Here is a 112688-nt window from a genome sequence, read left to right as displayed (position 1 = left end):
AGCGTGCGCAGCTCGTTGGCGCACCAGGCCAGCGCTATCCGCGGATCGCCGAGCACGTTCTTGCCGTGGCCGATGTAGCGCTCGCCGCGCAGCGTGATGGTCGGGCGGTCCTCGACCAGATCGATCGCGCGCCAGTCCGCTGTCGTTGCGGGTCCGAGCACGAACAGATGCGCGCAGGCATTGTCGGCGATCAGCTGGGCTTCGCCGGCGGCGACGAAATCGGCGAAACGCGAATCCGGAATTTCGATCGCCGGATGCAGCGTGCCGACGGCATCCAGCACCTCCTGCACGCTGTAAGGTGTCGTGCGAGGCGCGAGATCGCGCGCCATGCGGAAGGCGTATTCCGGCTCGCCGACGCGCATCTCGTTGCCCTGCATCGACGCGGTGCCGCCATCCGGTATCACCGTCTCGGCGAGGATACGCCCGGCCAGCGGTCCCGCGACGTTGATGTGCTTCTGGCCGGCCGCGCTGGTCGCCGCGATCTTCCAGCCGAATAGTTTTTCGCGCGACGCTTTCTCCAGCGCAGCCTGCACCGCATAGCCCGCGGCGCGATCGCGCGGCCGAATTGCGCCATCGAGCGCGTCGAGTTTTGTCCCGGCGTGCCAGTGATCGTGCAGGACCTTCGAGGCGGCGGCGATCTGGTTGTTGTCGAGCATGCTTTTTCACTCCCGCGGGAATTATTTTCTGTTGTGTTCGATCTCAGCACAAACGCGTCGCGCCTGTCGCGTGGGAAAACCGATGCTGAGCTATTCCACCACCCTACCCAATAACGATCCGGGTCTGCGGCGACATCCGCCGCAACAGCCGCAGCATCGAAGTCTTCGTCATCGAAACACAGCCGGCGGTCGGCGAGAAATTCGGCCGCGCCAGATGCAGGAAGACGGCGCTGCCGCGACCGGCGACGCGCGGCGCGGCGTTGTGGTCGATCTCGATGATGAAATCGTAGAGATGGTCCTCGCGAGTCAGGCGGTCGCCGCCCTGCTCGCGGTCGAGGCGGATCGGCTGGTTGTAGTGACGGTCGGCGGGGTCCTCGCACCAGGCATCCTCGCGGCGGATCGGCCGGGTCGGCAGGAAAGTCGTCGGACGCTGGTGCCGGTCGGCACGCCACCAGAGCTTGCGCGGATGGAAGACGCCGCGCGGCGTGCCGCCGTCGCCCTCGCGCTTGTTGGCGAGGATTCCGCCGCGCCCGAGCGCCACCGGCACGGTCCAGCCGTCGGCCGACAGCCAGCCCCGGCGCGGGTCGCCGGCGGCTGCTCGGACCTCGATGATGGAGAGCGGGCGATCACGTTTGACTGTCATATAAGTGATTGAAATAGCTGACCTTCCCTTAAGAATCGTTCCAAACTGAGCTTGCCTTGGAGGTTCAGAACATCCTATCTCCCGGCATTACAGGACATTCACGTCCTGCCCCGCCGGATTTGAGGTAGACTGCGTTGCCTTGTGAATCGGTAACAATCGCCTACCTGAGCACATATCTAGCCGATGTTACGGCCATAAGCGCCCTCCGCTTCTGACCGCCCCGCCCCGAAGGATTGTACCTATGGCCAATGCCCGCAAGATCTTGATCGTGGATGACGATACCGATCTGCGCGATACGCTGGTCGAGCAGCTGTCGCTGCACGAGGAATTCGAAGCCTCCGCAGTCGACACCGGCGCCAAGGGCGCCACTGCCGCCAAAGCCAATTCCCCCGATCTGGTCCTGATGGACGTCGGCCTGCCCGACACCGACGGCCGCGAAGTGGTCCGCTCGCTCCGCAAGGGCGGCTTCAAGGCTCCGATCATCATGCTGACCGGCCACGACACCGATTCCGATACGATCCTGGGGCTCGAATCCGGCGCCAACGACTATGTGGCGAAGCCATTTCGGTTCGCGGTGCTGCTGGCCCGGATCCGGGCGCAGCTCCGCCAGCACGAGGCCAGCGAGGACGCGGTGTTCTCGGTCGGCCCCTATTCGTTCCGGCCCGGCTCGAAGATGCTGACCGGCGCCAATGCCAGGAAGGTTCGGCTGACCGAGAAGGAAACCGCGATCCTCCGCTTCCTCTACCGCGCCGGCCAGATGCCGGTGTCGCGCGAGACCCTGCTCCAGGAAGTCTGGGGCTACAATTCCGGTGTCACCACCCACACGCTGGAAACCCACATCTACCGCCTCCGCCAGAAGATCGAGAAGGACGCCGCCAACCCGGAAATCCTGGTGACGGAAGCCGGTGGCTACAAGCTGGTGCCGTGATACGCTTTGCGCTCAACGATTCGTGAAATCGAGGCGCGCCGCGGTTACCGGACCTGAATGTCGATCGATGATGATGTAGCCCTGCTCGAGCGGGTCCCGACAATGCGTCTGTTGGGCGAGAGCTCCTTGCGCATGCTGGCGATCGGCTCCGAGCAACGTGATTTCAACGCAGGCGACGTGCTGTTCAAGGCCGGCGACGCCGCAGATGCCGGCTATGTCGTGCAGCGCGGCACCTTCCGCGTCGAGGAAGGCGGCGCCGAGATCATCGCCGGTCCCGGTGCGCTGATCGGCGAGCTCGCATTGATCGTCGCGATGAAGCGGCCGTCGACTGCCACCGCGCTGGAGCGCGGCTCGGTGATCCGCGTCGCGCGCAGCCTGTTCCAGCGCGTGCTGGAAAGCGATCCGGCCGCGGCCCGCCGGCTGCGCGACGAACTGGCGCTGCGCACCAGCCAGCTCGCAAGCGATATCTTGATGGCGGGCGGGAAGTTGAGCACGTAGCCGCTGTCGTTCCGGCGAGATTTAATTGATTCCGTCATCCTGAGGTGCGAGCGAAGCGAGCCTCGAAGGATGCACGGCCCCGCTGGTGGCCGTCGACCCTTCGAGACGCGCTTCGCGCTCCTCAGGGTGACGGATCACGTTGCTGCTCTGGCAGCGAGAACTAAACCTCCATCACCGCCGTCACCGGCACGTGGTCCGACGGGCGTTCCCAGCTGCGGGCGTCGCGGGTGATCTTGAAATCGCTGACCTGATCCTTGAGCGCGCGCGAGACCCAGATGTGATCGAGCCGTCGGCCGCGATCGCCGACAGTCCAGTCCGCCGCGCGGTAGCTCCACCAGGTGTAGACCTTTTCCGACATCGGGATTCGCTCGCGCGCGATGTCGAACCATTCGCCATGCGCCTGCGCGGCCAGCAGCTTCTCGGTCTCGACCGGGGTGTGCGAGACCACCTTGAGCAGCTGCTTGTGCGACCAGACGTCGTTCTCATGCGGGGCGACGTTGAGGTCGCCGACCAGGATGTGGCGGTCGTCGCCGCGCGGATGCAGCGGCTCGCAGGCCTTCATCTCGTCGAGGAATTGCAGCTTGTGCTCGAATTTCGGGTTGAGCGCGGGATCGGGAATGTCGCCGCCGGCCGGCACGTAGAAATTATGCAGCACCAGCGGCTTTGACAGCTGCGCCTTCTCGCCGAAGGACACCGAGATGTGCCGCGAATCGATCTTGTCGCAGAACGTCCTGATGTCGGTCGTCTCGAACGGCAGGCGCGAGACGATGGCGACGCCGTGATAGCCCTTCTGTCCGTTCAGCGCGACGTGCTCATAGCCAAGCCGCTTGAAACGTTTCAGCGGAAACGCATCGTCGATGCATTTGGTCTCCTGCAGGCACAGCACATCCGGCCGCGCGCCCTTGAGGAACTTGGCGACGGTGTCGATGCGCAGGCGCACCGAATTGATGTTCCAGGTGGTGACGGAGAACCGCATGAGAGGTGCGTCTTAGCACGGTTCTCGCAGCGAATTTCAATTGTCCACAGGGGGACTCCTGCCGCTCCCCGCAAGAGCGGGGCGAGGGAGCAGAATGGCTAGCCCGGCGAGGTGCCGGGATAGGTCGTGAAGTCGATCTTGAACAGCGCCGGATCGGGCTTCTGCGTCGCGTCGAGATTGTAGACCGCAACGGTCGTGTCGTAGCCCTGCGGGTCGGTGACGGTCCACTGCTTGAGCTTGCCGTCCTTGGCGCCGATCATCAGCAGGAAGCGGCTGGTGCCGACCAGCGCCTGCTTCTCCTCGATCGTGATGCTGACGAACACGTCGTCGGCGGTGACGCTGATGACGTTGGTGTCCTTCATCAGGTCGATGCGATCCGACAGTAAATAGCGCAGCGGGGTCTGCGACAGCGGATAGACGTCCTGGGTGGCGAGCCTGCGGTCGCGCACCGCGACCGAGGAGCCGTCCGCGATCACCTCGATCGGGCTCGGATCGTCATATTCGAAGCGCAGCTTGCCGGGCTTCTGGATGTAGAAATCGCCCTTGGTCTTGGTGCCGTCGGGGCCGACCTGGACGAAATTTCCGACCAGGGTTTGCAGCGACGAGAGATAGGCCGAGACCTTGGCCGCCTGCGCCTTCTGGTTGGCGTCGAAGGTCTGGAAGATGTTGGCGGGCACGTTGCGGCGCGGATCGGGAATCACCGGGTTCGGCGGTGCCTGGGTGGCTCCCGTCGTCGTCGGGCCCTTGTCCGCATTGGTTTGCGCGCCGGCGTCCTTCTTTGGCGCGGCCTTGGGTGCGGGCTTCGGCGGCGGCGCATTCTGCGCAGTCGCAGCGCCGGCGATCGCGGCGGTGACGAGAAGAGCCAGCGCGGTGCGCGTGCCGCGGTCAATGAGGTGTTTTGCCATCAGATATGTCAGGTCTCTGTTCGACGCTCGTCCCGCTGCGCCGGATTTTATCCCGCCTCTTCCGAGGGAGATATGGTTTTTCCGTGATGATCGCCCCCGATCAGAACTGGCCTTCTTCCTCCCCGACCAGGATTTCGCGCTTTCCGGCGTGATTCGCCGGGCCGACGATGCCCTCAAGTTCCATCCGCTCCATTAGCGAGGCGGCGCGGTTATAGCCGATCTGCAGCCGGCGCTGGATGTAGGAGGTCGACGCCTTGCGGTCGCGCTTGACGATCGCAACCGCCTGCGTGAACAGATCGCCGCCGCCGTCGCCGCCCATGCCGGTGGCATCGAACACGGCGCCGTCCTCGTCGGTCGGCTCTTCCGCGGTGACGGCTTCGAGATATTCCGGGGCGCCTTGCGTCTTGAGGTGACGCACCACCTTCTCGACTTCCTCGTCGGAGGCGAAGGGTCCGTGTACGCGGCTGATGCGGCCGCCGCCCGCCATGTAGAGCATGTCGCCCTGGCCGAGCAGCTGCTCGGCGCCCATCTCGCCAAGAATGGTGCGGCTGTCGATCTTCGACGTCACCTGGAAGGCGATGCGGGTCGGGAAGTTCGCCTTGATCGTGCCGGTGATGACGTCGACCGACGGACGCTGCGTGGCGAGGATGACATGCAGGCCGGCGGCGCGCGCCATCTGCGCGAGGCGCTGCACCGCGCCTTCGATATCCTTGCCGGCGACCATCATCAGGTCGGCCATCTCGTCGACGATGATGACGATGTAGGGCAGCGGCTCAAGGTCGAGCTTCTCTTCCTCGTAGATCGCCTTGCCGGTCTCCTTGTCGAAGCCGGTGTGGACGGTGCGCGTCAGCTCCTCGCCCTTGGCCTTGGCTTCGACGAGGCGCGCATTGTAGCCGTCGATGTTGCGCACGCCGAGCTTGGCCATCCGCTTGTAGCGCTCTTCCATCTCGCGCACGGCCCATTTCAGCGCCACCACCGCCTTCTTCGGATCGGTGACGACGGGCGTCAGCAAGTGCGGGATGCCGTCATAGACGGAGAGTTCGAGCATCTTCGGATCCACCATGATCAGGCGGCACTGATCCGGCCGCAGCCGGTAGACCAGGCTCAGGATCATGGTGTTGATCGCGACCGATTTGCCGGAGCCGGTGGTGCCGGCGATCAGCATGTGCGGCGTGCGCGCCAGATCGATGATGACGGGGTCGCCGCCGATCGTCTTGCCGAGGCACAGCGGCAGCTTCGCAACCGAATCGACGCTTTCCTTGGCGACCAGAAGCTCGCGCAGATAGACCTTCTCGCGATGCGCGTTCGGCAGCTCGATGCCGATCGCGTTGCGGCCGGCGACCACGGCGACGCGGGCCGACAGCGCGCTCATCGAACGCGCGATGTCGTCGGACAACCCGATCACGCGCGACGACTTGATGCCGGGCGCCGGCTCGAGCTCATACAGCGTGACCACCGGGCCGGGATTGGCCTTGACGATCTCGCCGCGCACGCCGAAGTCCTGCAGCACGCCTTCGAGCGAGCGCGAATTGGTTTCGAGCTCGGCCTTGCTCAGCGGCTGGCGATCGCTGGCTTTCGGCGCACTGAGCATGGAGACCGAGGGCAGCTCGAACTTGTCGGAATTCTTCTTCTTCGGCTTCGGCTCGGCCTTCTTGCGCGGGGCGCGGGCGGCAGGAGCTTCTTCCTCCTCGTCCTCCTCTTCCTCGTCGTCGTCGAATGCTTCAGCTTCGTCCTCATCATGGTCTTCATGCGCGGGCGCGATCGAGGGCGCCGAGCGGCCGCCGCCGATATTGGGCTCCTGGCGCTCGAATGCGGCGCTGCGGCCCTGCGCTCCGCTCGAGACCAGCGATTTGTAGGCGGTGGTCAGCAGCCAGCCGAGCCGCGCTTTGGCGCTCATCAGCGCATGGAACAGCCAGCCCAGCGAGACCGAGCTGCGGTCGTTGTCTTCTTCCTCGACGAACGGCTCGTCATCGTCAGAGATCGGCGTCAGCTCGTCGTCCTGCTCCTTGGCGCCCCAGCCGCAGGCGAACAGGAAGCTTGCCGCCATCGCGACGACCAGGATCGAGCCGAGCACGACGCGATAGATGAAGCCGGGCGGGCCGAACACGACCGCCGGCGCACGCAGCAGCGCGTCGCCGACCACGCCGCCGAGCCCGGTCGGCAGCGGCCATGCGGTGTTGTGCGGCCAGCAGCTGGCGAAGCCCGCCGCGATCACCGTGCACAGGATCCAGCAGCCGAGCCGCAGCGCCTCGCGGTCGAACGGACGATGTGTCAGCATCCGCCAGCCCCACACCGCGACCGGCAGCACCAGCATGATGGCGCCGAGGCCGAGGATCTGCATCAGAAGGTCGGCGCCGATCGCGCCGGGATAGCCGAGCACGTTGCGAATCGCGCGCGAGGTGGCGTGGCTCAGCGACGGATCCTGCACCGACCATGTCATCAGCGCCGCCGTGATGGCGCCGGACAGCGCGATCAGGCCGAGCCCGGTGAGTTCGCGCAGCCGTCGCGCCAGCGCCTCGCGGAGCGAGAGCGGCAGATGGCCGACCAGGGGGATGACACGTTCGATCGCTGGCATACTCAATCTTCGCGCTTCGCGATTAACCCAGAGTTTCGACCAGGCGATGCATCGCCTCGGCCGTCGATTCACTGTCGGAGACGAGCGCAAGGCGGATATAGCCCGCACCCGGATTGGAACCGTCGTTCTGCTGGCGTGCCAGGTAGCTGCCGGGAATCACGCGCACGCCGGCGTCGCGATAGAGCCTGACCGCCGCCGCCTCGTCGCCGCCGCGCTCGGAGACGTCGAGCCAGACGCAGAAGCCGCCGGCGGGGCGCTTGTAGCCGTAGCGGTTGCCGAGGATCTGGTCGGCGAAATCGAACTTGATGCGATAGAGCCTGCGATTCTCCTCGACATGGGCCTCGTCGCTATAGGCGGCGACCGCGACATGCTGCAGCGGCACCGGCACCTGCGGCGCGGCGACATTGCGCAGCTCGTGGAACGCGGCCAGAAACTTTCTGTCGCCCGCGGCGAAGCCGACGCGCATGCCCGGCAGGTTCGAGCGCTTCGACAGCGACTGGAACGCCACGACATTGCTGAAGTCGGGACCGGCGCATTCGAGAATGCTGCCCGGCGCCTCGCGGGTGTAGATTTCCGAGTAGCACTCGTCGCTCAGGATGATGAAGCCGAAGCGATCGGCGAGCTCTTTCAGCCGCGTGAAATAGGCGCGCGAGGCGACCGAGCCCTGCGGATTGGCGGGCGAGGCGATGAAGAACGCCACGGTGCGCGCCAGCGTCGCCTCGTCGATCGAATCAAGATCGGGCAGGAAACCGTTGCCGAGCGTTGTCGGCAGGTAGATCTGCTCGCAGCCGGCCGCGCGGGCGCCGGCGCCATAGGCCGGATAGAACGGGTTCGGCATCAGGATCGCCGGCCGGCCCTTGCGGGGCGCGACATAGCGCGAGGCTGATATCGCGGCAAAGAACAGCCCCTCGCGGCTGCCGTTCAGCACCATCACCTCGCTCTCGGGATCGACCGGCCGCGGCAATTGGAACCGGCTTCCCAGCCAGGTCGCGACGGCGCGGCGGAATGGTTCGATGCCCTTGGCGATCGGGTAGCGGCCGAATTCGGCGGTATGTTTTGCCAGCACCGGTCCGACGAAATCGGGCACCGGGTGCTGCGGCTCGCCCAATGACAGCGTAATCAAGGGCTTGGCAGGTTGATACGGCGCCAGTAGCTCGGTCGTGCGCAGGAAAGGGGAACGCTCGGCCTGGCCGGCGGATGCGACATCGCCGGCGCCCTGCGCCAAGCCGGATGAGGCGGTCATTGCCATGATTGAAATGCCAGCACTTTCACTGCGGTCGGAGGGTAGGGGCGCCGACCGTAAACCGATCAAGTCACCATAGATAGGGCGAGGTTAAGACGCGATTAACCATCGGTGGCGCGGCACGATCGGCCGGCGCGTGATATCAGCGCTGACCCTAGAAAACCGTATCGAAATTGCTCCGAGACATGATCCACCGCCGCGCCGTCAGGGCGCTCATCATCACCGGCGAGCGCGAAGTGCTGCTGATGCGGATTCGCCCGCCGCACGGCGGCGACTGCTTCTGGATCGCGCCGGGCGGCGGCGCCGAGGGCGACGAGACGGCAGAAGCGACGCTGCAGCGGGAACTGGCCGAGGAATTGGGGCTGATCGATTTCGCCCACGGCCCCGTCGTCTGGCGGCGTCACCACACCTTCAATTGGGACGGCCGGCGGATCTCTCAAAAGGAAGAGTACCGGATCGTTCACGCGGATCGCTTCGCGCCCGTGATGGCCGACGAGGCCGAGGCAAAGGTGCTCGATTGCTTCCGCTGGTGGCCGATCGCCGATCTATCGCGCGCGCAGGAGCGCCTGACGCCGCTCTCGCTTGCCGATATCCTCGAACGCTATTTGCGCAACGGCGCGCCGGCCGAATTGCCCGCCGAGGAGGTCCTGATCGACTGACAGGGCTCGAGCATCGTAGCCCGGATGAAGCGAAGCGAAATCCGGGGGCCGCTTCGTCCGCGGATAGGCCAGACCCGGATTGCGCTGCGCTCCATCCGGGCTACGCACCGATGCGGGGCGACTACCGCGCCGGCAGCTTCTCGAACGACGGCTTGCCCTCGGGCAGGTGGTGGAAGGTCTGCTTGTCGCAGGTGTAGATCGTCATCTGCGGGGTGAACACCGAGGGGTCGTCGAAGGTGCCGACCTTCAGGATGGTGGCGGGCAGGCCCGGCACCTTGGTCACGAGATGCGTGCCGCATTCCGGGCAGAACTCGCGCGTCACGGCGCGGTCGAGGTCCTTGCGGGTGAACTGCTTGGGTTCGCTGGCGGTGTATTTGAAGCCGGTGGTCGGCATCGCCATGAACATGTTCGGTCCGCCGCCCGTGATGTACTGGCATTCCCGGCACAGGCACTGCGCCGCCATCATCGGCTCGCCCTCGGCCTCATAGCGCACGTTGCCGCAATAGCACCTGCCCTGCACCTTCATGACATCCTCCCGTTTTCGTTGTTGGTAGCCTGTCATTCCACAATGGCAGGCAATTCCGACAATATTTTCTCAAGCCGCGGAAAAAAGAAAGGGGCCCCAGCTTGCGCTGGAGCCCCTCAACGGCCCGGACATTGCCGGGTATGTGTCCGGACCGTAGTTCTGGGAACGACCGCTTGGGGAGGTCGCGCCCCGGGAGAACTCAAATTAACGGCCTCAAGGGCCGTTAATTTTACATGTTGTAGGCGCGCTCCGTGTGCTCGGTGATGTCGAGGCCTTCACGCTCGGTCTCGACGTTGGCGCGCAGGCCGACGATCACGTCGACGATCTTGTAGAGGATCGCCGAACCGATGCCCGACCACACCAGCGTGGTGCCGACACCCCAAACCTGCGAGATCATCTGCGCCGCGAAGTCGTAGTCGGCGACCTTCGGCGGGATCGCGGTGTAGTCGATGATCCCTGCGCCGCCGAGCGCCGGGTTGACCAGGATGCCGGTGCCGAGCGCGCCGACGATGCCGCCGACGCAGTGGACGCCGAACACGTCGAGCGAGTCGTCATAGCCGAGCGCGTTCTTCACGACCGTGCAGAAGAACAGGCAGACCACGCCGACCACGAGGCCGAGCACGATGGCACCCATCGGACCGGCGAAGCCGGCCGCCGGGGTCACCGCGACGAGGCCCGCGACCGCGCCCGACAGCGCGCCGAGCAGCGAGGGATGGCCCTTGATGATCCATTCCGCGAACATCCAGGACAACGCCGCCGCGGCCGTGGCCACGAAGGAGTTGGTCATGGCGAGCGCAGCGCCGCCATTGGCTTCGAGGTTGGAGCCGGCGTTGAAGCCGAACCAGCCGACCCAGAGCAGCGAGGCGCCGATCATGGTCATGGTCAGCGAGTGCGGAGCCATCAGCTCCTTGCCGTAACCGGTCCGCTTGCCGATCAGCAGCGCGCCGACCAGGCCGGCGATACCCGCGTTGATGTGCACGACGGTGCCGCCCGCGAAGTCGATCGCACCCTTCTTGAAGATCCAGCCGGCATCGGCGTTGATCTCGTCGAGCTTGGCCTGCGCCGCGGTCTTGGCCGCGCCGTCAGCCGCGGCGGCGAGCGCCTTGGCGGCATCCTGGATCGCGTCCGGGCCCGGCCAGTACCAGACCATGTGCGCGATCGGGAAGTAGATCAGGGTGACCCAGAGCGGGATGAACAGCGCGATCGCCGCGAACTTCATGCGTTCGGCGAAGGCGCCGACGATGAGGGCCGGCGTGATCGCCGCGAAGGTCATCTGGAAGCACATATAGACGAGCTCCGAGATGTTGGCGTCGACCGAGAAGGTCGCCGCCTTCGAGTCCGGCGTGACGCCCATCAGGAAGGCCTTGGAGAAGCCGCCGATGAAGTCGGAGCCGCCGGTGAAGGCGAGGCTGTAGCCGTAGAGGGCCCAGAGCACGGTGACGAGGCAGACCGTGTAGAACACCTGCGCCAGCACCGAGAGCATGTTCTTGGAGCGGACCAGGCCGCCATAGAACAGCGCGAGGCCGGGGATGGTCATCAGCAGCACCAGCACCGTCGAGGTCAACATCCAGGCGTTGTCGCCCTTGTTGACGGTCGGCTCGGCGTAGGCGGCGGTCGCGGCGAACAGGCCGACTGCAAGGGCCGCAAGTCCCGCGCCGTAGGGACGCTTGAACGTCATGTTATTTCACTCCTGAGGTCTTAAGGTTTGAGCGCGAAATCAGAGGGCCGCGGCATCGGCCTCGCCGGTGCGGATGCGCACGGCGTGATCGAGGCTGATGACGAAGATCTTGCCGTCGCCGATCTGACCGGTCTTGGCGGCGGAGGTGATGGCGTCGATGGTCTTGTCGACCTGATCGGAATTGACCGCGACCTCGATCTTGATCTTGGGCAGGAAGCTCACGGCATATTCGGCGCCGCGATAGATTTCCGTGTGGCCTTTCTGGCGGCCGTAGCCTTTGACTTCCGTCACCGTGAGACCGTGAACGCCAATGGCGGTCAGGGCGTCACGGACCTCTTCGAGCTTGAATGGCTTAATGATCGCCATAACAATTTTCATGAGTCCTATCCCCGCTTGGGCCCGGTGCGAATGAACACCGGGAGTTTCGACTGAGGTTCACCACGCGGAGGACATCCACTACGCGGGCACAGCCTGGACCCTTAGAATCAAATGCCGTGCCAAACGGCCGGAGTTCGCTAATGGATTATGAATCCGGACCTTTTCCCGCTTTGCGGGAGGGAGGTGCCCCTGCGCTATTCCGCCGCGCCTAAAATATGGTCAGGCCTGTCTAGAACGCAGGCACGGCCAACTCCGAACACAATTCTGCTCAGCCACAGTGCAGGGGACGGTATCCAGACACAGCTGCCAGGCCGTTCCGCAGCCTGCGACCACCGTCGATCGGGACGTCGATTCGCGAGCCTGCCGGACGGATTGCGCCGAGGGAATTTGCCGTTGGGCTTCATCGGCTTGCCTGAATTCCCGCCCCCGGGACGTGACCTGCGCCGAGATCCGCGAAGACAAGCGAAGCCAGTAGCGGGCATCATCGCCGCGCCGTTCTGCGCGAGGCGGACCAGGGCCGTATGCGGCAAGCGCACCAAGACGGTACAAGTCCCGCACTTTCGGCAGTGTTCGTTACCGAACGTTAGCCGTCTGCCACGTTGCATTTCCAGCGTTAACGCTGCCGATGCTGTCGGTGCGCTATTGGCCGTCTTTATACGTACTTCAGTGACAGGTGGGCCATCATGATTGATCGTATCCGCGCGCTGCTCGAGCAGCAGCCGATGATTTCGCTGGATTTCAGCACGATCACCGACGACACGAATCTCTATGACGCAGGGCTGACATCCTTCGCCACGGTGCAGGTGATGCTGGCGCTTGAGGAAGAGTTCAACATCGAATTTCCCGAAGCGATGCTCACGCGACGGACCTTCTCGTCGCTCTCCAACGTCGCGGACGCCGTTTCACGGCTTACACAGCAGGCGGCGTAACACCATGAGCGTGGTGAGAATGATAGAGCCGGTGCCGGCCTCTGCCGACACGCCGGCCGAGCGCATGCGTCGGGTCGCCAAGATCGCCGCACAGCAGGTCGACGCGGTTGACCGCGAGGGCCGTTTTCCGGCCGACACCATCGAAGTATTGAAGCGCGAGCGCCTGCTCGGCGTCGCGATCCCCGTCGAGCATGGCGGGGAGGGATTGGGCACGATGGAGATCGCGGATCTCATCGTCCAGCTCGCCCAGGCGTGCGGCTCGAGCGCCATGATCTACGCCATGCATCAGATCAAGACGTCGAGCTTCGTCAGCCACGGCGGCGCCAGCGACTGGCATCTGGCCTATATGCGTCGCATTGCGGCCGAGCAGTTGCTGATGGCCTCCGCGACCACGGAAGCCGGCATCGGCGGCAATTTGCGCAATTCGATCTGTGCGGTTGAAGTGGCGGACGGCCGTTTCTCGCTGACCAAGGAAGCGACCGTCATTTCCTACGGCCGCCATGCCGACGCAATTCTCGCCACGGCGCGGCGCGCTCCGGACGCCGCAAGCTCCGATCAGGTGATGGTTGTCATTCCCGCAGACCTGAACCGCACGCTGGAGCGCACCTCCGTATGGGACACCCTCGGAATGCGCGGCACCTGTTCGGACGGTTTCCATCTTGTCGCGCACGGTGACGCGGCGCAGATCTTCCCCAAGCCGTTCTCGGAGATCGCGGCGCAGTCGATGCTGGCGAGCTCGCATATCTTCTGGGGCGCGACCTGGTTCGGTATCGCCACCGACGCCTTCAATCGTGCGCAAGCGTTCGTCAAGGCTGCGGCGCGCAAGCAGGCGGATGGAAGTCTCCCGCCGGGTGCGCTACGGCTCGCCGAAGCGGCCGCCCTGCTTCAGGAGATGAAGGGTCATCTCGCGGCGGCCATTCACCGCTTCGATGCGGCCAAGGGCAATGACGACGCGCTCTCCTCGATCGGCTTCACCGCTGAGATCAACGCGCTGAAGGTCGCCGCGAGCGAGAAGGCGGGGGCGATCGTGCGGCTCGCCATGCAGATCAACGGCATCGTCGGCTACAAGAACGGCACGCCGTTCAGCGTCGGCAGGCATCTGCGCGATGTGAGCTCAGCGCCGGTGATGATTTCGAACGACCGCATTCTTTCCAACACCGCGACGCTCCTGCTGATGAGCCGCTTTGACACCAGCCTGAGAGGTTGAGATGGACGCCAAGACGTTCGATGCCACGAGCCTGCTCGACACTCTGTTCGACAAGAGCATCCTGTTCAGGACCGGAGTAGACGGGCTTTATGGCCGCTCCGGCGTTTTCGAAGACGTGATCGAGCGCTTTGAGCGGCTCGTGACCAGCATCGGAGCGCCGGACAAGGCAACCCGCATCCACTTCCCGCCGGGCATGAGTCGCGCCACGCTTGAAGGCAGCGGTTACATGAAGAGTTTCCCGCAGCTTGCGGGCTGCGTGCATTCCTTCATGGGCGGCGAGCGCGAGCATGCGCAGCTTCTCGGCATGATGGCCGCGGGAGAGGACTGGACCGAACTGCAGCGGGCGACGAACGTGGTGCTGACGCCGGCCGCCTGCTATCCGCTCTATCCGACCGTTGCCGCGCGCGGTCCGGTGCCCGATGACGGTGTGCTGTTCGAGCTTTCCTCTTACTGCTTCCGTCATGAGCCTTCCAAGGATCCGGCGCGCATGCAGCTCTTCCGCATGCGCGAATTCGTCCGCATCGGGACGGCTGAGCAGGTGTGCGCCTTCCGCGAAAGCTGGCTGGAGCGCGGCAAGGCGATGATCGAATCACTCGACCTGCCGTGCGAAGTTGACCTCGCCAACGATCCGTTCTTCGGCCGCGGCGGCAGGATGATGGCCAACAACCAGCGCGACGAAGGACTCAAGTTCGAGCTGCTGATCCCGGTGACCAGTATCGAGAAACCGACGGCCTGCTTGTCCTTCAACTACCATCGCGACCATTTCGGCCAGACCTGGGGCCTGAAGTTCGCGGATGGCAGCCTGTGCCACTCGGCCTGCGTCGGCTTCGGGCTGGAGCGCGTGGCGCTCGCGCTGTTCCGCCATCACGGCCCTGACGTCGAGGCCTGGCCGGCTTCCGTGCGCGAGACGCTTTGGAGCAACTGATTTGGGGCAACTGAAATGAAGAGCGCCATCGCCGGGCTCGATCCGGCCGCCCACAAGCCGCACTGGTTGCACGATCCGGAGCGGCGATGGCCACAGACCAACTGCTATGTCGATCTGCTGATCGAGGTGATGCATGCGACCGGGAATGACCCGGTCGCGGCGCTCGGCTTCACCGTCGCGCAGGATTTCGAAGGCGACCAGTTCACGTTCTTCAAATTCCCGACGGCCGACCTGCAGCGATTGGCCGGCCTGGATATCCAGGAACTGTCCGTGTTCGATCGCCTGGAGACGCATGTTCTTAATCAGATCGAGCGCGGGCGGCTGCCGCTGGTCGAGGTCGATGCCTTCCATCTGCCCGACACCAAGGGCATCACCTATCGCACCGGCCATTCCAAGACGACGGTCGGCATCAACGTGCTCGTTCCCGGGCGCCGCCACATGGCCTACTTCCACAACGACGGCTACTTTGCGCTGGACGGCGACGACTACGACGGCATTTTCGGACAGCGCGACGGCGCGCCGGCCGGCGGCCTGCCGCTGTTTCCTTATGCCGAGTTCGTCAAATTCGACGCCACGCGCCCTTCGCGCGATTCGGTCGGTGCGGCTACCGAGATCCTCGCGCAGCATCTGCGGCGCAGGCCGAAGCGCAATCCGCTCGACGCTTACGCGGCCGTGTTCGGCCGCCATGCCGAGGTGCTGGCCGGCCGGTCATCGGAGTATTTTCACGTCTACGCCTTCAACACGTTGCGGCAGGTGGGCGCCAATTTCGAACTTCTCTCCAGTCATCTGGAATGGCTGGGCCGGCACGGCGAAACCAGTCTCGCTGAGGCGATCGAAGCCGCCGCGTCGATCGCCGAGGGCGCCAAGGTCATGCAATTCAAGCTCGCCCGCGCCATGGCCCGGCATCGGTTCGATGGGCTAGCGGACGGCATCGGGCCGATGGCCAAGGCCTGGCAAACGGTGATGGACGCGCTGGACGGTCGTATGACGGATCTCGCCAGTAAGGCAGCATAGGACTGGCTTGCCGGTCATGGGAATGCGTGTGTGCACGGACACTTTTGTGTCGACGACCGAGACGGCCGAGCTCCTGGACAGCGGCTGGCGCATGGCCGTCTCGCCGGCCGGCGCGTGGGCGTCTCCGGCGGCGGTCGACGGCGGTGCCGAATGGCTGGAGGCGGCGTGCCCCGGCACGGCCGCAGCTGCGCTGGAAGCGCTTGGCCGCTGGGACCGCAACCATCCCGCTCCGCTGCACGACCAGGACGTCTGGTATCGTCGCCGGCTCGATGCCGCAGGACCCGTCCGTCTTGTATTTGACGGCTTGGCGACGGTCGCGGAGGTCTGGCTCGACGATCGCCTCGTGCTGTCCTCGACCTCGATGTTCGAGCGCCATGATGTGGCCCTGACGCTTGCCGGCGGCGAGCAACTGGTCATCGCATTCCGCAGCCTCAAGCGCCATCTGGAAACCTTGACCGGTCCGCGTGCGCGCTGGAGGCCGCGCATGATCGACGATCAGCGGCTGAGGCTCGTGCGGACCACGCTGATCGGCCATATGCCGGGTTGGTCCCCGGGCTTCGACATCGTCGGACCGTGGCGGCCGATCAAGCTGATCCGCGATACCGATCGTCAAGCCGTGCGCGATGTGCAGATGCGGGCCGACCTCGCCGGCACGACAGGGCATCTTTCGGTCACGGTCACGCTGGTCGAGCCGTTAGACGGCACGCCGGCCATGATCGCCTGTGCGGGCGCTGTCGCCGCGTTGACGGCCGAGACAGACACGCAGCTGACGGCAAGGCTGGATATCGCGAACGTTGCGCCATGGTGGCCGAACAGCCATGGCGAACCGGCGTTGCACGAGGTCGTCCTGACGCTCGGCCCGATGCGAATTGCACTCGGCCGCGTCGGCTTCCGGCATATCGAGATCGATCGTGGCGCCGACGGCCGCGGCTTTCGGCTGGTTGTCAATGGCGTATCCGTCTTTTGCCGTGGCGCGGTGTGGACGCCGTCCGATCCGGTGCGGCTGCCGTCCTCGCGCGCGGAAGTCGCGCGTGACCTCGATCTTGCGCGGCGGGCCGGGGTCAACATGCTCAGGGTCGGCGGCACGTTCGTCTATGAGAGCGACGCATTTCACGAGCTTTGCGACGAGATGGGCATCCTGGTCTGGCAGGACCTGATGCTCGCCAATTTCGACTATCCGGCGAAGGACGAAGCCTGGCAGGCGTCGCTCTCGCGCGAGGTCGGGAATCTGCTCGGGCGGCTCAGGCATTCGCCGTCACTCGCCGTTCTGTGCGGCGGCAGCGAGGTGGCGCAGCAGGCGGCGATGATGGGCTTGCCGATGTCGATGGATCCGACGCCCTGGTTCGACAAGGTGGTGCGCCCCATCGCCGAAGCGCAGCGTCCCGACGTGGTGCTTGTGACGTCATCGCCATCCGGCGGCAACCTGCCGTTCACGACCGATGGCGGGCCGACGCATTATTACGGGGTCGGTGCCTATTGCCGTCCGCTGGATGACGCGCGCCGGGCCGAGGTGCGCTTCGCGAGCGAATGCCTTGCCTTTGCCAATGTGCCTGACAAGGCAACGCTGGATGCGCAACTGCCTGTGCCGCCGGTGCACGATCCGCGCTGGAAGGCGGGTGTGCCGCGCGACGTCGGCGCCTCCTGGGACTTCGAGGATGTGCGCGAGCATTATCTGGAGACGCATTTTTCCGTCGACGCGCGCCGGCTGCGCACCGAGAATACCAGTCGCTATCTCGAGCTTTCCCGTGCGGTGACGACCGAGGTGGTGGAGCGCACCATCGACGAATGGCGCAGACCCTGTTCGCCGACGGCCGGAGCGCTGCTGTTCTTCTGGAAGGACTTGCGGCCAGGCGCGGGCTGGGGCGTGGTCGATTCGACCGGCCGGCCTAAGCCCGTCTGGCACGGGCTGAGGCGCGCATTTGCCCCGCTGCGGCTGATCCTGAGCGATGAGGGCGTCAACGGGCTGACCGTCCATGCCGTCAACGATACCGCGAAGACCGTCCAGGCGACGTTGTCGCTGACCTGTCTGCGGGACGGCGTCACGGCGGTGGTGTCGGCGCGCCGGCCGATCAGCGTGCCGGCGCACGGTGGCCTGTCGCTTTCGGCCTTCTCGGTGCTCGGCGCTTTCTTCGATATCTCCTACGCCTATCGGTTCGGGCCGCCCGGACATGAAGTCACCGTGGCAAGGCTGGAGGACGATGACGGGAAGGTCCTTGCCGAGGCCTTCCATGTGCTGCCGGATGTCATGACCGCGCGGCGCGACGTGGGCCTGACTGTGAGTTTGGTGCGTCGGAAGGACGCGTGGCGGCTGCGGCTCGCCTGCAAACGCGCGGCCTATCACGTCTCCATCCAGGACGATCTGTTCGTTCCAGGAGAGAACAATTTTCACCTGATGCCGGGCACCGAGCGGGAGGTCGGCCTTGACGGTCCGCATGTGGCGACGCCTGGCGGCACAGTGACGGCGCTCAATGCCGATCGCGACATGAGCTACGCGGCGCCCAGAGCGGAAGAATTGGAAGTCGGGCGGACAAATGAGTCCGCCGGGAGCATGACATGAAACCAGTTGTCTTTGCCGATACCATCGGCTGGCTGAACGAAGCGAAAGGAAGGCGGGGTGTCGTCATTGCCGGCGCGCACGGTCATGAGGATCTGTGCAGTCGCCGGTTCCTGAAGCTGTTGTCCGACAAGGCGGCCGCGGCGGGCCTGCCTGTCCTGTTGTTTGACTATCCCGGCTGCGGCAACGCGGCCGGCGACCACGCGGCGCCGGGCCAGGTGATGGCCTGGACTGCAAGCATCGGCGCGGCGATCGACCGGTTGAAGCGAGATTGCGGCGTGGAGGATGTCATCCTCGCCGGCTTCCGGCTCGGTGCGCTGCTGGCCCCGCTCGCCGCGGTGGGACGCGATGACGTGGCGGGCCTTGCTTTGCTGGCGCCACCGGGTTCCGGCAAAACCTATGTGCGCGAAATCACCGCGATGTCGCGCGTGATCGATGGGACGCTCGCCAAGAGCGCTGCGAGCGAGGCGACTCTCGCCGAGGGACGCGAGGCCGTCGGCTTCCGGCTTTCGCATGAGACGCTCGCCGATCTGTCGAGGCTGGATTGGCGGCAGGCCGTCGCGGCCCTTCCGCCCCTGCCGATGCTTTTGCTCGCGAACGGAAAGCCGTTGGCAGGCTCTGAAATCCGCGACGGTCGATCTTCTTTCGAAGGCGCGACAATCGCCGAGTTCAAGGACTATCACCTGCTCATGTGCGACCCGACCGCGAACCGGATCCCGGCCGACGTTGTCGGTTGCTGGGCGGATTGGTTGTCCGACCGGGCCGTCGCCGGCGTAGCTCAGGGCGTCGATTCCCTGACCGGCCGCGAGCTATTGGAGGGATCGCACTACACGGAAGAGCCGGTTGTGATCAGGCAGGCGCCATTGATCTGTGGCGTGCTGACCCGGCCGCGTGACGGCCATGCTGCGGCCGATCCGGTCATCTTCCTCAACTCTGGCGGCGTGCCGCATGTCGGTTGGGCGCGCGGCACGGTCGAGGCGGCGCGCGAGCTTGCCGCCGCCGGCGTGGCGTCGCTACGCATTGACCTGCCGGGCCTCGGCCTGAGCGACGATGCCGGGAGCAATCGTCTGTTCCTCTATGATTCCAGCACCCGCTTCGACGTCAGCGCGGCGATTGACTGGATGCAGCGGGCGGGCTTTGCCAAAGTCGAGCTTGTGGGCACATGCTCGGGCGCCTTCCAGGCCTTTCACACTGCGCGCGCGGACCGCCGCGTCCGCGCCCTGACCATGATCAACCCGCTCTGCTTTGCCTGGAACAGTTCCTACGCGCTGGAGCTTACGGCCTGGAAAGCATACGAAACCTCCAAGGCGAATCGCGGAAGCCAGCAGCAGATCGGTCCGGCGGACGGGCCTGCGATGACGACCAGGTCCGCCTGGAAGCTGTCAGTGTCAGATAGCGCCAGGCGGCTGGTGCGGCGCGGATTGGAAGCCGTCAAGTCGACGCTGTCGGCGATGCATCCGTCCGCCTTGCTTGGTCGTAACCGCGTCGAGCGCTGGATGCGCGAGCTTTGCAGCCGCGGCGTGCGCGTCCTCATGGTCACCTCGGACGGCGATCTCAGCCTGCAGGAGATCGCACGGCATTTCGGTCAGGACGGCAAACGGCTCACAAGCATCCCTGGAGTGACGCGGTTGACGCTGCCGAACGCCGACCATTCGCTGACGCCTCGTCATGCGCGGCGCGCTGTCGTCGCGCGCCTGATCGACCACCGCGGCGGCGGCAGGCGCGGAGGATCGAGCCGTCCCGATGCCGTGCGGGTCACGGTGCAGCATGCCGAGGTGAAGCCTGAATCGATGGCGCTGTCATGAAACGGTTTGGCCGCTCCAGCGACGAAGATCAGCGCGGCACCGGATCATGTTTTTCGGCGGCGTCGCGTTCGGCGAAGACCTTGTCGATCAGTCCCCATTCGAGCGCCTGCTGCGCGGACATGAAGTGATCGCGATCCAGGGTCCGTTCCACGTCGGCCTCGGTCCGCCCGCAGTGCTGCGCATAGAGCCGGATGATGCGCCGCTTGGTCTCCTGCATTTCGGTGGCATGGATCAGGATATCGGACGCCTGGCCCTGGAAGCCGCCGAGCGGCTGATGCACGTGGAGGCTCGCATTCGGAAGCGCGGCGCGGTGACCGGGCTCGCCGGCCATCAGCAGAAACGATCCCATCGAGCGCGCCGTGCCCATGCACAGCGTGTGCACCGGCGCCTTGATGAACTGCATGGTGTCGTACATCGCAAGCCCGCTGGTGATCACGCCGCCATAGGAGTTGATGTAGAGGTTGATCGGCTTGTGTGGATTCTCGGCCTCGAGGAACAGCAGCTGCGCGCAGACCAGTCCGGACATCGCATCATTGACCTCGCCGTTCAGGAAGATGATGCGCTCGCGCAGGAGCCTGGAATAGATGTCGAAGGAACGTTCGCCGCGGCTCGACTGTTCGATGACCATAGGGACGAGTTGCATCATGTCGCGCATCGGCGACCTCCATTGCTGCAGGTGATGAAGTCTCGGTAGGTGAGGTTGGGGATCAGGCCGCGCGCATCATTGCGCGGTTGTTGCTGTTGGCCGGTTGCGGCTGCTTTCCCCTGATGTCGCAGGCTTGCTGGATGATGCGAAAGCGGGTGCCGCCGGCCTCGTTCGGCTCGATCCGGAAGGTGACATGGCTTTCCCGAAACGGCGGCTCGGACTCGCGCAGCCGGAAGCGCACCTCTTCGCCGGCGATCGATGAGAGGGGTTCAGCGTCCGCGAGGTCGCAATCCGGCAGCCAGCGTTCGCGCAGGGCCGGAATGGTCACCGCACGCCAGACTTTTTCAGGCGGTGCATCGAGCTCGTATTCGAGCACCAGGCCGGCGTCGGCATGATCAGGTTCAATTGTGTCGCTCATTGATCCATGTCCTTCAGCAGATCGGAGAGCGCTTCGATGCGCTTCGGCCAATAGGCGCGGTAGCGGGCGAGCCAGGTCCCGATGCTGGCGATGCCGTCCGGGTCGACCTCATAATTCACGAAACGGCCCTGGCGCTGCTCGCGCACCAGCCCTGCCGCGCGCAGCACCGCCAGATGCTGCGACATCGCCGGCTGGCTGATCTCAAGTCCGTCGCGCAAGGCGCTGGCGTTCAGGCTGCCGCCGGCCAGCTTCTCAAAGACCTTGCGGCGGGTCGGATCGGCCAGCGCCTTGAAGATGTCGGTGTCGACCATGGCTACACATAAGCACGCACTTATGTGTTGCGCAAGCCTGAATTATCCACGTGCCGTGCGCCGTGACGTCGCGGCGCTCGGATACTTTGCATGGGGTTGTTTTGCGAATTCGCGCTCGCGGCGCCCATCGTGTCCAGGCGAAACGAGCTCGGCTGCTACTGCAGCGCCTCGCCATGCTGCGAGATGTCGAGACCTTCGAGCTCCTGCTGCATCGAGACGCGCAGCGGGACGAAGGCGCTGACCAGCTTGAGCAGCACGAAGGTGACGCCGCCGCACCAGACAAAGGTGGCCGCGACGCCGTAGAGCTGGATCAGCAGCTGCTTCGGATTGCCCTCGAGCAGGCCGGACGTGCCGCCGATCGCCGATGCCGCGAACACGCCGGCAAGCAGCGTGCCGGTCAGGCCGCCGATGCCGTGCACGCCGAACACGTCGAGCGAGTCGTCATATTTGAAGCGATGCTTCAGCCAGGTGCAGGCCCAGAAGCAGACCAGGCCGGCAATGATGCCGATGATGACGCCGTGCCACGGCGCGACGAAGCCGGATGCCGGGGTGATGGTGCCGAGCCCCGCAACCGCACCCGAGATCATGCCGAGCACCGACGGCTTGCGGCGCGTCGCCCATTCGATCGCGCCCCAGGTCAGCGCGCCGGCGCAGGCCGCAAGATGGGTGGCAGTGATCGCCATCACCGCGCGCGAATTGGCCGCGAGCGCGGAACCGCCGTTGAAGCCGAACCAGCCGACCCAAAGCAGGCCGGTGCCGACCACCGCGAGCGACAGATCGAACGGCGAAAGATTATCATGGCCATAGCCGTGGCGGTTGCCCATCACCTTGGCCGCGACCAGGCCGCTGATGCCGGCGGAGAGATGCACCACGAGACCGCCGGCGAAATCCAGCACGCCCGCCGATGCGAGGAAGCCGCCGCCCCACACCCAATGCGCCAGCGGCACATAGGCGAAGATGAACCAGCCGATCGAGAACAGCACATAGGCGGAGAACCGCATGCGGTCGGCGACCGAGCCTGCGACCAGCGCCACCGTGATGATCGCGAACGTCATCTGGTACAGCATGAACAGCGCTTCGGGGATGGTCTTCGCCGCCGGATTGATGCTGTCCATGGTGATGCCGGCCAGGAACCAGCGATCGAGCGAGCCCAGCCAGGGACCGTCGCCGACGAAGCTTAGCGAATAGCCGAAGGTGACCCAGAGGATCGAGACGAGCGCAACGGCGGTGAGGCTCTGCGCCATCGTCGCCAGCACGTTCTTCTTGCGCACCATGCCGGAGTAGAACAGCGCCAGTCCCGGGATCGTCATCATCAGCACCAGCGCGGTGGCGACGATCATCCAGGCGGTGTCGGCGGCGTTGACGCCGGAACTGGATGCCGAGTCTTGCGCGAAGGCTGGCGTGGCCTGCGCGAGCAGGATTGCAGCAGTGATCGGCGCAGCTGATATCGCTGCACGAAGAGCTCGTGCCCCCATCATCATTCCCCGGCGGTCGTCGTTTCTTGGCGTGTGGTTGTGGCGAGCGCCGGCGTCGTTGCCGGCGATGATCTCGATAAAGCTCAGAGCGCGTCGTTGTCGGTTTCGCCGGTGCGGATGCGCAGCGCGTGGTCGATCGGCGTCACGAAGATCTTGCCGTCGCCGATCTGGCCGGTGCGGGCGTGCTGGGTGATGACGCTGACCGCCTTGTCGGCGAGCTCGGTATCGACGGCGATCTCGATCCGAAGCTTGGGCAGGAAGTTCACGACATATTCGGCGCCGCGATAGATCTCGGTGTGACCCTTCTGGCGGCCATAGCCCTTCACCTCGGTCACCGTCATGCCGTGGACGCCGATCGCGGTCAGCGCCTGGCGCACCTCATCGAGCTTGAACGGTTTGATGATCGCGACGACGAGTTTCATGGTTCAGGCCTTCATTCCCTTGAGGTTTTCCGTGTGCGCCCATCCCCGGAGCGGAACTTGCCGTCCCGCGAGCCGGCACCTGCTGCCTCCCGGAGCGGCAATTTGCCATCCCCGAGCGGCATTTCGCGTCCGCCAAATCTGGCAGCTTTCTGGGCAAATGGCATAAAAAACTTGCAGATTGAAGCGGAAAACATGCGCAGCGCGTGAGGTCCCTCACTGTACGGATTGGAAACGCTCCGCCACAATGTGGCTTTCCCGCCCCGGCCAGCGGTCCTGCTGGTTCGTTTCGCCTATCGCGTGTCCCTGTGCGCGCCCCGAGGAAACAAGAAATGTCGAACCGAAACTGGTTTTATGCATCCGAAGGCCAGCAAAAGGGCCCCCTGCCTGAAACCCAGCTCCGCGACCTGATCACCCGGGGCATGGTGGGGGCCGACACCTTGGTGTGGACCGAGGGCATGGCCGGCTGGCAGAAGGCCGGGGAAATTCCGGGCCTCGTCCCGAGTGCCGGCGCGCCGCCGGCATTTCCGCAGGCCGGCGGACCGCCGCCCGTGGTGGCGTCCGGAAGCTATAGCGGCGGCGCACTGTCGGCCGACTTCCCGATCTGGGGCCTGTTCGGCCGCAGCCTCTTGATGTTTATCGGCCAGATCCTCGTCATCCCGGCGCCGTGGACCGCGACCGGCCTGTACCGCTTTGCGATCCCCTATATCCGCGTGCCGGGCCGCCCGCATTTCGCCTTCACCGGGCAGCCGCTCGACATCTGGTGGGTCTTCATCGTGCTCGGTCTTCTGACCTATGCCGGCGCGGCCAACAGCAACATCGTGACGCTGCTCTCGCTGCTGCTGCAGGGCTTCCTGAGCTGGATGATCGTGCGCTGGATCATCGGCCATCTCAGCTCGAGCGGCCAGGACCTGCCGATCTCGTTCAAGGGCAGCCCGGTCGCCTATGTCGGCTGGTACGTGGCGATGGTGGTCTCGGCCATCACCATCATCGGCTGGGCCTGGGTGCTGACCGCCTGGATGCGCTGGATCTGCCGCAACATCGACGGCACGCGCCGCGAGGTCAGCTTCAACGCGTCCGGCATCGAGGTGCTGTGGCGAACCATCGTGTTCACGATCGCCTGCGGCTTCCTGATCCCGATTCCGTGGGTGCTGCGCTGGTACGGCAACTGGTTCGTTTCGCAATTCGCGCTGACCGAGCGCGGTGCCTACGCCGGCCAGTGAGCGCGATCTCATCGTGCCGACCGGCTCTGTTCGAGCGTGAGCTCTCCGGAAAACCGCTCCGCGCTTTTCCGGATCGCGTTCTGCGCCCTATGCCTTTCGCTCGCGCACCGAACCTTCTTGCGCGACGGACGCCACCAGCGTGCCGTCGGGCTTGAAGATCAGGCCGCGCGTCAGGCCGCGGCCTGACTGCGCGCTCGGCGAGTCCTGCGCGTAGAGCAGCCATTCGTCGGCGCGGAACGGGCGGTGAAACCACATCGCGTGATCGAGGCTCGCCGGCATCATGCGCTTGTCGAACAGCGTGCGGCCGTAGCGCGCCATCACGGCATCGAGCAGTGAGAAATCCGACGCATAGGCGAGCGCGCACAGATGCAGCGCCGGATCGTCGGGCAGCTTGGCGGCGGTGCGGATCCAGACATGGATGCGGCCGTCGTCGATCTTCTGGCCGAAATAGCGGCCGAGCTCGACCGGGCGCAGCTCGATCGGCCGGTCGCTCTCGTAATAGCGGCGGATGAACTCCGGCATCTCCTTGAACATCGGCTGCTTCGACACCTCCTCCGCGGTCAGCTTCTCCGGCGGCGGCACGTCGGGCATCTTCTCCTGATGATTGAAGTTGCTCTCTTCCTCGGCATGGAACGACACCATGATGGAGAAGATCGCGTTGCCGTGCTGGATCGCGGTGACGCGGCGGGTGGTGTAGCTCTTGCCGTCGCGCAGCCGCTCGACCTGGTAGATGATCGGGATCTGCGGATCGCCGGGCAGGATGAAGTAGCAATGGATCGAGTGCGGCAGCCGGCCCTCGACGGTGCGGCAGGCCGCCACCATCGCCTGGCCGATCACCTGGCCGCCGAACACCCGCTGCCAGCTCGTCTTCGGGCTGTTGCCGCGGAACAAATTCACCTCGAGCTGCTCGAGATCGAGGATGGACAGCAGGTCGATCAGGCTCTTGGACATGGATGGCCCCGGAATGACGATTGGGGCTGTTAGCCGCCCTTGTTTCTAAACTCTGTTTCGCCCAGCTAATATCAGGTAGCAAGTCTCCTTTGATGGCGTAATCGAGTAAGGATCGCATGCCGGCACAGCGAAGTATTGTCATCTGCGGGGGCGCATTTGCAGGGTTGGCGCTCGCCGTGGCGCTGCGCCAGGGGCTTGGGCCGGACATCCCGGTCATCGTGGCCGATCCGGCGCTGAGCCAGCGCCCGAGCCGCGATCCGCGCGCGACCGCGATCGTGGCGGCCTGCCGGCGGCTGTTCGAGACCCTCGGCGTCTGGGGCCAGGTGGCGCCGACCGCGCAGCCGATCACCGATATGGTCGTGACCGACTCCAGGCTGGAGGACGCGACGCGCCCGGTGTTCCTGACCTTCGCCGGCAATGTCGAGCCCGGCGAGCCGTTCGCCCATATGGTCGAGAACCGCTATTTGATCGATGCGCTCGCGAGCCGTGCCGAAGCCGAGGGCGTCGAGCTGCGCGCCACCGCGGTGTCGAGCTTCGCGTCGCGCCCCGACGGCGTCAGCATCACGCTGGCCGACGGCACCGTGATCGATGCGAGCCTGCTGGTTGCCGCCGACGGCGCGCGCTCGAAGCTGCGCGAGCGCGCCGGGATTGCGACCCATGGCTGGGACTACGACCAGTCCGGCATCGTGGTCACGGTCGGGCACGAGCGCGAACATCACGGCCGCGCCGAGGAGCATTTCCTGCCCGCAGGGCCGTTCGCGATCCTGCCGCTGACCGGCAATCGCTCGTCGCTGGTGTGGACCGAGACGCGCAAGGATGCCGCGCGCATTGTCGCCTTGAACGAAGAGCAATTCCACGCCGAGCTCGAGCAGCGCTTCGGCCTGCATCTCGGCGAAATCAGGCCGCTCGACAGGCCGCGCGCCTTCCCGCTCGGCTATTTCGTCGCGCGCTCGTTCATCGCCGAACGGCTGGCGCTGATCGGCGATGCCGCGCATGTGATCCATCCGATCGCGGGGCAGGGGCTCAACATGGGCCTGAAGGACGTCGCTGCGCTCGCCGAGGTCGTGGTCGATGCGGCGCGGCTCGGCATGGACCTCGGCCAAGCCGACGTGCTCGAGCGCTACCAGCGCTGGCGGCGCTTCGACACGATGGCGATGGGGGTCGCCACCAACTCGCTGAACTTCCTGTTCTCCAACGAATCGACGCTGCTGCGCACCGTGCGCGACATCGGCCTCGGTCTCGTCGATCGCGCGCCGCCGCTGAAGGAGACGTTCATCCGCCAGGCGGCGGGACTGTCAGGCGAGGTACCGCGGCTGCTGAAGGGCGAGGCGCTGTAGCGCTTGCCTGGTGCCGTAGCCCGGATGAAGCGAAGCGAAATCCGGGGCAGACTATCCGCGGTGAGACTTTCCCGGATTGCGCTGCGCTTCATCCGGGCTACGCCTACATCAATCGATCTTCCTCGCCTCTTCCGGCAGCATGATCGGGATTCCGTCGCGGATCGGATAGGCGAGTTTGGCGGAGCGCGAGATCAGTTCCTGCCGCGCGGCGTCGAATTCCAGCGGTCCCTTGGTGATCGGGCATACCAGGATTTCCAGCAGTTTTGGGTCGGCGGTGCTTTCGAGATGATCGGTCGTGGAATTCATGGGAGTCTCCGACTGGAGCGTTTTCGAGCGAAGTGGGCACCGGTTCGCGTGAAGAAAACGCGTCAGAACAAACTGGCCGGTGATGTAGCACATCCAAATAAGCGCTGTCAGCGCCTGGCCATCCGCAGCAGTTCGTCGATCGCGGCCTGCTGACGCGGCTTCGGCAGCGCCTGCTCGGACAGCGCGTAGCCGATGAACGCCCAGTAGAATATCTGCGCGCGGCCGCGCGCCACGTCGTGTGGGAAACCGGCCTGCCGGAGCAGGGATTCGATATAGCCGATCCGGCGCTGGTCGACCTCGAGCACGGCGGCGCGCGCCGCGGCATCGGCGGTGGCCCAGCTGCGCACGGCGCGTTCCAGCGCCAGCCGCGCCGAGAAGGCGCGGCGCAGCAACAGCGCCAGCGCGTCGCCGCCTTCCGGAATGGTCTCGAGCTCGGCGATCACCTGCTCGGCCGCGACCTCGCGCCAATGGGTGAGGATCGCCGCGCGGTAGGCGCCGATGTCGGCGAAATGCCAGTAAAAGCTGCCGCGCGAGACGCCCATGGCCTTGGCCAGCGGCTCGGCCTTGAGCGCCGTGAAGCCGCGTCGCGCCAGCGTCTTCAGGCCCTGATCGAGCCAGTCCTTGACCGAGAGCTGTTCCGTCATGGTTCCCCGTCCGCGCCGTTCACCATACACAAGTGTATTGACAGGCGCCAGCAGTCGGTATCATATCCATACAGTAGTGTATGGAGGCATCGCGATGCGTGATCTTCTGCTGCAGGGCGCCGGCGTCGTCGCCATTCTGGTCAGCCTGATCCATGGCGTGCTCGGCGAGACCAGGATATTCGCCCGCGCCACCGTCGAGCCGCCGCGGCTGCGGCTCTTGCTTCGCCTGGTCTATCAGGCCGGCACCGTCGCCTGGATCGGCGGCGGCGTGCTGCTGCTCGCTGCACCCGCGATGGCCTCCGATGCCGCGCGGCACTGGATCGTGGCGACGCTCGGTGTCGTGTTCGGCGTCGCGGCGCTCGCCAACGCGGTGGCGACCCGCTTCCGTCACTTCGGCTGGATGGCGATGAGCGCCGTGGTGGCGCTCGCCGCCGCCGGCTACTAGCGAGGCCGATCATGACGACCGATCGCATAAGCCTCAGTATCGCCGATGGCGTCGCGGACGTCAGGCTCAACCGCCCGGACAAGCTCAATGCGCTCGATCCGGCGATGTTCGCCGCGATCGCCGAAATCGGCGCGCAGCTCGCGGACAACCGCACGCTCCGCGCCGTGGTGCTCTCGGGCGAAGGGCAGGCCTTCTGCGCAGGCCTCGACATGGAGCGTCTGGTCGCAACGACGGAGGGCGAATCCATCCTGCCCTTCGCCGATCTAGGTCAGCGGACCCACGGGATTGCCAACTTTGCGCAGCATCTGGTGTGGCTCTGGCGCGAGCTGCCGGTGCCGGTCATCGCCGCCGTCCACGGCATCGCCTTCGGCGGCGGCTTTCAGCTGATGCTCGGTGCCGACATCAGATATCTCGCACCCGGCACGCGCCTTGCGATCACCGAGGCCAAATGGGGGTTGGTGCCCGACATGGCCGGCACGCAGCTGATGCGCCATCTCGCGCGCGAGGATGTGGTCCGTGAACTCACCTACACCGCGCGCGTCTTCTTCGCGGACGACGCGCTCGGGTATGGCTTCGCCACCCGGATCGTCGAACAGCCGCGCGAGGCGGCGCTGGAGACGGCGCGCGCGATCGCGGACCGCAGCCCGGATGCGATCCGCGCCGCCAAGCGGCTGCTCAATCTTGCAGCCGATCGCGATGCGGCGACCGGACTTGCAGCCGAAACAGCCGAACAGGCGCTTCTGCTCGGCTCGCCCAATCACATCGAGGCCGTCAGGGCGAATCTCGAGCGGCGGCCCCCGCAATGGAGTTTTACATGACGACTGGCCCGGGCTTCGATCTCGAACGTCTCGTTGCGACCAATGCGTCGGCGGCCTTCAACCGGCTTGCCGGCTTCGAGGTCGTCGCCGCCGGCACCGGCACAGTGGAACTACGGATGCCTTGGCGCGACGATCTCACCCAATACGCGGGACATCTGCACGCCGGAATGATCGCGGCGCTGCTCGACACCGCCTGCGGCTTTGCTGCGGCGTCGATCGCGGGTTCCGTCACCGCATCGCATTTCTCGATGAATTGCCTGAAGCCCGCGCTGGGCCGCTGCTTCATCGCCAAAGGCACCACATTGCGTGCCGGACGCAGGCAGGTCTTCGCGCGCGCGGAACTTTTTGCGGAGAACGAGCAGGGTGAGACCTCGCTGGTTGCAACCGGTGAAACCGTGCTCGTTCCGCTGGCAGGCTGAGTCGCGCGGATCGCGTATGGCCGTGAAATTTATGGAGCCATCAATTTCGGTGCGGAATCGGCTTACGCGCGGATAACCATGCCACTGAAAGTTGCAGAATATTATCGAGAAGACAATTCAATCAGCCTAGCCTGTGCGTACGGACAACCATGGACCGACGCATGTTTCGTGTTCTTACGTGCCTTTCAGGTGAGCATGACTGGCGGCTCGTTCTGCTCGCCGGACTGGTCTGCTTCGTTGCCAGTATTGTGGCCGTCAATATTTTTCATCGTGCAATTGCGTCGCAGGCGAGGACGCGGCTGATCTGGATTGCGATCGCGGGAGCCGCGATCGGCTACGGCATCTGGGCAACGCATTTCATCGCCATGCTGGCCTATGAGCCGGGAATCCCGACCGGCTACGGCATTGTCCTCACCGCGCTGTCGCTCGCCGCGGCGATGATGCTGACATCCGGCGGCCTCGGCCTTGCCGCCGGCGACTCCAGCCGCTGGCGCGCGCCGGTCGGCGGCGCCGTGATCGGAGCCGGTATCGCCAGCATGCACTATCTCGGGATGTGGGCGCTGGAGGTGCCGGGCCGCGTGGTCTGGTCGCTCGATCTCGTGGCGGCCTCCGTCGTGCTCGGTATGCTGTTCGGCTACGCCGCGCTGGCGATCGCGGTCCGCCGTCAGGACCGCTGGATGTCGCTCGTCGCGGCGCTGCTGCTGACGCTTGCGATCGTGTCGCATCATTTCACCGCGATGGGCGCGGTCGAGATCGTTCCGGATCCGTTGCAGGCTCCGGCGGCCCTGTCGCTCTCGCCTGCCTTCCTCGCCATCGTGATCGCCGGGGTGGCGCTGTCGGTGCTCGGGATGAGTCTGGTCGGCGTGCTCGCGGATCGCCGGCTGGCGCTTCGCACCCGTCGCTTCGAGGAGATCATCAGCCAGCTTTCGTCGGCGCGACAGCAGGTCGAGGCGTCGCAGAAGGCGCTGGAGGAGCAGAGGTTCCGGCTGGATACCGCGATCAACCACATGGGCGAGGGCCTCTGCATGTTCAATGCGGAGAAGCGCCTCGTCGTTTGCAATGATCGCTACGCCAAGATGTACCGGCTGCCGCCGGAATTGCTGCTGCCCGGCACGGCCCATCGCGAGATCATCAGGCATCGCATAGCCAACGGCATTCTCAAGGGCGAGACCAGCGACAGCGCCGCGATGCAGGTGCTCGCGACATTGAACGCGCTCCCGGCCGGCGAGATCAGCAGCCGGGTCGACGAGCTCGCCGACGGCCGCTTGATCTGCGTGACGCGGCAGCCGATGCCCGGCGGCGGCTGGGTGGCGACGCATCGCGACGTCACCGAGCAGCGACGCTCGGAGGCCAAGATCACCTATATGGCGCAGCACGACGCGCTGACCGATCTGCCGAATCGCGTGCTGCTCAAGGAATGGATGGAGCGCGCGCTCTCCGGTGCTCGGTGTGGCGGACCGAGCCTTGCGGTGCTGATGCTCGATCTCGACCGCTTCAAGGACGTCAACGACACGCTCGGGCATCCGGCGGGCGATGCGTTGCTGAAGTCGGTGGCCGCCCGCTTGCGCAGGTGCGTCAGCGATACGACGCTGGTCGCGCGGCTCGGCGGCGACGAGTTCGCGGTGATCGACCATGTCGGCGATCCGGTCACGGAAGCGGGCCTGCTCGCCGAGAAGATCAGGAAGGCGCTCAGCGAGCCGATCGATCTCGGCGATCATCGGGTGACCACCACGACCAGCATCGGCATTGCGATCGCACCGCGCGACGGCACCGATTCGGACGAGGTGCTGCGCAGCGCCGATCTCGCGCTTTACTCGGCCAAGAGCTGTGGCCGGGGCTCGTTCCGCTTCTTCGAGCCGGAGCTCGATCGGCTGTTGCAGGCCCGGCGCGGCCTCGAGCGCGACATGCGCAGTGCGCTCGCCAATGGCGAGTTCGAGCTGCACTATCAGCCGTTCATCCATGTCGCGAGCGGGAAGACCTGCGGCTTCGAGGCGCTGCTCCGCTGGCACCATCCGCAACGCGGCATGGTATCCCCGGCGCAGTTCATTCCGCTGGCGGAAGAGACCGGCCTGATCGTGCCGCTCGGGGAATGGGTGCTGCGCACCGCGTGTGCGGAAGCCGCCAAATGGCCCGACGACCTCAAGATCGCGATCAACCTGTCGCCTGTGCAGTTCAGGAGTCCGGAGCTGGTCCCGGTGATCGTGCACGCGCTGGCGAGTGCCGGAATTTCGCCGGAGCGCCTCGAGCTCGAGGTCACCGAAACGGCCATCATTCAGGACAGCGAAGCGGTGTTTACCGCGCTCAGCCAGCTGCACGATCTCGGGGTGCGGATCGCGCTCGACGATTTCGGCACCGGCTACTCGTCGCTGAGCTTTCTGCAGAAGTTTCCGTTCGACAAGGTCAAGATCGACCGCAGCTTCGTCTCCGAGCTCTCCGGCGCATCCGACGAGTCGCGCCGGATCGCGCGCGCGATCGTTCGCTTTGCCGTCAGCCTCGGCAAGACCACGACGGCCGAAGGCGTCGAAACCAGGGAGCAGCTCGACATCCTCCGCGCCGACGCCTGCGTGGAAGTGCAGGGCTTCCATTTCAGCCCGCCGGTGCAGAGCGAGAAGGTCGCACAGATGATCGGCGGGCGAACCCCGGCTGCGGTCGAACGGCCTGCGGTTCGTCTCGCCATGGCGGGTGCCGCATCCTGATCGACGGGCTGCGCCGGGCGGCCCCGATACGCATGAGGCGTAAGGCCGCAGCACGCCGTCAAAGCCAAACTGCGCGTGGAGCGCAAAGCGGTTTTCGCGACCGTTAGAATTCCTCTAAAGCCAGCCTCTGCGGCGCTTCCTTGACTTGGCAATCGCCTCAGCATTCTTCACGCATGTGCCCTGCGCGAAGGCGTTGTGGGCATGATTGTCGACGGAGGGGAAATGCGCGTGAGAGTGATTTTGAGCGCTGCGCTTGCAGCATGCGTCCTTGGGAGCGTTCTTGGGCTGACCGGATCGGCGGCGTTCGCCGACGGCTACAAGAATTGCACCAAGCTCGACAAGGCGTCGTGGAAGCCGGCAAGCGAAGCCGAAGCCAAGGCCAAGGCCCTCGGCTACGAGGTGCGCCGGTCGAAGGTCGAGGGCTCCTGCTACGAGGTGTACGGCGTCAAGGAAGGCAAGCTCTACGAGCTGTTCTACAGCCCGGAAGACCTCAGCCTGAAGCACACCATCGCGAAGTGAAGCAGGCGCGATGACGAAGGCGGCGCCGGGCGCCCGCGGCGCGACCAGCGTGCAGGTCTGGGACCTGCCGCTGCGGCTGTGGCACTGGGCGCTCGCCATCCTCGTCCTGGTCGCCTGGGTGACGCCCGGCACCTATGACCGGCTGCACCGGCTGGCGGGTTATTCGGTGATCGGGCTGCTGGCGTTCCGGCTGATCTGGGGCTTTGCCGGCACGCGCTACGCGCGTTTCGGCAGGCTCGGCGTTCGCCTGCGCGCCGCGCCGCGCTACATCTGGAATCTCCGCCGCGGCATCACCGGGCGCTATATCGGGCTCAATCCCGCGGGCACCGTGATGCTGGTGGCGTTGCTGTTCCTGCTTGCGATCTCGACAATCACGGGCGCGATGGAGGTCACCGTGACCTTCTTCGGTGTCTGGTGGGTCGAGGACACCCACGCCTATGCCTCGGATGCGGTCATCATCCTGGTCGCCCTGCACGTGCTCGGGGTCATCGTGGTCGGCTTGCTGCAGCGTCAGAACCTGGTGCGCGCGATGTTCACCGGCCGCAAGCAACTGCGCAATCGCTGATGGGGGAGGGTGCCGAGCCTAAAGCGGGATCGTTGTTTGAGCATGATCTTTTCGGAAAACCGCTTCGCACTTTTCCGGATCATGCTTACTGCACCGGCGGGTCGCCCGAGGTGCGCTTCTTGGCGAGGTCCATCTCGGTGACCGCGATCAGGATCTCGGCGCGGGTCTTCAGGTCCGGCGCCTCGAGCATCGCCTGCTTTTCGGCCGGGCCATAGGGCGACATCATCGCCAGCGCATTGACCAGCGCCTCGTTGGGCGCGGACTCGATCCCTTCCCAGTCGACCTTCAGATTGTTGGCTTCCAGGAAATCGGCCAGCACTTCGAGCAGCGCCTTGCGGTCGACGGCCTCCTCACCCTTGCGCGCGGTGAAGTCGCCGGCGAAGGAGAAGAAGTCGACCTTGCACTGCCGGTACGGCGTCTGCACGGTGAGCTCCTCGACCACCTTGAAGCGCGCGACGCCGGTCAGCTCGAGGATGTAGCGGCCGTCGCCGGATTCTGCGAGCTGGGTGATGCGGCCGACGCAGCCGATCCGGAACAGGGCCGGCTTCGCCTCTTTCTGCGAGTGCGCCACGTCGGGCTGGATCATGCCGATCAGGCGATGGCCGTCGCGCAGTGCGTCGTCGATCATCGCGAGATATCGCGGCTCGAAGATGTTGAGCGGCATCTGGCCGCGCGGCAGCAGCAACGCGCCGGGCAGCGGGAACACCGGGATCACCTCCGGGAGCTCGCCGGGTCCGCGATATTCGGCATTGATCGGCATCTGCGGTCCCGCTGCTGTGACGGGCGTGCTTTACGAGAACAGGATGGTCGACAACCGCTTGCGCCCCTCGACGGTTGCCTCATCGGTGCCGCCCCACGCCTCGAAGAACTGCACCAGCTGCTTGCGCGCGCCGTCGTCGTTCCACTTGCGGTCACGCCTGACGATGGCGAGCAATTGCTCGGTCGCCTCCGTGCGCTTGCCCATCGCATTGAGCGCGGTGGCGAGATCGAATCGGGCCTGATGATCGAGCGGGTTTGCGGCGACTTTCTGTTCCAGCTCCGCGACCGGGCCGACCGCTTCCGCCTGTTCGGCGAGATCGATCGCCGCCTGCACCGCCTTCACCGCGGCGTCGTTGCGCTTGGATTCCGGAACCATCGCCAGCGTCTGCTTGGCCTGCTCCATCGCACCCGACGTGACGTAGCATTTGGCGAGGCCGGCGAGCGCCGCGATGTTGGTGGCGTCGTGCGCCAGCACCTCGGCATAGATCTGCGCGGCCTGGGCGGCGTCGCCCTCGGCAAGCACGGCGTCGGCCTCGGCCAAGATCTCGGTGAGATTGGGCTCGCCGGCGGCCGGCACGCCCTTGGTGATCTTCTCGATGAAGGCGTTGACCTGGCTCTCCGGCACCGCGCCCATGAAGCCGTCGGCGGGCTGGCCGCCCACGAAGGCGATCACGGCCGGGATCGACTGGATGCCCATCTGGCCGGGGATCTGCGGATGCTCGTCGATATTCATCTTGACCAGCTTGACCCGGCCCTTGGCGTTGCGAACCGCCTTTTCCAGGATCGGCGTGAGCTGGCGGCAGGGACCGCACCACGGCGCCCAGAAGTCGATCATGACCGGCTGACGGCGCGATTCCTCGATGACGTCCTTGACGAAGGTCTGGGTCGTCGTCTCCTTGATCAGATCGGGCGCTGCCTCGGGCGTGGGGCCGCCCTGCTCCATTATCGTCACGTTGTCCTCGCCTGCTTCTGAGGTCGGAAATCCGGGGGCGTTCTAGCACGCCCGGAACGGCACGTTCAGCCGTTCTGTCAGCTAGAGCATGATCCCGGAAAAGTGGGAACCGGTTTCCGGGATCATGCTCGGTAAATGGCAGTCAGCCAGCAAAATTCAATCGCCTGGCCGCCTGTCCTCCATCGGAGATCGGGTGGGTTGGGGCCGCGGAACGGCCGATGATGGCGATCCTTCATGGCAGCAGGGGAGCGCCCGTGGCAAAGGCCTATTACAGCACGGTGTTCGAGCAGCCGGCCGGCGAGGTCTGGAAAATCATCCGCGATTTCAACGATTACCCGGTCTGGGTCCATGGCGCGGGGACGAGCGAGATCGAGGACGGCAAATCCGGCGATACCGTCGGGGCCGTGCGCAATGTGCTGTACCGGGAGCGGCGGATCCGGCAGCGGCTGCTCGCGCAGTCCGACGTCGAGCGCTTCCAGATCTACGAATTTGTCGACACCCCGACCCTGCCGGTGACGGATTTCAGTGCGACCCTGCGGGTAACCCCGGTGATCGACGGCGACCGGGCCTTTATCGAATGGTGGGCCGTGTTCGATTGCGACCCGACCCGCCGCCTCGAGCTGACGCAGACGCTGACCGGCTGGTTCGAGACCTGGCTCGAATCGCTCCGGGACGAGATGGCCTTGAGGCAGGTTCCGGCGGAAATCTAAAAAGAAATCGGCGGCGCGGCCGGTTTCGGCCGATTCGAGGTCAATTTTTAGGGAAACCGGGTGATTTCGTGAGGTTCGGACCACGCTCTTGTGTTGCATTCACAGACAGCTTTTGGCATAGGTCTGCCGTTGCCGGCGAGCGATCGCCGCCATTTCGGATGCGGGTGTAGCTCAGTGGTAGAGCACGACCTTGCCAAGGTCGGGGTCGAGGGTTCGAGCCCCTTCGCCCGCTCCAAAACTTCTCGCTGACCGAGTTGACAGTCTGATGAAGGCCCGCCCATCGGCGCGGGCTTTTTGCTGTCCGGTCCGAGGCCGCATCTCCAAGCCGCGATTGCGAGGTCAAGATGTCGCGGCCCGCCGCGGCGGTTTCCGGCTTTTGTTAACCGGCAAACGATGCATTCTCAAAACTGATAGAAATCTGTGGTTGTGTAGGCGTTGCAATGGTTGCGGCCGGTTTTGCCGGCGCGGCAAGCGCGTGAACGATGTCGATCAGTTGGAAGCCAGCTCCTGGGTTAGATCGCCGCTCGGTGCGCGCAAACGTCGCCGCGCTGGTCGTGCTCGTCGGCGCCTGGACATGTTCGGGCGCATCGGCGCAGCAATTGCCGAGCGACTCGGCGTATGCCCCGACGCCCAGCTTCTCTCCCATGCCTGGCTTTGGGCCGGCGCCTGACTTCGAGGCGGCCGAACGGCCGCGAGCGCGGGTCTACATCACGACGCGGTCGCACCGGGGCGGCCAGCAAAACTTCTGCGTCAGGACCTGCGACGGCCGCTTCTTTCCGCTGCCGCGCGTGGGCGAGACGGCGGACGTCAAGGCATGCGAGGCGGCCTGTCCCGCCGCCGAGGTGAAGCTGTACTCCGGCTCCGATATCGACAGCGCCAGAACCGAAGCGGGCGAGACCTACAAGACGCTTGCAAATGCATTCCGCTTTCAGCGCGAGATGGTGCCGCAATGCTCGTGCAGCGCCGGCGCGTCCACCGGCCTGTCGCCGATTGCGATCGAGGACGACATGACGCTTCGGACCGGCGACATCATCGCCGCCGATGACGGCTTCAAGATCGCTGCGATCACGAGCGGGCAGCGGCGCAGCGTGTTGTTCAGGCCGCTGTCGAAGGCCAAGGCGCAGGCGCTCGGTCTGGCGCGCCTGTCGTCGCGATAGCGGCGACCACGAGCGTTAGCTTCATTCGAATATCACGCTGCGGTGCAGAATGCCTTGTTATCGGGCAGGCTGCTCAGGAAAATTTCGTCTCAAATATCGTCTCAACTAGTTTTGACGCAGCGCACACCGGCGCTGCGCTTTTCAGCGTCGTTGGATGTGCTACCATTTTGCCGTCTGACCTACCTTACAGACCGCCACCATCATCTCTCAGGGCGTTCAAAATCAATAACAGGCAAGCTGCAACGGCTTGCATAGGGGAGTGACGCGATGAAATCGGCTTTCAATCGATCAATACTTGCGTTCGCGGCGATTGCGCTGCTGGCGGGGACGACCTTCGCCAATGCACAGCAACAAACAGACAAGAATCGTGCGCTGAAGAAGTACGAGTCCGGCACCAAGGAATTCTGGACCCATCCGCCGGATGACTGGTTCCTCGGCGACGAGACCGAAGCGCAGAAGGGCCTTGCCCCGCCGTCCGGTCCGCCGACCGGCGCGTCCGATTCCGAGCTCGCGGCGATGATGAAGAAGATCAAGCTGCCGCCGGGCTTCAAGATTGAGGTCTATGCCTCGAACGTACTCGCGGCGCGGCAGATGGCCTGGGGCGACAAGGGCACGCTGTTCGTCGGCTCGTTCGGCCTCGGCAACGTCTATGCGATCAAGGACAACAACGGCAAGAAAGAGGTCAAGACCATCCTCAAGGGCCTCAACATGCCGACCGGCCTCGCGTTCCGCGACGGCGCGCTCTATGTCATCGCGGTCGACAAGTTGATCCGGTACGACAATGCCGAAGCCAATCTCGACAATCTCGGCAGCGGCAAGGTGGTGTATGACGACATGCCGTCCTACGCGGCGCATGGCTGGAAATACATCGCCGTCGACAAGGACGGCTGGTTCTACATTCCGTTCGGACCTCCCTTCAACATCGGCATCCCGCCGACCTCGGTGTCGCAGATCCGCCGTGTCGATCCCAAGACCGGCAACGCGGAAATCTATGCGCTCGGCGTGCGTAACTCGGTCGGCGGCGACGTCGACCCGCGCACCGGCAAGTACTGGTTCACCGAAAACGCCCGCGACTGGGTCAGCGACGATCTGCCGAGCGACAAGCTCAACGTGATCAACAAGATCGGTGAGCATTTCGGCTATCCCTATTGCCACCAGGGCGATCTGCCCGATGCCAAGTTCGCGATGGGACACAAATGCTCGGAGTTCACCCCGCCGGCGTACAAGCTCGGCGCGCACGTGGCTCCGCTCGGCATGAAGTTCTATACCGGCAGCCAATTCCCGGCCGAGTACAAGAACAGCATCCTGATCGCCGAGCACGGCTCCTGGAACCGGCACAAGTACCAGGGCGGCCGCATCGTGAAGATCACCGCGAGCCCCGACGGCAAGAATGCGAAGCAGGAAATCTTCGCCGACGGCTGGATCCAGGGTGACCAGGGTTATCTCGGCCGTCCCGCCGACATCCTGCTCGACAAGGATGGCTCGATCCTCGTCGCCGACGACTGGGCCGGTGCGATCTATCGCATCAGCTACAGCAAGAAGTAACGGTTGAAACAATGTGAGGCTGCGGTGGCCGTGAGGTGACCGCAGCCTCATTCGCGTGGTTCGGGCACGCCCGCAAAGGAACGCACTCGTCATGCCCGGACCTGCCGCCTTCGCCAAGGCTACGGCGTGCCTGAGACCGGAGCCTCGTCGAAGCCTTGGCGAAGACGGGATCCGGGCATCCATCCAAACCAAGAAACCGTCTTCAAGCCAGATGGATTGCCGGGTCGAGCCCGGCAATGACACACGGAGAAACCTGGCAATGCGCCTTGTGACCCTCGGAATTCTGCTCGCCTCGGCCATCGCGATGGTTCCTTTTGCCAATGCCGCCGATGTCGTCGCCGGCAAGGCGAAGGCCGAAATCTGTGCCGCTTGTCACGGCGAGAACGGCATCTCGCAGACCGAGAACATTCCCTCGCTCGCCGGCCAGCTCGACCAGTACGTTCAATGGCAGCTGGTGTTCTTCCGCGCCGGCGCGCGCAAGAACGAGCAGATGCAGCCGATCGTCGAGCAGCTCAACAACGACGACATCCGAAATCTTGGCGCCTATTTCGCGTCGCTGACCCCGTTCAAGGGCGGCAAGGACGACAATCCGGACTTGTCCGAAAAGGGCAAGCAGGCCGCCGCCGGCCGCCGCTGCGCCTCATGCCATGGCGATACGTTTGCCGGTACCAAGGCGGTCGCCCGCATCGCCGGCCAGCGCGAGGATTATCTCGTCAAGGCGCTGCACGATTACAAGTCGGGCCTGCGCTCCGGTGGGGCACAGGCCGCGATGGCCGATGTCGCCTATCCGCTGAGCGACGAGGAGATCACCGCGCTCGCGCATTATCTGGCGCATCTGTAGCCGCAAATCATGTGGTCGTCCCGGCGAAGGCCGGGACCCAGAACCACCGGCTTCAATTGTCTTGAACGGATATCAACCTGCACCGCCTCGAATCGAGAGGCCGCGGCGTGTGGGTCCCGGCCTTCGCCGGGACGACGGGAATAGATTCATCCCCGCTGCTTCTCATACGCCTTGAGGTGCGTGTAGGCCGTGCGCAGCTTCGGCACCGGGATCTTGGCGGCGTCGGCGCGCACGACCAGGTCGCCGATCACGTGATCGGCCTCGACCGGCAGCCCCGCCTTGATGTCGCGGAACATCGATGCGGTCATCGGCGAGCCCTCGGTGGTCAGGAGGCCGCGGGTCCGCTGGAAGAACGGGCCGCCCGGGGCATGGCCGGCGTCGGCGGCGATCGCGCTGCATTCGTCGAGGATGCCGAGCAGGAAATCCTTGCCGCCGGGCGCGGCCAGGATGTTGCCGACCGAGGTCCGCATCAGGCTGGTGGAGGCGGCGAGCGACGCCAGGAACACCCATTTCTCCCACATGTCCTGCATCACATGCTCGCTGGCGTTGGCGCCGTTGATCGCCGAGAAGGTCTCGGCGATCGCGCGCACCCGGTCCGACAACCCGCCGGCGCGCTCGCCGAAGCCGAGCGACTGCATCGGCTGCAGCTGCACTACCTCGCGCTTCTCGTTCAGCGTCGCCGCGATCGCGCACAGACCGCCGAGCACATGCTGAGCTCCGAACGTCTTGTCGAGCGCATCGAGATGCAGCATGCCGTTGAGCAGCGGGATGATCGCGGTCTTGTCGCCGACGGCGGGCGCAAAGGACTTGATCGCATCCTCGAGATCGAACGCCTTGCAGCTCAACAGCACGACGTCGAACTTGTCCGACAGCTTGTCGGCCTGCACGGTCGGCGGGTTGTTCAGCGTGACATCGCCGTTCGGGCTCTTGATCACGAGCCCGGCGGAGGCGAGCTCGGAGGCGCGGCGCGGGCGCACCAGGAAGGTGACGTCGCGGCCGGCCTGAAGCATCCGGCCACCGAAATAACCGCCGATCGCACCGGCGCCGACCACGAGAACGCGCATGGGAATTTGTCCTTCTTTGTTGTTCGCCGCCCGCGGGCGAATGGCGAATGGGAGTGGCGAATAGATAGGGATGCTGTTCGACTATTCGCTACTCGCCGTTCGCTCATCTCACTTTCCCGATACCATTTCCTCGACTTCGCGCAGCTGCTCCTTGCCGAAGAAGATCTCGTTGCCGACGAAAAAGGTCGGCGAGCCGAACGCGCCGCGCTCGACGGCGGATGAGGTATATTCGATCAGCTTGGCCTTCACATCCGCGTCTTGCGCGCGGGCGAACAGTTTTGCGGCGTCAAGGCCGGAGGAGGCGATGGCTTTGCCGGCGACCTCAGGATCGTCCATCTTCTTCGGCTCGACCCACATGTGGTGGAAGGCGGCCTCGATATATTTCTCGAACACGCCCTCGAACTGGGCGGCGACCGCCGCGCGCATCAGGTTCAGCGTATTGACCGGGAAAAACGGGTTCCAGGTGTAGGGCTTGACGTTGAAGCGCTTGAGAAAGCGTTCCGTCTCGATCTTCATGAACTCGGGCTTGTTCTTGACGCCCGCCAGCGTCTCGGCTGGCGACTTGTTGTTGGTGGCCTTGAAGATGCCGCCGAGCAGGATCGGGACATATTCGAACTTGACGCCGGTGCGCTTTTCGATTGCCGGGATCGCTTCATGGCTGAGGAAGGCGTTGGGGCTGCCGAAATCGAACAGGAATTGCGGATTTTGGCTCACGACGGTCTCTCCCTCGGCTTGTCTCGTTTGGACTTGTTTAGCACGGCTTGTCTAGCATGGACCTGCTGTCGCAGGCGCCATCAGTAGAATATGATAATCATCATGTGAGCCGCGGCGCGCGATGTCAAATCAGCCGCTTGATGGTCTGCTTGCGCCATACCAGGGCGTAATAGGCCATCTGCAGCACGAACATGGTTGCGAAGGTGACGGGATAGGCGATCCAGATGCCGCTGACGCCGCTGGCGCGGCTGAGCAGGATCGCGACCGGCACCTCGACCACCGCGATCGCCAGGGTCGAGAGCAACAGCGGCATCCACACCGTGCCGCCGGCGCGCATCGCGCCCGAAAACACCGTCGCCATGCCGAATAGCACCATGCTCCACAGCACGATGTACAAGAGCTGCTGCGCCAGCGCGAGCACGGCATTGTCGACGATGAAGAAGCCCATCAGCGGCCGCGCGAAGAGATAGCCGAGCACGACCAGCCCGCCGGTCAGCGCGAGATTCATCTCGATCCCGGTCCTGACGATGGCGCCGACCCGGGCGGAATCGCCGCGGCCGATCGCCTGCGCGCCGAAGATCGACACCGATATTGCGATCGAGATCGCCGGAAACTGCACATAGCCGATCACCTGGTTGACTGCGCCATAGGCCGCGGTCGCGTCCGAGCCGAAACCGTTGACGAGGCCGAGCAGCACCAGCTCGGCGAGCGAGACCACCACCATGCCAATCGCGGTCGGAATGCCGAGCCGCAGCACGATGCGCAGCAGGGCGCCGTTCGGCCGCATCGCGCGCAGGAATGCGGCGTCGAAGGCCAGTGCATGGCGGTGCCGCAGCATATGAACATGCAGCCACAGCAGCGTGACCACGCCCGAGACCGCGGAGGCGATGGCAGCGCTGGCGACGCCGAGCATCGGCAGGCCGAGCCAGCCGCGGATCAGCGCCGGCGTCACTACCAGGCCGACGGTGGTCGAGACCGTCAGCGCAACCAGCGGCGTCACGGTGTCGCCGACGCCGCGCATCATCGCCGTCAGCAGCAGGAATGCGAAGGTTATGGGCATCGTGATCATCATGATCCGCGCATAGGCCACCGCGGCGTCGAGGACGTCGGATGGTGTCGCGAGCGCGATCAAGAGCGGGCGGGCGAACAGGCCGCCGAGGACCGCGATCGCCAGCGCGAGCAGCAGCGTCACGGTCATGGTGGTGCCGGCGACCGCTTTCACCCGGTCGGGCTCGCCCGCGCCCCAGGCCTGGCCGATCATGACCGAGGCGCCGGCGCTCAGGCCGATCACGAAGGAAATGAAGAAGAACATCACCGGAAAGAACACCGAGACGGCCGCGAGCGCGTCGACGCCGATCATCTGGCCGAGATAGACGCCGTTGATGGTGCCGAACAGCGACTGCAGCACGTTGCTGAGCAGCATCGGCGCGAGGAAGGCGAGGAAGGCTTTGCGCAGGGAGGGTGGGTTGGACACGTTCAACTTCCAAAAATTGACCAGGCACCTGGCTGGTACGTCCTAGATCAGGCGGCACACTCGCTGCACCTCTCCCGCTTGCGGGGGAGGTCGGATCGCATCGACAGATGCGATCCGGGTGGGGGCTCTCTCCACCGGAAAGAATCTCTGCGTGGCAAAACCCCCACCCCAGCCCTCCCCCGCAAGCGGGAGAGGGGGCGCATCTCGCTCGCGGTTGCCCGTCGACATTAGTTCATCGGGCATCAGTCCGCTTGATCGCTATAGGCGAGCCGGATCGCGTGATCGCGAATATCGGCCGGCCAGTCCGCGATCAGCGTCGCAAAGCGGCGCCGGTCGTGGGCGAACAGGGCGCGGATCGCATCCTCATAGTTCGGCCGGTTGCCGGCCATGACAGTCATGAAGCGATAGGCGGCATCCTGCGCGCTGCGGGTGCGGTCCTTGTCGCCGCTGGAGCGCCGTGCCTCGTCGATCAGCTTGCGGATCGCGACCGATGCGCCGCCCTTCTGCTGCGCGAGCCAGTCCCAATGCCGCGGCAGCAGCGTGATCTCGCGCGCGACGACGCCAAGCTTTGGCCGACCGGGCCCGCGCGGCGCGGTCGGCGCCGCCGGCTCCTCGCCGGGCGCCGGCGCGAGCCTCGGCAGCCGCGCCAGCACGTCGTCGACCGAGCCGCGGAAATCGATATCGACCAGCGCCGAGGTGCGGCCGTTGAACACCAGGATCGCGGCGTCCTTGCGCCGGTCAAGCAGTTGCTTGGCGGCGCGTGCAACCTCCGGAAGGTCACCGGCGCCGATGCGATGCTCGCCTTCGAAGGCGACATAGGCAGGATTCATGGTAGACCTTTCCGATTGCGCTGACACCCCAGAGGACGCCCATGCTGACGGTTCATCACCTCAACAATTCCCGCTCGCAGCGCGTGCTGTGGCTGCTCGAGGAATTGGGTGTGCCTTACGAGATCGTGCGCTATCAGCGGCAGCCCGACATGCGGGCGCCGAAGGAGCTGCGCGCGATCCATCCGCTCGGCAAGTCGCCCGTCGTCACCGACAACGGCCACACGATCGCGGAATCCGGCGCGATCCTCGAATACATCATCGCGACCTACGGCAACGGGCGCCTGATCCCGCCGGCCGATACGCCGGAGCGGCTGCGCTACACCTACTGGCTGCACTACGCCGAGGGTTCGGCGATGACGCCGCTGCTGCTGAAGCTCCTGTTCACGCTGATGCCGAAGCGCGCGCCGGCGCTGCTGCGGCCCCTGGTGCGCAAGGTGTCCAACACGGCGCTGTCGACGCTGGTCAATCCGCAGCTCAAGCAGCACATGGCCTATTGGGAAGGCGAGCTCGGCAAGAGCGAATGGTTCGCCGGCAGCGCGTTTTCCGGCGCCGACATCCAGATGAGCTTTCCGCTCGAGGCTGCCGCGGCGCGCGGTGGGCTCGAGGACGGCCATCCCAAATGTGTCGCGTTCCTTGAGCGCATCCACGCCCGCCCGGCCTATGCGCGGGCACTGGAGAAGGGCGGGCCGTACCAGGTCGGCCGGTGAGTTCGCGGTCATAACAGCGGCTCGGGTTTCGATGCCGCTATTTTTTATCCGGGTAATATTGCCTTGTCAATAATGCCCGGGTATAAATAGCGTGCCTGGAACATCGGAGCTGCCATGAAGACCGAGGACCGCAAGCAAGCCATCGCCGACTACAAGAAACGCGCGAGCGTTGCCGGCGTGTTCGCGATTCGCTGCCGCGCGACCGGCGAGGTCTGGGTGGGGCAGGCGCTCGATCTCGACAAGATCGAGAACCGCATCTGGTTCACGCTGCGGATGGGCAGCCATCGCAACGCGCAGCTGCAGCGCGCCTGGACGGCCCACGGCGCGGATCATCTCTCGCTCGAAACATTGGAGCGGATCGAGGACGAGGAGCTCGGCTATGTGCGCGACACGCTGCTGAAGGAGCGCGTGCAGCATTGGCGCGCAGAGCTGAACGCGTCTGTGGTCTAGCCTAGCGAGACGTCTGGGCGCCGCCGACCGACGGCAGCGGCTGCACGGTGACGCCGGGCGGCGGCACGTCGTCGTCGGGCACGAAGAAGTCCGACATCAACGCCACCGAGGGATCGACGCGGTAGCGCTCGAAGTCGCGTACGCCATTGGCATAGAGCACCTTGTCGTCGATGCAGAAATGCCCGGTGAATTCGCGCGACGGCCGGGTGATGATCGCGTAGGCCGCATCGCCCATGATCTCGGGCGTGCGGCTCGCGCGCATCATGGCGTCGCCGCCGAGCAGGTTGCCGACCGCCGCGGTCGCGATCGTGGTGCGCGGCCACAGCGCGTTGACGGCAACTCCGGCCGATTTCAATTCGCCCGCCAGCCCGAGCACGCACATGCTCATGCCGAACTTCGCCATCGTGTAGGCGGTCGAGTGCTCGAACCATTTCGTCTTCATGTCGAGCGGCGGCGACAGCATCAGGATGTGCGGGTTCTCCGCCTTCTTCAGGTGCGGGATGCAGTATTTCGACACCATGAAGGTGCCGCGGGTGTTGATTCCCATCATCAGGTCGAACCGCTTCATGTCGGTTGCCTGCGAATTGGTCAGGCTGATGGCGCTGGCATTGTTGACGCAGACGTCGATGCCGCCGAACTCGGCGACGGTCTGCTCGATCGCCGCCATCACCTGCGCCTCGTCCCTGATGTCGCAGAGCACCGGCAGCGCCTTGCCGCCGGCGGCGCGGACCTCGTCGGCGGCGGTGTAGATCGTGCCCTTCAGCTTCGGATGCGGCTCGGCGGTCTTCGCCGCGATCGCGACATTGGCGCCGTCACGCGCGGCGCGCAGCGCGATCGCCAGCCCGATGCCGCGGCTCGCGCCCGAGATGAACAGCGTCTTGCCCTTGAGCGATGTCATGGCAGCCTCCTGTTAGGGACGCACACTATCAGGCTCCCTCCCCCCTTGCGGGGGAGGGTTGGGGAGAGGGGTAAGCCACACACACCGCCTTCGCGGCTACCCCTCTCCCTAGCCCTCCCCCGCAAGGGGGGAGGGGACGACCGAGCAAGCGGCGCAGCCACAGCCCTACCTCACGTCCTATCCATCCGCATGCAGCACACGCCCGCGCGTTTCCGGCAGCGCGTAGGCGGCGAGGAAGAACACGCCATAGGCCGCCACCGCGAAGATCGCGATCGCGTTGGCGAGCGTGGTCGTGGTCGACAGCGCGCCGACCAGGAACGGGAACAGCGCGCCGATGCCGCGGCCGAAATTGTAGCAGAAGCCCTGGCCGGAGCCACGCAGCCGGGTCGGATACAGTTCGGTCAGGAACGCGCCCATGCCGGAGAAATAGCCCGAGGCAAAGAAGCCGAGCGGAAAGCCCAGCACCCACAGCACCTCGTTGGACAGCGGCAATTGGGTGTAGAGCAGCACCACCGCGATCGCGCCGATCGAGAAGATCAGGAACAGATTGCGCCGGCCGATCCGGTCGGCGAGCCAGGCACCGACCAGATAGCCGATGAACGAGCCGATGATCAGCGTCGCGAGATAGCCGGTCGAGCCGACCACCGACAGCTTGCGCTCGGTGGTGAGGAAGCGCGGCACCCAGAAGGTGATGGCGTAGTAGCCGCCCTGCATGCCGGTGCCGACCAGCGACGCCAGCAGCGTGGTCTTCAGGATCGGTCCGTGGAAGATCTCCCACAACGCGGCGGGTCCGCTGCCGGAGGCCTGCGCCTGCGCCATGGTCGCGGCGGAGATTTCCGGCTCGGTGACATAGCGGCGCAGATAGAACACCAGCAGCGCCGGCAGCGCGCCGATCACGAACATCCAGCGCCAGGCGTTCTCCGCCGGCAGCACCGAGAACAGGATCGCCTGCGCCAGCACCGCGAGGCCCCAGCCGACCGCCCAGCCCGACTGCACCGAGCCGACCGCGCGTCCGCGATATTGCGGCCGGATCGCCTCGCCGATCAGCACGGCGCCGGCCGCCCATTCGCCGCCGAAGCCGAGGCCGAGCAGTGCGCGGGCGACCAGAAGCTGATCGAAATTCTGCACCACTGCGCAGACCAGCGAGAAGAATGAGAACCAGATGATGGTGAGCTGCAGCGTCTTAACCCGCCCGATGCGGTCGGACAGATAGCCGCCGAGCCAGCCGCCCACGGCGGAGGCCAGCAATGTCACGGTGCCCGCGAGACCCGCGGTGCCGGGGTCGACCTTCCAGAGCGTGATGATGGTGCCGATCACCAGCGGATAGATCATGAAATCCATGCCGTCGAGCGTCCAGCCCGACGCGCAGGCCCAGAACGTGCGCCGCTCCTGCAGGTTCATGTCGCGATAGAAGGCGAGGAGGCTGGTGTCCTCGATCTCTGCAACTTCCATCGATTTGGTTTCGGCCGTGCTCATGCGCGTTCCCCGGAGAAATCGTTCACCGGCTGTTTGCGATCCGCGGCCGGAGGTGCGCGGACCGCCAATCTATCGCGATGTCGCAGGCCGGGCAAAGCCGCGTTTAGAGCGGGATGAGATTTGGCTGAATCGGCTCACGGCGGTTTTGGTTCACCTCTCCCCGACGGGGAGAGGTCGGATTGCGAAGCAATCCGGGTGAGGGCTTTTGCTTTCTCGATAGACCGTAACCCCTCACCCGATTTGCTACGCAAATCGACCTCTCCCAACGGAGAGGTGAACCTCCGATGCCGCTCCAGCTCAACCCGATCCGATCACGTTAGTATCCCGCAGCCTCCGAGCCGCGCGTGCGCGGATCCGGTGCGCCGAGCAGACCGTTGGTCGTGACGAGGATCGAGTTCGCGGAGGAGTAGCCGAGCGGCTCGACCAGTTTGTGGCCCTTGGCGCGCAGATCGCCCAGCACCGCGTCGGGAAAGCCGCGCTCGATCCGGACCTCGTCGGGCAGCCATTGATGGTGCATGCGGGGCGCGGCGACCGCGGCCGCAACGTCCATCTTGTAGTCGATCACGTCGACGATGATCTGCGTCACCGCGGAGATGATGCGGCTGCCGCCGGGCGAGCCCGTCACCAGCACTGGCTTGCCGTCCTTCAGCACGATGGTCGGCGACATCGACGACAGCGGTCGCTTGCCGGGTCCCGGCAGATTGGCCTCGAAGCCGACCAGGCCGAAGGCATTGGAGGCGCCGGGCGCGGCGGTGAAATCGTCGAGCTCGTTGTTCAGCAGCACGCCTGTGCCGTCGGCGACGAGGCCGACGCCGTAGGGGAAGTTCAGCGTGTAGGTGTTGCTGACGGCGTTGCCGCCGGCGTCGACGACCGAATAATGCGTTGTGTTGTCGCCCTCGCGCGGTTGCTTCGCGTTGCGCACATCGGTCCATGGCGTGGCGCGGGCAAGATCGATGGTGGCGCGCTGCTTGGCGGCATAGTCCTTGTCGATCAGCAATTGCGTCGGCGCGTCGACGAAGGCGGGATCGCCGAGATAGCGCGCGCGATCGGCATAGGCCCGCTTCATCGCCTCGATCATCACATGCAGCGAGGCGGCCGAGCCCTGCCTCATGTCGGACATCGGAAAGCCTTCGAGGATGTTGAGAATCTCAAGCAGCACGACGCCGCCGGAGGAGGGCTGCGGCATCGAGACGATGTCGTAGCCGCGATAGCTGCCGCGGATCGGCGTGCGGATCACCGGCTGGTAGGATTTCAGATCCTCGAGGGTGAAGATGCCGCCGGCATTCCTGATGCCGCTGACGAGCTTCTCGGCGACGGCGCCCTGGTAGAAGCCGCGCGGGCCTTGTTCGGCAATATCAGTCAGTACGCCGGCGAGATCGCCCTGGATCAGGCGGTCGCCCTCGCGCAGCGGCGTACCATCGGCGTGCGAGAACGTCCTGGCCGAATTCGGCCAGCGCGACATGCGGCGATACATGTCGTTCAGCGTGTCCGATGTGTCGTCGGTGAGGATGAAGCCGTCGCGCGCGAGGTCGATCGCGGGCTTGAGGATCTGCGCCAGCGTGAACTTGCCGGAGCCATATTTCTCCAGCGCCAGCGAAAGGCCCGCGACCGTGCCGGGCACGCCGATCGCAAGCGCGGAGTTGCGCGACTTGTCGGGATCGGGCTTGCCGTCGGCGTTCAGGAACATGTCGCGGGTCGCAGCCTGCGGCGCGGTCTCGCGATAGTCGATCGCGACATCCTCATTGCGTCCGGCAAGATGGACCACCATGAAGCCGCCGCCGCCGATATTGCCGGCGCGCGGATAGGTCACGGCCATCGCAAAGCCGGTGGCGACCGCGGCGTCGACCGCATTGCCGCCCTGTCGCAGGATGTCGGCGCCAATTTGCGCAGCCAGCTTCTCCTGCGCCACCACCATGCCGTTTTCGGCGCGAATGCTGCGAATCGTGTCCGCGGCTGACGGTTCATAGAAGCGGCGCTGGACCTGGCCGAGGGCAGGCGTCGCGATACCAATCACCAGGAGAGCGGCAAACAGCCGTCGCGACATCGTTGCCGTCAGCGCCATCGAAATGTCCTGCCCTGTTCATCGCCGTATCGGTCAAACCGGCTCATGCTATATGGGAGCGGATTGGAACGGCAAAAGCCTGCCTGTGGTTCGAGTTGGGGAATATCTTTCGCGATGACGGCAACAATGCAGACGGGCGCCGGTGACGCGAAGGCCACCACCAAGGATTATCCGGGCCGCGCCGCCGTCATCAGCTGGATCTTCTTCGACTGGGCCGCGCAGCCTTATTTCACGCTGATCACGACCTTCGTGTTCGCGCCTTATTTCGCGAGCTTTGTCGCGCCTGATGCCGCCAGCGGCCAGGCGCTGTGGGGGTTTGCCACCGCGGCTGCCGGACTTGCGATCGCGCTGCTGTCGCCGGTGCTCGGGGCAATCGCCGATGCCAGCGGCAGGCGCAAGCCATGGATTGCCGGCTTCGGCGCGCTGCTCGTGATCGGCTCGAGCGCGATGTGGATCGGCAAGCCCGGCAATCCCGACATCATCCCTATGCTGCTGCTCGCCTATGCGATCGCAAGCGTCGGCGTCGAGTTCGCGACCGTCTTCAACAATGCGATGATGCCGACCCTGGTGCCGCCCGACCGGATCGGGCGGCTCTCGGGCACCGGCTGGGCCACCGGTTATGTCGGGGGCATCCTGAGTCTCGTGCTGGTGCTTGGATTCCTCGCCGCCAATGCCGAGACCGGCCGCACGCTGTTCGGCTTCACGCCGCTGTTCGGTCTCGATCCGGTCATGCATGAAGGCGACCGCATCACCGGGCCGCTGACCGGGCTCTGGTTCATCATCTTCGTGACGCCGATGTTCCTGTTCACGCCGGACTATCCGGCGAAGCGCCCGCTGCGCGAAGCGCTCGGCGAAGGTTTGCGCGAGCTCAGGGAATCGTTGTCGAGCCTGCCGAGGCAGAAGTCGCTGGCGCGGTTTCTGCTCGCGAACATGATCTACACCGACGGGCTGGTCTCGCTGTTTGCGTTCGGCGGCATCTATGCCGCCGGCACGTTCGGCTGGGACACGATCCGGATCGGCACCTTCGGCATCATCCTCGCGGTCGCCGGCACGTTCGGCGGCTGGATCGGCGGCAAGCTCGATGATGCATTCGGACCGAAGCGCGTGATCACCGGCAGCCTCGTGATCCTGCTGTTTGCGATCGTCGTGATCCTCACCGTGAACAAGGATTCCATCCTGTTCATCCCGGTCGCGCCGCCGGTGCCTGGCGGTGCGTTGTTCGCGGGCGCCGCCGAGCGCGCCTACATCGTGCTGGGCTGCCTGATCGGCGCCACCGGCGCGCCGCTGCAGGCCGCCTCGCGCTCGCTCCTCATCCGCCTCGCGCCGAAGGACCGCATCGCGCAGTATTTTGGCTTGTTCGCGCTCACCGGCAAGGTGACGTCGTTCATCGGCCCGCTCCTGATCGGCGCGATCACCGCGGCGACCGCGAGCCAGAAGGCCGGCATGGCGGTGCTGGTGGCGTTCTTCGTGGCGGGACTGGCGCTATTGGCAAAGGTGCGGGAGTAACCACCGCCGTCGTCCCGGCCTTCGCCGGGACGACAACGGATGGATCAATGCCTGAAATGCCGCACGCCCGTGAACACCATGGCGATGCCGTGTTCGTCGGCGGCCTTGATCACCTCGTCGTCGCGCATCGAGCCGCCGGGCTGGATCACCGCGGTGGCGCCGGCTTCGATGCAGGCCAGCATGCCGTCGGCGAACGGGAAGAAGGCGTCGGAGGCGACCACCGAACCCTTGGTCAGCGGCTCGGCGAGCTTCAGCTCGGCCGCCGCGTCCAGCGCCTTGCGCGCGGCGATGCGTGCGGAATCCACCCGGCTCATCTGGCCGGCGCCGATGCCGACGGTGGCGAGATCCTTGGCGTAGATGATGGTGTTCGACTTGACGTGCTTGGCGACGCGGAACGCGAATTTGAGATCGCGCAGCTCGGCGTCGGTCGGCGCGCGCTTGGTCGCGACCTTCAGGTTCATGTCCTCGACCACCGCATTGTCGCGGCTCTGCACCAAGAGGCCGCCGGCGACGGTCTTGGCGGTGAGGCCTGTCGCACGCGCGTTCGGCAGGCCGCCGGCGAGCAGCAGGCGCAGATTGCGCCGGCCGGCGATGATCGAGATCGCCTCCTCGGTCGCATCGGGCGCGATGATCACTTCGGTGAAGATGCCGATGATGGCGCGCGCCGCGTCCGCATCGAGCGTGCGGTTGACCGCGATGATGCCGCCATAGGCCGAGGTGGAGTCGCAGGCCAGCGCGCGGGCATAGGCGGTCGCGAGATCGGGGCCCTCGGCGACGCCGCAAGGATTGGCGTGCTTGACGATCACGCAGGCCGCGGTGCGCTGCGGATCGAACTCGCCGACGCATTCATAGGCCGCGTCGGTGTCGTTGATGTTGTTGTAGGACAGTTCCTTGCCCTGCAGCTGGCGCGCGGTCGCAACGCCCGGCCGCTTCTCCGGCGTGGCATAGAACGCCGCGGTCTGGTGCGGGTTCTCGCCATAGCGCAACGACTGGATCAGCTTGCCGCCGAAGGCGCGGAAATCCGGCGCCTTGGTGTCGAGCTGCACGGCGAACCAGTTCGAGATCGCGGCGTCATAGGCCGCGGTGCGCGCATAGGCCTTGGCGGCGAGCCGCCGGCGCAACTGAAGCGAGGTCGCGCCCTTGTGTGCGGCGAGCTCGTCGAGCACGGCGGAATAGTCGTTCGCCTCGACCACCACGGCGACGTCGTCATGGTTCTTGGCCGCGGCGCGGATCATCGCGGGGCCGCCGATGTCGATGTTCTCGATGCACTCCTCGAAGCCGGCGCCTTTGTCGACGGTGGCCTCGAACGGATAGAGGTTGACGACCAGAAGGTCGATCGGCGCGATGCCGTGCGAGGCCATCGCCGCGGCGTGTTCCTTGTTGTCGCGGATCGCGAGCAGGCCGCCATGGACCTTCGGGTGCAGCGTCTTGACCCGGCCATCCATCATCTCGGGGAAGCCGGTGAGCTCGGAGACGTCCCTGACCTTCAGCCCGGCCGCCGCGATCGCCTTGGCGGTGCCGCCGGTCGAGACCAGCTCGACGCCTTGGTCGGCCAGCGCCTTGGCGAAGTCGATCAGTCCGGTCTTGTCGGAAACGGACAACAGAGCGCGGGTCACGCGGCGAAGCTGCTCGGTCATATCGGAAAATCCCTGGCTGTTAAGGCAGCCGGGTAGCATGGTTTTGTGCGGCACGAAACCGGTACATGCGCCTGATTCCCCGCAAATTGAGGGTGGTCCGGTATTCGTTCCCCGTCACCCCCGCGCAAAGGCTTCGCCTTTGTCGCTGGAGGAGCGCGCAGCGCGTCTCGAAGGGTCGACGGCCACCAGCCGGGCCGTGCATCCTTCGAGACGCCGCTTCGCGGCTCCTCAGGATGACGGGGCGGGGTCCTTCAGTCGCCCTACAGCGGCAGTTCCGGCTCGCGGCGGGCGTTGCGGCGCGCGGTGGTGGCGGAGGCCGAGGTCGAGGAGCGCACGAAACTCCAGCGGATGGTGCCGGCCTGCCTCGCGTCCTGGCGGATCACGATCTGGGAGGTGCGGCGCGGGCCGTCATTGCCGGCCAGGAACACGCTGTCCTCGAGATCGACCTTGTCGTCCATCGCCTCGAAGGTCCAGACGTCGCGGTTGGGCAGCACCAGCATCACGCCGCGGGCATCCGACAGCCGGCTCGCCTTCACCGAAGGGTGCAAATGGAAACGCAGCGCGAAATCGGCCTCGCTGCCCTTGATGCGGCCGCCCGGCGCCGGCGACAGCGAATCCTCGCCCTCCAGCCGCGTGCCGTCCTGCGCGACCATCAGCACGCGGCGGTGGATCACGCCGAAGCGCGAGAGGTAGCCGTCATGCGAGGCGGTGAGCACGTCGCCGTCGGGAACGGCTTCGCGGTAGCTCTCGACATTGCTGGGCCCGCTGGTGATCGGCGCGCCGCGGAGCAGCCGCTTCATCGCCGACAGCTCGACGAACTGGCATGACGACGTATCGCGATAGGTCAGCGTCGAATGCGCCGCGGTGGAGCGCGCGAACGGCCGCCAATTGTCGCGGCCGGTGCTCGGCATGCCGCAATTGACGACGATGCGGCTCACCCCGGAGGAGAGCTCGAACGACAGGCAGCCGGCATGCGCGTCCTGGCTGACGCTTGCCGGCGGCGGCGGGCCGGTGTCGATGATCAACGCGGTGTTGCCGGCATCGAGCCGCTGAAAGCCGGTATGCGGCATGCTCGCCATCGGCACGCCGCGGGTGTCGTCATAGGCGAGCAGCGTCGCGACGAGATCGGACGGCGCGGTGCTCATGCCGTTGAACAGCGCGAAGCTGCCGTCGCCGTGCCGGAAGAAGCGCAGCATCGGCATCATGCGGTCGATGGCGTTGAGCAGCGCCGGCGGCGGCGCGATATTCCGCGCGGCAAAGGTCTGCCGCAGCGGCAGGAGATCGCTGAGCAGCTCGACCAGCGCGCCGGGATTGCGCGAGATGTGGCCGCCATCGGGCAGGATCTGGCGCTGCAATTCGTCGGACAGCCTGCGCGTCGCCGATTTGATGTTGCGCGCCTGGTTGGCGAGACAGAGCGAGGCGTAGCACAGCGCGATCAGCACCTGCAGGCGGGGAACGCCGTCATTGTCGAGCGTCGCGTGGCGCAGATAACGGATCTCGCGCGCCAGCCCACGCAGATATTTGCGGTAGAACTTTCCGTCGGTGTCGCCGAGCACGAGCGGCGCCTGCGACAACAGCGAGATCACCCGCCGCGCGCGCACATCGGCGCGGCGCTCCAGCGGCCGCTTGCGGGCCTGGTTGGAGATCCAGTCGTCGACCAGCGAGCGGGCGTTGGCGCGGGTCAGCGCGGTGTCGGCGGCGCGCAGATGGCGCAGCCAGCCGAAGCCGAGCAGGGCGGCTTCCCAATCCTCCGACGGCGGCTCGAGATCGAAGATCGAGCGGCCGTGGCAGGTGACGATCTTGCCGGCGAAAACGAATCGTCCAGCATAGATCTCGGCCGCGCGGGTGGCGTCGGCGGTCCGCAGATCGTGCGGGGCGATGATCAGCCGGTCGGTGCGGCCGGGCCAGAGCCGCGACAGCGCAACCGTGCTCCCGCTGGCGCGTGCAAGCATGCTGCGGGCAAAGCGGCCAGCAATCAGCGTCGAGATGCGTCTGCTTTGAGCGACCGACACGCCTAACCTTGCGGGGAGGGAATTTTCAACGAATCCTTATTTAATCCGGAAACGCGGCCAAGACACCTGCCAAGAAACCTGCCCAGACACCCTCTTGATACCGCACGAATCACTTCGAGCTTAGAGGACTGAAGTTTAAAATCAGGATTTAACCAGCCGGGCCGCGTAAAAGCCATCCAGCCCACCCAGCCGCGGGTCGGCGTTGGGCAAATGGCTCGGCAAAGTGCGCAGATCGCCGTCGGCGGTGATGATGTCGTCGAGGCCGGCGACCTCGCTCTTCTCGACCGGCGCACGGCGCAGGCCTGATTCGCTCGCCAGCAGCGCGGCGATCGCGTGCTCGCCTTCCTCCGGCTCCAGCGAGCAGGTGCAGTAGACCAGCGTGCCGCCGGGCTTCAGCAGATTGGTAGCCTTTTGCAGCAGCCGCTTCTGCAGCGCCGACAGCGCGGCGATGTCGGCTTCCTGCCGCAGCCAGGCGACGTCGGGATGGCGGCGGATGGTTCCCGTCGAGCTGCAGGGCGCATCGACCAGGATACCGTCGAAGCTTGCGGCCTCGGCGGGCCATTCGGCGGCGTCGGCAACGACGGTCTCGGCCTGCAAGGCCAGACGCGTGAGATTGTCGCGCAGCCGCGCCACGCGCGCCGGCGAGCGGTCGACCGCGGTGACGTGTGCGCCGGCCAGCGCGAGCTGGGCGGTCTTGCCGCCGGGCGCGGCGCAGAGATCCGCGACCGCCTTGTCCTTGATGTCGCCGAACAGCCGCACCGGCAGCGCCGCGGCGGCGTCCTGTACCCACCATTGGCCTTCGGCAAAGCCGGGCAGCATCGTGACGGAACCCTGCAGCAGCGTGCGCACGGTTCCCGTCGGCAGTATCTCGCCGTGCAGGCGGCTCGCCCATTGCGGCGCGTCAGACTTCACCGTGAGATCGAGCGACGGCTCGTGTCCGAGCGCAAGCGCCATCTCGCGCGCGGTGGCTTCGCCGTAATGCGCGTTCCAGCGCGCCAGCATCCATGGCGGCAGGTCCAGCGTTTGCGTGCTGATCTCGTCGATCAGGCCCTGGCCCTCGCGCGCGCAGCGGCGCAGCACGGCGTTGACGAGCCCGGCATATTTCGCGGCGCGCCGGTCGGATTGCACCAGCCGCACCGAGAGATCGACCGCGGCATGGTCAGGCACGTCCATCCAGAGAATCTGTGCCGCACCGATCAGAAGCGCGCTCTGCGCGCGCGGCGCATCGGTCGGGACGCCGCGGTCGAGCAGGCGCGACAGCAGGTGGCCCAGCGTGCCGAGCTTGCGCAGAATGGTCGACACCAGCCGGCGCATCAGCGCGCGGTCGCGATCGGCGAGCGATTTCAGGCCGGGATGCGCGCCGGCGCCGTCGAGCTGGTCGTCGAGCGTGCGGTGCTTGTGCAGCACGCCATCGAGGATGTCGGCCGCGATACGGCGGGCCGCGAGGCCGGGGACTTCGGCAGGTACTGCAAATCTTGAAGGAGGCATGAAGCGGAGATATCTCGAAGGTGCTGAGTTACATTCGGCTCATGCCCATCAACTCGAGACCACCTCTGGCATGCGAATATGCCAAATGTAAGAATCGGCTTGCGGGATTTTGCGATCGTGATGTCGTCACTGAGCCAGCACAGAGATACGAAATCCGCGGCGGAAGGTTTTGCCATGTCTGATAAATCGCCATCGTCGTCGCTGCCGGAGGCCGCTCTGCGCAAGCCGCTGACGCCGGCCGCGCAGCGCGCGCTCGCCGAGGCCGCGGCGCGGCGCAAGGCTGCCGAGGAGGCCGCCGCGCAGAACGCGGCCGCGCGGCCGAAGGAGTTCCAGGGTCCGAAGGGACCGGAACCGACGCGTTACGGCGATTGGGAGACCAAGGGCATCGCCTCGGACTTCTGAGAGTCTTGCCTGACGGCTCGACTCAGGCCAGTCTGGGAATATGTCCCCATACGAAAGAATAAATGCTTATCGTGGGACGGAACGTCCGCCCTTCCGCAGGCCTCCTTCACGAAGGTCGCCTTGGGGCCGACGCGTCTCGGCGGCGCTGCCATGGGTGTTCGTTCTCGGCATTGCCATCGGCAGCACGCTGCCGATCCGGCAATGGGTGCATCTGCCGCCGCATTGGTCGTTGAGCAGGTCTCGCGACGCCGACGTCATCTGGCAGCGGGCCGGCGCGCCCGACATCAGGCACAACGTTGATGTGATCAGGACGATCGACGGCGACACGTTCGAGGCGCGGGTGCATTTCTCGCCGGGCCCGGATCTGTACACGCGTGTCCGGCTGCGCGGCATCGACGCGCCGGAGCTGAAGGCATCCTGCGCGCGCGAACTGCAAATGGCGCAAGCGGCGACGGTGGCGCTGCGCGACCTGCTCGGCCAGGGCGAAGTCGCGATCTACAATGTCGGTCCAGACAAATATCAGGGCCGCGTCGTCGCCGACGTCGCAACCAGGAAGACCGACAACGTCTCGGGCGCGCTGCTCGCCGCCGGCCATGCCCGGGCCTACAATGGCGGGCACCGGTTCGGCTGGTGCGGATATTTCGCCCGCTAGGCGAGATGAGATTGGTTGAATCGGCTTGCCGCGGTTTCGATTCACCTCTCCCCGTCGGGGAGAGGTCGGATGCGCCTGGCGATGCGAAGCATCGTCCAGTGCAATCCGGGTGAGGGCTCTTGCTCTCTCGATAGACCGTAACCCCTCACCCGATTTGCTGCGCAAATCGACCTCTCCCATGGGAGAGGTGAACCGCCGATGCCGATCCAGCTTAACTTGATCTCCTCATGCTTCGGGCACCAGCGATCACATCCGGCAGCTTCCGCAAACAAAAAGCCGCGCAGTTGCGCGGCTTTTCTATCGGCGAAGCGTTCTGCCTGATCAGCGGGTGACGACGACCGTCGTGCCGATCTCGACGCGCGAATAGAGGTCAGTGATGTCGGTGTTGAGCATGCGGATGCAGCCGTAGGAGACGAAGCCGCCGACCGAGCCCGGCACGTTGGTGCCGTGGATCGCATATTCGCCGCCGGCCAGCGTCATCGCCGCGACGCCCATCGGGTTGTGCGGCGAGCCGCCGGCGATCACGTTCGGAATGCTCGGCTTGTCGCGCTTGACCTCGGCGGGCGGCGACCAGGCCGGGTTGCGATATTTGCCGTCGATCTTCGTGGTGCCGGCCCACTGCTTGCCGGACTTGCCGACGCCGACCGGGTAACGCATCGCGTGGCCGGAATCGAGAATGAGATAGAGCCGCCGTTCGTTGGTCTTCACCACGATGGTGCCCGGCTCGTAATTATCGGCGTGGATTCCGACCATTTCCGGCCGCGCTTCGGCCGTCTGCGACATCACAACAACGGCACCAAGGGTGGCAGCCAGCGCCACCGCAAACTTCATCGACATCAACCTCTCCACTTCCCAACAGCTCCCGCGAGGAAGCCAAAAACGAAGATGCAGAGCCCTTGAAAAACCGGGCCTGCCGGTCTCACGCACGCAACATTAACTGCGTGTGTTAACCGGGTGGTTTCACACCGGCCGCGAGACACGTCCTGATGGCGCGGAGAAAAGGAAAAGTTCGGATTAAAGTAAATGACCTGAAAACAACACTTGGCCACAAACACGCCTCAATCGCGCCATGCCTCTGACAATCCCGTGAAGCGGCCCGTTGCGGGAAAAGGAAAGGGCCGCGGCGGTGATCGCGCGCGGCCCTTCCTCGGTTTTCTGATTTTGCTGCTGCTTTTCCTACGCCGGCGCGCCCTTCTTGTTCTGGCGGTTCTGCACGAGGTCGTCGACCACGGCCGGATCGGCCAGGGTCGAGGTGTCGCCGAGGCTCGACGGTTCGTCCTCGGCGATCTTGCGCAGGATGCGGCGCATGATCTTGCCGGAGCGCGTCTTCGGCAGGCCGGGCGCGAACTGGATCAGGTCCGGCGAGGCGATCGGGCCGATGTCCTTGCGGACCCAGGCGACCAGTTCCTTGCGCAGGGCTTCGGTCGGCTCGGTGCCCTTCATCAGCGTGACATAGGCGTAGATGCCCTGGCCCTTGATGTCGTGCGGATAGCCGACCACGGCGGCTTCCGACACCGCCTCATGCGCCACCAGCGAGCTCTCGACCTCGGCGGTGCCCATGCGATGGCCGGAGACGTTGATGACGTCGTCGACGCGGCCGGTGATCCAGTAATAGCCGTCGGCATCGCGCCGGCAGCCGTCGCCGGTGAAATACTTGTTCTTGTAGGTCGAGAAATAGGTCTGCTCGAACCGCGCATGGTCGCCATAGACCGTGCGCATCTGGCCCGGCCATGATTTGGTCAGGCAGAGATTGCCCGAGGTCTCGCCGTCCAGCGTCTTGCCGTCGGCATCGACGATCTCAGGCACCACACCGAAGAACGGCCGTGTCGCCGAACCGGGCTTCAGCTTGGTCGCGCCGGGCAGCGGCGTGATCAGGATGCCGCCGGTCTCGGTCTGCCACCAGGTGTCGACGATCGGGCAGCGGTCGTCGCCGACCACGCGGTAATACCACTCCCAGGCTTCCGGATTGATCGGCTCGCCGACCGAGCCGAGCAGGCGCAGCGATTTGCGCGAGGTCTTCTTCACCGGCTCGTCGCCGCCCTGCATCAGGGCGCGGATCGCGGTCGGCGCGGTGTAGAAGATGTTGACCTTGTGCTTGTCGACCACGTTCCAGAAGCGGGAGTTGTCCGGGTAGTTCGGCACGCCCTCGAACATCAGCGTGGTCGCGCCGTTACAGAGCGGCCCGTAGAGAATGTAGCTGTGGCCGGTGACCCAGCCGACGTCGGCGGTGCACCAGTAGATGTCGCCGTCGTGATAATCGAACACGTATTGATGCGTCATCGACGCAAACACGAGATAGCCGGCCGAGGTGTGCAGCACGCCCTTCGGCGTGCCGGTCGAGCCCGAGGTGTAGAGGATGAACAGCGGGTCTTCCGCGTGCATGTGCTCGACCGGGCATTCCGTCGTCACCATCTCGGCGGCCTCGTGATACCAGAGGTCGCGGGTCGGGTTCATGTCGATCTTGCCGCCGGTGCGCTTCACCACCACGACCCAGTCGACGCCGCCGGAATCCTTAGAGTCGATCTTGGCGATGGCGGCATCGACATTGGCCTTCAGCGGCACCTTCCTGCCGCCGCGCAGGCCCTCGTCGGCGGTGATCACCACCTTCGAGTCGCAATCCTCGATGCGTTGCGCGAGGCTGTCCGGCGAGAAACCGCCGAACACCACCGAATGAATCGCGCCGATCCGCGCGCAGGCCAGCATGGCGTAGGCCGCTTCCGGAATCATCGGCAGATAGATCGTGACGCGGTCGCCCCTCTTGACGTTCCGCGTGCGCAGGATGTTGGCCATCTTGCAGACTTCGTCGTGCAGCTGGCGGTAGGTGATGTGCCTGGATTCGGAGGGATCGTCGCCCTCCCAGATGATCGCGGTCTGGTCGCCGCGCTTCTCGAGATGGCGGTCGATGCAGTTCCAGGCGACGTTCAGCACGCCATCCTCGAACCATTTGATCGAGATGTTGCCGGGCGCGAAGGAGACATTCTCGACCTTGGTGTAGGGCTTGATCCAGTCGATCCGCTTGCCGTGCTCGCCCCAGAAGCCGTTGGGGTCCTTGACCGAGTGCGCGTACATCTCGCGATATTTGGCGTCATCGATATAGGCGCGCTTGGCCCAGTCGGCCGACACGTCATAGATCTTCTCGGACATCATTTTCCTCCGCTCATTGCCGATCGCAAACAACGCGGCGGCAAGCCGTCTTGATCATTGCCGCGATTATGCGTTGCCGCATTCCGGCCCGGCAAGGAAAAAGGACTGTCACTTTCGTCGCGTCGAAGCCGTCGGTTGTCCGCCGGCTTCCGCTTTTGACAAGACGGCTTACCGCAACGCGTCGACGAGAGAAACCTATGCGCCATCGCTTGCTCGGGGTCACTGGTCTCTTGGTCGTAGTGGTGTGGTCCTCTGCGCCGTTCGCCGCCACCGCGGCAGTGTCGCGCGCAATGACGATACGCTGACGCCGATTTTGATGGAGGGCTTCAGGCACAAATGAATGAATTTCGGACGCTGCGGCGAGAGCTGCGTCAATACGTTCGTGACCGCGTAGTCCTCGGTTGCGGCCAGCGGTTGGACCGGCCCGTGGCTGCCGAACTCGAGCCGCGCCCCGGCGGGAGCAGCGCGCGAAAGGGCAGGGTTGCTGACCCGACCTGGGGACCGCGGTGGACCGAGGGCGGCGTTCAAACGCCGGTTTCCGGCACCGCGCTCGCGTCATTTTATCCGATCCCGGGCAGCCCAAAATCAACGTTAGCGGGCGAATGGCACCCATGAAAGGTAATTTGGCACCGTCAATAACTGATTCGCGACTCGCAATGTCGGCGCCGACGCCCTAAATCGCGTTTCCGAGGCCAGACGGCCCACCGGAACGAAGCCCGAAGCAACGGCATTACCGGGAGAACAGCGGAACAAGGCGTCTTGCGAGTATGATGGATCAGCAGAATATCGCGGCTGTGCGGCCCGTTTCCGCCGATCCCGCTGTCGCCTTGGCAAAGGCACTGGGCCAGTGGCCAAAGCAGACGCCACGCGCAAAGCTGCGATCGCCGTCAACACTCAAGCTCGACGCCCCCGCCGCCATCAGAACAACGGTTGAAGAGCTGGCGCGCGATCTGGGCCTGCGGCTCGGCGACCAGAACGAGCTGACCATCCGCCGCATCAAGCGCGGCAAGACCTATTCATTCGTCCGTGCCAATGGCTCGCGGGTCCGCGATGCGCGCACCATCCGCCGGCTGCACGCGATGGCGGTTCCGCCGGCCTATCGCCAGGTGCGCTATTCCAGCGATCCGAGCTCGCATCTGCAGGCGGTCGGCCGCGATGCTGCGGGCCGGCTGCAATATCGCTATCACGCCGACTGGGAGAAGGTTCGCGAGCAGCGCAAGGCGCATCGCCTGGCCAAGCTGGTGGCCGCGCTGCCGAAGATCCGGCGCAAGGTCTCGGCGTTTCTGTCCGGAGACGAGCCGACGCGCGAGTTCGCGCTGTCGGCGGTGATCGAGCTGATCGCGCGCACCGCGATCCGGCCCGGCAACGAATCCTATGCGCGCCTCAACGGCACCCGCGGCGCCACCACGCTGTTGAAGTCCAACGTCACGCTGGAGGACGACTCCCTGGTGCTGACCTTCAAGGCCAAGGGCGGCAAGGCCGTGCGCAAGGAATGCGATGCGGCCAAGCTGGTGCGTGCGATCGGCATCCTGCGCGGCGTCCCGGGCAAGCGCATGTTTCAGTATTACGACCGCTCCGGCGTGGTGCGGGCCGCCTCGACCACGGCGGTGAACGCGTTCCTGCGCGAGATCGCCGGCATCAAGATCTCGCTGAAGGATTTCCGCACCCTGATGGCGTCGGCGGTCGTCGTGGAATCGCTGTCGCGGATCACGCCGGCCACCAGCCAGCGCGGCCGCAAGCGCCAGGTGCTGGACGCGATCCGCGCCGCCGCCGACCAGCTGTCCAACACGCCGGCGATCTGCCGCAAGAGCTATGTCCACGACACCATCGTCACCGCCTTCGAGGACGGCATCCTCGAACGCTTCGCCGCGACGATGGGAGGCTACCGCACCCAGTCCAAGCGCGAGCAATTGCTGGCGCAGGTGGTGATGGCGGCGGGGGCGTAAGCTCCGCATCCTCCATCGTCGTCCCGGCGAAGGCCGGGACCCATTACCCCAAATGCTGGTTGTTGAGACGAGCTGTGGCCACAGCGCGCGCCAATCATGCGCAGCGGTGGTTATGGGTCCCGGCCTTCGCCGGGACGACAGCCGCTACAGCCCACCCATCTTGCAGACCATCTTCCATTCTTCCGCGGTCACCGGCTGCACCGAAAGCCGCGAATATTTCACCAGCGCCATGTCGGCGAGCTTCTTGTCCGCCTTGATCGCCGCCATCGTCACCGGCGTCTTCAGCGGCTTGTCGGCCTTGATGTCAACGCAGACGAACTTGCCGGTCTTGTCGGTCGGGTCGGGATAGGCTTCGTTGATGATCTCGGCGATGCCGACGATCTCCTTGCCCTCGTTGGAATGATAGAAGAACGCCTTGTCGCCCTTCTTCATGTTGACGAGATTCTGCCGTGCCGTGAAGTTGCGCACGCCGGTCCAGGCTTCGCCCTTCGCGCCCTTGGCGACCTGATGGTCCCAGGACCAGACCGACGGTTCGGATTTCACCAGCCAGTAATTCATCGCAACTCACCCCGTTCGATTGCGCTGCAATCTACAGCGACGCGGATGCCCGCGACAAGCACGGGCACCCGATCCAAAGCGTTTTCAAGCGAAGCCTGTCCCGCACTTGATGCGGGATGGATGCCGGTTCGCGTGAAGAAAACGCGTCAAATCAAGAAGCGCAGCACCTACTGTTTCAAATATCGATCGAAGAACCTGGCGATGTCGGTGAACGCCTCCTTCGTCTCGGGCGCGTCGACGTTGAACTGGTATTGGGCGTGCGACTGCCCCTCATAGACATTGAGATCGGCGATCACGCCGGCGCGGCGCAATTTGCGATGTGTGCGAACCGTGTTGCTGAGGAACAGATCGCGCGTGCCCGATGTCAGGATGGTCGGCGGGAAGCCCTTGAAGTCACCATAGATCGGCGAAATGTAGGGATTTTTCAGGCTGGTGCCGTTTGCATAAAGCTTCGCGGCGCGGCCGAGCCAGCCATCCCAGGTCACCAGCACATTGTCGACCCACTCATTGCTCGCGTAGCTGTCGCCGATCTTGTCGATATCGGACCATGGCGTGCCCGGCGCGATGGCGGCGGGCAGCGGCAGCTTCTCGTCCCTGGCCCGCAGCACCATCGCGAGCGTCATCGCGCCGCCGGTCGAGGTGCCGAAGATCGCCAGCCGGCGGTGTTCGTGCGATTTCAGAACTTCCTTCCAGACCGCCATCGCGTCGTCCATCGCGGCCGGATAGGGGAAGTCCGGCGGCATCCGGTAGTCGACCGAGATCACCTTGTAGCCGCCAAAGCCCGCCATCATGATGGCTTCCGGCAACGCGGCTTCGCCGGGACCGAACACGTAACCACCGCCATGGACGTGGATCAGCAGGCGTCGCCGGTTCTCGAGCGCGATCTTGTTCGGGGTCACGATGTAGCAGTGCACGCCGGCAAGCCTGGTTTCCTCGACCTTGACGCCGAGCTTCGCCTTCAGCGCCGGAATACCCGCGATCAGAAGCTTGGCGCGGCGATCGATCAACTCCTTCCATTCCGCCGGGGTTTTGGGGTCGGCATTGAAATGCGGCGGATAGGGCGCGCCGATCATTGCCTGCATCTCGGCAGACACGTCGGCGGTTGGATTGCCGATCGATTTGAGCGGCGCGACCCGCTTGCCATCTTCGGCGTTCGCCGCAGCCTCGCGCTTGGCGAGTTCGTCATATGAGGCTGCGGTCTGGGCGCGGGCGGTGGCGCAAGAGGTGGCGACGGCGAGTGCAAGGCTGATCGAGAGGAGGCTGAGCGAAACGATGGCGCGTTGCGGTTGACGCATGGGTTTTCCCTTGGGATCCGCCTTTCGATGGTTCGACCGGGATCCGACGGTTCGCCGCCACGCTAGTACAGCGTCTTCAGGACGTGAAGGGCGGCCTGCCACCCCGATGCGGGGCCGTTATTCCGACTTCGATTGCTGTGAATTCCGGAATGGTCTCTGCCGCAATCCGGCGATTGTGCCGAAGCGCTTCTTCGTGACATCGGTGGTGGCTCGCCTACAGGAGATCATCACATGCTTCTGAATCGCCGGTCCTTCACGGCTCTGACCGCAGCTTCGGTTACCGTAGCGGTGCTGTCGGACCAGGCGCGCGCCGCGGCGCGCTCGTCATTCAAGGCGATCGCCTTCGACGGCTTCCCGATCATCGATTCGCGTCCGGTGTTCGCGCGGGTGGAAGAGATGTTTCCAGGCAAGGGTGCCGAGTTGAGCGCCTCCTGGCGCATTCGGCAGTTCGAGTATGGCTGGCTCAGGACCCTTGGCGGCCGCTACACCGATTTCTGGCGCGTCACCGAGGACGCGCTGATCTTCGCAGCCAGAGCAATGAAGATCGAATTGTCATCGGAGCAACGCGAGCGTCTGATGCAGACGTATCTGGAGCTCAAGGCGTGGCCTGACGCGGAGCCCGCGCTGCGGCAGCTTTGTGACGCAGGCGTCCGCATGGCGTTCCTGTCCAATCTCACCGCACCGATGCTCGATGCCGTCATCAGAAACTCCGGGCTTGAGGGGCTGTTCGAGGCTCACCTCTCGACCGACAGGGTCCAGGCCTTCAAGCCCGACGCCCGCGCCTACCGGATGGGTGTCGACGCGTTCGGGCTGCGCAAAGAGGAGATCGTCTTTGCGGCGTTCGCGGGCTGGGATGTGGCTGGAGCGAAGTGGTTCGGCTACCCAACCTTCTGGGTCAATCGCAGCCATGCGATCGTCGAGGAGCTTGGCGTTGTGCCCGACGGAACGGGATCCGGATTGAACGATCTCGTCGCCTTCGTGACCGCGTGACATGCGTTACTCGGCCTTGAACGGCCGTGTCAGCAGGCCTTCGATCGCGGCGTCGACGGTCAGCCGGTCGCCCAGGATCGCGGCGACCGCGTTTGACACCGGCATGTCGACCTTCTGCGCGGCGGCGAGCTCGCACAGCACCGGTGCGGTGAACGCGCCTTCGGCAAGCTTGCCGACCGGTGCGGCTTCGCCGCGTCCGAGCGCGAGCCCGAGCGCGAAGTTGCGCGATTGCGCGGTCGAGCAGCTGAGCAGCAGATCGCCCAATCCCGACAGGCCTGAGAGGGTTTCGGTGCGGGCGCCGCAGGCGCGGCCCAATCTTGCGAGCTCGCTGAAGCCGCGCGTGGTCAGCGCGGCGAGCGCGGAGGCGCCGAGATTCTTGCCGACCACGATGCCGGCGGCGATCGCCAGCACGTTCTTGGCCGCGCCGCCGATCTCGACGCCGCGCACGTCGGTGGTGTGATAGGGCCGGAAGGTCGCCGAGCCGAGCGCCTGGACCAGCGCGCGTGCGAGCGCTTCGTCCCTGGTGGCCAGCGTGACCGCGGTCGGCAGTCCGCGCGCGACGTCGTCGGCAAAGCTCGGCCCCGACAGGATCGCGGGCACGGCGCGCGGCGCGGCTTCCGCGATCACCTCGGTCATGAATTTGTGCGTGCCGTGCTCGATGCCCTTGGCGCAGGCGACGACAGGCGTGTCGGGTTTGAGATGCGGCGCAAGATGCCCGACCGCCGCGCGCAAATGCTGCGCCGGGGTCACGGCCAGGATGATGTCGGCGCGTGCGGCGGCGGCGATGTCCGACGTCACAGCGATGCCGGGATGAAGCTGGACACCAGCCAGCCGCGGATTGACCCGCGTCGCCTGGATTTGCGCGGCATGCTCGGCGTTGCGCGCATACAGCGTCACCTTGCGCCCGGCGCGCGCCGCGACATCGGCCAATGCCGTGCCCCAGGCGCCGGCTCCGATCACGCTGACTGACATATGCGCGGGCATCGGAACCCTCAGTTCAATACGCAGCGCGGCTGTTGGCGTAGCCGGCCGGCGCCTTGGCGTTGGCGTCGAGCAGCCAGCGCGCGCGCGGCGGCGCCTCCATCGTGTCGGTGAGGCCAAGCGCCATCCGTTCGGCGCCGGCCCAGGCGATCATCGCGCCATTGTCGGTGCAGAGCGCCGGCGGCGGGATGATCAGCGTGGTCTGCGCCTTCGCCGCAACCTCCTGCAGCGCGCTCCGGATGGCATGGTTGGCGGCGACGCCCCCGGCCGCGACCAGCGCGCGCGGCGTGCCGAACCGCTCCTGAAACAGCTTTAGGCCGACGCTCAAGCGGTCCGCGGTCGATTCCAGCACCGCGGCCTGGAAGCTCGCGCAGAGATCGCTGACGTCCTGCGGCTCGAGCGGCTCCAGCCGGCTGGCTGCATTGCGCACCGCCGTCTTCAGTCCCGAGAGCGAGAAATTGGCATCGGGGCGGCCGAGCATCGGGCGGGGAAAGGCAAACCGCGTCGGGTCGCCGCCGGCCGCCGCGCGCTCGACCTCCGGTCCGCCGGGATAGGGCAGCGACAGCATCTTCGCCACCTTGTCGAACGCCTCGCCCATCGCGTCGTCGACCGTGGTGCCGAGCCGCACATATTCACCGACGCCGACCACGGCGACGATCTGGGTGTGTCCGCCCGAGGCCAGGAACAGGCAGTAGGGAAACGCCAGCGCGCAGGTCAGCCGCGGCGTCAGCGCGTGCGCCTCGAGATGGTTCACCGCGATCAGGGGCGTGTCGTGCACCATCGCGATCGCCTTCGCGGTGGTGAGACCGACGATCACGCCGCCGATCAGGCCGGGGCCCGCGGCTGCCGCGACCGCCGACAATTGTCCGTAGCCGACGCCGGCCTCCTTCATCGCGGAGGCGACGATGCCGTCGAGCAGGTCGACATGGGCGCGCGCCGCGATCTCCGGCACCACGCCGCCGAAGCGGGCGTGCTCGTCGGTCTGCGAGCGCACCACGTTGGAGAGGATTTTCGCCTGCCCGTCGGCCTGGCGCTCGACCACGGCGGCCGCGGTTTCATCGCAGGTGGTCTCGATCCCCAGCACCAGCATCGGCGGTTCGTGTCCCAATTTCGGCCCTTGTGCTACGAGCATGATCCGGACAGGCCGGAACCGGTTTCCGGCAAGATGATGCTCATCAAAATGTCCGCTCCGGGGTAGCATTGCGAGGTCTTAAAGTGCAATCGGTCGCCAACGTCCAATTTATACGGCTGGAGGCCTGAAACCCTGACAATCCTTGTCACACGACCGCATCCGGATAATGACGCGACCCTCGCGACGCTGCGCCAGCGCGGCTTTGACGCCCTGTCGGCGCCGGTGCTGCGCTTCGAGCCGGTGCCGTTCCGCGGCGACGACAATGCGGATTATGATGCCGTCATCCTGACCAGCGCCAATGCGCTGCGCGCGGTCGACCTCGCTGGCAGCCCGCTGTTGCGGCTGCCGCTGTTTGCGGTCGGCGCGCACACCGCCGATGCGGCGCGCGCCGCGGGCTTCGACAAGGTGATCGTGGCGAAGGGCGATGCAGTCTCGCTGCGCGACCTCGTGCTGGCACGGGTCGAGGCCGGCGAACTCGACGCATCGGCGACGCTGCTCTATCTCGCCGGCGCCGACCTGTCGCGCGATCTTGCGGGCGAGCTCGGCGAGCGCGGGCTCAGCGTCGTCACCCACACCACCTACCGGATGGTGCCGGTGGCGGGCTTCCCGAGGGAAGTCAGCGACGCCTTCATGGCGAACCGGATCACCGCGGTGCTGCACTATTCCCGCCGTAGCGCGCAGGCCTTCCTGGACACGGTCCGCGCCGACGGAATCGAGATTTCGGCGCTCGCCTTGCCGCAATGCTGCATCTCGGCGGCCGTCGCCGCGGTGCTTCATGACGCCGGCGCGACCAAGGTGGTGGTGGCGGCGCGGCCCGACGAAAATGCCCTGCTGGAGGCGCTCGGCCGCACCCTGCGGCCGTGACCGGAATAATTCTTTCGTTTGACCATGATGTTAGGCAATGCTCGGTTATTCGGATCGTGCTCTAAGAACCTGGGCCGATTCTGGTAGAGTATGCGGCCAGTAGTTTTGAGGACCCCCGCGATGGCTGAAGAAAGGCCAGACGACCCAGGATCTTCGCCGGATTCCCGGCCCAAGCGCGCGCCGCCGACCATCGATCTTCAGGCGACCGAAATCTCCAGCGAACCGTCGAAGGCGGAGGGGGCCGAGGAGGCCGCCAAGGAGGCCGACCAGGATGCCGGCAAGGCGTGTGCGGACGCGACGACGCCTGGGGCCGAGCCCCAAGGCGACGCCGCATCGCAAGCGGAGCCGCAGCCCGAGGCCGCCTCCGCGGCGCCGGACGCCGAACCGGCGCGGCCGGTGTCGCCCTGGGTGGTGGCGCCGGTGTCGGGTGCGGTCGCGGCGGCGCTGGTGATCGGGGTTGGCTGGCTGCTCGGCTGGCCCGTCGTGCAGCCGGTCTCGGCGCCGCAACCCAGTGCCGCCATCGACGAGCTCGGCACGCGCCTGAGTGCGCTGGAATCGAAAGCCGGCAGGCCGGTCGCGGCGGCCGCAGATCCCGCGGCGACGGCGCGGCTGGAGGCGCTCGACAAATCGATCGCCGCGCTACGCACCGAGCTCGCGGCGACGCGGGCGCAATCCGACAAGCTTGCGGCGGCGGTCAATGACGCGAAAGCCGCGCCGCGCGATGGCGCGGCTGCGCCTGATCTCTCCGCGATCACGGCGCGCATCGACAAGGTCGAGGGCGCGGTGAAGGCGCAGGGTGCGGCGATCGCGAGGCAGGACGACAAGATCGCCGACACCAAGGCCGAGGCGAAGGCCGACGATGTGCCGCTGCGCCGCGTCGTCGCGGCATCGCTGCTCGACGTCGCGGTGCGTCACGGCGATCCCTATGCCTCCGCGCTCGAGGCTGCGAAAGCGCTGTCGGATGATGCCGAGGTGCTGAAGCCGCTCGCGACGTTTGCGACGTCGGGCGTGCCGAACCCGAACGCGCTGTGCCGCGAGCTGATCGAGATCGTGCCGAAACTTGCGCCGCCTCCGCCTGAAGCTGCGACGGCGAATGCCGGGCTGGTCGATCGTCTGAAGGCCGGTGCCTCCACGCTGATCCAGATCGAGCGGACCGACGGCACGGGGACCGATCGCGGCAGCATCGTCGCGCGCGTGACATCGGCCGCCCTGCATAATGACCTCGCATTGACCGAGCGTGAATTGAAGTCGCTGCCGCCGGCGGATCGCACGGCGGCGCAGGCCTGGCTCGCCAAGGTGGACGCGCGCCGCGCCGCGCTCGACGCGTCGCGTAAATTTGCCGACAACGCCATGGCGGCGCTCGCCACGGTTAACCAGTAAGTCTTTGCAATAGGTCTTTGATGATCCGGATCATTCTGTTCCTGCTGCTGATCGCGCTCGCTGCAGCGGGTGCGGCCTGGATGGCCGATCAGCCCGGCGATCTCGTGTTGAATTGGGGCGGCTTGCGCTTCACGTCCAAGCAGCCGATGTATCTGCTCGGCCTCGTCGTCGTCGTCGCGATGGTCGCCGGCGTGATCCTGCGCGGGCTCTGGAAGATCCCGAGCCACCTCCGCCGTGGCCGGCGCGAGCGGCGTCACGCCCGCGGCCGCCACGCCATCACGCAAGGCTTGCTTGCGATCGGGCATGGCGATTCCGCAGGCGCCCGCGCGCATGCCGAAGTGGCGCGGCGCCACGCCGCAAACGATCCGCTGGCGCTGCTGCTGCACGCGCAATCGGCGCAGCTCGACGGCGATCGCGACGGCGCGCAGCGCGCCTTCCGCGCCATGGCCGAGCGCGCGGACACGCGGCTGCTTGGATTGCGCGGTCTGTTCATCGAGGCGCAGCGCGCCGACGATCCGGTTGCGGCCGTGATGATCGCCGAGGAAGCACTGAAAATGTCGCCGTCGTCGTCATGGGCCTCGCATGCGGTGCTCGGCTTCTGCTGCGCCAAGGGCGATTGGGCCGGCGCGCTGTCGATCATCGACAACAACCAGAGCGCCGGATTGATCGAAAAGGCGACCTATCGGCGGCAGCGCGGCGTGCTGCTGACGGCACGCGCGCTGGAGTTCGAGACCGTCGATCGCGACCTGTCGCGCTCGAGCGCGATGGAGGCGGTCAAGCTGGCGCCGACGCTGATCCCGGCCGCCGTGCTCGCTGCGAAGTTCGAGAGCGAGGCGCATCAGGTGCGTCGCGCGATGCGCATCGTCGAGACCGCGTGGCTGGCGCAGCCGCATCCCGATCTCGCCGACGCCTATTCGCATGTGCGGCTCGGCGATGCCGCGCGCCAGCGCCTGGTGCGGGTCGAGACGCTGGCGGCGAAAACGCCGGGCCATATCGAGGGCGCGCTGGCGATCGCGCGCGCCGCGATCGACGCCGCCGAATTCGCCAGGGCGCGCGCGGCGCTGGAGCCGTTTATCGCGGCGCCGACGCAGCGCGTCGCGCTGTTGATGGCCGAGATCGAGCGCACCGAGCATGGCGACAGCGGCCGGGCGCGGGCCTGGACGTTGCGCGCGGTGCGCGCGCTGCACGATCCGGTCTGGACCGCCGACGGCTATGTCTCGGACCGCTGGCGTCCGGTCTCGCCGGTCACCGGCCGGCTCGACGCCTTCCAGTGGCAGACCCCGGTGGCGGCGCTGCCGTCCGACAAGGGCCATGCCATCGAGCCGTCGCCCTTCGAGGAGGCGATGCTGGCGCCGCGGCGGGTCGAGCCGCCAATGGAAGTCGCCAGCGAGCCGGAAGTGGCCAAGGCGGTTGAGCCGGTCGAGGTCAAGCCGGCCGAGGTGAAGCCGGTCGAGGTCAAGCCCTCGGAGCCGGCCGCGCCGACGGCGCAGGATAACGTCCCGCTGCCGGCGGCCATCGAGGCCGAGCCCGCCCCGGCCCCCGCCGAACCCGCCCCGCCGGAACCAGCTCCCGCGCCGGCCGCCGAATCGGCGCCCCCGGCGCCGGCCCCCTTGTTCCGGTCCCGGACCGACCTGCCCAAGGCCGCACCGGCGCCGATTCCGGCCGTGATCCCGATCATCCGGGCCCCTGACGACCCCGGGGTCGACGAGGACGGCCCGGTGGACGAATTTGCGGAACAAATCGGCCCGCCCAAGGCCCAGGTGGGCGGTTGGCGCGGATTTCTGTCGCGTTTGGGAAGCTAATTCGCGGTTAGGTAACGGCTGTATGGTTCGATAACCGCGTTGTCCTTGCCAATCGGGGTCATGCCCGATATCAGGTGGCCGCGTGATCCGGCCGTTGCCGAACGGTTCGCCGCAATAGCTCAGTTGGTAGAGCACGTCATTCGTAATGACGGGGTCGGGGGTTCGAGTCCCTCTTGCGGCACCACTTTTCAAACTGTCCAGCCCGAAGACATGAGCGCCGACATCGTCTGGTTGCTCGATGTTAGGGCGATGTAATGGGTTTGATCGGGAGAGTAACGTAGCCAGCTTGCACGATGACGAAGTAAGCGAGCAGGGCACCAAACGCCAAGAATGCGATGAAGTAAACGGCGCCCACTAGGAAGCTATGGCGCCGGAGTGCGATTAAGCAGCGGCGACTGCTCTCCACCTTTTCGGTCGTTAGCGACCCCTTAAAGATGGATCCGTCTTCATCTACCGACCGGAAGTCAGTGAACAACAGTTGCCCTTCAATGAGCCGGAGCGCCCGTTCCCCAACGTCGATCATTTGTCGATTGCGCCGATCCAAAGCGAAGAAGACCAATGCTAGGAACATGCCTGCGCAGGAAGCGATCTGACCGGGGATGTAACCGACGAGCAATCGTTCCTTGAATAGGTAGAAGCAGCCACCAAACATGAAGGGCGTTAGGATGATAAAGAAGTGAAAAAGCTGGGTTCGTTGCCGCGCGTGAAAATCGAAGTAGCGCCACGATATCTCGAAGCGCATCTTCTCAAATTCCATGGTGGCGCGTGCATCTTCCGGCGGCGTAGCGCGTGAGAGAATATCCGTAAGCGGCACGGCTCTGTACCTTGAATCTTTAGCGCCGCTGCCCGTTCGACGACGTGGGCGGAGTGGCTGAGCTATGGATCATCGTGCGGCTGACTCACCGCATGATTCAGTTGACTGTCTGATCGGAAACAATATTTAAAGCGGAAAGGGCGCTTCCGCGCCCCGTTCTGCTAATATGAGTTTCGGATACGGCGACGGAGCGGCAACTCCGAAGCCGGGACAACAACAGAAGCGGTTCCTGATGTTGTCTCCGCCGAAACTCGTTACGTAGAAGCACATGGGGTTCTTCCCCTTTCCCCGATGAACGAAGCACTCATCGGTGTGTCGCTCACTCCGAGCGAGGCCCCGGGAAATCCGGGGCCTTATTCGTTTCACAGCCGCCCCTTGAGCGTACCGAAGAGGTTGGGTTGCGACGGAAGCTTGAACCAGCGGTCTCCCTTAAGGTCGATTTTCCCGTCACGATCCTTTAGCCGCGATAGCTGCGGGGACAGAGATGTCCGTACGAGGCGTCCGTTGAAATACTTTTCGTTCAACTCCAACAAGATCTCCTGCGCAGTGAGCCCGTTCGGCTTGTGATCGAGAGTCGCCAGGATCGCTTCCATGATCGTGATGCGCGGTTGGCTCGGCTGCGATCGTCTCAGGAATTCGTCGATCTCTTCGCGCTCGCTCTGAAGCTTACGGATTTGTAGGTCTATCTCCACCAGCTTAGCTCGTTGCTGTGCGTATTCCTCCGACAACGGTGCAAGCGCAGCCTCAATGGCCGCCCTACGGGTCTCCAGAAGTTGGCGGACGTCGCTCATGGTGCCTTGTAGGTGATTCTCGCGTCACGAACAAGTCTCATATGGTTAACGGACTCCAGACTTATGGTTATCGAATCATTAATGGAGTCGCCTCGGATTGGCACGCGTATTGCTACGCGCGCGCTAGTACTCTCTCCGTCAAAAACTGAGAGTATAATCCTATTATCGGAAATAATACCTATTGACCGAAATAGGCAAGACTTCAAGAGGCTCCGCCAATTGGCGGAGCCTGCGAGAGGGTGCGCAAATCTGCGAAGGACTTCCGGGTGGGCAAATTTGCCTAGGCTAGAGACAGTGGTGTCGACCCGTCCTCACCAGCAGCACGGCGGTTGCGCATTGCCTGCCTAGATCCGTGCTCCGGATAGTCCACTCATGATCGCGATCGCGACCAGTCCGCCCATCGCGAGCCCGGCTGCCCAGATCCGGTTGGCGGCCGTTGTGGCGACGTCATGCGCGATCAGGACGCCGCGCAATCCTGAGGTGAGATGCGCGAGCACGAAGAAGACGCCGAGCGCGTAGTGCGGCACCAGGCGAATGCTCCAGGCGTCGTGGATCAGGCCGGTCTGTGCGCCGGACGCCCAGGCCCAATTGGTGTCGATGTGGTGCACGGCCCGCGCCGAGACCAACGCGGAATTCAGATGGGTGACGATGAATGCCGCGAGGTAGACGCCGGAGCCGATCTGAAACACGCGGTAGGCATCCGCAGGCTGCGAGCTCCAGCGCCAGGCGAGCCGCACCCCGACGGCGACCTGGAACAGCATCAGGCCGACGAGGATGGGTTCGACGAGGGACGATCGATAGACCGTGCGCCCCATCTTCATCACGGCGGCATGGACGTCGGGTCCGAGTAGGCCCAGCAGATGATTGGTGAGATGAAACACGACGTAGAGCAGGATGACCGCTGCGGCGATGCCATGCGTCACGCGCCATTTCGCGATGGATGGCGCAATCGCGGCTGATCCTGCCGGGCGCTCTTGCTCGCCGCCGAGCAGCACATAGAGCCACGCGGCCGCCCAGCCCGCGACCCAGACCAGCTCGTCGCTGACCGGGATGTGCAGCAATCCGAGACCGACGCCGGTCAGCACGAACAAGGGCGGCGCAGCGATGCTGAGATAGGCGAGGCGGCGGGCGCGCAACTCGAACGACGAAGGCTCGGCCTTGGTCATCCAGTACGCGCAGGCAAGACCCGGCAACGGCGCGGCGGTGGCGGCCAACAGGCAAAGCGCCGCCAGGACCAGTCGCCCAAACGACATCGGACCAGCCGCGGGAGAGACCGCGAGATGAAACGCATCGAGCAGGAACGGATAAGCCATCGCGCCGGCTGCCGGGATCATCGAACGGAGCTTTTCGGCGACCGCATTCGCCAAGCCATTGTCGCCCGACCCTGCGCGACCTTGTCCGAATGCACTCACAGAGCTCTCCAAGGTTCGGGCATCGTGCAAGAGAGGGCCAAACCGACGAATCTATTCCCGGATCATCGTCGGAGGTGCGGCACACAAGCTGGTGCTGTGGATGCCGGCGTGTTCGGGCGCGGCGTTGCGCCGAGACCCTATCTCAAGGCGCAAAAACTACAGCGATACAGGCCCACCGATAGGACCAGGTTCCAACAATCCGACTGGACTACGCCAACCCGCCGGCACCCGCCGGCTCCTTTGCATGGGGTTGTTTTCGATATTTTGGTGGGGCCGCAGCCACCGGGCGCGATGGTGCCACCCTCGAAGGGGCACAGGCGTTCATCCGGCCGTGTCGGACCAGCACAAGGTGGCTCAGAAAGCGAAAGCGCCCCTGGATCCGATCCAGGGGCGCTTTGCGCTGAGGGTGCGTTCGCTGCGTTACTCGGCGACCGTCTGCACGACGTTGCCGATCGGCCGGCCCGTTGCGATCGGCTTCTCGGTCTTCACCATCATCGCGTCGTATTCGGGCAGCGTCTCGAGCTGGGTCTTGGCCTTCATCCAGACCACCTTGTAGCCGCCGGCCTTGAGCTTGCGCAGCAGCGTCGGCAGCGCCTGCGCGGTGTGCTTCTGCAGGTCGTGCATCAGGATGATGCCCTTGTGCTCCTTGTCGAGCTTGGTCATCACGTTGTTGATCACCTCGTCGGCGCTCTTGGACTTGAAGTCGTTGGAGTCGACGTCGACCGAGAACATCGCGATGTTGCGGGTGCCGAGATAGGCGGTCGTCGCAGGGGTGTGCGCCAGCGCCGGGAAGCGGAAGAACGGGGCCGGGTTGGCGCCCAGCGCCAGCTTTACCGCGCTAAAACCCTTCTCGATCTCGTCCTTGGCCTGCTGCTCGGTCAGCTTCTTGCTGGCGAGATGCGCATGCGACCAGGTATGGGCGCCGATGGTGTGGCCGGCGGCGGCAACCTGGCGCAGGATGTCCGGGTGATAGGTTGTGTGCAGGCCGATCGGGAAGAACACCGCCTTGGTGCACTCGTCGGCCAGCGCCTTGAGCACGGCCGGCGTGGTCGGCCACGGACCGTCGTCGAAGGTCAGCACGACCTCCTTGTCGGTCAGGAAGTCATACTGCTTGTACTGCAGGAAACCGAAGCCCGGGCCGCCATTGGTGTCGACCACGACGGTGCGGCTGATGCCGAGCGCATCGGGGTTGGCGCATTTGGGCGCGGCCGCGACGGGGGCCGGTGCCGGCGCCGGAGCAGGAGCGGCGGCCGGCGCCGTGGCCTGGGTGGCATCGGCGCGCTTCGACAGCGCGGCGGTCGTCTCGACATCGTCCCTGGCGGCCTGTTTTGCCGCCGCAGAAAGCGGATCGGCCTTGGCCGCAGCAGTGGTTTGCGGAGGAGCCGCGTCGGCACGCGGCGAGGAGGTCCAGAACCACACGCCGGCGATCACCATCGCCGTTACAACACTGGCCAGCATCAGGCCCAACGCACTACGCATCGCTACACACTCTCTCGGAACTTAAGGATACGCCACAGCCGTAACGAGCGATTAATGCCAACAAGGTCTTAACGCGATCCCAACAAGGCGCCGGAAGGACAAGAAAAAGCGGACCTTACCCATGCGTGATGACCGTCACAGTCGGTTTCAAGCTTCTTCGCGGCAAGGAAACGCTATAGAACCGGCGTCGTATTGGTTAGAGGCTTTGAGAGATGACCCGATTTCTGTTTGCCGTCGTTCCGCTGGTCTTGTTGACGTCGGCCGCCTCGGCGCAGCAGCAGGGGCGCGATGCCTGCTCGCGCGATGCCTCGCGGTTCTGCCGCGCCCATCTGAGCGAGGGCGATCAGGTGGTGCTGGCGTGCCTGAAAGAGCATCGCAGCCGCCTCAGCAAGGCCTGCCAGCAGACGCTCGCCGATCACGGGCAGTGATTTCTGGCCATCGGCATTCCGGGGCGATGCGAAAGCATCGAACCTCAGATGCGCGACTGCGCATCGGGGAATGATACCAGCGTCTACGTACTGCTCCCCGCTGCGGTCGCGACCACCGGGATCACCTCCTTGGCGGCGCGGTCGGGGGTCTCGTCCTTCCAGCGCACCGATCCGAACGGACGCTCCAGCATCCGGCGCACGCGGATCGGCTCGGCGCCGATATGGAAGTCGGCGGCCTTCTGATGCAGTTCGCGCTCGATCTGCGTGGCGCGGTTGCGCTGGCGCAGGAAATCGAGCCAGGTCGGGCAATGATAGCGCTCGGTCCATAACTCGGGATCGGCGATGTCGCGCGCGATCGACCAGCCATAGGCGCCGTTGCGCTGGCGGCTGAGCTGCACGTCCTGCATCACATTGTGGAAGGCGCGGGCATTGTCCTGCGCCACCCGGTATTCGATCTCGACCACCAGCGGCCCGCTGCGCCCGCTCAGTTGCAGCCGCACCTCGGGATCGGCCAGCGCATCCGTCGCGTCCTCGTTGCGCGCGCCGATCGGCGGCATCCTGAGCCAGATGCCGAGCAGCGGCGACAGCAGCATCAGACCGGCGGAGATCAGCAGCGCCATCTCGACGCCGCCCGCGTCCGTGATGCGGCCCCAGCACCAGCTGCCGATCGCGATGCCGCCGGCGATCGCGGCCTGGAAGGCCGCAAGCGACCGGCCCGCGACCCAGCGCGGCGCGGAGAGCTGCACGCCGATGTTGAACAGCGCGATCGCCAGCATCCACACCGCTCCGGCAACGACCAGCGCGGCGGCGGTGATCACCGGCTGCTTGCTCACGGCAACCGCGGCGATCGCCGCGCCCATCGTCAACGCACAGACGCGTATCGCGGCTTCGCCGCTGAGCCGGCTGCGGATCTCGCTGATATTGAGCGCGCCGATCACCGCGCCCATGCCGAAGGCGCCGAGCATGATGCCGTAGGTCTGCGCGCCGCCATGCAGGAGGTCGCGCGCCACCAGCGGCATCAGCGCCGAGACCGAGCCGCCGATGATGCCGGTCACCATGGTGCGGGTCAGCACGATCTTGATCGACGGCGAATTGGTGATGTAGCGCACGCCGGAGACGATGGCGCGGTTCAGCCGCTCGCGCGGCAGCCGCGACGGCTCGCTGACGCGATTCCACAGGAACAGCACGACGAGCAGCGGCAGATACAGCACGGCATTGGCGGCGAAGGCCGCCACGGCGCCCGCGGACGCCACCACGATGCCGCCGATCGCCGGACCGAAGCTGCGTGCGATGTTGTAGCTGATGCCGTTGAGCGCGACCGCGGCGGGCAGCGTCTCCGGCGGCACCTGCTCGCTGACCGAGGATTGCCAGGCCGGGCCGAACAGCGCCATGCCGCTGCCGACGACGAAGCACAGCGCGAGCAGGATGTTCGGCGTTACCAGATTGAGCCAGGCCAGCACGGTCAGGATGGTGGCGCCGGTCAGCGCGATCGCCAGCGACACCAGCGCGACGATGCGGCGGTCGTGCATGTCGGCGATGGCCCCGGCCGGCATCGAGATCAGCATCACCGGCAGCATCAAGGCGGTCTGCACCAGCGCGACCTTGTCGGCCTCCGCGGTCATCTGCGTCATCGCCCAGGCGGCGCCGACGCCCTGGATCAGGATGCCGAGATTGGAGAGCAGGCTCGCGAGCCAGATTCGCCGGAAGATTGAATGCCGCAACGGTGCAGTGATACTGTCGGAGCGATCACGCGGTTCGGTCATATCCAGTTCCGGTTGGCCTGCTATGGCTTGTTGGATGATTCCGGCTGCACCATCTGATGCCCGCGAAACGCATGTCCTGTCCAGCGATTACGGTATCCTTGGCGGGGGTAGGACACAGCTAACGCACTGAAAGACCTGAGGAAGGCCAAGGGAAGGTCAAGGGAAGGCTTGGGGAGGGGGGCCAATGGCGTTGTCGCGGCGGAGAATATTGCAAGGGGCCGGCGTCCTGTCCCTGCTGGCCGGTCGCCTCGGCGCCCCAGCCTTGGCTCAGTCGGCCTCGGCGCAACCCGTGCCCGCCGGTGACACCCCGCCGATCCTGTTCGTGCATGGCAATGGCGATCACGCCCCGCTCTGGATGACGACGTTCTGGCGGATGGAATCGAACGGCGTGCCGCGCGCACGCATGGCGGCGATCAATTTCACCGATCCGCTGGCGCGCACCGACGACAAGATCGAGCAGGCGAGCCGCTCCTCGACCGAGGACCAGCGCCGCGAGCTCGCCGAGGCGATCAGGGAGCTGAAGCAGACGACCGGCGCGCCGCGGGTCGCCCTGGTCGGCAGTTCGCGCGGCGGCAATGCGATCCGCAATTACATCAAGAACGGTGGCGGCGGCGACGTCAGCCACGCGGTGCTGTGCGGCACGCCCAATCACGGTGTGTATGCGTGGGACGACGGGCTCGGCAACGAGTTCAACGGGCGTGGTCCGTTCCTGCGCGGACTAAACGAGGGCGACAACGAAGTGACTGTTGGCACCCTGTTCCTGACGCTGCGCAGCGACGGCCTCGACAAATATGCGCAAGCCGACGGCCGCTTCGTCGGCAAGCCGGGCACGCCGACCAACGTCACGACGGAAGGCCCGGCCCTGAAGGGCGCGACCAATCTGGTGCTCGGCGCGGTCGATCATCGCGAGACCGCCTTTCATCCGCGCGCCTTTCGCGAGATCTACAGATTCATCGCAAGGCACGAGCCGTCGCGGATCGGGATCGTGCCGGAGACGGCGGTGAGGCTGAGCGGCCTCGTCACAGGCATGCCCGGCGGCGTGCCGACCAACCGGCCGGTGCCGGGCGCCACGGTCGACATCTATCACGTCGCGGCGGAGACCGGCGAGCGCATCGGCGGCCCGCTGCACAGCTCGCAGACCGGCGCCGACGGCCGCTGGGGTCCGGCGCAGGTCGATCCGTCGTGGCCGCTCGAATTCGTGCTGACGTCACCTGGTACGGCGACGACGCACATCTATCGCTCGCCGTTTCCGCGCTCGTCCGAGATCGTGCATCTGCGCGCGGCGCGGCCGCTGGGGCCCGCCGATGCCGGCGCAGGCGCGGTCGTGCTGATGTCGCGGCCGCGCGGCTATTTCGGCCTGCCGCGCGATATCGTGCTGTTCGACGGCAAGGAGCCGGCCGACGTAAAGCCCGGCGTGCCGACGGATTCGGTGACGACGCTGCGGCCCACCGCGGACGATGTCGGCCGCCCGGTCGCCGCGATCTTCAACGGGGAACGCATTATGATGCGGGCCTGGCCGGCATCGGAAAATCGGATTGCGGTCGCCGAGCTGACTTATTAGGTCTGGTGCAGGGTCCGCGCGCCTTGCTGGCGCCGGGATCGCATGGCCGGATCGGCCGTCGCGTGAGGCAGGAAGCGAGGACCATGAGCATAGCCGAAGTCTACGATATCACGGTCACGCGGCGTCCCCTGGTCCCGCCGGCCCCGCCGCGCGCGCCGGACGACATGGGCGCGTTCGCGCGCATGCGGGTGATGCGCAACTCGCCGATCGAGACCTGGGGCCAGCGCGCCTATGAGGACGACATCGTCCAGGGCCGTTTTCTCGGCCATTCGAGCTTCATCCTCAACACGCCGGATGCGATCCGCCATGTGCTGGTCGACAATTACGAGAACTACACCCGCACGCCGGCCGGCCTACGCGTGCTGCGTCCGATGCTGGGCGAGGGGCTGTTGATCGCCGAAGGGCGTGCGTGGAAACATCAGCGCCGTACGCTGGCGCCGGCGTTCACGCCGCGCGCGGTGACGACGCTGGTGCCTTACATGATTGCGGCGGTCGACGAGACCATCGCCAAGCTGAAGTCCGCGAGCGGCGGCCCGGTCGATCTGCGCGAGGCGATGCAACGCATGACGCTGGAGATCGCCGGCCGCACCATGTTCTCGTTCGGCATGGATCGCCACGGCACCGCGCTGCGCGAATTCGTGATGGAGTATGGCGACACGCTGGTGCGGCCGCACATGCTCGATCTGGTGCTGCCGTTGAACTGGCCGACGCCGCAGGATTTCCGGCGCGCCCGCTTCCGCAAGCGCTGGACCGCGTTCGTCGGCATGCTGATGGCCGAGCGACGTGCGGCCGGCAAGGATGACAACGCGCCGGCCCGCGACCTGTTCGACCTGATGGGCGCCGCGCGCGATCCGGAAACCGGCGAGGCCTTCACCGACGCCCAACTCGGCGACCAGGTCGCCACCATGATCCTGGCCGGCCACGAGACGACTGCGACCGCATTGTTCTGGGCGCTCTATCTGCTGGCGCTCGATCCCCTGACCCAGGAACAACTGGCAGCAGAAGTCAGGAGCGCGGCGACGTCTGGCGCGCTCGACATCGAGCGGCTGAAATTCACCCGCGCGGTGATCGACGAAACCATGCGGCTTTATCCGCCGGCGTTCCTGATCGCGCGTGCGGCAGGCGGTCCCGACACCATCGCGGGCCGTCCGGTCAGGAAGCATGACGTAATCCTGATCGCGCCGTGGCTGTTGCACCGGCATGAGAAGCTGTGGCGCGATCCGAACGCGTTCGTGCCGGCGCGGTTCATGACAGGAACGCCGCCCGATCGATTCGCCTATCTGCCGTTCGGGGTCGGCGCGCGGGTCTGCATCGGTGCGCATTTTGCGCTGGTCGAGGCGACGCTCGCGCTTGCGAAGATTGTCGGCGCATTCCGCGTCGCGCTGGCGGACAAGGATCCGGTGCTGCCGATCGGCGTGGTGACGACACAGCCGAACCGCTCGCCGGTGTTTACGATCAAGCCGCGCTGATCTTGCGCGGCGGTGTCCCAATGCTCACTTAAGGGCTCACCATGAGCGATACGCAGGCCCATTTCGCAGTCCTCAGGCAGACGACCGATCCGGCCGTCGTCGATGCCATGCAGCAGCTGATCGCGGACGGTCATGACCGGGATCTCAACCGCATCAATCTGCTGGATTTCTCGAACCGGACCGGGCTCGACCAGGAGAAGGTGATCTCCGGCTTCCTGCATGCGTCGCGGCTCGGCCTGTTCGACATGAGCTGGAATGTGCTGTGCCCGGGTTGCGGCGGCGTGCTCGATGCGCATTCGACGCTGAAGTCGTTGCGCCATGACGACTACAACTGCGCGCTGTGCGCGGCCGGATACGAAGCGTCCGTCGACGATCTGGTCGAGGTCGCCTTCACCGTCAGTCCGCGCGTGCGCCGCATCGGCGCGCATGATCCGAATACGCTGCCGATCTGGGAATATGTCCGCCAGATGTTCTGGAGCTCGGGCATCGAGCTCAACGAGGACTCGCTGGAGCGCCTGCTCAAGGAGGTGACGCTGGAATCGCTGGAATTGCCGGCCGGCGAAAAGGCGTTGCTATCGCTGCAGTTGCCGAAGCAGTTCCTGATCGTGTTCGAGCCGGTGACGCACTCGGCGCATTTCTTCGACGTGCAGGGTGAGCCGACCACCGAGCGCCAGCAGTTCTCGATCGTGTTCAACAAGCTGCAGGCGCCGACCGGCACCACGGTGCTGCGGCCGGGGCCGCTCCGGCTGTCGCTGGACAACCAGACCGACACCCGCGTGCTGCCCGCGGTGTGGGTCGCCGCCGATGCGCTGCATGAGCTGCTCGGCAAGCGCAAGCCGATCCTCACCGCGAAGCGGATGCTGTCGAACCAGACTTTCCGCGACGTGTTCAAGGCCGACAACCTCACCGTCGACCAGCGGCTGAAGATCACCGCGCTGACCTTCCTGTTCACCGACCTGAAGGGCTCGACCGCGCTCTATGAGCGGGTCGGCGATCTCGCCGCATTCGATCTGGTGCGCGCGCATTTCCACGCGCTGCTCGAGATCATCGCTTCCGAGCACGGCGCCGTCGTGAAGACGATCGGCGATGCCGTGATGGCGACCTTCATCCGGCCAGAGCATGCATTGTCGGCGGGCCTGCGCATGCGGGCGGCGATGAAGCAGCTCAACACCGAGCGCGGCAAGGAGGATCTGATCGTCAAGATCGGCATCCATGAAGGGCCGTGCCTCGCGGTGACGCTGAACGAGCGGCAGGATTATTTCGGCCAGACCGTGAATATCGCAGCCAGGGTGCAGAGCCTGTCGACCTCGCAGGAAATCCATCTGACCCAGCCGGTGATGGAATCGGCGGAGGTCGCGGGCATCCTCGATCGCGCCGCGATCAAGCCGATCCAGAAGGAAGCGGCACTGCGCGGCATTGCCGACAAGCTCGTGGTGTACGAGATACCGTAGTCATATTGCTGAAACGTAATGCTTGCCGAAACGTAATGTCGCAGCGGGAACCTGCGCGGATTGCACCGGTTCTGTTTCCACGCCATATAGATTTCAACGGAGCATGATCCGGAAATACGTATAGCCGGATAGATCACGCTCAAATCAGGCAGGCTTCATCCCACAGAGAGACCGATGCTCGACGGACTTCGCCAATTCATTGCCGATATCGTTTCCCCCGACGCCCAGGCCGACCGCACCTTCGATGACGGCGACTATCGCCTGGCGGCGACGGCGCTGCTGGTGCATGTCGTCTCGCTGGACGGCGAGCCGACGCCTGCCGAGACGCGCAAGCTGCACGGTCTGATCGAGAGCCGTTTCCAGCTCGACCGCGGCGCGGCCGACAAGCTGATCGCCTCTGCCATGCGCGTCGAGGGCGAGGCCGTCGATCTCTATCACTTTACCAGCGTCATCATGCGCTCGGTGAACGAGGAGGGACGGCTGCGCATCGTCGAGATGATGTGGGAGCTGGTCTATGCCGACGGTCAGGTCAGCGAGTTCGAGGACAATGTGGTCTGGCGCGCCGCCGATCTGCTCGGCATTTCCTCGCGCGACCGCATCGATCTCAAGCATCGGGTCGCCGAGAAGCAGGCGGCGCTGCCAAAGGGCCCCTGGGGCACGGCGGACGCTGCAATCTGACGCGATTGCCGGCGCCGGCGGACGCATCGTCACCGGCATCACGGATGACGAAATTTTAATGTCCGCCGCGATTGTGGGCGATCCGACGCAAAATCTGGCGTTTCATCACAAAACCAGTGCCTCGCCACTGTCCACAACCTTACACGCGGCTTGCGTCCCACCACATGCCTATGCTCTCGTCGCCTTGTTGGGGACCTCACTAGAATTTGCAGTAAGAGTTTGAAACGTGACCGAGCGTGTGACGCTGATAACCGGGGCATCGGCGGGCATAGGCACCGAACTGGCGCGCGTGTTTGCATCGAATGGTCACCGTGTTGCGCTGGTGGCGCGGCGCGCCGACCGCCTGAAGGCGCTCGCCGACGAAATCGGGGCCAAGGGTGGCGCAGCGCCGATTGTGATCCCCTGTGATCTCCAGCACAGCGATGCCGGCGACCGGATAGCGCAGGCCCTGACCGACGCCGGGGTCGAGGTCGAATTTCTCGTCAATAATGCCGGCTTCGGCCTGTTCGGCCGTGCCATCGAGCGCGACCGTGCCGAGCAGCTCAACATCATCAATGTCAATATCCGCGCGCTGACCGATCTGACGCTGCGCTTTGCCGACCAGCTGATCCGCAACCGCGGCGGCATCCTCAATCTCGGCTCGATCGCCGGATTCCTGCCGGGCCCCGGCATGGCCGTGTACTACGCCAGCAAGGCCTATGTGCTGTCGTTTTCCGAGGCGTTGCGCTGTGAGCTGGCGCCGCAGGGCGTGCGTGTCACCGTGTGTTGCCCGGGCCCGGTACCATCGGAGTTTCAGGATCGCGCCGGGTTTGCCCCCGGATTCGATTCCGCCATCCTCAACGTTTCGCCGGAAGAGGTGGCCCGCCAGGCCTATCGCGGGTTGATGGCCAACAAGCGCGCGGTGCTGCCTGGCGCCTTCATCAAGCTGGTGCCGTTCCTGCTCCGGCTGTTTCCGCGCTCCTTCATCCTGACGGCGGTCGGTGGATTTCAGCTTCGCAAGCGCTAGAGCTTTTCCCGTTCCGATGGAATCGGAACGGGGCTCTAGATTCTTGTTTTGACGCGTTTTCTTCACGCGAACCGGTATCCACTTCGCTCGAAAACGCTCTAGCTGTCCCTGAAAAACCTCCCACGCGTTGCCGTTAAGGCTGTTTTCTGGCCCGCGATTTGCTTCGCCTGGGTGTGCGCAAACTCACACGATGTTAACGACCACTTAGCTATGATCGCGCCTTACGTGCCGAAACTTTAAGCAGAGGCAATGTCGTTCCGGACTGACCAGAGCCGTGTCGTGGTGCCCTTCGCCAGCCGAAGGCCGGCCGCGATCACGCCCAGGGATCAGAACTTGGATCAGATGTCGGCTCAGGTCTCGTTGCGGCCGGTGCTGATCGTGCTGCATCGGGAGACATCGACTCCCGGCCGGGTCGGCAACGCCCTGCGCGCGCTGGGCTACCGCCTCGACATCCGCCGCCCGCGCTTCGGCGACGCGCTGCCCGCAACGCTCGATGGGCATGCCGGCGCGGTGATCTTCGGCGGTCCGATGAGCGCCAACGATGGCGACGACTACGTGCGGCGCGAGATCGACTGGATCGCCGTTCCGCTGCGCGAGCAGCGCCCGTTCCTGGGCATCTGCCTCGGCGCACAGATGCTGGCGCGGCAGCTCGGCGCCAAAGTCGCGCCGCATCCGCAAGGCCGCGTCGAGGTCGGCTATTATCCGGTCAGGCCGACCGAGGCTGGCCGTGCGCTCTGCCCGGACTGGCCGGCGCGGGTCTATCACTGGCACGGCGAGGGATTTCAATTGCCCGCCGGTGCCGACCTGCTCGCGTCGGGCGATGATTTCCCGGTGCAGGCGTTCCAGTTCGGCAACGCCTTCGGCCTGCAATTCCATCCCGACGTGACCTACGCGATGATGCATCGCTGGACCGCGCGCGGCTGCGCACGGATGGATTCCCCGGGCGCACAGCCGGGTCATCTGCACTTCGCCGAGCGTGCCGTCCACGATGCCGCCGAGCGCGCGTGGCTGAAGCATTTCATCGACGGCTGGATCGCGCGCGTTCCGCAACGGCAGCTGCTGCAGGCCGCTGAATAGCCGCCACGCGGAATTTCGCGCCGGCTTTTCATTCTCGTGAATGTGTTACTGTCGGCCGCCGGGCGCAGGCCGTATCGCCGCGCGTATCAATAACAACAAGGCACAGGGAGATCGCCGTGAGCTACGAGCACATCCTCTATGAGGTCAGCGACAGGATCGCGACCATCACGCTCAACCGCCCCGATCGCATGAATGCGTGGACCGCGATCATGGAGCGTGACGTGCGCCACGCGATGGAGGCGGCGGCCAACGACGACAACGTTCGCGTCATCGTGCTGACCGGCGCGGGCCGCGGCTTCTGCGCCGGCGCCGACATGGACGCGCTGAAGGGGATCGATCCCAACGAGGTCAGGCGCGGCGAGAACATCCCGTTCGACATGAACCGGCGCGCCGACTGGCAGACGCGCTACGCCTACTACCCCGCGATCAGGAAGCCTGTGATCGCGATGCTCAACGGCGCCACCGCCGGCATCGGCCTGGTCCACGCGCTCTATTGCGATTTGCGCTTCGCCGCCGACACCGCGGTGTTCACCACCGCCTTCGCGCGGCGCGGCCTGATCGCCGAACACGGCATCAGCTGGATGCTGCCGCGTATCGTCGGCCACGCCAACGCGCTCGATCTGTTGATGTCGGCGCGGCGCGTGTCGGCCGGGGAGGCGCTGCGCATCGGCCTCGTCAACCGGCTCTCCTCGCCGGAGAAGCTGCGCGAGGAAACCTATGCCTATGCCCGCGACCTCGCCGATTTCGTCTCGCCGAGCGCGATCGCGGTGATCAAGCGCCAGGTCTATGACGTGCCGTTCCAGACGCTCGCCGAAGCCACCATCGATGCCAACCGCGAGATGCAGATCGCGCTGAAGGGCAATGATTTCAGGGAAGGCGTCGCGAGTTTTGTGGAGAAGCGACCGCCGCGGTTTACGGGGACGTGAGGGGGAGGGATTGGGTCGGAGTTCGTAACACCAGCCCGGCTTCGCCCTGCGGGCTACGCCGCGGCAGCCTTCGCTCGCATCGCTACGATGGACTATCCGGGCTTGCCGAGCCGAAGCTCGCGAAGCGAGCGAAGGCTGGTGGAGCCAGGCGGGATCGAACCGCCGACCTCGTCATTGCGAACGACGCGCTCTCCCAGCTGAGCTATGGCCCCATCGCGGCCGGGTGTTGCTGAGTGTCCCGGCCGTCAGTCGGGCGCCATTTACAGTCCCGCCCAAGGTCAAGTCAAGAACGGTGAAAGCGCGGTTTTCGGCCCGTCCCGCCGGGAACTTCCCTTGTTTGCGGGGGGATGAACCGATATCTAGGGCGTGATCCCGACCCGGCGGACCGCGCGAGCGCCCAGCGCATAGCGGTTTTCCGAAACGATCCCGCTCAATCAAGAAGCGCGATGGCGGCTCAGTCCGGTCTCGTTGCGCCTCAACCGGTTGTCTTACCCGCGAGCCCCCCTCATATGCGCGCTGTTCTCGACATCGTCATCATCATCCTCGACCTCTATGTCTGGCTGCTGATCGCCTCCGCCATCCTGTCCTGGCTGGTCGCCTTCAATGTGGTCAACACGCGCAACCAGTTCGTTTCCGCGGTGGCCGAGTTCCTCTACCGGATCACCGAGCCCGTGCTGAGGCCGATCCGCAACGTGATGCCGAATCTGGGCGGGCTCGATATCTCGCCGATCATCGTGATTTTGATCATCATGTTCATCCAGCGGGTAATCGCCTATTACATCTATCCCAACGTGATCTGACCCTTTCGACGGGCCTTGGCGAGGGAGCCTTGATGGATCCTTGGCGCTATTCCACCGAGGGCATCAGCATCGCGTTGCGCGTGACGCCGCGCGGCGGCCGCGACGACATCGACGGGATCGAGACGTTGGCCAACGGCCGTTCGGTGGTGAAGGTGCGGGTGCGCGCCATCGCCGAGGGCGGCGAGGCCAACCGTGCGGTGACCGAGCTGCTGGCCAAGGCGCTCGGGGTGCCGAAGGCCAGAGTGAAACTGTTGTCCGGCGCCACCTCGCGGCTCAAGCAGGTCGCGGTGGACGGCGATCCGAAAGGGCTTGGCGATACATTGAGGAAGCTGACAGCGGCCAAGCCGAACCAGCAGACAAGGGACTGACATGACTGCCCGCATCATCGACGGAAAAGCCATCGCCGCCGAGCTCAGAGCCCGCGTCGCCGACGAGGTCGCCCGCGTCAAGCGCGACCACCAGCTCACGCCGGGGCTCGCCGTCGTGCTGGTCGGCCATGATCCCGCCAGCGAGGTCTATGTCCGCAGCAAGCACACCCAGACCCAGGCCGCCGGCATGGCCTCGTTCGAGCACAAGCTGCCGGAGGATGTGTCGCAGGCCGATCTGCTGGCGCTGATCGCGCGGCTCAATCGCGATCCCATGGTGCATGGCATTCTGGTGCAGCTGCCGCTGCCGAAATCGCTGCACACCGAGACCATCATCAACGCGATCGATCCGGCCAAGGACGTCGATGGCCTGCACCCCAACAATGCCGGCCGGCTCGCCGGCGGTTTGGCCGCGCTGTCGCCCTGCACGCCGCTCGGCTGCATCATCCTGACCAAGAGCGTGCACGCCTCGCTCGAGGGCTTGAACGCGATCGTGATCGGCCGCTCCAATCTGGTCGGCCGTCCGCTGGTGCAATTGCTGCTGAACGAGAACGCGACGGTGACGATCGCGCATTCGCGCTCGCGCGATCTGCCAAAGCTCTGCGCCCAGGCCGATCTGGTCTATGCCGCGGTCGGCCGGCCCGAGATGGTGCGGGGCGACTGGCTGAAGCCGGGCGCGACCGTGATCGATGTCGGCATCAACCGCATCCCGGTGCCCGGCGGCAAGCCGAAACTGGTCGGCGATGTGGCATTCCAGGAAGCCCTCAATGTCGCCGGCGCAATCACGCCGGTGCCCGGCGGCGTCGGGCAGATGACGGTGGCGTGCCTCCTGGTCAACACGCTGCGCGCCGCCTGCGCGATTGCCGGCCTGCCGGCGCCGGCGGTGTGAAATGCTCCCTCGCCCCGCTCTTGCGGGGCCGAGACGAGCATAGCTCGCTCTGAGAGGGTTGGGGTGAGGGGCCCCTCTCCGAGGTGGGATTGTCGAGAGACCTGTACCCCCTCACCCGGATCGCAAGCAGGGCGAGATTAGTCACTTCTTCTTCGCGCGCTCGATGCCTTCGAGGATCAGCTTGCGGGCTTCGTCGGCGTCGCCCCAGCGCAGCACCTTCACCCACTTGCCCTTCTCGAGGTCCTTGTAGTGTTCGAAGAAGTGCTGGATCTGCTGCAGCGTGATGTCGGGCAGGTCGCTGTAGTTCTGCACCTTGTCGTAGCGTTGGGTCAGCTTCGATGACGGCACCGCGATGATCTTCTCGTCGCCGCCGGCCTCGTCCTCCATCAAGAGCACGCCGACCACGCGGACGCTCATCACCGCGCCCGGCACGATGGCGCGGGTGTTGACGATCAGCACGTCGCAGGGATCGCCGTCGCCGGACAGCGTGTGCGGGATGAAGCCGTAATTGCCGGGATAGCGCATCGGCGTGTAGAGGAAGCGGTCCACCACGAGCGTGCCGGCCTCCTTGTCCATCTCGTACTTGATTGGCTCGCCGCCGACGGCAACCTCGATGATGACGTTGACGTCGTGGGGCGGATTTTTTCCGATCGATATGGCGTCGATACGCATGGATTGCTCCGCGTGGCCTCTGGAAGTTGAGAACGATGTGATTTTTTGGTTGGCGCCGCCGGGCCGCAAAAGGGCACCAGGCCCGGCCTTGAGGCCGGGCTGGCCGACGCGCGCAGCGCTTGAGGCTGGTTTAGCCTTGCTGCAGCTGCGAGAGAAGCAGGATTTTCAGTTCGCCCAGGCGAAAGCGACCTTGTCGAGCGACTTCGGCCCGAACCGCTCCGAGGAGCGCGCCACCATCCGGCCGCCCAGCGCACGGTAAAACTCGGTCGCCGGCTCGTTGTCGGACAGCGCCCAGATCACCATGCTCTTGAGGCCGCTCTGCATCAGGTCGCGGCGGGCGGAGGCGAACAGGCGCCGGCCGAAGCCGAGCCCCTGGAATTCCGGCCGCAGATAGAGCTCGTAGATCTCGCCTTCGAAATGCAGGCTGCGGGCGCGGTTGCGGCCGTAATTGGCGTAGCCTGCGATGCGGTCGCCGAACACCAGCACGCTGACGCGGCTGCCCTTGCGGATGGCGCTGTCCCACCACTGCGGGCCGCGGCGATTGATCAGCTTTTCGAGTTCGGCGCCGGGGATGATTCCCTGATACGCCGAGCGCCAGGCTTCGTCATGGGTAGACGCCACCGCCGCCGCGTCTGCAGCTTTGGCCGGCCGGACCTCGATTAGCGTTGTGCTCATGGGTGCAATCAAAGCAAGTCGGCGGGCCGCCTTCAAGGTCCATCGTTAATTATCGGTTAATCTGTGGATTTTTTGCATCAGTGTCGTGAGAATTTGTTCCGAAAGAGGACACTTGCCGGAGTTCAAGCGGCCAACCGCCGATCCGGAGCTGTGCAAAGCGTGTATCGCGAGCGCAGTATGACACTGCCATAGTTGGAAAAAGCTCATTCGGGGGCTGATTCGCGGCCAGGATTCTGCGAGCGAATCCAGACGCGATGGGGGTACTCCGAACGCGCCACGCCTGCTCCGCCGCAGTGGATTTTCGTGCCCGACCGGCCTATGGCAGCGGCGGTGTTTGTGCGCGCCGAAGTTGGCCTGATCACGAGCGGATTGCGATGACGCTCTATTTCCTGATCAAGTATCTGCACCTGCTCGGCGCCATCGTGATCCTCGGCACCGGGACCGGCATCGCCTTCTTCATGCTGGCGGCGCATCGCACGCAGGATGCGGCGTTCATCGCGCGCACGGCGGCGACCGTCGTGATCGCGGACATGATCTTCACGCTGACCGCCGTGCTGCTGCAGCCGGTGAGCGGCGGACTGCTGATGCTGCTGTCGGCAACGAGCATCGCCGAGCGTTGGCTCGCGGTTTCGCTTGCGCTCTACGCGCTGGCCGGCGTGTTCTGGGTTCCCGTCGTCTTCATGCAGATCGAGATGCGCAACCTCGCGCAGGCGGCCGTCGAAAAAGGCCTTCCGCTGCCGCCGCGTTATTTTGCGCTGTTTCGCCGCTGGTTCCTGTTCGGTATTCCCGGCTTCGGCTCCGTGATGATCATCCTCTGGCTGATGATCGCGAAACCGTTTTAGCGCATGATCCCGGAAAAGTGTGCAGCGGTTCTCCGAACAGGATCATGCTCGAGACTTCCATGAGTGACGACGCATCACACAACATTCTCGTGCTCGGCGCGTCGGGCCTGATCGGGCGCACCATCACCGACGATCTGAGGGCGCGCGGCTTTCACGTGATCGGCATCGCGCGGCACTTTACGCCGGCGCAGAAAATGAGCGCGGCCGACATCGAGCTGCCGGTGATGGCGATGGATGCCGCGGCGCTGACGCAGCTGCTTCGCACCCATGAGGTCGACATCGTCGTGAACTGCCTCGGCGTGCTGCAGGATGGTCCGGGCAGCGACACAAGCGCGGTGCATCGCGACCTCGTCGCGCGGCTGTTGCGGGCGATCGGTGACAGCCACCGTGCCATCCGTCTCGTCCATATCTCGATTCCCGGCACGGCCGATGCGGACCGCACCGCCTTCAGCACCACCAAGCGCGAGGCCGAACGGCTGATCGCGGCGTCCGGGATTCCCCATGCGATCCTGCGCCCGGGCTTCGTCATCGCGCCTTCGGCCTATGGCGGCAGCGCCATGCTGCGCGCGCTGGCGGCGCTGCCGGTCGATCTGCCGGCCGAGGAGGCCGCGACGCCGTTCCAGCCGGTCGCAGTCGAGGATATCGCCGCCACCATCGCCTGGCTCGCGGCGCGCGATGTCGCCGACGAAGCGGTGCGATCGGTGACATGGGACCTGATGCAGAAGCAGCCGATTTCGCTCGGCGGCGTCATCGCCCAGTTCCGCCGGTCGTTCGGCACGGCAAAGCACGTCCGCATCGCGACGCCGCCGTTCCTGATCGATCTCGGCGCCCGCCTCGGCGATCTCGCAAGCCGCCTCGGTTGGATGCCGCCGCTGCGCTCCACCGCGATCGCCGAGCTGCGCCGCGGCGTCACCGGCGATCCCGCAGGCTGGATGCAAGCGACCGGCATCGTGCCGAAGACAATCGCGCAGGCAGTCGGCGGGCGCCCCGCGACCATTCAGGACAAATGGTTCGCGCGGCTGTTCCTGATCAAGGCGCTGATCTTCGCAAGCCTCGTGCTGTTCTGGGTCGCATCCGGCTTCATCGCGCTGGTGATTTCCTATGACGCCGCGGCAGGCATCTTGCGTGCGCACGATTTCCCGCCCGCCTCGGTCGGGCCGGTGACGGTGTTGACCAGCCTGATGGACATGAGCATCGGGGTGCTGATCGCGATCCGCCGCACCGCGGCGCTCGGCCTGATCGCAGGCATCATCGCCTCGCTCGGCTACATGGTGGGATCGGCGATTCTGACGCCGGATCTCTGGATCGAGCCGCTCGGTGCGCTGGTGAAGACGGGACCTGCGATCATGCTGATGCTGGTCGCGCTGCTGATGCTGGAGAACCGGTAGCGTTTTCGAGCGAAGTGGGAACCGGTTCGCGTGAAGAAAACGCGTCGAAAGAAATCGAGATCAGCACTTGGCCCGACGACGACGTGATCCTCTATGACGGCGTCTGCATCTTCTGTTCGCGCTGGGTCCGCTTTGTCATCGCCCGCGACACGGCGCGCCGCTTCCGCTTCACGCCGATCCAGTCCGGCTACGGCACGCGGCTGGCGAAGAGCTTCGGCATCGATCCTGACGACCCCGACACCAACGCCGTCGTCCATGGCGGCGTCGCCTACATGAAATCCGATGCGGCGCTGACGGTGCTGAGCCATCTGCCCGGCTGGGGCTGGACCCGCACACTGTTCGCCGTGCCCAAGCCGCTGCGCGACGCCGTTTACAGCCTGATCGCCCGCAATCGCTATCGCATCTTCGGCAAGTACGAGACGTGTTTCGTTCCGGATGCGGATATGCGGGCGCGGGTGCTGGAGTAGAGGCCGAGGTCGGAGGCTATCCAAATAGTCAGAGCCACTTTAGATTGAATGGCGCTGAGATAGTTGTGCGCGAAGGTTTCGTTTATGACCAAGGCAGTTTTTACTTCAAAGGTTACACCGAGCTACAAGGACCTGCCCGAAGAAAGGTATCACTTTCCGCGCACATATCTTAATTATGTCCAGCAAACGATCGGCGACTACATCGTCTACTATGAACCACGAAGATCGAGCTCTGACCTTTCAAGTAGGGGAGGTCGTCAATCCTATTTCGGTGTCGCTCGCGTTAGTTCGGTGATTGAGGACGTCGAATTACCAGATCATTACTTTGCAATTATCGATAGCGCGACGTATCTGGATTTCGACACGGTCGTCCCGTTTCAGGAGCAGGGCGAATACTACGAGAGTGCACTCGAGAAGGATGACGGCAGCACCAATAAGGGTGCGTTTGGTCGAGCTGTACGGCTCATCCCTGATAATGAATTCGACCGGATCTTGCGAGCTGGCTTTGCGCCAATTCTTGGCGAGGTGCATTCGCCGGAGGCGCCGTCGCCACCCGGATATTCCGAACCGCCAACATCGTTCGAGCGACCAGTTGTCGAAATGGTTGTTTCCCGGCCGTTTCGAGAAAAATCATTTATGCACAGCGTACGAGCGGCCTATTCTAATAGATGTGCCATTACAGGTTTGCGGTTGATCAATGGCGGGGGCCGCCCCGAAGTGCAGGCCGCACACATTCAGCCAGTGGCGTCAAATGGACCCGACTCAGTTCGAAACGGGCTGGCGTTGTCCGGAACAGTGCACTGGATGTTTGATCGAGGGCTGATCTCGATCGGCGACGATTACAAAATACTAGTTTCCAAGAATCACGTTCCCGAAGATGCCGTTAGGCTTCTCAATCAAAGTGGATTGATCAATCTTCCGAAGGATCAGACCCTTTATCCAAACTCGCACTATCTGAAATTTCATAGAGACGTTGTTTTCAAAAAGTGAGGCGGCCTCACTTCCGGGCAACTATTCCGGTCGGTTGGTCGCCGCCACCACTTCCTTCGCCGCCCGCTCCCCCGAGTCCCGCGCGCCATGCGCGGTCGAGAAAAACTCCGGCGACGTCGCTTCGCCGGCGAAGAACAGCCGGCCGTCGACCGGCGCGGCCAGCACGGCGCGCTTGTCTGCGTGGCCGGGCAGTGCGTGCGAGTAGGAGCCGCGGGCGAACGGGTCGTGGGCCCAGCGGGATTCGCTGAGCGGCTGCAGCTTGCGGCGGAAATCATTGCCGAGGAAGGAGACGATCTCGTCGATGCTGTGCGCGGCGATGGCGCCGTCGCCGGCATTTTCGAGCTGTCGCGCAAATCGGCCGCCGAAGAAACCTTCGATGCAGGGCTGGCCGAACGGGCGGATATGATAGGTGCCCATCTCGGTGCGCATGGTGGCGCCGCGCAGATTGCCTTCCTTAGGCAAGGCCTCGGGCTCGGCCAGCGCCAGCGTCACCTTGTCGGCGAGGCCGAGCGGCAGGCCGCGCGCGGCGTCGAGCTTGTCCGGCAGCGCCGGCGAAAAGCGGATCGCCTCGTCAGCGATCAGGTTGGTCGGCACGGTGACGATCACCTTGTCCGCCTCAAGCACGCCGCGCGAGGTCTCGATGCGGATGCGCTTGCCGGAGTGATCGATCAGCCTGACCTCGCAGTTCAGTGCGACCGGCACCTGCGCGCCATAGGCCGCGACCAGTACGCCATAGCCGCGCCGCACCCGCCAATTGATGTCGGTGTCCTCATAGGCATCGACATCGAGGATCGAGACCTGGTCGAGCTCGCAGCCGTTCACATAGGTCGAGATCGCATCGATCATCGGGTTCCAGCGGTTGCCGGGCTCGAGATACAGGCTGGCCGGGCGGTCCTTGCCCTGCTGTGCCGCCTGCTCGATGCGGTCGTAGAATTGGTCGAGTGCGTGCGTGAAGTCGTCGCGAGCGGCCTGCGGGAACGCCTCGCCGTAGGCGCGCTCGCGCCACGGCGGCAGGTCCTTGTTGAGTTCGAAGTTGAGTTGCCGGGCGATGCCGACAAAGCTGTTCCGGTCGGCCGAGTGCAGCCAGCCGCAGCCGACGTCAAACACCACGTCGGGCGCAGCCTGAATCGTATGCGCGCGGCCGCCGAGGCGGTCGCGGGCTTCCAGGACGATCGTGGAGAGGCCGGAGTCCTTCAGCGCATTCGCGGCACCGAGGCCGGCGGCGCCGGCGCCGATGATGGCAACATCGATCGTGGAGGGAAGGGAAGTCATGTCCCGGCTCTAGCACGTCTGGAAAGACGCCTAAAGTCACCCCGCGCATAACTGTCATCACCCGCGCATGCGGGTGATCCAGTATTCCAGAGACAGCAGTGATTGAGCCGATGAGCCGCGGCGTACCGGGTGCCCCGGTCGAGCCGGGGCACGACAGTGGGGCTTACGCCACCGCTTAAGCTACCGCTTTAAGCTACAGCTTCCTTGGCCTTTTCGGCGCGCTTGCGGTCGTTCGGGTCGAGGTGCTTTTTGCGCAGCCGGATCGACTTCGGCGTCACCTCGACGAGCTCGTCGTCTTCGATATAGGCGAGCGCCTTTTCCAGGGTCATCCGGATCGGCGGCGTCAGGCGCACCGCCTCGTCCTTCGAGGTGGTGCGGATGTTGGTGAGCTGCTTGCCCTTCAGCACGTTGATCTCGAGGTCGTTGTCGCGGGTGTGCTCGCCGACGATCATGCCCTTGTAGACCTTCCAGCCCGGCTCGATCATCATCGGGCCGCGGTCCTCCAGCTTGAACATCGCATAGGCCACCGCTTCGCCCTGGTCGTTGGAGATCAGCACGCCGTTGCGGCGGCCCTGGATCTCGCCCTTGTAGGCGGCATAGCCGTGGAAGATGCGGTTCATGATCGCGGTGCCGCGCGTGTCGGTGAGCAGTTCGCCCTGGTAGCCGATCAGGCCGCGGGTCGGCGCGTAGAACACCAGCCGCAGGCGGTTGCCGCCGGAGGGGCGCATCTCGATCATCTCGGCCTTGCGCTCGCTCATCTTCTGCACGACGACGCCGGAATGCTCCTCGTCGACGTCGATCACGACTTCCTCGATCGGCTCCTGCCAGGCGCCGGTCGCCTCGTCCTTCTGCAGCACGACGCGCGGGCGCGACACCGAGAGCTCAAAGCCCTCGCGGCGCATGGTCTCGATCAGGATCGCGAGCTGCAATTCGCCGCGTCCGGAGACTTCCATGGAATCCTTGTCGGCGGCCTCGACGACGCGCAGCGCGACGTTGCCCTCGGCCTCGCGCATCAGGCGGTCGCGGATCATCCGCGAGGTCACCTTGTCGCCTTCGGTACCGGCGAGCGGCGAGTTGTTGACGATGAACGACATCGAAACCGTCGGCGGATCGATCGGCTGCGCCGGCAGCGGCGTCTCGACGGTGGGATCGCAGAAGGTGTCGGCGACGGTGCCCTTGGTGAGGCCCGCGATCGCGACGATGTCGCCGGCCTCGGCCTCCTCGAGCGGCGTGCGCTCAAGGCCGCGGAAGGCGAGGATCTTGGTCAGGCGGCCGCTCTCGATCAGCTTGCCGTCGGCGGACAGCACCTTGACCTGCTGGTTCGGCTTGATCGAGCCCGAGGAGATGCGGCCGGTGATGATGCGGCCGAGATAGGGGTTGGCCTCGAGGATGGTGCCGATCATCCGGAACGGACCTTCCTCGACCTTCGGCGGCTCGACGTGGCGTACGATCAGGTCGAACAGCGGCTGCATGCCGAGGTCCTTCGGACCCTCCGGGCTCTCCGCCATCCAGCCCTGCTTGGCCGATCCGTACAGGATCGGGAAGTCGAGCTGCTCCTCGCTGGCGTCGAGCGCGGCGAACAGGTCGAACACCTCGTTGATGACTTCGGTCGGGCGTGCGTCGGGACGGTCGACCTTGTTGATCACGACGATCGGCTTCAGCCCGATCTTGAGCGCCTTCGACACCACGAACTTGGTCTGCGGCAACGGGCCCTCGGCGGCGTCGACCAGCACCAGCGCGCCGTCCACCATGTTGAGGATACGCTCGACCTCACCGCCGAAGTCGGCGTGGCCGGGAGTGTCGACGATGTTGACGCGGATGTCCTTCCACTGCACCGAGGCGGCCTTGGCCAGGATGGTGATGCCGCGCTCGCGCTCCAGGTCGTTGGAGTCCATGGCGCGCTCGGTGACCTTCTGGTTCTCGCGGAAGGTGCCGGATTGCTGCAGCAGGCGGTCGACGAGGGTGGTCTTGCCGTGGTCGACGTGGGCGATGATGGCGACGTTGCGAAGGTTCATGGCTCTTCTTCTGGTCGTGCAATGGTCAGATGCGCGATCTCGCCGGACCAGTTTGGCCGGCCGCTCGCTCGCGTGGCCCATTCGGGCCCGGATCACGCTCATACCCAAGAAATTTGACGGGGACGCATCACCCCAAAAAGGAAGCCCGGTCAGAGGACCGGGCACCTTGCGCGTTGCGGCGCAATATAGTCAGAAAACGCCAAAAAACAATGATTTATTGGCTGTTTGGAGGGCTGATTTTTGTTCCAAAGGCGGGTTTTGAGGGGCTTTCAGGTCTTACTTCCGGGTAATCGCGAACACGATCAGGCCAAGCCCGCCCAGCGCCACCATCATCACGAACATGGTGATGGGGTCGCCGCCGGCCCCGGCGCCCATCCTGGCGTTGAGAATGGCGCACAGGACCCCCGGGATCAGCAGGATCACCCCGACGACCAGCATGATCGCGGTGGCGCAACCGCTGCGCTGTCTCTGTTCCGGGTTTTGCTGAAAACTGCTCACGATGCCCCGGACTAGCGTCCCTTGATCGCGGCGCGGATCAGCATCACGCCGGCAAAGCAGACCGCGAGCCCGAGCAGGATCAGGAAGAGAATGGAGGGATCGGTTTTCGATTCGCTCAGGACGCCGAACCCGAACAGGAGGGCGCAGAGCCCGGGCAGCAGCAGGACCAGCCCGAACAGCACCATGAACGCGGTGGCGCAGCCGCTGCGTGGTGACGGTGGCGGCGGGATGTATTTGTAGGGTGGCTCCGGTGGTGCAGGCGGGATGGGCGGTGGATTGGTCTCGCTCATCGCCGCACCTCCTCGCTTTGCCGGGCTTCACGGTAGGTTTGGCCGGCCATCGCGGCGCGGATGCCGTCGATCTTTCCGTCACGGTAGAACAGATTGTAGGTGTCGAACGGGATGATCGCGCCGCTCTCGGTGACGAAGTGGATGCAGCTTCGCTTGACGTTGCCGACGCAGAAATTGAAGCGGTCGAGAAACTGCACGATGGTGACGCGGAACACGTTCTCGTAGGTCAGGCCCTCCGGCACCTCGAAGCTCGGCAGGCAGCACAGCAATTCGCAGACCCGCTCCGAGGTGTTCAGCGGCCCCGACGACAGCGAGAACAGGTCGACAAACTTCTCCCGCAACACCGGATATTTCTCCGGGCTGATGGTGTTGGGCATCACGGCGATGAGCTGCTCCTGCGGGATCAGCGAGGTCAGCGGCAGCACCTTGTCGCCGTTGCGCAGGCCGTAGCCGATCGAGATGCTCTCGGGATTGCAGGGCAATGGGATCATGTCGTCAGCGCCGAACACCCCGGTCTCGATCACGCGCCGGCGGATCTCCGACAGCATGATACGGTCGGTGTCCTTGTCGAAATGCTCGTTGCGGCCGGCATCCTGCACCGGCTGCAGCGTGACGCCGCGGACGCACTTCCAGGTCAGCGCGTGACGGACGATGTCGCCGATCTCGCCGTCGTTGGCGCCGCGCTTGATGGTCGCGACCAGCGTGGTCGAGACGCCGTGGCGCTCGAGATTCTCCAGCGCCTGTTGGCGGATTTTTCGCAAATCCGCGCCGCGCAGATTGACCAGCGCCTCGCGCTGCAGCGAATCGAACTGCAGATAGACCTCCAGCCCGCGCCTGTTCTCGGCGAGCTTCGCCACGAAGTCGGGCTCGCGCGCGATCCTGAGGCCGTTGGTATTGATCATGACATGGCGGATCGGGCGGGCGCGCACCGCATCCAGAATGGCGAAGAAATCCGGATGCAGCGTCGGCTCGCCGCCGGATATCTGCACCAGGTCGGGCTCGCCCTCGCTCGCGACCAGCGCGTCCAGCATCTTCTCGATCTTCGCCAGCGGCGTGAAGCTGGTGCGCGCCGGCGAGGAATCCGCAAAGCACACCGGGCAGGTCAAATTGCAATGCTCGGTGATCTCAATCAGCGCCAGGCAGGAGTGCTGCTCGTGGTCCGGGCACAGCCCGCAATCATAGGGGCAGCCGAATTCGGTGTGGCGCTGGAACGCGAGCGGCCGGTCGCCGGGCTTGATGAAATCCTTGCACAGCCGCCAATAGGCCGCATCCGTCGAGACCAGCGTCGACTGCACGCCATGCTGCTTGCAGCGCTTCTCGTACCAGACCTCGTTGCCTGATATCTGGATCTTGGTCGGCACCAGGGCCAGGCAGGTTTCGCAGAGAGACTGGGTCTGGCCCCAGAAGATGTAAGGGCGTGCCTTACGCAGCGGCGCGTTCATGCTTCAAGCTCACATTCGGCGCCGTCGCCAGCATGACGGTGGCATAAATCATGACAAACAGCGACAGCAGGTGAAACAGCGAGAATGGTCCGATCAGCGGGCCATAGGGCTTGATGAATTCCCACAGGAAGCGCTGCAGCCCGTAGTAGAACAGCACCAGGTAGAATCCGTTGGTGATGACGGCGGCATTTCGGTTCAACACGGCCCAGACATAGAAGGCCGCGAACGCCGCCATCGCCAGGCTTTCATAGAGCTGCACCGGATGGCGCAGCACGCCGTCGCCGAAATCATGGCGCCAGGGCAGCGTGGTCGGCGTGCCGTAGGTGAAATCCTCGAGCCCCGCGAAATAGCAGCCGAGACGGCCGACCGCGACGCCGATCGCAAGCGGCAGCGCGAACCGCGCGCCGGTGCGCAGCGAAATCCCGTGTCGCCATTTGTAGAGTTCGATCGCGGCGATGCCGCCGGCCAGCGCGCCCTCGACCGAGCGGGCGACGCCCGCCATGCCCGAGAACCACAGGTTCAGCGTGCCGAAGATGTAGGCGCCGATCCCGGCGCCGAACAGCAGCGCGGCGATGTAGGGCAGCTCGAAGGATTGCCGGGGAAATTGCAGCCCGCGCCGGCGCGACAGCCACCACATGGCGATCGCGGCCCCGCCCCATGCTGCGACGTCGAAGACGGCGTGAAGTTCAGCCCCGCTCATGAGGCGAGTGTAGCGTGATTTTCGCGGTCCGCGATAGCGGCTGCCCGATTGCAATGGCGGGGCAAGGTTATCAACCCGTCTGCCCGGGAGCGGCGGGCTGATGGACCGCGCCGGCGACGCCGGCCCGCGCAAAACGACAAAGGCTGTAACCGCGCCAGAACGGATATAGCCGATGTTACGGCGTCCATCCGAAGCGCCATATCCGAACTGACGGCTGGGCTTTCGACCTTCCCGGGATGACATTCTGTCCGGAGTGCAGAACCCGTCCCGATTGCGCGGAGCGATTGCGATGAGGAAGGCGACGATGGATTTTTCGCGGATGTCGGATGGGATCCGGCTGCATCACGCCTCTCATCGCCACGATGGGCACGATGGTGACGACGAGCAGGGTCCGGCACCGAGCAGCCCGTTTGCAGGGCTCGATGCGCATCCCGCGACCGCGAATTCCCCGCCCCATGACTCTGGCCCGGGCCAATCCGACCATCCCACCGCGTCGGAGGTCGGCACCGGCGGCCACGTCGGCAACCACACTGCGGCGAGCCTGGATGTTTCGGCAACGAAGCCTGCTGCCGGCGCATCTCATTCCGCGACCGGCATCGCTTCGATCGAGAGCGGGGCGAACACCGCCGGGAACGGCGGAGACGGTTACTTTTACGGAGGTATCATTCACGCATCCCTGTTGATCTATGAACCGATCAACATTTCGGTGAGTTTGGGATACGGCTCGGTCGCCGTGGCCAACCAGTCCAACGATTTGAATGTCGATCAATCCGCCTTTCAGATGGCCGGCGTCGGCGGACATGGTGGCAATGACAACTTCGCATCGGGAGGCAGCATCAGTGCTTCCTTGAGTGCTTCCTTGGGCTCCGGCGCGATCGGGAGCGGCGACAACGGCGCCGGAAACGGCGGCAGCGGCCATTTCTCGGGTGCGTTGGTGGACGCTCCCGTCGTGATCTATCATCCGATCAATATTGCGGTGGCGAGCTCAGGCGGCGCGGCCTATGCAAGTCAATCGAACACAGTCGACATCGATCAATCGGCTACGCAGATCGCGGGCGTCGGCGGAAGTGGCGGAAATGGCAATGTGGCCTTCGGCGGCAGCATCATGACGCTCGACCCCAGTTGGGGATCAAGCAACGGAGGGAGCGTCTGGGACGTTCAAACGGGCGGGAGTCAGGCCGGCAACGGCGGCGACGGCGCGTTCTACGGGAGTCTCGTGCATTCCTCGATCTTGGTGTACGACCCGATCAACATCGCAGTCGCGGGCTATGGCTCCAACGTTCATTCAGTCCAGACGAATGACGCCGACGTGGATCAATCCGCAGTTCAGATCGCCGCCATGGGCGGGCACGGCGGCAATGGCAACGCCGCGACGGGCGGCCATGCAAGCCTTCTTTCCCACGGCTTGTGGGGCGGCTCCGACACGATTGCGACCGGCGCGAACGGCGCAGGCAACGGCGGCAACGGCTATTTTGCCGGCAGCCTGATCGATGTCAGCGTCGCGATCTATGCACCCATCAATATCGCAATCGCGGGGCCCCATTCGACGGCCGTGGCCGATCAGGTCAACAACGTGCACATCGACCAGAGTGCGGTCCAGATTGCCGGACTTGGTGGGGATGGCGGCTACGGCAATCTCGCGCTGGGTGGCGATCTTTCCGCCCATCTTCTGTCCGATCTTCACCTGTTGGCATAGCGAAACATCGCACCGCTCGCGCAGGCCGGTCGCAAGGTAGCGGACTCCCTGCGCATGCAAATCTCGCGCAAGGGCGCCTCCCGATGCTTCGAGCTCCGATGTTGCGCGACGAACGTCATACTTTCGTACGTAGGTCGACCAACCCGGATGGTGTCCGATTTGACATCTATCGGCAACGCGCATCGCCGGATCAGACTCGCCCGTGCGCGTCCGCCTGATCGGGATGGATGATGCACGACAGCCAACACAAGGACGGAGGCTCAAATGTTGCCCAAGGCGATCAGCATCTCGGATTCGATCGAATTCAAATCGATCAACACCGGTGGTCAAAGTGTCGGAAATGGCGGCGACGGTACCTTCAAGGGAGCCATCATCAGCAAGCCGACCCTCAACTTCGATCCAACCAACAAGGCAGAAGGCGCCGATGTGCATGTGAACACCGGCGACCACGTCACTCAGACGGCAGATTGGGACGCCGGCGGCGCAAACGCGACGGCCTCGGTGTTTGCGAAGGCCCATGGCGGAAGCGCCGAGTCGAACGGAAACCAGAAATCCTACAGCGGCCACGATACCTCCAAGGTATATGCCAATACGGATGCCACTCAGATCAACAAGCTCGCGGTGGACCAGCACCAGGAGGTCCTGGCGGGCATCGGCGGCAATGGCGGAGACGGCAACGCCGCGCTGGGTGGAGAGGTGAGCTTCCACCTCGATACATTCTGACCATCGGCTCGTCCGACCGTGGCGGGACCGGCGGCCATTGCTGCCGATCCCGCAATTCAAGCCGATGCCCTTCTTGACAGATCGCGTTGGCCGTCGGGCAAGTGCGCCGGACTTCGATTTCAGGCGGTGACGATCATGCTGATGCCGCCCATTCGGTTGCCTGTCCTGCCGCAGATCGCGACGCCACTGCACGCGGCCCTTTGGTGCTGTGCGGGGCCGCTTGGTCTCGTATTCGCGTATAGCTGCAGCTACAACCTGCTTTTGTTTGCGCCCTCCATCTACCTTCTTCAGATCTACGACAGGGTGTTGTCGAGCCGGAGCGGCGACACGCTGCTCCTGCTCACGCTCATTGTCGCGATCACGGTCGTGGTCGGCGGCGTGTTTGATGCCTTGCGGCGCGCTGTCCTGGGTCGCCTTGGTGCCTGGCTCGACGATCGGCTCCGTCCTTGCGTGCTTTCGGCCAGCCTCGAATCCGCGTTTCGCGGCGATTGGACGCGGGCGTCGGACGCATATCGGGATCTCACCGTGCTGCGCCAGTTCATCGATTCCGGCGCCTGTCCGATGCTGTTCGACGCACTCTGGGCGCCCCTATTCCTCCTGGTCCTCTTTCTCATCCATCCCCTGCTTGGCGTGGTAGGCGCCTGCTGTGTGGCTTTCCTCTTCGCTCTCACGGTTGCCGGAGATCTGGTTACCGAGGACGTTCTGCTCAGATCCGGCGCCGCGCTGTCCAGAAGCTACGGCCGCCTCCAGGCCGCCGCAGGCAACATCCACATGATCCGCGCCATGGGAATGCTCGATAGCGCTGCGCGCACGATCTACCATGACGCGCAGGAGGCACGCAGAGAGCACGATGTGGCGGTCCGGCGAAGCGAGATCGTGATGCTGGTCACCAAGCCGGTCCGCGCGCTGTCGCAGGTGTTGATAATGGGGGCTGCCGCGTGGCTTGTCCTCGATCACGGAAAGAGTCCGGCGATCATCTTTGCTTCGACGTTGATGTTCAGCCGCGCGCTCGCGCCGGTCGAAAGTGCGATCGCAGGCTGGAAGTCACTCAGGACGGCCGTGAGTGCCTGTCAGCGGCTCGGCGCGGTTCTCGTCGCGTCCCCCGCCGCCGGACAGCAGGATCCGGAGGTTTCGCAGCGGCAAGCGTCGAGCGGTCTCGTTGTCGACAACGTCGGCGTGAGGCTGTCGGGGACCAACCACCTTCTGCTGAACGGCGTCTCGTTCACGCTCGCGAGCGGAGAATGCCTTGGCATTATCGGTGCGTCCGGGTCAGGCAAGTCCCTGCTTGGCCGGGTGATTGCCGGGCTGTCGACGCCAACTGATGGCTGTGTCCTGCTCGATAATACCGACGTCTCGCTGCTTCGCGAGGGCCTAGGCGGCCACCGTCTCGGTTATCTCCCCCAGGACATCGACCTGCTCGGCGATACGATAAGCGATATCATCGCACGGCTAGATGATGCCGATCGGCGGAAGGTCGTGGAGGCGGCCAAGCTGGTCGGAATTCATGAGGCGATCATGCGCCTGCCGAACGGGTACGACACGGTGATTCACCGTGAAAAATCCTTCTCGCGCGGATATCGGCAGCGCCTCGGTCTTGCCCGGGCCTTTTTCGGCGGTCCACGCCTGATCGTTCTCGACGAACCGAATGCCAGTCTCGATTACGGGGGCGAGCGAATGCTGCTGGACGCTATCGAGCGCATGAAGCTAGCCGGTGTCATCCTGGTCGTCGTCACTCATCGTATGGGTCTCCTCGCAGCCACAGACAAGATTGCCATTATGGAAGAGGGGGCGGTCGTCGCTTTCGGCGACAGCGAGGAAATCTTTGAGCGGCACCTGAACCGACCCCAGGTTACATCGCGGATCGTGCCATGATCCGGAATCCTCTTACCATCTGGAGGCTTGCGGCGATATCGAGGCTACCCGCGATCTGGGACCAGCTTGTGCGAGCGCCGGCAAGCCCCCCGCTCGCCGGACGACTTGGGGTGGTGGTTACCGCGATCGACGATTTCGAGCCTCTCGAATATCGATGGTGTGCGACCCCGACACCGATCTCTCCGCGTGGACGGCTTCGCGGTATCACCCTGGCGGGCAACCTGCTGGTGCTCTGCTTCATGCTGGGGCTTGGCACATGGGCGTGCCTCGCGCCTCTCGAGAGCGCCGCGATCGCTTCCGGCGTCGTGGAATCAGAATCGAGCCGCAAGACGATTCAGCACCTGGAGGGCGGGATCGTCAGGAAGATCCTGGTTGCTGACGGCGATATCGTGCGAAGCGGACAGACGCTGATCGCGCTGGATGACACCCGGCCCGGTTCGGAGGTGCAAAGCCTTCAAGGCCAGTTGTGGGATGCGATTGCTCGTGCCGCGCGGCTTCAGGCCGAGCAGCAGAACTTTGAGAGCATCGCAATCCCGAGCGCGCTGGAACAGGACAGCAAGCGAAATGGGGTGGCCGCCGCCGCGGTGTCGGCGCAACAGTTCATTTTTCAGGCGCGCCGGCAGGTTCATGAGTCGCAGCTTGCGGTCATTCGCGAACGGAGGCTTCAAGTCGAGAGGGAGATCGAAGGTCTCAAGGCTCAGCAGAGCGCCACCGGGCAGCGGGTCGACATCGTCCGGGAAGAACTGGATATGGTCACGACGCTCGTGAACAAGGGACTCGAACGGCGGCCGCGGCTTCTGAACCTGCAACGTGAACTGGCCGACGTTGAGGGTCGCCGCGGCGAGATCACCGCGCAGATTTCTCGCGCCGGGCAGGTCATCAGCGAGCAGCAGGCCACATTGTTCAAGCTCGAGAGCGACAGGCAGAACGAGATCGCGCAGTCGCTTCGCGAAGCACAGAACCAGATATTCCAGCTCCGCGAGCGGTTGCTTGCGGCCAGGGATCAGCTATCGCGAACGGAGGTGAAGGCGCCTGAGGACGGCGTGATAACCGACTTGCGGATTCATACAGCGGGCGGCGTCATCGGGGCGGGTGCTCCGCTCATGGAGCTGGTGCCCCGGCAAGACCGCCTCATCGTGACCGCCCGCCTGAGGCCCGAGGACATCGATGTGGTTCATCCCGGCCTCAATGCCGAGGTGCATCTGGTGCCGTACAATCAGCGTCGCGTACCGCGCCTGAAGGGAACCGTCGTGCACGTATCGGCAGACCGGCTACTCGACAAGCGTACCGACCAGCCATACTACGCGACCAAGATCCGGATCGACGACGCGCAGATCGCCGCCAACGACTTCCAGATCGTGCCCGGTATGCCGGTTCAAGTGTTCATCACCACGGGGCGCGGTACCGTCGCACTTTACGCGCTCAGGCCCCTGCTCGACAGCTTCCGCGGTGCATTCAGAGAGGATTGATCCCGCTCAGGGTGACTAGGTCTCCGGCATTGGGGCCGTAGCCGGATCTTGATCGCGATTCTGCGGGAGCGACCGGCCGCGCCAGCGGAGGACCGCTTCCGTGCGATTGTGAGCGGCACATTTCCTCATGATATGCTGAATGTGCATTTTGACGGTGCTTTCCGAGAGCTTCAATTTGGCTGCGATCAGCTTGTTGGGCAGGCCGAGCTCCAATTCCGCCAGAACGTGCTGCTCTCGAGGGGTGAGACCGCTCCTGTCGATGGCCGTCCTGGCTGCCTCGTTCATCAGATATGCGGACGCAAGCCCGCGCGCGTCCGGCGGATCGAAACCCGGCATCCTGTTCATCTCGGCGACCGGCAACGGCCTGTAGACGCCGCCGACAAGAACAAGGCGCAGGCCGGCTATGACGACCTCGATTGGCAGCGAGGTGGGAAGAAAGCCGCGAACACCCCGCTGCATCGCGGCTTGTGCGGTCGGCTCGTCGTCATGGTTTGACAGGATTGCGACGGCGGCATTGGGACACTGCTCGGCCACGAAGGCGAGATCGTCCTCGACCGAGGGATCGACGATCGGCTTGTCCGCGATGCTCAGCAGCACCAGACGAACGTCGCGGGCTGACATGCAGTCCAGGCCCTGGACCGTTGCCATGTCGAGGATCTCGAAGTCGGCCAGTTCCCGCCTGAGGACGTTGAGAATGCATGTGCGGGGCAACAGGTGCTGCTCGATGATCACCAGAACCGGTACGTGAAGCGCTCCATTGAGCCGTTTTGAGGAGTCCGTTATGTCGTCCATGATTTCCTCGGAATGAAAAGAATTTCTGCGACAGTCCCATCGATCCGTATTGCGCATTTACCGTTGCGGCATTCATCCTGAATGCATCATCACGCGCAGCCCCGACATCAGGATCGCATCCATTGCGGGATAGCCTGGCGCCTCGGTGGAAATTCTTTCCGCTCAAATCATTTGGACGCGCGCCGTGGCGCGGTCGACGCATCCCCTATTTGCAGATATTTCGATATGCCGTTGACGCCGCCGACCCCGACTTGCCGTCGACGACATACGCTTCATCCTCCTTCACAAGATAAAGAAAGGGCCTTCCTCCAGTCTCTCCGCTCGACGCACTTCTTCCTTTCACGCGCCCGCAAATCGTATCCACGGCGCTTCCGAGCGTGTTCCTTCGCATGGCGCGCTTCATGTCGCTGAATTCGGCCGATCCCGGATCCTCGATCTGCGCTGCAATCGTGACCTTCGCTTTGGTCACGACAGGATCTGCTATGTCCGCGGCGCGTTCGGGTGTCGGGATGTTGATCCTCGTCCGCGAGGGCGCCGCCTTGGCGAGGTCGGCCGGTCGGTGTTTCTTCGATGATGGTCTCCTGCCGGATTTTGCCGGGGTTGCAGAATTCGATTTGACGATCGCAGGAGCTGGCGCTGAAGCCGCCGGCATGGGCTCTGTGGGTCGGGCGACTGCAACCTCGTCGAAACAGGGTCTTGACCCACACCCAACGAAATACCCTCGGGAAGGCGCGAACCAGCCAAAGCCGATCAGGATTCCTGCCAGCGCTCCGACAACAAGCAGTCCCATCCGATTCCCCTCCTCGGGAGCTCGGCTCGCACTCATTACTAGGACTAATTCCGCGCTGGTGATCCTATCTGTTGCGCAAAACCGTTAAGCGCTCATTAAGCGCGCGGGTTGGAGCGATAGGGCGAACCCCTACGGCGATGTCGGGTTTAGCGTCGGCTTCCGGAAGCATGGCGGACGCGACGAATCATGCGTACATACCCTAGTTCGCCGGGTTGTCCTCGCTGGGATACACCCCGCGCAGCACCTCCTCGAAATGATCCTTGACCGCATCGTTGCACAGGCAGGAGCGCAGCCGCAGCTTGTCCGCGTCGCGGATCACGATCGCGCCGCGGCGCGTCTCCAGCACGCCTTCCGCCTTGAAGTTCTGGATCACGCGGCTGGTGTAGCTGCGGCCGACGCCGAGCAGGGTCGAGAGCTGTTCATGGGTGAGCGGCACCATGCCGTTGCCATTGGTGCGCTCCATCGCCGAGATGATCCATTTCGCCGCGCGTTGCTCGATCGAGTGGATCGCATTGCAGGCGGTCGACTGGAAGATCTGCGCCAGCATGCAATCGGCATAGCGCGCGAAGATGTTGCGCACCGAGATCGACTTCAGCTTGGCGGCGTCGAGCTTGCTGATCGGCAGCCGAGCGAACGGGCCGCCGAACTTGACGGTGATGCGGGTATAGGCCGGCAGGAAGCCCTGGCTGACGATGCCGCCGACCGCGCCTTCGCGACCGACCAGGATGGTCTCGACATCGCGGCCGTCCTCATTGGGCACCATGTAGGAGACGAGGCTCGGCCCACACGGGAAATGCACCGTCTGAACATCGTCGCCGGGGCTGTAGAGCAGGTCGTTGGCCTGCGCGTCGACCAGCCCCAGATGCGGTGCGATCAACTGGTAATCGGCGTCGTTCAGCCGGCGCAAAAGATTGTTGAATGGCCGGTCACTCGTCCCGGCCAACTCGGTCCGTTTCGCGATCATGGGAAATTCCTGAAAACCCAACGCCGACAATAATGAAAGGTTCCCGGATTTATGTTCACTAGTGAACAGACGGCGCCGCTCGCGATGTGGTGGTTTCATCGCGGGAACAGCCGGCGTGCTTTCAGGCGCCGGTCGCGGGCCATCCGGCCGGACTGATCCGGTCTTTCATCGATGCTTTGGAGCGTTTTCGAGCGAAGTGGATACCGGTTCGCCTGGAGAAACGCGTCAAGACAACAAGCTCTAGCAAACGGAAACTGGCACGCCCATGGACTTCACCCCCAATGCCGGCATGCCCGGCGATGTCCTCGTGGTCGAGGACGATCCGATCATCTCGCTCTATTTCGAGGACACCATCCTCGGCTTCGGCGCCCGCACGGTGCGCACCGCTGCGAGCGTCGCCCGTGCGCTCGAGCTGATCGCCGAACGCGCGCCGGATTTCGCGCTGCTCGACGTCGGCCTCGTCAGGGGCGAGAAGACGTTCGCGATCGCCGAGCGGCTGGATGCGCTGAAGGTGCCGTTCGCATTCGTCACGGGCTATGGCGCGGATATCCGGCTGCCGGCATCGCTCGCCGACAAGCCGCGGCTGACCAAACCGTGCTCGAGCGAGGCGCTGGAGGCGGCGCTGAGAAACGGCCACTGACGGATTGCCAAGCTTCGGCCTCGCCGCCGGAGCGTTCGTCGTCTACGATCCAGCCCGTCGGATTCGGTGACGCAAGCGCTTCGGGAAAGCGTCATGGTGATCAGGATATTTGCCGCGCCCGCAGCCGCGCTCGCTCTCGGGCTGCTGCTAGCGCCGCCGTTCGGCTCGGCCGTCGTCGGCCGCTTCGTGTCGCCAGCTCTCGCTACGCCGGCCGCACTCTCGAGCGAGCAATCGGCCGCGCTTGAGACCTATGACAGAGCCCTGAAGGGTTTCGAGTCGATTCTGCGCCAACGCCGCGCGCAGATCGATTCGAAGCAGCCGCTGCCCGACTTGCCGGGCCAGGCGATCTATCTGGCCCGTGTCGAGATGATGAGCGCCTACAAGGACCTCACCGATGCGCTTCCGTCCAGGATTGGAAGACCCAACAGATTCGGAATCCCCCCGGCCTACTTCAACGCCGACAATGAGCCGCTGCTCGATGAGTACAGGAAGCTCTTCGACGTCATGGAGGCGCCGCCCGCCGGTGCGCAAACATCCGATACGCCATTCAAGGACGTGGTCGATCTGGCGACGGTGATCGCGCGGGCCAAGGGTCTTGACGCCGCCGACGCCGCCGTCGCGGGCCGTATCAGCCTCGGCCTCTTCTTTGCCGAGACGAACGGCAAGCAGAATGCGGGCAATGCACGATCGAACACCTATAAAGGAAGCCTGCAGACCGGCCTGTCCGAGGATCGCGACGGCCGAAGGAAATGGGCAGCGATCAAGGGGTCGATCGCGACTCTCGATCCTGCGCTGAGCCGTCGCGACGACCGGGAAGAGGCGCGGGTCGGCAACCTCGATCACAGGTTCAATCACTGGACCGCCGTGCGGGACGGCCTGATGAACGCACACGCCGAACTTTTCCCGCAGGTCGCGGCGATCCAGAAAGCGCTGCCGGACCCGATCGATCAGATGAAGGTCTTTGAGCTGATCCAGATCATTCCCACGCCAACCAGGGCAGCGCTCAAATCGGGCAACCTCGTCGGCTACAGAATTTCCGATCCCAGGATCATGCGATATCTGCGCAACAACAGCGTCTTCGCGTTCGGCCGGGCCGACCGGGCAAGAACATCCGCGACCTTCCGCGAGATCCTCGATGCGATGTGGCTGTTCAACGCCAAGTTCGAGCAGGCGCTTGCCAAGTTCAAGGAGATCAAGTCGGGCAAGCCGGGCTGAGGAGGAGTTGATCGCTCGGCCGTCAGGGTGGACCGAGCAGCGCCCATCGCGGCTCGCAGAATTCCTTCACGGCGGAAGCGACGCTGCTGCTGATGAGGTTCTGGCGCTCGGGCGAGTCCATCTCGCGTTCCTCGTCCCGGTTGATGATCGAGCCCGCCTCCAGCAGGATCGCGGGCATCGCGGTCTTTCTCAGCACGATGAGTTCATCATTGCTGTAGACGCCGGTATCCTTGTTCAGCAACGGGTGCTGGTAACGACCCATGATGGCCTGGCTATATTGCTCGGCATAATGCAGGCCCTGGGCCTTCATTTCCCCGGCGACCAGTTCGGCGAACCGGAGGCTGGTCTTGAAGTCCGGATTGTCCCGGGAGACGAACACGGAGTAGCCGCTGAAGCGGTCGCTGAAGTGGCTTTTCTTGTCCTCGAACTCCCAGTCCTCGAGCATCTTGTTGGGCACGGAGTCATGGTGGATCGACATCAGCAGATCCGCGTGCAGATTGTTGGCCGCGGCGACCCGCTTGAAGAGGCTCGGTCTCGCTTTGCCTTCGGTCAGCAGCAGCCTGGTTTCGGCAAAGCCTTCGGCCTTCAACCTCTGCTCGATCAGCTTCGCAAGGCGCAGGTTGAAGGTGAACTCGGCGACATTCCGCGCGCTGATCGCGCCTTCCGATTGCGCGGTATGTCCGACATCCAGCACGATCCGGAACGTCGCGGGATCGCATTTGGCAGCGGCCCGCTTGAGAGCTGAAAGCGGCAGGGTGACTGGCCCAAGGGCGGCCAGCCGCATGGCGCGGTGCCTGGGCGGAGCGCGGTGCCTTGCCAATTTGGCAGCCCTTGTCGCCTTCGCGCGCTTCAGCGACTTGGCATGCTTGGGTGAGCTCCTGAAGAGATCGGGCAGCCAGCCGGCATCGCTGACTTCGATCGGCAGCAGCGCGAACACTGCGATCGCGACGACCAAAAAGCGGCGAGGCCGAAATCTCGCAACGCTACCACCGAGCACGCGAAAGAATTCGCAGCGCCTCATGCTCCGCCCCTCCGGGCCCCCAGCATAACGGCTCTGACATCGGTACCGGAAGATGCCGGGGAGGTCCATCCCCGGCAATCGCGTTGCCTCGCCTCGGAGGCCACGCCGTCAAGACAAAGAGCCCGGTTCCGTCGTGGCTGTGACCGAACTAGACCGGCTTCGGGTCGAGCGTGATCGCCCACAGCTCGGCGTCGACGCGGTCGCGCAGGCTCACCGTCATCTGCCCGCTCTTGCCCTCGATCTTGACGTGGCCGAAGAACTGCATGCCCGCCGACGGCGGCAGGTTCTGGTTGCCTTCGCCCGGCGCCTTGATGAACTTCACTTCGGGGCCGAAGGTGTTGTCGAGCTCGTTCGGGCCGAACGTGCCGGCATGCAGCGGGCCGGAGACGAATTCCCAGAACGGATCGAATTCCTGGAACTGGGCCTTGTTCGGATTGTAGTAGTGCGCTGCCGCATAGTGCACGTCAGCGGTCAGCCACACCGTGTTGACGATCCCTGCGGTCTTGATGAAGCGCAGGATATCGGCGATCTCGAGCTCGCGGCCGCGCACCGGACCATCGCCCTGCGCAAAGGCTTCCGAGCCCTTCTTGTTGGCGGCATCGTCATAGACGATCAGCGACAGCGGCATGTCGGAGGCGATCACCTTCCAGGTGGCGCGCGAGTTGAGCAGCGCGCGCTTCAGCCAGGCCAGCTGGTCCGGGCCGATGAAATAGGCGTCGGGGCCGTACTGCTCCTGCAGGTTCGGGCCGTTGGGGCCGCGATAGCTGCGCTCGTCGAGCATGAAGACGTCGAGATGCGGACCGTAGCTCAGCGTGCGATAGACGCGTCCAGGCTCGACGATGCTCTCGCGCATCGGATACATCTCGTGGAAGGCCCTTGCGGCGCGCGCCGCGAGCACGTTGATGTCGCGCTCCTTGTAGGCCGCCGGCAGTTGCTTCGACAGCGACCAATTGTTGGTCACCTCGTGATCGTCCCACTGCACGAAGATCGGCACCTCGGCATTGAAGGCGCGGACGTTGTTGTCGAGGAAGTTATACTTGTGGGCGGCCCGGTATTCGTCGAGCGTCTCGGCGACCTTGGCCTTCTCGGGAATCGTGACGTTCTTCCAGATCTTGCCGTCGGGAAGCTTCACCTCGGAGGGGATCACGCCGTCGGCGTAGATCGTGTCGCCGGAGTGCAGAAGGAAATCCGGAGTGTGCTTCTTCATCGCGGCGAAGGTGATCATGCCGCCGTCATCTGGATTGATGCCCCAGCCCTGGCCGGCGACGTCCCGCCCCACACGAAGGAGACGTCGCGGCGATCGCTCGGCGCGGTACGGAAGCGTCCGACCACCGGCTCGCCGACGATGTCGATATGGGCAAGGTCGCGGAAGCGGACGCGATAGAAGATGTCCTGGCCGGAGGGCAGGTTCTCCAGCAGCATCTTGGCGGTGAAGTCGCTCTCGGGCAGCGCCGTGATCGGCGGCAGCGTATGGGCATCCTTGAAGGACTCGGTGATTGCGACCTCGACCATCATCTGCGACGGCCGGTCGGCCCGCGCCCACACCACGCCGCCGTCGACGCCGACATCGCCGGACTGCACGCCATGGGTGATCACGGGGCGGTCGGCGGCGCGCGACAGATAGGGCATCGCGATCACACCGGCGCCGGCCGCTGCCGCCGTGGAGAGAAAGCGTCGGCGGGTGAGATTTCGCGAGAACCGGATCGTCATGGGGAGCCTCCTCAGGTCACAGCGACAATGCGCCGCAGGCGTGCCAAGACCTAGAAAAATTCCATGACGGAGAGATTACAGCGGCGGGAGTGCGGGACGTAAGGGAAGCACATCTGTCAGGCTCCCTCCCCCGGCAAGCGCAGGGCAATCGCATATGGAATGAACCGATTCTTCCGCGCCGTCATGGCCGGGCTTGTCCCGGCCATCCACGTCTTTTCTTTGCGTGGAAACGAAGACGTGGATGCCCGGGACAAGCCCGGGCATGACGAGTTTGTGGGAACTCCGATTACCTCAAACGGCCATATGCGATTGCCCCATCCGCAAGCGGGAGAGGCAAGGGGAGTTTGCGGATAGAGAGTAGTGGCGCCTCTACGCCGTGCCCGCCGCCCTGAACTGCGTGGCAGTCCGTTGCAAATTCTGCGGCATGCTGAACAGCAGCGCCTTGCGGTCGGCGACGGCGTTATGAAGCTGCTCGAGCGCGATGTTGAATGCGGTCAGCGTGCCTTCCTCGATTGCGCCGTGCTCGAAACAGTCCAGCGTGTGGCGCAGGATGTCGTCGGCCTCCGCCTGCATCTGGTCGAGTTCCTCGATTGAATCGCTTTGCCGTGCGGCCTTCAGCATCTCCAGCAGGCGTTCGCGCTGCGAGGTGTTGGTGTTGCGCTCGTCCTGCTTGAGATAGCCGGCGAACCACGCACCGGCCGAGCCCATCGCCGAGAACGCCATCAGGCTCCACCAGATGTAGTCGCTGTAGCGGTCGAGGAAGGTTTTTTCCTCGCCGTCGACAAACGCGGCGGCGCCCGGATGCACCGGAATGGTGGCATCCTTGTCGGTGTCCGGCGTCTCGATCTTGGCGGCAAGCGGGAAATCGGTCTTGAGCGACTGCCGGATCGCGAACAATTGCCGCGTGAATGCCGCGA

Annotated in this window: 106 protein-coding genes, 3 tRNA genes and 1 pseudogene (2 of these 110 cut by a window edge); 54 read left to right on the top strand and 56 right to left on the bottom strand. The window is 65.0% G+C overall.

Translation table 11 applies throughout. The features are described from left to right. Both JEY66_RS43030 and JEY66_RS43025 read right to left on the bottom strand, forming a co-directional pair. Positions 1–656: the 5' portion of a 2-keto-4-pentenoate hydratase gene (locus JEY66_RS43030; protein ID WP_016841448.1), read on the bottom strand. It extends 130 nt beyond the left edge of the window; the window shows 656 of its 786 coding nt (coding positions 1–656); the start codon lies at positions 654–656; the stop codon falls past the left edge of the window. A 103-nt stretch (positions 657–759) separates the two neighbouring features. Continuing rightward, entirely contained in the window at positions 760–1299 is a 540-nt protein-coding gene (locus JEY66_RS43025; protein WP_016841447.1) for a L,D-transpeptidase family protein, read from the bottom strand. 241 nt (positions 1300–1540) lie between these two features. On the opposite strand from JEY66_RS43025, the gene JEY66_RS43020 reads away from it, so the two are divergent. Next, positions 1541–2227 (top strand): response regulator transcription factor, encoded by a 687-nt coding sequence (locus JEY66_RS43020; RefSeq protein ID WP_016841446.1) that lies wholly within the window; start codon positions 1541–1543, stop codon positions 2225–2227. A 57-nt stretch (positions 2228–2284) separates the two neighbouring features. Then, positions 2285–2725 (top strand): cyclic nucleotide-binding domain-containing protein, encoded by a 441-nt coding sequence (locus tag JEY66_RS43015; RefSeq protein WP_016841445.1) that lies wholly within the window; start codon positions 2285–2287, stop codon positions 2723–2725. A gap of 160 nt (positions 2726–2885) precedes the next feature. On the opposite strand, the gene JEY66_RS43010 is transcribed toward JEY66_RS43015, so the two are convergent. From JEY66_RS43010 to JEY66_RS42995, 4 genes are all read right to left on the bottom strand, one after another. Next, a complete protein-coding gene (locus JEY66_RS43010; RefSeq protein WP_016841444.1) occupies positions 2886–3701 on the bottom strand; it encodes an exodeoxyribonuclease III in 816 nt (271 codons plus the stop codon). A gap of 98 nt (positions 3702–3799) precedes the next feature. Continuing rightward, positions 3800–4606 (bottom strand): outer membrane lipoprotein carrier protein LolA, encoded by an 807-nt coding sequence (locus tag JEY66_RS43005; protein WP_016841443.1) that lies wholly within the window; start codon positions 4604–4606, stop codon positions 3800–3802. A gap of 100 nt (positions 4607–4706) precedes the next feature. Further along, positions 4707–7187: a DNA translocase FtsK gene (locus tag JEY66_RS43000; RefSeq protein ID WP_026192061.1), complete on the bottom strand. Its 2481-nt coding sequence runs from the start codon at positions 7185–7187 to the stop codon at positions 4707–4709. Between the two features lie 16 nt (positions 7188–7203). Then, on the bottom strand, positions 7204–8430 hold the full coding sequence (locus JEY66_RS42995; protein WP_026192062.1) for an aminotransferase class I/II-fold pyridoxal phosphate-dependent enzyme: 1227 nt from the start codon (positions 8428–8430) through the stop codon (positions 7204–7206). A 179-nt stretch (positions 8431–8609) separates the two neighbouring features. Between JEY66_RS42995 and JEY66_RS42990 the strand changes: the two genes are divergently transcribed. Further along, positions 8610–9083: an NUDIX domain-containing protein gene (locus JEY66_RS42990; RefSeq protein ID WP_016841440.1), complete on the top strand. Its 474-nt coding sequence runs from the start codon at positions 8610–8612 to the stop codon at positions 9081–9083. A gap of 121 nt (positions 9084–9204) precedes the next feature. Here the strand turns inward: JEY66_RS42990 and JEY66_RS42985 are convergent, their stop codons facing one another. The 3 genes from JEY66_RS42985 to JEY66_RS42975 all read right to left on the bottom strand — a co-directional run bounded on the left by JEY66_RS42985 (position 9205) and on the right by JEY66_RS42975 (position 11665). Then, complete coding sequence (locus tag JEY66_RS42985) at positions 9205–9609, bottom strand: GFA family protein (RefSeq protein WP_016841439.1); 405 nt, start codon at positions 9607–9609, stop codon at positions 9205–9207. A 229-nt stretch (positions 9610–9838) separates the two neighbouring features. After that, entirely contained in the window at positions 9839–11287 is a 1449-nt protein-coding gene (locus JEY66_RS42980; RefSeq protein WP_016841438.1) for an ammonium transporter, read from the bottom strand. 39 nt (positions 11288–11326) lie between these two features. Then, positions 11327–11665: a P-II family nitrogen regulator gene (locus tag JEY66_RS42975; protein WP_026192063.1), complete on the bottom strand. Its 339-nt coding sequence runs from the start codon at positions 11663–11665 to the stop codon at positions 11327–11329. Between the two features lie 683 nt (positions 11666–12348). Here JEY66_RS42975 and JEY66_RS42970 point away from each other — a divergent pair. The 6 genes from JEY66_RS42970 to JEY66_RS42945 are packed head-to-tail and all read left to right on the top strand — an operon-like array spanning position 12349 to position 20099. Then, complete coding sequence (locus tag JEY66_RS42970; protein WP_016841436.1) at positions 12349–12594, top strand: acyl carrier protein; 246 nt, start codon at positions 12349–12351, stop codon at positions 12592–12594. Positions 12595–12598: 4 nt separating this feature from the next. Further along, a complete protein-coding gene (locus tag JEY66_RS42965) occupies positions 12599–13801 on the top strand; it encodes an acyl-CoA dehydrogenase family protein (RefSeq protein ID WP_016841435.1) in 1203 nt (400 codons plus the stop codon). 1 nt (position 13802) lies between these two features. Beyond that, positions 13803–14726, top strand: coding sequence for an amino acid--[acyl-carrier-protein] ligase (locus tag JEY66_RS42960; protein ID WP_016841434.1), 924 nt, complete (start codon positions 13803–13805; stop codon positions 14724–14726). 15 nt (positions 14727–14741) lie between these two features. Beyond that, positions 14742–15740: a DUF1839 family protein gene (locus JEY66_RS42955; RefSeq protein WP_016841433.1), complete on the top strand. Its 999-nt coding sequence runs from the start codon at positions 14742–14744 to the stop codon at positions 15738–15740. Positions 15741–15786: 46 nt separating this feature from the next. Continuing rightward, a complete protein-coding gene (locus JEY66_RS42950) occupies positions 15787–18297 on the top strand; it encodes a glycoside hydrolase family 2 protein (protein WP_075969057.1) in 2511 nt (836 codons plus the stop codon). Continuing rightward, positions 18294–20099 carry an alpha/beta fold hydrolase gene (locus JEY66_RS42945; RefSeq protein ID WP_018269335.1) on the top strand — a complete coding sequence of 602 codons (1806 nt, stop codon included), beginning with the start codon at positions 18294–18296 and terminating at the stop codon, positions 20097–20099. The genes JEY66_RS42950 and JEY66_RS42945 overlap by 4 nt, the downstream gene beginning before the upstream one ends. 28 nt (positions 20100–20127) lie before the next feature. Here the strand turns inward: JEY66_RS42945 and JEY66_RS42940 are convergent, their stop codons facing one another. From JEY66_RS42940 to JEY66_RS42920, 5 genes are all read right to left on the bottom strand, one after another. Further along, complete coding sequence (locus JEY66_RS42940) at positions 20128–20754, bottom strand: ATP-dependent Clp protease proteolytic subunit (protein WP_016841430.1); 627 nt, start codon at positions 20752–20754, stop codon at positions 20128–20130. A 52-nt stretch (positions 20755–20806) separates the two neighbouring features. Then, positions 20807–21163, bottom strand: a complete 357-nt coding sequence (locus JEY66_RS42935) for an SRPBCC family protein (protein ID WP_016841429.1) — start codon at positions 21161–21163, stop codon at positions 20807–20809. After that, the gene (locus JEY66_RS42930) at positions 21160–21474 is read right to left on the bottom strand and encodes an ArsR/SmtB family transcription factor (protein WP_016841428.1); all 315 of its coding nucleotides are present in this window, start codon (positions 21472–21474) and stop codon (positions 21160–21162) included. Before JEY66_RS42930 ends, JEY66_RS42935 begins: the two co-directional genes overlap by 4 nt. A 155-nt stretch (positions 21475–21629) precedes the next feature. After that, positions 21630–22949, bottom strand: coding sequence for an ammonium transporter (locus JEY66_RS42925; protein WP_026192065.1), 1320 nt, complete (start codon positions 22947–22949; stop codon positions 21630–21632). A gap of 83 nt (positions 22950–23032) precedes the next feature. After that, positions 23033–23371: a P-II family nitrogen regulator gene (locus JEY66_RS42920; RefSeq protein WP_016841426.1), complete on the bottom strand. Its 339-nt coding sequence runs from the start codon at positions 23369–23371 to the stop codon at positions 23033–23035. Between the two features lie 329 nt (positions 23372–23700). On the opposite strand from JEY66_RS42920, the gene JEY66_RS42915 reads away from it, so the two are divergent. After that, positions 23701–24591 (top strand): DUF4339 domain-containing protein, encoded by an 891-nt coding sequence (locus JEY66_RS42915; protein ID WP_016841425.1) that lies wholly within the window; start codon positions 23701–23703, stop codon positions 24589–24591. An 87-nt stretch (positions 24592–24678) separates the two neighbouring features. On the opposite strand, the gene tesB is transcribed toward JEY66_RS42915, so the two are convergent. Continuing rightward, complete coding sequence (gene tesB, locus JEY66_RS42910; RefSeq protein WP_016841424.1) at positions 24679–25542, bottom strand: acyl-CoA thioesterase II; 864 nt, start codon at positions 25540–25542, stop codon at positions 24679–24681. Between the two features lie 116 nt (positions 25543–25658). Between tesB and JEY66_RS42905 the strand changes: the two genes are divergently transcribed. Further along, the gene (locus JEY66_RS42905; RefSeq protein WP_026192066.1) at positions 25659–26879 is read left to right on the top strand and encodes a ubiquinone biosynthesis hydroxylase; all 1221 of its coding nucleotides are present in this window, start codon (positions 25659–25661) and stop codon (positions 26877–26879) included. Positions 26880–26987: 108 nt separating this feature from the next. Here JEY66_RS42905 and JEY66_RS42900 read toward each other — a convergent pair whose 3' ends face one another. Both JEY66_RS42900 and JEY66_RS42895 read right to left on the bottom strand, forming a co-directional pair. Beyond that, positions 26988–27185 (bottom strand): Trm112 family protein, encoded by a 198-nt coding sequence (locus tag JEY66_RS42900; RefSeq protein ID WP_018269337.1) that lies wholly within the window; start codon positions 27183–27185, stop codon positions 26988–26990. 107 nt (positions 27186–27292) lie between these two features. Next, on the bottom strand, positions 27293–27829 hold the full coding sequence (locus JEY66_RS42895; RefSeq protein ID WP_016841421.1) for a TetR/AcrR family transcriptional regulator: 537 nt from the start codon (positions 27827–27829) through the stop codon (positions 27293–27295). Between the two features lie 94 nt (positions 27830–27923). Here JEY66_RS42895 and JEY66_RS42890 point away from each other — a divergent pair, with 94 nt between their 5' ends. The 6 genes from JEY66_RS42890 (at position 27924) to JEY66_RS42865 (ending at position 33291) form a co-directional block, all read left to right on the top strand. After that, entirely contained in the window at positions 27924–28274 is a 351-nt protein-coding gene (locus JEY66_RS42890; RefSeq protein ID WP_018269338.1) for a hypothetical protein, read from the top strand. A gap of 11 nt (positions 28275–28285) precedes the next feature. Further along, entirely contained in the window at positions 28286–29092 is an 807-nt protein-coding gene (locus tag JEY66_RS42885) for a crotonase/enoyl-CoA hydratase family protein (protein ID WP_016841419.1), read from the top strand. Next, positions 29089–29511, top strand: a complete 423-nt coding sequence (locus JEY66_RS42880) for a PaaI family thioesterase (protein ID WP_016841417.1) — start codon at positions 29089–29091, stop codon at positions 29509–29511. The genes JEY66_RS42885 and JEY66_RS42880 overlap by 4 nt, the downstream gene beginning before the upstream one ends. A gap of 161 nt (positions 29512–29672) precedes the next feature. Then, positions 29673–32207: a bifunctional diguanylate cyclase/phosphodiesterase gene (locus tag JEY66_RS42875; RefSeq protein ID WP_026192067.1), complete on the top strand. Its 2535-nt coding sequence runs from the start codon at positions 29673–29675 to the stop codon at positions 32205–32207. A 222-nt stretch (positions 32208–32429) separates the two neighbouring features. Next, a complete protein-coding gene (locus JEY66_RS42870) occupies positions 32430–32726 on the top strand; it encodes a PepSY domain-containing protein (RefSeq protein ID WP_018269339.1) in 297 nt (98 codons plus the stop codon). A gap of 10 nt (positions 32727–32736) precedes the next feature. Then, entirely contained in the window at positions 32737–33291 is a 555-nt protein-coding gene (locus tag JEY66_RS42865; RefSeq protein ID WP_016841414.1) for a cytochrome b/b6 domain-containing protein, read from the top strand. Positions 33292–33376: 85 nt separating this feature from the next. Here the strand turns inward: JEY66_RS42865 and JEY66_RS42860 are convergent, their stop codons facing one another. Both JEY66_RS42860 and trxA read right to left on the bottom strand, forming a co-directional pair. Continuing rightward, positions 33377–34051, bottom strand: coding sequence for an LON peptidase substrate-binding domain-containing protein (locus JEY66_RS42860; protein ID WP_016841413.1), 675 nt, complete (start codon positions 34049–34051; stop codon positions 33377–33379). A 30-nt stretch (positions 34052–34081) separates the two neighbouring features. Beyond that, entirely contained in the window at positions 34082–35002 is a 921-nt protein-coding gene (gene trxA, locus JEY66_RS42855; RefSeq protein ID WP_026192069.1) for a thioredoxin, read from the bottom strand. 218 nt (positions 35003–35220) lie between these two features. On the opposite strand from trxA, the gene JEY66_RS42850 reads away from it, so the two are divergent. After that, complete coding sequence (locus JEY66_RS42850; RefSeq protein WP_018269340.1) at positions 35221–35712, top strand: SRPBCC family protein; 492 nt, start codon at positions 35221–35223, stop codon at positions 35710–35712. A 160-nt stretch (positions 35713–35872) separates the two neighbouring features. After that, positions 35873–35947, top strand: a tRNA-Gly gene (locus JEY66_RS42845). Between the two features lie 144 nt (positions 35948–36091). On the opposite strand, the gene JEY66_RS42840 is transcribed toward JEY66_RS42845, so the two are convergent. Then, positions 36092–36358, bottom strand: coding sequence for a hypothetical protein (locus JEY66_RS42840; protein WP_162136721.1), 267 nt, complete (start codon positions 36356–36358; stop codon positions 36092–36094). On the opposite strand from JEY66_RS42840, the gene JEY66_RS42835 reads away from it, so the two are divergent. The 3 genes from JEY66_RS42835 (at position 36357) to JEY66_RS42825 (ending at position 39255) form a co-directional block, all read left to right on the top strand. Continuing rightward, positions 36357–36869 (top strand): DUF2865 domain-containing protein, encoded by a 513-nt coding sequence (locus JEY66_RS42835; protein ID WP_240536767.1) that lies wholly within the window; start codon positions 36357–36359, stop codon positions 36867–36869. The two genes, JEY66_RS42840 and JEY66_RS42835, sit on opposite strands and share 2 nt — an antisense overlap. Before the next feature lie 267 nt (positions 36870–37136). After that, positions 37137–38414, top strand: coding sequence for a PQQ-dependent sugar dehydrogenase (locus tag JEY66_RS42830; RefSeq protein ID WP_016841409.1), 1278 nt, complete (start codon positions 37137–37139; stop codon positions 38412–38414). 259 nt (positions 38415–38673) lie between these two features. Continuing rightward, positions 38674–39255, top strand: a complete 582-nt coding sequence (locus JEY66_RS42825; protein WP_016841408.1) for a c-type cytochrome — start codon at positions 38674–38676, stop codon at positions 39253–39255. Between the two features lie 146 nt (positions 39256–39401). On the opposite strand, the gene panE is transcribed toward JEY66_RS42825, so the two are convergent. The 4 genes from panE to JEY66_RS42805 form a co-directional block, all read right to left on the bottom strand. Then, a complete protein-coding gene (gene panE, locus JEY66_RS42820; protein WP_016841407.1) occupies positions 39402–40319 on the bottom strand; it encodes a 2-dehydropantoate 2-reductase in 918 nt (305 codons plus the stop codon). A 108-nt stretch (positions 40320–40427) separates the two neighbouring features. Then, positions 40428–41033: a 2-hydroxychromene-2-carboxylate isomerase gene (locus JEY66_RS42815; protein ID WP_016841406.1), complete on the bottom strand. Its 606-nt coding sequence runs from the start codon at positions 41031–41033 to the stop codon at positions 40428–40430. 124 nt (positions 41034–41157) lie between these two features. Then, on the bottom strand, positions 41158–42507 hold the full coding sequence (locus tag JEY66_RS42810) for an MATE family efflux transporter (RefSeq protein WP_370145613.1): 1350 nt from the start codon (positions 42505–42507) through the stop codon (positions 41158–41160). 242 nt (positions 42508–42749) lie between these two features. Next, complete coding sequence (locus JEY66_RS42805; RefSeq protein WP_018269342.1) at positions 42750–43337, bottom strand: DUF2239 family protein; 588 nt, start codon at positions 43335–43337, stop codon at positions 42750–42752. 41 nt (positions 43338–43378) lie between these two features. On the opposite strand from JEY66_RS42805, the gene JEY66_RS42800 reads away from it, so the two are divergent. Together JEY66_RS42800 and JEY66_RS42795 are read left to right on the top strand one after the other, a co-directional pair. Continuing rightward, complete coding sequence (locus JEY66_RS42800) at positions 43379–44044, top strand: glutathione S-transferase family protein (RefSeq protein ID WP_018269343.1); 666 nt, start codon at positions 43379–43381, stop codon at positions 44042–44044. Positions 44045–44158: 114 nt separating this feature from the next. Next, a complete protein-coding gene (locus tag JEY66_RS42795) occupies positions 44159–44494 on the top strand; it encodes a GIY-YIG nuclease family protein (protein WP_016844514.1) in 336 nt (111 codons plus the stop codon). A gap of 1 nt (position 44495) precedes the next feature. Here JEY66_RS42795 and JEY66_RS42790 read toward each other — a convergent pair whose 3' ends face one another. The 3 genes from JEY66_RS42790 to ggt all read right to left on the bottom strand — a co-directional run bounded on the left by JEY66_RS42790 (position 44496) and on the right by ggt (position 48930). Further along, positions 44496–45392: an SDR family oxidoreductase gene (locus tag JEY66_RS42790; protein WP_016844513.1), complete on the bottom strand. Its 897-nt coding sequence runs from the start codon at positions 45390–45392 to the stop codon at positions 44496–44498. 177 nt (positions 45393–45569) lie between these two features. Continuing rightward, on the bottom strand, positions 45570–46868 hold the full coding sequence (locus tag JEY66_RS42785) for an MFS transporter (RefSeq protein ID WP_016844512.1): 1299 nt from the start codon (positions 46866–46868) through the stop codon (positions 45570–45572). Between the two features lie 316 nt (positions 46869–47184). Continuing rightward, entirely contained in the window at positions 47185–48930 is a 1746-nt protein-coding gene (gene ggt, locus JEY66_RS42780; RefSeq protein ID WP_018269344.1) for a gamma-glutamyltransferase, read from the bottom strand. Between the two features lie 126 nt (positions 48931–49056). On the opposite strand from ggt, the gene JEY66_RS42775 reads away from it, so the two are divergent. Next, positions 49057–50436 (top strand): MFS transporter, encoded by a 1380-nt coding sequence (locus tag JEY66_RS42775; RefSeq protein ID WP_016844510.1) that lies wholly within the window; start codon positions 49057–49059, stop codon positions 50434–50436. A gap of 44 nt (positions 50437–50480) precedes the next feature. On the opposite strand, the gene purH is transcribed toward JEY66_RS42775, so the two are convergent. The 3 genes from purH to JEY66_RS42760 all read right to left on the bottom strand — a co-directional run bounded on the left by purH (position 50481) and on the right by JEY66_RS42760 (position 55573). Next, complete coding sequence (gene purH / locus JEY66_RS42770; protein WP_016844509.1) at positions 50481–52073, bottom strand: bifunctional phosphoribosylaminoimidazolecarboxamide formyltransferase/IMP cyclohydrolase; 1593 nt, start codon at positions 52071–52073, stop codon at positions 50481–50483. Between the two features lie 260 nt (positions 52074–52333). Next, positions 52334–54085, bottom strand: coding sequence for a heparinase II/III family protein (locus JEY66_RS42765; protein ID WP_038378436.1), 1752 nt, complete (start codon positions 54083–54085; stop codon positions 52334–52336). A gap of 141 nt (positions 54086–54226) precedes the next feature. Then, entirely contained in the window at positions 54227–55573 is a 1347-nt protein-coding gene (locus JEY66_RS42760; protein WP_026192073.1) for an RsmB/NOP family class I SAM-dependent RNA methyltransferase, read from the bottom strand. 174 nt (positions 55574–55747) lie between these two features. On the opposite strand from JEY66_RS42760, the gene JEY66_RS42755 reads away from it, so the two are divergent. Together JEY66_RS42755 and JEY66_RS42750 are read left to right on the top strand one after the other, a co-directional pair. Continuing rightward, positions 55748–55975 carry a DUF1674 domain-containing protein gene (locus JEY66_RS42755; RefSeq protein WP_026192074.1) on the top strand — a complete coding sequence of 76 codons (228 nt, stop codon included), beginning with the start codon at positions 55748–55750 and terminating at the stop codon, positions 55973–55975. Between the two features lie 154 nt (positions 55976–56129). Then, positions 56130–56627: a thermonuclease family protein gene (locus tag JEY66_RS42750; protein ID WP_016844859.1), complete on the top strand. Its 498-nt coding sequence runs from the start codon at positions 56130–56132 to the stop codon at positions 56625–56627. Positions 56628–56948: 321 nt separating this feature from the next. Here JEY66_RS42750 and JEY66_RS42745 read toward each other — a convergent pair whose 3' ends face one another. Together JEY66_RS42745 and acs are read right to left on the bottom strand one after the other, a co-directional pair. After that, positions 56949–57464 (bottom strand): L,D-transpeptidase, encoded by a 516-nt coding sequence (locus tag JEY66_RS42745; RefSeq protein WP_026192075.1) that lies wholly within the window; start codon positions 57462–57464, stop codon positions 56949–56951. A gap of 339 nt (positions 57465–57803) precedes the next feature. Beyond that, on the bottom strand, positions 57804–59771 hold the full coding sequence (gene acs, locus JEY66_RS42740) for an acetate--CoA ligase (RefSeq protein WP_129964799.1): 1968 nt from the start codon (positions 59769–59771) through the stop codon (positions 57804–57806). Positions 59772–60538: 767 nt separating this feature from the next. Between acs and JEY66_RS42735 the strand changes: the two genes are divergently transcribed. After that, positions 60539–61717 carry a DNA topoisomerase IB gene (locus JEY66_RS42735; RefSeq protein WP_016844862.1) on the top strand — a complete coding sequence of 393 codons (1179 nt, stop codon included), beginning with the start codon at positions 60539–60541 and terminating at the stop codon, positions 61715–61717. A gap of 144 nt (positions 61718–61861) precedes the next feature. Here the strand turns inward: JEY66_RS42735 and JEY66_RS42730 are convergent, their stop codons facing one another. Together JEY66_RS42730 and JEY66_RS42725 are read right to left on the bottom strand one after the other, a co-directional pair. Further along, a complete protein-coding gene (locus JEY66_RS42730) occupies positions 61862–62275 on the bottom strand; it encodes an EVE domain-containing protein (protein ID WP_016844863.1) in 414 nt (137 codons plus the stop codon). A 167-nt stretch (positions 62276–62442) separates the two neighbouring features. Beyond that, entirely contained in the window at positions 62443–63570 is a 1128-nt protein-coding gene (locus JEY66_RS42725) for an alpha/beta hydrolase (protein WP_016844864.1), read from the bottom strand. Between the two features lie 231 nt (positions 63571–63801). On the opposite strand from JEY66_RS42725, the gene JEY66_RS42720 reads away from it, so the two are divergent. Next, on the top strand, positions 63802–64560 hold the full coding sequence (locus tag JEY66_RS42720; protein ID WP_016844865.1) for a haloacid dehalogenase type II: 759 nt from the start codon (positions 63802–63804) through the stop codon (positions 64558–64560). A 6-nt stretch (positions 64561–64566) separates the two neighbouring features. Here JEY66_RS42720 and JEY66_RS42715 read toward each other — a convergent pair whose 3' ends face one another. After that, on the bottom strand, positions 64567–65544 hold the full coding sequence (locus JEY66_RS42715; protein ID WP_026192076.1) for an NAD(P)H-dependent glycerol-3-phosphate dehydrogenase: 978 nt from the start codon (positions 65542–65544) through the stop codon (positions 64567–64569). A 13-nt stretch (positions 65545–65557) separates the two neighbouring features. Then, positions 65558–66631 (bottom strand): tRNA (adenosine(37)-N6)-threonylcarbamoyltransferase complex transferase subunit TsaD, encoded by a 1074-nt coding sequence (gene tsaD, locus JEY66_RS42710; protein ID WP_018269350.1) that lies wholly within the window; start codon positions 66629–66631, stop codon positions 65558–65560. A 174-nt stretch (positions 66632–66805) separates the two neighbouring features. Between tsaD and JEY66_RS42705 the strand changes: the two genes are divergently transcribed. The 4 genes from JEY66_RS42705 to JEY66_RS42690 all read left to right on the top strand — a co-directional run bounded on the left by JEY66_RS42705 (position 66806) and on the right by JEY66_RS42690 (position 70903). After that, the gene (locus JEY66_RS42705; protein ID WP_026192077.1) at positions 66806–67537 is read left to right on the top strand and encodes a uroporphyrinogen-III synthase; all 732 of its coding nucleotides are present in this window, start codon (positions 66806–66808) and stop codon (positions 67535–67537) included. A 120-nt stretch (positions 67538–67657) separates the two neighbouring features. Continuing rightward, a complete protein-coding gene (locus JEY66_RS42700; RefSeq protein WP_018269352.1) occupies positions 67658–68917 on the top strand; it encodes a COG4223 family protein in 1260 nt (419 codons plus the stop codon). Positions 68918–68937: 20 nt separating this feature from the next. Then, positions 68938–70719, top strand: a complete 1782-nt coding sequence (locus tag JEY66_RS42695; RefSeq protein WP_018269353.1) for a heme biosynthesis protein HemY — start codon at positions 68938–68940, stop codon at positions 70717–70719. 108 nt (positions 70720–70827) lie between these two features. Then, positions 70828–70903: transfer RNA gene (locus JEY66_RS42690), tRNA-Thr, on the top strand. 57 nt (positions 70904–70960) lie between these two features. Here JEY66_RS42690 and JEY66_RS42685 read toward each other — a convergent pair. The 4 genes from JEY66_RS42685 to JEY66_RS42670 form a co-directional block, all read right to left on the bottom strand. Next, positions 70961–71533: a RipA family octameric membrane protein gene (locus tag JEY66_RS42685; protein ID WP_038378429.1), complete on the bottom strand. Its 573-nt coding sequence runs from the start codon at positions 71531–71533 to the stop codon at positions 70961–70963. Between the two features lie 362 nt (positions 71534–71895). Further along, positions 71896–72324 carry a hypothetical protein gene (locus tag JEY66_RS42680; RefSeq protein WP_018269355.1) on the bottom strand — a complete coding sequence of 143 codons (429 nt, stop codon included), beginning with the start codon at positions 72322–72324 and terminating at the stop codon, positions 71896–71898. Between the two features lie 344 nt (positions 72325–72668). Beyond that, entirely contained in the window at positions 72669–73736 is a 1068-nt protein-coding gene (locus tag JEY66_RS42675; protein WP_240536765.1) for a hypothetical protein, read from the bottom strand. 420 nt (positions 73737–74156) lie between these two features. Continuing rightward, positions 74157–75215, bottom strand: a complete 1059-nt coding sequence (locus JEY66_RS42670; protein ID WP_026192078.1) for a polysaccharide deacetylase family protein — start codon at positions 75213–75215, stop codon at positions 74157–74159. 212 nt (positions 75216–75427) lie between these two features. Here JEY66_RS42670 and JEY66_RS42665 point away from each other — a divergent pair, with 212 nt between their 5' ends. Then, entirely contained in the window at positions 75428–75643 is a 216-nt protein-coding gene (locus tag JEY66_RS42665) for a cysteine rich repeat-containing protein (protein WP_016842076.1), read from the top strand. Positions 75644–75726: 83 nt separating this feature from the next. On the opposite strand, the gene JEY66_RS42660 is transcribed toward JEY66_RS42665, so the two are convergent. After that, entirely contained in the window at positions 75727–77406 is a 1680-nt protein-coding gene (locus JEY66_RS42660) for an MFS transporter (protein WP_018269358.1), read from the bottom strand. A 184-nt stretch (positions 77407–77590) separates the two neighbouring features. On the opposite strand from JEY66_RS42660, the gene JEY66_RS42655 reads away from it, so the two are divergent. The 7 genes from JEY66_RS42655 (at position 77591) to JEY66_RS42625 (ending at position 85574) form a co-directional block, all read left to right on the top strand. Continuing rightward, a complete protein-coding gene (locus JEY66_RS42655; protein ID WP_026192079.1) occupies positions 77591–78967 on the top strand; it encodes a hydrolase in 1377 nt (458 codons plus the stop codon). An 83-nt stretch (positions 78968–79050) separates the two neighbouring features. Continuing rightward, positions 79051–80436 (top strand): cytochrome P450, encoded by a 1386-nt coding sequence (locus tag JEY66_RS42650; RefSeq protein WP_026192080.1) that lies wholly within the window; start codon positions 79051–79053, stop codon positions 80434–80436. Between the two features lie 41 nt (positions 80437–80477). Continuing rightward, on the top strand, positions 80478–81887 hold the full coding sequence (locus tag JEY66_RS42645) for an adenylate/guanylate cyclase domain-containing protein (protein WP_016847257.1): 1410 nt from the start codon (positions 80478–80480) through the stop codon (positions 81885–81887). Between the two features lie 174 nt (positions 81888–82061). Beyond that, a complete protein-coding gene (locus JEY66_RS42640) occupies positions 82062–82565 on the top strand; it encodes a tellurite resistance TerB family protein (RefSeq protein WP_016847256.1) in 504 nt (167 codons plus the stop codon). Positions 82566–82791: 226 nt separating this feature from the next. Next, positions 82792–83571 (top strand): SDR family NAD(P)-dependent oxidoreductase, encoded by a 780-nt coding sequence (locus tag JEY66_RS42635; protein WP_016847255.1) that lies wholly within the window; start codon positions 82792–82794, stop codon positions 83569–83571. Between the two features lie 249 nt (positions 83572–83820). Next, positions 83821–84648, top strand: coding sequence for a glutamine amidotransferase (locus JEY66_RS42630; protein WP_018269360.1), 828 nt, complete (start codon positions 83821–83823; stop codon positions 84646–84648). A gap of 116 nt (positions 84649–84764) precedes the next feature. Then, positions 84765–85574 carry an enoyl-CoA hydratase gene (locus JEY66_RS42625; protein ID WP_016847253.1) on the top strand — a complete coding sequence of 270 codons (810 nt, stop codon included), beginning with the start codon at positions 84765–84767 and terminating at the stop codon, positions 85572–85574. 136 nt (positions 85575–85710) lie between these two features. Here the strand turns inward: JEY66_RS42625 and JEY66_RS42620 are convergent. Next, positions 85711–85786, bottom strand: a tRNA-Ala gene (locus JEY66_RS42620). Positions 85787–86083: 297 nt separating this feature from the next. Between JEY66_RS42620 and JEY66_RS42615 the strand changes: the two genes are divergently transcribed. From JEY66_RS42615 to folD, 3 genes are read left to right on the top strand one after another with little or no spacing between them, the layout of a single operon-like run. Continuing rightward, on the top strand, positions 86084–86374 hold the full coding sequence (locus tag JEY66_RS42615; protein ID WP_016847252.1) for a YggT family protein: 291 nt from the start codon (positions 86084–86086) through the stop codon (positions 86372–86374). Positions 86375–86406: 32 nt separating this feature from the next. After that, positions 86407–86742 (top strand): DUF167 domain-containing protein, encoded by a 336-nt coding sequence (locus JEY66_RS42610; protein WP_016847251.1) that lies wholly within the window; start codon positions 86407–86409, stop codon positions 86740–86742. 1 nt (position 86743) lies between these two features. After that, on the top strand, positions 86744–87628 hold the full coding sequence (gene folD / locus JEY66_RS42605; RefSeq protein WP_016847250.1) for a bifunctional methylenetetrahydrofolate dehydrogenase/methenyltetrahydrofolate cyclohydrolase FolD: 885 nt from the start codon (positions 86744–86746) through the stop codon (positions 87626–87628). A gap of 141 nt (positions 87629–87769) precedes the next feature. Here the strand turns inward: folD and ppa are convergent, their stop codons facing one another. Then, positions 87770–88300, bottom strand: a complete 531-nt coding sequence (ppa, locus tag JEY66_RS42600) for an inorganic diphosphatase (RefSeq protein WP_016847249.1) — start codon at positions 88298–88300, stop codon at positions 87770–87772. Between the two features lie 165 nt (positions 88301–88465). Next, complete coding sequence (locus JEY66_RS42595; RefSeq protein ID WP_016847248.1) at positions 88466–88975, bottom strand: GNAT family N-acetyltransferase; 510 nt, start codon at positions 88973–88975, stop codon at positions 88466–88468. A gap of 374 nt (positions 88976–89349) precedes the next feature. Here JEY66_RS42595 and JEY66_RS42590 point away from each other — a divergent pair, with 374 nt between their 5' ends. From JEY66_RS42590 to JEY66_RS42575, 4 genes are all read left to right on the top strand, one after another. Further along, positions 89350–89817 carry a DUF2269 family protein gene (locus JEY66_RS42590; RefSeq protein ID WP_016847247.1) on the top strand — a complete coding sequence of 156 codons (468 nt, stop codon included), beginning with the start codon at positions 89350–89352 and terminating at the stop codon, positions 89815–89817. Between the two features lie 59 nt (positions 89818–89876). Then, positions 89877–91205, top strand: coding sequence for an SDR family oxidoreductase (locus JEY66_RS42585; protein ID WP_026192082.1), 1329 nt, complete (start codon positions 89877–89879; stop codon positions 91203–91205). Positions 91206–91264: 59 nt separating this feature from the next. Continuing rightward, a complete protein-coding gene (locus JEY66_RS42580) occupies positions 91265–91672 on the top strand; it encodes a thiol-disulfide oxidoreductase DCC family protein (RefSeq protein ID WP_026192083.1) in 408 nt (135 codons plus the stop codon). Between the two features lie 84 nt (positions 91673–91756). Next, on the top strand, positions 91757–92662 hold the full coding sequence (locus tag JEY66_RS42575) for an HNH endonuclease (RefSeq protein WP_075968620.1): 906 nt from the start codon (positions 91757–91759) through the stop codon (positions 92660–92662). Between the two features lie 21 nt (positions 92663–92683). Here JEY66_RS42575 and JEY66_RS42570 read toward each other — a convergent pair whose 3' ends face one another. From JEY66_RS42570 to JEY66_RS42545, 6 genes are all read right to left on the bottom strand, one after another. After that, complete coding sequence (locus JEY66_RS42570) at positions 92684–93934, bottom strand: flavin monoamine oxidase family protein (protein ID WP_016847243.1); 1251 nt, start codon at positions 93932–93934, stop codon at positions 92684–92686. Positions 93935–94122: 188 nt separating this feature from the next. After that, entirely contained in the window at positions 94123–95949 is a 1827-nt protein-coding gene (gene typA, locus JEY66_RS42565) for a translational GTPase TypA (protein WP_016847242.1), read from the bottom strand. A 276-nt stretch (positions 95950–96225) separates the two neighbouring features. Then, the gene (locus JEY66_RS42560; protein WP_016847241.1) at positions 96226–96447 is read right to left on the bottom strand and encodes a hypothetical protein; all 222 of its coding nucleotides are present in this window, start codon (positions 96445–96447) and stop codon (positions 96226–96228) included. 11 nt (positions 96448–96458) lie between these two features. Next, complete coding sequence (locus JEY66_RS42555; protein ID WP_026192084.1) at positions 96459–96737, bottom strand: hypothetical protein; 279 nt, start codon at positions 96735–96737, stop codon at positions 96459–96461. Then, complete coding sequence (locus tag JEY66_RS42550; protein ID WP_016847239.1) at positions 96734–98179, bottom strand: radical SAM protein; 1446 nt, start codon at positions 98177–98179, stop codon at positions 96734–96736. Before JEY66_RS42550 ends, JEY66_RS42555 begins: the two co-directional genes overlap by 4 nt. Next, positions 98160–98879 carry a prolipoprotein diacylglyceryl transferase gene (locus tag JEY66_RS42545; RefSeq protein ID WP_016847238.1) on the bottom strand — a complete coding sequence of 240 codons (720 nt, stop codon included), beginning with the start codon at positions 98877–98879 and terminating at the stop codon, positions 98160–98162. The genes JEY66_RS42550 and JEY66_RS42545 overlap by 20 nt, the downstream gene beginning before the upstream one ends. A gap of 289 nt (positions 98880–99168) precedes the next feature. Between JEY66_RS42545 and JEY66_RS42540 the strand changes: the two genes are divergently transcribed. From JEY66_RS42540 to JEY66_RS42525, 4 genes are all read left to right on the top strand, one after another. Beyond that, positions 99169–100575, top strand: coding sequence for a hypothetical protein (locus JEY66_RS42540; protein ID WP_018269364.1), 1407 nt, complete (start codon positions 99169–99171; stop codon positions 100573–100575). 264 nt (positions 100576–100839) lie between these two features. Continuing rightward, positions 100840–101298, top strand: coding sequence for a hypothetical protein (locus tag JEY66_RS42535; protein ID WP_016847236.1), 459 nt, complete (start codon positions 100840–100842; stop codon positions 101296–101298). Between the two features lie 135 nt (positions 101299–101433). Next, on the top strand, positions 101434–103170 hold the full coding sequence (locus tag JEY66_RS42530; protein WP_018269365.1) for a type I secretion system permease/ATPase: 1737 nt from the start codon (positions 101434–101436) through the stop codon (positions 103168–103170). Positions 103171–103280: 110 nt separating this feature from the next. Continuing rightward, positions 103281–104639 (top strand): HlyD family type I secretion periplasmic adaptor subunit, encoded by a 1359-nt coding sequence (locus JEY66_RS42525; RefSeq protein ID WP_240536764.1) that lies wholly within the window; start codon positions 103281–103283, stop codon positions 104637–104639. Between the two features lie 15 nt (positions 104640–104654). On the opposite strand, the gene JEY66_RS42520 is transcribed toward JEY66_RS42525, so the two are convergent. The 3 genes from JEY66_RS42520 to JEY66_RS42510 all read right to left on the bottom strand — a co-directional run bounded on the left by JEY66_RS42520 (position 104655) and on the right by JEY66_RS42510 (position 107185). Further along, on the bottom strand, positions 104655–105431 hold the full coding sequence (locus JEY66_RS42520; RefSeq protein WP_016847233.1) for a response regulator transcription factor: 777 nt from the start codon (positions 105429–105431) through the stop codon (positions 104655–104657). A 205-nt stretch (positions 105432–105636) separates the two neighbouring features. Next, entirely contained in the window at positions 105637–106221 is a 585-nt protein-coding gene (locus JEY66_RS42515) for a hypothetical protein (RefSeq protein WP_240536763.1), read from the bottom strand. Positions 106222–106420: 199 nt separating this feature from the next. Then, positions 106421–107185 carry a Crp/Fnr family transcriptional regulator gene (locus tag JEY66_RS42510; protein ID WP_016847231.1) on the bottom strand — a complete coding sequence of 255 codons (765 nt, stop codon included), beginning with the start codon at positions 107183–107185 and terminating at the stop codon, positions 106421–106423. Positions 107186–107450: 265 nt separating this feature from the next. On the opposite strand from JEY66_RS42510, the gene JEY66_RS42505 reads away from it, so the two are divergent. Both JEY66_RS42505 and JEY66_RS42500 read left to right on the top strand, forming a co-directional pair. Next, on the top strand, positions 107451–107825 hold the full coding sequence (locus JEY66_RS42505) for a response regulator (RefSeq protein WP_016847230.1): 375 nt from the start codon (positions 107451–107453) through the stop codon (positions 107823–107825). A 93-nt stretch (positions 107826–107918) separates the two neighbouring features. After that, complete coding sequence (locus JEY66_RS42500; protein WP_016847229.1) at positions 107919–109040, top strand: hypothetical protein; 1122 nt, start codon at positions 107919–107921, stop codon at positions 109038–109040. Between the two features lie 22 nt (positions 109041–109062). Here the strand turns inward: JEY66_RS42500 and JEY66_RS42495 are convergent, their stop codons facing one another. The 3 genes and pseudogenes from JEY66_RS42495 to JEY66_RS42485 form a co-directional block, all read right to left on the bottom strand. Then, the gene (locus JEY66_RS42495; RefSeq protein ID WP_018269368.1) at positions 109063–109995 is read right to left on the bottom strand and encodes an N-acetylmuramoyl-L-alanine amidase family protein; all 933 of its coding nucleotides are present in this window, start codon (positions 109993–109995) and stop codon (positions 109063–109065) included. A 214-nt stretch (positions 109996–110209) separates the two neighbouring features. Then, a pseudogene (locus JEY66_RS42490) lies at positions 110210–111771 on the bottom strand (alkaline phosphatase D family protein). 369 nt (positions 111772–112140) lie between these two features. Next, a protein-coding gene (locus tag JEY66_RS42485; RefSeq protein ID WP_016847225.1) for a TAXI family TRAP transporter solute-binding subunit crosses the window boundary here: on the bottom strand, positions 112141–112688 show its end. It continues 856 nt past the right edge of the window; only the last 548 of its 1404 coding nucleotides appear in the window; its start codon lies off the right edge, out of view; its stop codon occupies positions 112141–112143.

Source organism: Bradyrhizobium elkanii USDA 76 (genome assembly GCF_023278185.1).
Lineage (GTDB): Bacteria > Pseudomonadota > Alphaproteobacteria > Rhizobiales > Xanthobacteraceae > Bradyrhizobium > Bradyrhizobium elkanii.
Note: the sequence above shows the minus strand (reverse complement) of the source record. Positions and strands in the feature narration are given on the sequence as shown.

Bases quoted from the DNA above. Each gene is read 5' to 3' on its own strand.
- JEY66_RS42515 (WP_240536763.1), bottom strand. From the start codon at position 106,221: ATGGGACTGCTTGTTGTCGGAGCGCTGGCAGGAATCCTGATCGGCTTT.
- JEY66_RS43015 (WP_016841445.1), top strand. From the start codon at position 2,285: ATGTCGATCGATGATGATGTAGCCCTGCTCGAGCGGGTCCCGACAATG.
- JEY66_RS42745 (WP_026192075.1), bottom strand. From the start codon at position 57,464: ATGTCGATGAAGTTTGCGGTGGCGCTGGCTGCCACCCTTGGTGCCGTT.
- JEY66_RS42660 (WP_018269358.1), bottom strand. From the start codon at position 77,406: ATGACCGAACCGCGTGATCGCTCCGACAGTATCACTGCACCGTTGCGG.
- JEY66_RS42960 (WP_016841434.1), top strand. From the start codon at position 13,803: ATGGACGCCAAGACGTTCGATGCCACGAGCCTGCTCGACACTCTGTTC.
- JEY66_RS42720 (WP_016844865.1), top strand. From the start codon at position 63,802: ATGCTTCTGAATCGCCGGTCCTTCACGGCTCTGACCGCAGCTTCGGTT.
- JEY66_RS42700 (WP_018269352.1), top strand. From the start codon at position 67,658: ATGGCTGAAGAAAGGCCAGACGACCCAGGATCTTCGCCGGATTCCCGG.
- JEY66_RS42935 (WP_016841429.1), bottom strand. From the start codon at position 21,163: ATGAGCGACACAATTGAACCTGATCATGCCGACGCCGGCCTGGTGCTC.
- ggt (WP_018269344.1), bottom strand. From the start codon at position 48,930: ATGGCGCTGACGGCAACGATGTCGCGACGGCTGTTTGCCGCTCTCCTG.
- JEY66_RS42995 (WP_026192062.1), bottom strand. From the start codon at position 8,430: ATGGCAATGACCGCCTCATCCGGCTTGGCGCAGGGCGCCGGCGATGTC.
- JEY66_RS42915 (WP_016841425.1), top strand. From the start codon at position 23,701: ATGTCGAACCGAAACTGGTTTTATGCATCCGAAGGCCAGCAAAAGGGC.
- JEY66_RS42655 (WP_026192079.1), top strand. From the start codon at position 77,591: ATGGCGTTGTCGCGGCGGAGAATATTGCAAGGGGCCGGCGTCCTGTCC.
- JEY66_RS42590 (WP_016847247.1), top strand. From the start codon at position 89,350: ATGACGCTCTATTTCCTGATCAAGTATCTGCACCTGCTCGGCGCCATC.
- JEY66_RS42795 (WP_016844514.1), top strand. From the start codon at position 44,159: ATGAAGACCGAGGACCGCAAGCAAGCCATCGCCGACTACAAGAAACGC.
- ppa (WP_016847249.1), bottom strand. From the start codon at position 88,300: ATGCGTATCGACGCCATATCGATCGGAAAAAATCCGCCCCACGACGTC.
- JEY66_RS42730 (WP_016844863.1), bottom strand. From the start codon at position 62,275: ATGAATTACTGGCTGGTGAAATCCGAACCGTCGGTCTGGTCCTGGGAC.
- JEY66_RS42825 (WP_016841408.1), top strand. From the start codon at position 38,674: ATGCGCCTTGTGACCCTCGGAATTCTGCTCGCCTCGGCCATCGCGATG.
- JEY66_RS42785 (WP_016844512.1), bottom strand. From the start codon at position 46,868: ATGAGCACGGCCGAAACCAAATCGATGGAAGTTGCAGAGATCGAGGAC.
- JEY66_RS42790 (WP_016844513.1), bottom strand. From the start codon at position 45,392: ATGACATCGCTCAAGGGCAAGACGCTGTTCATCTCGGGCGCGAGCCGC.
- JEY66_RS42615 (WP_016847252.1), top strand. From the start codon at position 86,084: ATGCGCGCTGTTCTCGACATCGTCATCATCATCCTCGACCTCTATGTC.
- JEY66_RS43020 (WP_016841446.1), top strand. From the start codon at position 1,541: ATGGCCAATGCCCGCAAGATCTTGATCGTGGATGACGATACCGATCTG.
- JEY66_RS42985 (WP_016841439.1), bottom strand. From the start codon at position 9,609: ATGAAGGTGCAGGGCAGGTGCTATTGCGGCAACGTGCGCTATGAGGCC.
- JEY66_RS42925 (WP_026192065.1), bottom strand. From the start codon at position 22,949: ATGGGGGCACGAGCTCTTCGTGCAGCGATATCAGCTGCGCCGATCACT.
- JEY66_RS42965 (WP_016841435.1), top strand. From the start codon at position 12,599: ATGAGCGTGGTGAGAATGATAGAGCCGGTGCCGGCCTCTGCCGACACG.
- purH (WP_016844509.1), bottom strand. From the start codon at position 52,073: ATGACCGAGCAGCTTCGCCGCGTGACCCGCGCTCTGTTGTCCGTTTCC.
- JEY66_RS42540 (WP_018269364.1), top strand. From the start codon at position 99,169: ATGAGGAAGGCGACGATGGATTTTTCGCGGATGTCGGATGGGATCCGG.
- JEY66_RS42505 (WP_016847230.1), top strand. From the start codon at position 107,451: ATGGACTTCACCCCCAATGCCGGCATGCCCGGCGATGTCCTCGTGGTC.
- JEY66_RS42945 (WP_018269335.1), top strand. From the start codon at position 18,294: ATGAAACCAGTTGTCTTTGCCGATACCATCGGCTGGCTGAACGAAGCG.
- JEY66_RS42530 (WP_018269365.1), top strand. From the start codon at position 101,434: ATGCTGATGCCGCCCATTCGGTTGCCTGTCCTGCCGCAGATCGCGACG.
- JEY66_RS42870 (WP_018269339.1), top strand. From the start codon at position 32,430: ATGCGCGTGAGAGTGATTTTGAGCGCTGCGCTTGCAGCATGCGTCCTT.
- JEY66_RS42735 (WP_016844862.1), top strand. From the start codon at position 60,539: ATGATGGATCAGCAGAATATCGCGGCTGTGCGGCCCGTTTCCGCCGAT.
- JEY66_RS42640 (WP_016847256.1), top strand. From the start codon at position 82,062: ATGCTCGACGGACTTCGCCAATTCATTGCCGATATCGTTTCCCCCGAC.
- typA (WP_016847242.1), bottom strand. From the start codon at position 95,949: ATGAACCTTCGCAACGTCGCCATCATCGCCCACGTCGACCACGGCAAG.
- JEY66_RS42550 (WP_016847239.1), bottom strand. From the start codon at position 98,179: ATGAACGCGCCGCTGCGTAAGGCACGCCCTTACATCTTCTGGGGCCAG.
- JEY66_RS42830 (WP_016841409.1), top strand. From the start codon at position 37,137: ATGAAATCGGCTTTCAATCGATCAATACTTGCGTTCGCGGCGATTGCG.
- JEY66_RS42670 (WP_026192078.1), bottom strand. From the start codon at position 75,215: ATGCGTAGTGCGTTGGGCCTGATGCTGGCCAGTGTTGTAACGGCGATG.
- JEY66_RS42920 (WP_016841426.1), bottom strand. From the start codon at position 23,371: ATGAAACTCGTCGTCGCGATCATCAAACCGTTCAAGCTCGATGAGGTG.
- JEY66_RS42610 (WP_016847251.1), top strand. From the start codon at position 86,407: ATGGATCCTTGGCGCTATTCCACCGAGGGCATCAGCATCGCGTTGCGC.
- JEY66_RS42930 (WP_016841428.1), bottom strand. From the start codon at position 21,474: ATGGTCGACACCGACATCTTCAAGGCGCTGGCCGATCCGACCCGCCGC.
- JEY66_RS42885 (WP_016841419.1), top strand. From the start codon at position 28,286: ATGACGACCGATCGCATAAGCCTCAGTATCGCCGATGGCGTCGCGGAC.
- JEY66_RS42840 (WP_162136721.1), bottom strand. From the start codon at position 36,358: ATGGGAGAGAAGCTGGGCGTCGGGGCATACGCCGAGTCGCTCGGCAAT.
- JEY66_RS42955 (WP_016841433.1), top strand. From the start codon at position 14,742: ATGAAGAGCGCCATCGCCGGGCTCGATCCGGCCGCCCACAAGCCGCAC.
- JEY66_RS42875 (WP_026192067.1), top strand. From the start codon at position 29,673: ATGTTTCGTGTTCTTACGTGCCTTTCAGGTGAGCATGACTGGCGGCTC.
- tsaD (WP_018269350.1), bottom strand. From the start codon at position 66,631: ATGCTGGTGCTGGGGATCGAGACCACCTGCGATGAAACCGCGGCCGCC.
- JEY66_RS42520 (WP_016847233.1), bottom strand. From the start codon at position 105,431: ATGGACGACATAACGGACTCCTCAAAACGGCTCAATGGAGCGCTTCAC.
- JEY66_RS42555 (WP_026192084.1), bottom strand. From the start codon at position 96,737: ATGAGCGAGACCAATCCACCGCCCATCCCGCCTGCACCACCGGAGCCA.
- JEY66_RS42865 (WP_016841414.1), top strand. From the start codon at position 32,737: ATGACGAAGGCGGCGCCGGGCGCCCGCGGCGCGACCAGCGTGCAGGTC.
- JEY66_RS42800 (WP_018269343.1), top strand. From the start codon at position 43,379: ATGCTGACGGTTCATCACCTCAACAATTCCCGCTCGCAGCGCGTGCTG.
- JEY66_RS42970 (WP_016841436.1), top strand. From the start codon at position 12,349: ATGATTGATCGTATCCGCGCGCTGCTCGAGCAGCAGCCGATGATTTCG.
- JEY66_RS42510 (WP_016847231.1), bottom strand. From the start codon at position 107,185: ATGATCGCGAAACGGACCGAGTTGGCCGGGACGAGTGACCGGCCATTC.
- JEY66_RS42595 (WP_016847248.1), bottom strand. From the start codon at position 88,975: ATGAGCACAACGCTAATCGAGGTCCGGCCGGCCAAAGCTGCAGACGCG.
- JEY66_RS42680 (WP_018269355.1), bottom strand. From the start codon at position 72,324: ATGAGCGACGTCCGCCAACTTCTGGAGACCCGTAGGGCGGCCATTGAG.
- JEY66_RS43025 (WP_016841447.1), bottom strand. From the start codon at position 1,299: ATGACAGTCAAACGTGATCGCCCGCTCTCCATCATCGAGGTCCGAGCA.
- JEY66_RS42835 (WP_240536767.1), top strand. From the start codon at position 36,357: ATGCCTGGCTTTGGGCCGGCGCCTGACTTCGAGGCGGCCGAACGGCCG.
- JEY66_RS42535 (WP_016847236.1), top strand. From the start codon at position 100,840: ATGTTGCCCAAGGCGATCAGCATCTCGGATTCGATCGAATTCAAATCG.
- JEY66_RS42850 (WP_018269340.1), top strand. From the start codon at position 35,221: ATGATGGCGATCCTTCATGGCAGCAGGGGAGCGCCCGTGGCAAAGGCC.
- JEY66_RS42645 (WP_016847257.1), top strand. From the start codon at position 80,478: ATGAGCGATACGCAGGCCCATTTCGCAGTCCTCAGGCAGACGACCGAT.
- tesB (WP_016841424.1), bottom strand. From the start codon at position 25,542: ATGTCCAAGAGCCTGATCGACCTGCTGTCCATCCTCGATCTCGAGCAG.
- JEY66_RS42545 (WP_016847238.1), bottom strand. From the start codon at position 98,879: ATGAGCGGGGCTGAACTTCACGCCGTCTTCGACGTCGCAGCATGGGGC.
- JEY66_RS42500 (WP_016847229.1), top strand. From the start codon at position 107,919: ATGGTGATCAGGATATTTGCCGCGCCCGCAGCCGCGCTCGCTCTCGGG.
- JEY66_RS42980 (WP_016841438.1), bottom strand. From the start codon at position 11,287: ATGACGTTCAAGCGTCCCTACGGCGCGGGACTTGCGGCCCTTGCAGTC.
- JEY66_RS42715 (WP_026192076.1), bottom strand. From the start codon at position 65,544: ATGCCCGCGCATATGTCAGTCAGCGTGATCGGAGCCGGCGCCTGGGGC.
- JEY66_RS42905 (WP_026192066.1), top strand. From the start codon at position 25,659: ATGCCGGCACAGCGAAGTATTGTCATCTGCGGGGGCGCATTTGCAGGG.
- folD (WP_016847250.1), top strand. From the start codon at position 86,744: ATGACTGCCCGCATCATCGACGGAAAAGCCATCGCCGCCGAGCTCAGA.
- JEY66_RS42760 (WP_026192073.1), bottom strand. From the start codon at position 55,573: ATGCCTCCTTCAAGATTTGCAGTACCTGCCGAAGTCCCCGGCCTCGCG.
- JEY66_RS42880 (WP_016841417.1), top strand. From the start codon at position 29,089: ATGACGACTGGCCCGGGCTTCGATCTCGAACGTCTCGTTGCGACCAAT.
- JEY66_RS42630 (WP_018269360.1), top strand. From the start codon at position 83,821: ATGTCGTTCCGGACTGACCAGAGCCGTGTCGTGGTGCCCTTCGCCAGC.
- JEY66_RS42665 (WP_016842076.1), top strand. From the start codon at position 75,428: ATGACCCGATTTCTGTTTGCCGTCGTTCCGCTGGTCTTGTTGACGTCG.
- JEY66_RS42575 (WP_075968620.1), top strand. From the start codon at position 91,757: ATGACCAAGGCAGTTTTTACTTCAAAGGTTACACCGAGCTACAAGGAC.
- JEY66_RS42585 (WP_026192082.1), top strand. From the start codon at position 89,877: ATGAGTGACGACGCATCACACAACATTCTCGTGCTCGGCGCGTCGGGC.
- acs (WP_129964799.1), bottom strand. From the start codon at position 59,771: ATGTCCGAGAAGATCTATGACGTGTCGGCCGACTGGGCCAAGCGCGCC.
- JEY66_RS42695 (WP_018269353.1), top strand. From the start codon at position 68,938: ATGATCCGGATCATTCTGTTCCTGCTGCTGATCGCGCTCGCTGCAGCG.
- JEY66_RS42895 (WP_016841421.1), bottom strand. From the start codon at position 27,829: ATGACGGAACAGCTCTCGGTCAAGGACTGGCTCGATCAGGGCCTGAAG.
- JEY66_RS42805 (WP_018269342.1), bottom strand. From the start codon at position 43,337: ATGAATCCTGCCTATGTCGCCTTCGAAGGCGAGCATCGCATCGGCGCC.
- JEY66_RS42890 (WP_018269338.1), top strand. From the start codon at position 27,924: ATGCGTGATCTTCTGCTGCAGGGCGCCGGCGTCGTCGCCATTCTGGTC.
- JEY66_RS42650 (WP_026192080.1), top strand. From the start codon at position 79,051: ATGAGCATAGCCGAAGTCTACGATATCACGGTCACGCGGCGTCCCCTG.
- JEY66_RS43005 (WP_016841443.1), bottom strand. From the start codon at position 4,606: ATGGCAAAACACCTCATTGACCGCGGCACGCGCACCGCGCTGGCTCTT.
- JEY66_RS42570 (WP_016847243.1), bottom strand. From the start codon at position 93,934: ATGACTTCCCTTCCCTCCACGATCGATGTTGCCATCATCGGCGCCGGC.
- panE (WP_016841407.1), bottom strand. From the start codon at position 40,319: ATGCGCGTTCTCGTGGTCGGCGCCGGTGCGATCGGCGGTTATTTCGGT.
- JEY66_RS42725 (WP_016844864.1), bottom strand. From the start codon at position 63,570: ATGCGTCAACCGCAACGCGCCATCGTTTCGCTCAGCCTCCTCTCGATC.
- JEY66_RS42755 (WP_026192074.1), top strand. From the start codon at position 55,748: ATGTCTGATAAATCGCCATCGTCGTCGCTGCCGGAGGCCGCTCTGCGC.
- JEY66_RS42975 (WP_026192063.1), bottom strand. From the start codon at position 11,665: ATGAAAATTGTTATGGCGATCATTAAGCCATTCAAGCTCGAAGAGGTC.
- JEY66_RS42990 (WP_016841440.1), top strand. From the start codon at position 8,610: ATGATCCACCGCCGCGCCGTCAGGGCGCTCATCATCACCGGCGAGCGC.
- JEY66_RS43010 (WP_016841444.1), bottom strand. From the start codon at position 3,701: ATGCGGTTCTCCGTCACCACCTGGAACATCAATTCGGTGCGCCTGCGC.
- JEY66_RS42775 (WP_016844510.1), top strand. From the start codon at position 49,057: ATGCAGACGGGCGCCGGTGACGCGAAGGCCACCACCAAGGATTATCCG.
- JEY66_RS42860 (WP_016841413.1), bottom strand. From the start codon at position 34,051: ATGCCGATCAATGCCGAATATCGCGGACCCGGCGAGCTCCCGGAGGTG.
- JEY66_RS42900 (WP_018269337.1), bottom strand. From the start codon at position 27,185: ATGAATTCCACGACCGATCATCTCGAAAGCACCGCCGACCCAAAACTG.
- JEY66_RS42940 (WP_016841430.1), bottom strand. From the start codon at position 20,754: ATGCGCGACATGATGCAACTCGTCCCTATGGTCATCGAACAGTCGAGC.